This is a genomic window from Ramlibacter agri (assembly GCF_012927085.1).
GTDB classification, from domain to species: Bacteria; Pseudomonadota; Gammaproteobacteria; order Burkholderiales; family Burkholderiaceae_C; genus Ramlibacter; species Ramlibacter agri.
In genome coordinates this window covers 721,327-832,912 of sequence record NZ_JABBFX010000001.1, presented here as the reverse complement: position 1 = coordinate 832,912, position 111,586 = coordinate 721,327, and the positions used below count along the sequence as shown (strand labels likewise).

General features: G+C 68.6%; 111 protein-coding genes and 2 tRNA genes (1 of these 113 cut by a window edge). 35 read left to right on the top strand and 78 right to left on the bottom strand.

Going from position 1 to position 111,586, the window contains the following annotated elements; all coding sequences use genetic code 11:
- Positions 1-691, bottom strand: partial view of a glutathione S-transferase N-terminal domain-containing protein gene (locus HHL11_RS03980; protein ID WP_169417142.1) — the 5' portion only. It extends 17 nt beyond the left edge of the window; the window shows 691 of its 708 coding nt (coding positions 1-691); the start codon lies at positions 689-691; the stop codon falls past the left edge of the window.
- Between the two features lie 187 nt (positions 692-878).
- Between HHL11_RS03980 and HHL11_RS03975 the strand changes: the two genes are divergently transcribed.
- Complete coding sequence (locus tag HHL11_RS03975) at positions 879-1,214, top strand: hypothetical protein (protein WP_169417141.1); 336 nt, start codon at positions 879-881, stop codon at positions 1,212-1,214.
- Between the two features lie 54 nt (positions 1,215-1,268).
- Here the strand turns inward: HHL11_RS03975 and HHL11_RS03970 are convergent, their stop codons facing one another.
- Positions 1,269-2,651 (bottom strand): TAXI family TRAP transporter solute-binding subunit, encoded by a 1,383-nt coding sequence (locus HHL11_RS03970; protein ID WP_169417140.1) that lies wholly within the window; start codon positions 2,649-2,651, stop codon positions 1,269-1,271.
- Between the two features lie 92 nt (positions 2,652-2,743).
- On the opposite strand from HHL11_RS03970, the gene HHL11_RS03965 reads away from it, so the two are divergent.
- Positions 2,744-4,327: a phospholipase D family protein gene (locus tag HHL11_RS03965; protein ID WP_169417139.1), complete on the top strand. Its 1,584-nt coding sequence runs from the start codon at positions 2,744-2,746 to the stop codon at positions 4,325-4,327.
- A gap of 3 nt (positions 4,328-4,330) precedes the next feature.
- On the opposite strand, the gene HHL11_RS03960 is transcribed toward HHL11_RS03965, so the two are convergent.
- Genes HHL11_RS03960 through cyoA form a run of 7 tightly spaced genes read right to left on the bottom strand, consistent with a single transcriptional unit; the run spans position 4,331 to position 10,975 of the window.
- Positions 4,331-4,870, bottom strand: a complete 540-nt coding sequence (locus HHL11_RS03960; RefSeq protein WP_169417138.1) for a response regulator transcription factor — start codon at positions 4,868-4,870, stop codon at positions 4,331-4,333.
- Positions 4,857-6,194, bottom strand: coding sequence for an ATP-binding protein (locus HHL11_RS03955; RefSeq protein WP_169417137.1), 1,338 nt, complete (start codon positions 6,192-6,194; stop codon positions 4,857-4,859). Before HHL11_RS03955 ends, HHL11_RS03960 begins: the two co-directional genes overlap by 14 nt.
- Positions 6,172-6,936: an SURF1 family protein gene (locus HHL11_RS03950; protein ID WP_169417136.1), complete on the bottom strand. Its 765-nt coding sequence runs from the start codon at positions 6,934-6,936 to the stop codon at positions 6,172-6,174. The genes HHL11_RS03955 and HHL11_RS03950 overlap by 23 nt, the downstream gene beginning before the upstream one ends.
- Before the next feature lie 10 nt (positions 6,937-6,946).
- Complete coding sequence (cyoD, locus tag HHL11_RS03945) at positions 6,947-7,342, bottom strand: cytochrome o ubiquinol oxidase subunit IV (protein ID WP_169417135.1); 396 nt, start codon at positions 7,340-7,342, stop codon at positions 6,947-6,949.
- Complete coding sequence (gene cyoC, locus HHL11_RS03940; protein ID WP_169417134.1) at positions 7,339-7,965, bottom strand: cytochrome o ubiquinol oxidase subunit III; 627 nt, start codon at positions 7,963-7,965, stop codon at positions 7,339-7,341. Before cyoC ends, cyoD begins: the two co-directional genes overlap by 4 nt.
- A 14-nt stretch (positions 7,966-7,979) precedes the next feature.
- Positions 7,980-9,968 (bottom strand): cytochrome o ubiquinol oxidase subunit I, encoded by a 1,989-nt coding sequence (gene cyoB / locus HHL11_RS03935; protein ID WP_169417133.1) that lies wholly within the window; start codon positions 9,966-9,968, stop codon positions 7,980-7,982.
- Positions 9,965-10,975, bottom strand: coding sequence for a ubiquinol oxidase subunit II (cyoA, locus tag HHL11_RS03930; RefSeq protein ID WP_240979999.1), 1,011 nt, complete (start codon positions 10,973-10,975; stop codon positions 9,965-9,967). Before cyoA ends, cyoB begins: the two co-directional genes overlap by 4 nt.
- A 160-nt stretch (positions 10,976-11,135) precedes the next feature.
- Here cyoA and HHL11_RS03925 point away from each other — a divergent pair, with 160 nt between their 5' ends.
- Positions 11,136-12,479: an MFS transporter gene (locus tag HHL11_RS03925; protein WP_169417131.1), complete on the top strand. Its 1,344-nt coding sequence runs from the start codon at positions 11,136-11,138 to the stop codon at positions 12,477-12,479.
- On the opposite strand, the gene HHL11_RS03920 is transcribed toward HHL11_RS03925, so the two are convergent.
- Entirely contained in the window at positions 12,476-13,243 is a 768-nt protein-coding gene (locus tag HHL11_RS03920) for a DUF3047 domain-containing protein (protein WP_240979998.1), read from the bottom strand. The genes HHL11_RS03925 and HHL11_RS03920 overlap by 4 nt on opposite strands.
- A gap of 555 nt (positions 13,244-13,798) precedes the next feature.
- On the opposite strand from HHL11_RS03920, the gene corA reads away from it, so the two are divergent.
- Positions 13,799-14,770 (top strand): magnesium/cobalt transporter CorA, encoded by a 972-nt coding sequence (corA, locus tag HHL11_RS03910; RefSeq protein WP_169417130.1) that lies wholly within the window; start codon positions 13,799-13,801, stop codon positions 14,768-14,770.
- Positions 14,771-14,807: 37 nt separating this feature from the next.
- Here the strand turns inward: corA and HHL11_RS03905 are convergent.
- The 9 genes from HHL11_RS03905 to HHL11_RS03865 form a co-directional block, all read right to left on the bottom strand.
- Positions 14,808-14,884: transfer RNA gene (locus HHL11_RS03905), tRNA-Met, on the bottom strand.
- Positions 14,885-14,933: 49 nt separating this feature from the next.
- Entirely contained in the window at positions 14,934-16,022 is a 1,089-nt protein-coding gene (locus HHL11_RS03900) for a porin (RefSeq protein ID WP_169417129.1), read from the bottom strand.
- A 40-nt stretch (positions 16,023-16,062) separates the two neighbouring features.
- Positions 16,063-16,890 (bottom strand): amidohydrolase family protein, encoded by an 828-nt coding sequence (locus HHL11_RS03895; RefSeq protein ID WP_169417128.1) that lies wholly within the window; start codon positions 16,888-16,890, stop codon positions 16,063-16,065.
- Positions 16,890-18,038, bottom strand: coding sequence for an ABC transporter substrate-binding protein (locus HHL11_RS03890; RefSeq protein WP_169417127.1), 1,149 nt, complete (start codon positions 18,036-18,038; stop codon positions 16,890-16,892). Before HHL11_RS03890 ends, HHL11_RS03895 begins: the two co-directional genes overlap by 1 nt.
- A 23-nt stretch (positions 18,039-18,061) precedes the next feature.
- Positions 18,062-18,916: a shikimate dehydrogenase family protein gene (locus tag HHL11_RS03885; RefSeq protein ID WP_169417126.1), complete on the bottom strand. Its 855-nt coding sequence runs from the start codon at positions 18,914-18,916 to the stop codon at positions 18,062-18,064.
- Between the two features lie 25 nt (positions 18,917-18,941).
- Positions 18,942-19,682 (bottom strand): ABC transporter ATP-binding protein, encoded by a 741-nt coding sequence (locus tag HHL11_RS03880; RefSeq protein ID WP_169417125.1) that lies wholly within the window; start codon positions 19,680-19,682, stop codon positions 18,942-18,944.
- Positions 19,683-19,685: 3 nt separating this feature from the next.
- Positions 19,686-20,432, bottom strand: coding sequence for an ABC transporter ATP-binding protein (locus HHL11_RS03875; RefSeq protein WP_169417124.1), 747 nt, complete (start codon positions 20,430-20,432; stop codon positions 19,686-19,688).
- Positions 20,429-21,487 (bottom strand): branched-chain amino acid ABC transporter permease, encoded by a 1,059-nt coding sequence (locus HHL11_RS03870; RefSeq protein WP_169417123.1) that lies wholly within the window; start codon positions 21,485-21,487, stop codon positions 20,429-20,431. Before HHL11_RS03870 ends, HHL11_RS03875 begins: the two co-directional genes overlap by 4 nt.
- On the bottom strand, positions 21,484-22,359 hold the full coding sequence (locus HHL11_RS03865) for a branched-chain amino acid ABC transporter permease (RefSeq protein WP_169417122.1): 876 nt from the start codon (positions 22,357-22,359) through the stop codon (positions 21,484-21,486). The genes HHL11_RS03870 and HHL11_RS03865 overlap by 4 nt, the downstream gene beginning before the upstream one ends.
- 102 nt (positions 22,360-22,461) lie before the next feature.
- On the opposite strand from HHL11_RS03865, the gene HHL11_RS03860 reads away from it, so the two are divergent.
- The 3 genes from HHL11_RS03860 to HHL11_RS03850 are packed head-to-tail and all read left to right on the top strand — an operon-like array spanning position 22,462 to position 23,888.
- Positions 22,462-23,217, top strand: coding sequence for an IclR family transcriptional regulator domain-containing protein (locus HHL11_RS03860; RefSeq protein WP_342593170.1), 756 nt, complete (start codon positions 22,462-22,464; stop codon positions 23,215-23,217).
- 56 nt (positions 23,218-23,273) lie between these two features.
- Positions 23,274-23,441 carry a hypothetical protein gene (locus HHL11_RS03855; RefSeq protein WP_169417120.1) on the top strand — a complete coding sequence of 56 codons (168 nt, stop codon included), beginning with the start codon at positions 23,274-23,276 and terminating at the stop codon, positions 23,439-23,441.
- A gap of 54 nt (positions 23,442-23,495) precedes the next feature.
- Positions 23,496-23,888, top strand: a complete 393-nt coding sequence (locus tag HHL11_RS03850) for a cupin domain-containing protein (protein WP_169417119.1) — start codon at positions 23,496-23,498, stop codon at positions 23,886-23,888.
- Between the two features lie 33 nt (positions 23,889-23,921).
- Here HHL11_RS03850 and HHL11_RS03845 read toward each other — a convergent pair.
- The 22 genes from HHL11_RS03845 to xylB form a co-directional block, all read right to left on the bottom strand.
- Positions 23,922-23,998: transfer RNA gene (locus HHL11_RS03845), tRNA-Met, on the bottom strand.
- Between the two features lie 11 nt (positions 23,999-24,009).
- A complete protein-coding gene (gene rplQ, locus HHL11_RS03840; protein WP_169417118.1) occupies positions 24,010-24,405 on the bottom strand; it encodes a 50S ribosomal protein L17 in 396 nt (131 codons plus the stop codon).
- A 60-nt stretch (positions 24,406-24,465) separates the two neighbouring features.
- Positions 24,466-25,455, bottom strand: a complete 990-nt coding sequence (locus tag HHL11_RS03835) for a DNA-directed RNA polymerase subunit alpha (RefSeq protein ID WP_169417117.1) — start codon at positions 25,453-25,455, stop codon at positions 24,466-24,468.
- An 87-nt stretch (positions 25,456-25,542) separates the two neighbouring features.
- Complete coding sequence (rpsD, locus tag HHL11_RS03830) at positions 25,543-26,166, bottom strand: 30S ribosomal protein S4 (protein ID WP_169417116.1); 624 nt, start codon at positions 26,164-26,166, stop codon at positions 25,543-25,545.
- Between the two features lie 139 nt (positions 26,167-26,305).
- Positions 26,306-26,710: a 30S ribosomal protein S11 gene (gene rpsK / locus HHL11_RS03825; protein ID WP_169417115.1), complete on the bottom strand. Its 405-nt coding sequence runs from the start codon at positions 26,708-26,710 to the stop codon at positions 26,306-26,308.
- Between the two features lie 19 nt (positions 26,711-26,729).
- The gene (gene rpsM / locus HHL11_RS03820) at positions 26,730-27,095 is read right to left on the bottom strand and encodes a 30S ribosomal protein S13 (RefSeq protein WP_169417114.1); all 366 of its coding nucleotides are present in this window, start codon (positions 27,093-27,095) and stop codon (positions 26,730-26,732) included.
- A 23-nt stretch (positions 27,096-27,118) separates the two neighbouring features.
- Positions 27,119-27,232, bottom strand: coding sequence for a 50S ribosomal protein L36 (rpmJ, locus tag HHL11_RS03815; protein WP_011481465.1), 114 nt, complete (start codon positions 27,230-27,232; stop codon positions 27,119-27,121).
- A gap of 69 nt (positions 27,233-27,301) precedes the next feature.
- Positions 27,302-27,520: a translation initiation factor IF-1 gene (gene infA, locus HHL11_RS03810; protein ID WP_169417113.1), complete on the bottom strand. Its 219-nt coding sequence runs from the start codon at positions 27,518-27,520 to the stop codon at positions 27,302-27,304.
- Positions 27,521-27,522: 2 nt separating this feature from the next.
- Positions 27,523-28,839 (bottom strand): preprotein translocase subunit SecY, encoded by a 1,317-nt coding sequence (gene secY / locus HHL11_RS03805; protein ID WP_169417112.1) that lies wholly within the window; start codon positions 28,837-28,839, stop codon positions 27,523-27,525.
- Positions 28,840-28,858: 19 nt separating this feature from the next.
- Positions 28,859-29,290 (bottom strand): 50S ribosomal protein L15, encoded by a 432-nt coding sequence (rplO, locus tag HHL11_RS03800; protein WP_169417111.1) that lies wholly within the window; start codon positions 29,288-29,290, stop codon positions 28,859-28,861.
- Positions 29,290-29,478 (bottom strand): 50S ribosomal protein L30, encoded by a 189-nt coding sequence (gene rpmD, locus HHL11_RS03795; protein ID WP_169417110.1) that lies wholly within the window; start codon positions 29,476-29,478, stop codon positions 29,290-29,292. The genes rplO and rpmD overlap by 1 nt, the downstream gene beginning before the upstream one ends.
- Positions 29,479-29,489: 11 nt before the next feature.
- The gene (gene rpsE, locus HHL11_RS03790; RefSeq protein ID WP_169417109.1) at positions 29,490-30,011 is read right to left on the bottom strand and encodes a 30S ribosomal protein S5; all 522 of its coding nucleotides are present in this window, start codon (positions 30,009-30,011) and stop codon (positions 29,490-29,492) included.
- 18 nt (positions 30,012-30,029) lie between these two features.
- Complete coding sequence (rplR, locus tag HHL11_RS03785; RefSeq protein ID WP_169419901.1) at positions 30,030-30,395, bottom strand: 50S ribosomal protein L18; 366 nt, start codon at positions 30,393-30,395, stop codon at positions 30,030-30,032.
- An 11-nt stretch (positions 30,396-30,406) separates the two neighbouring features.
- Positions 30,407-30,940 (bottom strand): 50S ribosomal protein L6, encoded by a 534-nt coding sequence (gene rplF, locus HHL11_RS03780; RefSeq protein WP_169417108.1) that lies wholly within the window; start codon positions 30,938-30,940, stop codon positions 30,407-30,409.
- A gap of 15 nt (positions 30,941-30,955) precedes the next feature.
- Positions 30,956-31,351 (bottom strand): 30S ribosomal protein S8, encoded by a 396-nt coding sequence (gene rpsH, locus HHL11_RS03775; RefSeq protein WP_169417107.1) that lies wholly within the window; start codon positions 31,349-31,351, stop codon positions 30,956-30,958.
- Positions 31,352-31,372: 21 nt separating this feature from the next.
- Positions 31,373-31,678, bottom strand: coding sequence for a 30S ribosomal protein S14 (gene rpsN, locus HHL11_RS03770; protein WP_169417106.1), 306 nt, complete (start codon positions 31,676-31,678; stop codon positions 31,373-31,375).
- 7 nt (positions 31,679-31,685) lie between these two features.
- Positions 31,686-32,225, bottom strand: a complete 540-nt coding sequence (gene rplE, locus HHL11_RS03765) for a 50S ribosomal protein L5 (protein WP_169417105.1) — start codon at positions 32,223-32,225, stop codon at positions 31,686-31,688.
- A gap of 2 nt (positions 32,226-32,227) precedes the next feature.
- Positions 32,228-32,545, bottom strand: a complete 318-nt coding sequence (gene rplX, locus HHL11_RS03760) for a 50S ribosomal protein L24 (RefSeq protein WP_169417104.1) — start codon at positions 32,543-32,545, stop codon at positions 32,228-32,230.
- A 9-nt stretch (positions 32,546-32,554) separates the two neighbouring features.
- Complete coding sequence (gene rplN / locus HHL11_RS03755; protein WP_169417103.1) at positions 32,555-32,923, bottom strand: 50S ribosomal protein L14; 369 nt, start codon at positions 32,921-32,923, stop codon at positions 32,555-32,557.
- Positions 32,924-33,107: 184 nt separating this feature from the next.
- Positions 33,108-34,706 carry a glycerol-3-phosphate dehydrogenase/oxidase gene (locus HHL11_RS03750; protein ID WP_169417102.1) on the bottom strand — a complete coding sequence of 533 codons (1,599 nt, stop codon included), beginning with the start codon at positions 34,704-34,706 and terminating at the stop codon, positions 33,108-33,110.
- Positions 34,703-36,205: a glycerol kinase GlpK gene (glpK, locus tag HHL11_RS03745; RefSeq protein ID WP_169417101.1), complete on the bottom strand. Its 1,503-nt coding sequence runs from the start codon at positions 36,203-36,205 to the stop codon at positions 34,703-34,705. The genes HHL11_RS03750 and glpK overlap by 4 nt, the downstream gene beginning before the upstream one ends.
- Positions 36,206-36,211: 6 nt before the next feature.
- Positions 36,212-37,675 (bottom strand): xylulokinase, encoded by a 1,464-nt coding sequence (gene xylB / locus HHL11_RS03740; protein WP_169417100.1) that lies wholly within the window; start codon positions 37,673-37,675, stop codon positions 36,212-36,214.
- 33 nt (positions 37,676-37,708) lie between these two features.
- Between xylB and HHL11_RS03735 the strand changes: the two genes are divergently transcribed.
- The 3 genes from HHL11_RS03735 to HHL11_RS03725 are packed head-to-tail and all read left to right on the top strand — an operon-like array spanning position 37,709 to position 40,485.
- Positions 37,709-38,839, top strand: a complete 1,131-nt coding sequence (locus HHL11_RS03735) for an esterase-like activity of phytase family protein (protein ID WP_169417099.1) — start codon at positions 37,709-37,711, stop codon at positions 38,837-38,839.
- A gap of 5 nt (positions 38,840-38,844) precedes the next feature.
- Positions 38,845-39,669 (top strand): pyrroline-5-carboxylate reductase, encoded by an 825-nt coding sequence (gene proC, locus HHL11_RS03730; protein ID WP_169417098.1) that lies wholly within the window; start codon positions 38,845-38,847, stop codon positions 39,667-39,669.
- Positions 39,670-39,681: 12 nt separating this feature from the next.
- Positions 39,682-40,485 (top strand): FkbM family methyltransferase, encoded by an 804-nt coding sequence (locus HHL11_RS03725; protein WP_169417097.1) that lies wholly within the window; start codon positions 39,682-39,684, stop codon positions 40,483-40,485.
- A 10-nt stretch (positions 40,486-40,495) separates the two neighbouring features.
- Here HHL11_RS03725 and ubiA read toward each other — a convergent pair whose 3' ends face one another.
- From ubiA to recG, 5 genes are all read right to left on the bottom strand, one after another.
- Complete coding sequence (gene ubiA / locus HHL11_RS03720; RefSeq protein ID WP_169417096.1) at positions 40,496-41,356, bottom strand: 4-hydroxybenzoate octaprenyltransferase; 861 nt, start codon at positions 41,354-41,356, stop codon at positions 40,496-40,498.
- Positions 41,356-42,300, bottom strand: coding sequence for a Dyp-type peroxidase (locus HHL11_RS03715; protein WP_169417095.1), 945 nt, complete (start codon positions 42,298-42,300; stop codon positions 41,356-41,358). The genes ubiA and HHL11_RS03715 overlap by 1 nt, the downstream gene beginning before the upstream one ends.
- Positions 42,297-43,250, bottom strand: coding sequence for a LysR substrate-binding domain-containing protein (locus HHL11_RS03710; RefSeq protein WP_169417094.1), 954 nt, complete (start codon positions 43,248-43,250; stop codon positions 42,297-42,299). The genes HHL11_RS03715 and HHL11_RS03710 overlap by 4 nt, the downstream gene beginning before the upstream one ends.
- Before the next feature lie 149 nt (positions 43,251-43,399).
- Positions 43,400-44,005, bottom strand: a complete 606-nt coding sequence (locus HHL11_RS03705; protein WP_169417093.1) for a hypothetical protein — start codon at positions 44,003-44,005, stop codon at positions 43,400-43,402.
- A gap of 137 nt (positions 44,006-44,142) precedes the next feature.
- Positions 44,143-46,209, bottom strand: a complete 2,067-nt coding sequence (recG, locus tag HHL11_RS03700; RefSeq protein WP_240979997.1) for an ATP-dependent DNA helicase RecG — start codon at positions 46,207-46,209, stop codon at positions 44,143-44,145.
- A gap of 51 nt (positions 46,210-46,260) precedes the next feature.
- On the opposite strand from recG, the gene queA reads away from it, so the two are divergent.
- Both queA and hisC read left to right on the top strand, forming a co-directional pair.
- Complete coding sequence (gene queA, locus HHL11_RS34255; protein WP_240979996.1) at positions 46,261-47,286, top strand: tRNA preQ1(34) S-adenosylmethionine ribosyltransferase-isomerase QueA; 1,026 nt, start codon at positions 46,261-46,263, stop codon at positions 47,284-47,286.
- Between the two features lie 8 nt (positions 47,287-47,294).
- Complete coding sequence (hisC, locus tag HHL11_RS03695) at positions 47,295-48,365, top strand: histidinol-phosphate transaminase (RefSeq protein ID WP_169417092.1); 1,071 nt, start codon at positions 47,295-47,297, stop codon at positions 48,363-48,365.
- Here hisC and HHL11_RS03690 read toward each other — a convergent pair.
- Positions 48,362-49,165 (bottom strand): hypothetical protein, encoded by an 804-nt coding sequence (locus tag HHL11_RS03690; RefSeq protein WP_169417091.1) that lies wholly within the window; start codon positions 49,163-49,165, stop codon positions 48,362-48,364. The two genes, hisC and HHL11_RS03690, sit on opposite strands and share 4 nt — an antisense overlap.
- Positions 49,166-49,216: 51 nt before the next feature.
- Between HHL11_RS03690 and tgt the strand changes: the two genes are divergently transcribed.
- Positions 49,217-50,377, top strand: coding sequence for a tRNA guanosine(34) transglycosylase Tgt (gene tgt / locus HHL11_RS03685; RefSeq protein ID WP_169417090.1), 1,161 nt, complete (start codon positions 49,217-49,219; stop codon positions 50,375-50,377).
- On the opposite strand, the gene HHL11_RS03680 is transcribed toward tgt, so the two are convergent.
- The 6 genes from HHL11_RS03680 to HHL11_RS03655 form a co-directional block, all read right to left on the bottom strand.
- Positions 50,374-51,312, bottom strand: coding sequence for a toxic anion resistance protein (locus tag HHL11_RS03680; RefSeq protein ID WP_169417089.1), 939 nt, complete (start codon positions 51,310-51,312; stop codon positions 50,374-50,376). The genes tgt and HHL11_RS03680 overlap by 4 nt on opposite strands.
- A 112-nt stretch (positions 51,313-51,424) precedes the next feature.
- Positions 51,425-52,462, bottom strand: a complete 1,038-nt coding sequence (locus HHL11_RS03675; protein WP_169417088.1) for an alpha/beta fold hydrolase — start codon at positions 52,460-52,462, stop codon at positions 51,425-51,427.
- Positions 52,452-53,477 (bottom strand): hypothetical protein, encoded by a 1,026-nt coding sequence (locus tag HHL11_RS03670; RefSeq protein WP_169417087.1) that lies wholly within the window; start codon positions 53,475-53,477, stop codon positions 52,452-52,454. The genes HHL11_RS03675 and HHL11_RS03670 overlap by 11 nt, the downstream gene beginning before the upstream one ends.
- On the bottom strand, positions 53,477-55,690 hold the full coding sequence (locus tag HHL11_RS03665) for an FAD-binding protein (RefSeq protein ID WP_169417086.1): 2,214 nt from the start codon (positions 55,688-55,690) through the stop codon (positions 53,477-53,479). Before HHL11_RS03665 ends, HHL11_RS03670 begins: the two co-directional genes overlap by 1 nt.
- Complete coding sequence (locus HHL11_RS03660; RefSeq protein WP_169417085.1) at positions 55,691-56,047, bottom strand: DUF805 domain-containing protein; 357 nt, start codon at positions 56,045-56,047, stop codon at positions 55,691-55,693.
- A gap of 109 nt (positions 56,048-56,156) precedes the next feature.
- Positions 56,157-58,103: an MFS transporter gene (locus HHL11_RS03655; RefSeq protein WP_169417084.1), complete on the bottom strand. Its 1,947-nt coding sequence runs from the start codon at positions 58,101-58,103 to the stop codon at positions 56,157-56,159.
- 167 nt (positions 58,104-58,270) lie between these two features.
- Between HHL11_RS03655 and HHL11_RS03650 the strand changes: the two genes are divergently transcribed.
- Positions 58,271-59,002: a helix-turn-helix domain-containing protein gene (locus tag HHL11_RS03650; RefSeq protein WP_169417083.1), complete on the top strand. Its 732-nt coding sequence runs from the start codon at positions 58,271-58,273 to the stop codon at positions 59,000-59,002.
- Between the two features lie 6 nt (positions 59,003-59,008).
- Here the strand turns inward: HHL11_RS03650 and HHL11_RS03645 are convergent, their stop codons facing one another.
- From HHL11_RS03645 to HHL11_RS03595, 11 genes are all read right to left on the bottom strand, one after another.
- Positions 59,009-59,731 (bottom strand): SDR family oxidoreductase, encoded by a 723-nt coding sequence (locus tag HHL11_RS03645; protein WP_169417082.1) that lies wholly within the window; start codon positions 59,729-59,731, stop codon positions 59,009-59,011.
- Positions 59,732-59,760: 29 nt separating this feature from the next.
- Complete coding sequence (locus tag HHL11_RS03640) at positions 59,761-61,536, bottom strand: thiamine pyrophosphate-binding protein (protein ID WP_169417081.1); 1,776 nt, start codon at positions 61,534-61,536, stop codon at positions 59,761-59,763.
- A 10-nt stretch (positions 61,537-61,546) separates the two neighbouring features.
- A complete protein-coding gene (locus HHL11_RS03635) occupies positions 61,547-62,536 on the bottom strand; it encodes a Bug family tripartite tricarboxylate transporter substrate binding protein (protein WP_169417080.1) in 990 nt (329 codons plus the stop codon).
- A gap of 25 nt (positions 62,537-62,561) precedes the next feature.
- The gene (locus HHL11_RS03630) at positions 62,562-64,550 is read right to left on the bottom strand and encodes an oxidoreductase (RefSeq protein WP_169417079.1); all 1,989 of its coding nucleotides are present in this window, start codon (positions 64,548-64,550) and stop codon (positions 62,562-62,564) included.
- Positions 64,551-64,639: 89 nt separating this feature from the next.
- On the bottom strand, positions 64,640-66,583 hold the full coding sequence (locus HHL11_RS03625) for an oxidoreductase (RefSeq protein ID WP_169417078.1): 1,944 nt from the start codon (positions 66,581-66,583) through the stop codon (positions 64,640-64,642).
- On the bottom strand, positions 66,580-67,590 hold the full coding sequence (locus tag HHL11_RS03620; protein ID WP_169417077.1) for an ABC transporter ATP-binding protein: 1,011 nt from the start codon (positions 67,588-67,590) through the stop codon (positions 66,580-66,582). Before HHL11_RS03620 ends, HHL11_RS03625 begins: the two co-directional genes overlap by 4 nt.
- Complete coding sequence (locus HHL11_RS03615) at positions 67,587-68,573, bottom strand: ABC transporter ATP-binding protein (RefSeq protein ID WP_342593169.1); 987 nt, start codon at positions 68,571-68,573, stop codon at positions 67,587-67,589. The genes HHL11_RS03620 and HHL11_RS03615 overlap by 4 nt, the downstream gene beginning before the upstream one ends.
- A 16-nt stretch (positions 68,574-68,589) precedes the next feature.
- Positions 68,590-69,489: an ABC transporter permease gene (locus HHL11_RS03610; RefSeq protein WP_240979995.1), complete on the bottom strand. Its 900-nt coding sequence runs from the start codon at positions 69,487-69,489 to the stop codon at positions 68,590-68,592.
- A complete protein-coding gene (locus tag HHL11_RS03605; RefSeq protein ID WP_169417075.1) occupies positions 69,489-70,406 on the bottom strand; it encodes an ABC transporter permease in 918 nt (305 codons plus the stop codon). The genes HHL11_RS03610 and HHL11_RS03605 overlap by 1 nt, the downstream gene beginning before the upstream one ends.
- A 15-nt stretch (positions 70,407-70,421) precedes the next feature.
- Entirely contained in the window at positions 70,422-71,954 is a 1,533-nt protein-coding gene (locus tag HHL11_RS03600) for an ABC transporter substrate-binding protein (RefSeq protein WP_169417074.1), read from the bottom strand.
- A 25-nt stretch (positions 71,955-71,979) separates the two neighbouring features.
- Positions 71,980-73,962 carry an oxidoreductase gene (locus HHL11_RS03595; RefSeq protein WP_205964204.1) on the bottom strand — a complete coding sequence of 661 codons (1,983 nt, stop codon included), beginning with the start codon at positions 73,960-73,962 and terminating at the stop codon, positions 71,980-71,982.
- A gap of 226 nt (positions 73,963-74,188) precedes the next feature.
- Between HHL11_RS03595 and HHL11_RS03590 the strand changes: the two genes are divergently transcribed.
- From HHL11_RS03590 to HHL11_RS03580, 3 genes are read left to right on the top strand one after another with little or no spacing between them, the layout of a single operon-like run.
- Positions 74,189-74,581 (top strand): cupin domain-containing protein, encoded by a 393-nt coding sequence (locus HHL11_RS03590; RefSeq protein ID WP_169417072.1) that lies wholly within the window; start codon positions 74,189-74,191, stop codon positions 74,579-74,581.
- Positions 74,578-76,002, top strand: coding sequence for an aldehyde dehydrogenase family protein (locus HHL11_RS03585; protein WP_342593168.1), 1,425 nt, complete (start codon positions 74,578-74,580; stop codon positions 76,000-76,002). The genes HHL11_RS03590 and HHL11_RS03585 overlap by 4 nt, the downstream gene beginning before the upstream one ends.
- Positions 75,999-77,663: an FAD-dependent oxidoreductase gene (locus HHL11_RS03580; protein WP_169417071.1), complete on the top strand. Its 1,665-nt coding sequence runs from the start codon at positions 75,999-76,001 to the stop codon at positions 77,661-77,663. Before HHL11_RS03585 ends, HHL11_RS03580 begins: the two co-directional genes overlap by 4 nt.
- A 7-nt stretch (positions 77,664-77,670) precedes the next feature.
- Here HHL11_RS03580 and HHL11_RS03575 read toward each other — a convergent pair whose 3' ends face one another.
- The gene (locus HHL11_RS03575; protein ID WP_169417070.1) at positions 77,671-78,627 is read right to left on the bottom strand and encodes a LysR substrate-binding domain-containing protein; all 957 of its coding nucleotides are present in this window, start codon (positions 78,625-78,627) and stop codon (positions 77,671-77,673) included.
- Between the two features lie 158 nt (positions 78,628-78,785).
- On the opposite strand from HHL11_RS03575, the gene HHL11_RS03570 reads away from it, so the two are divergent.
- The 3 genes from HHL11_RS03570 to HHL11_RS03560 are packed head-to-tail and all read left to right on the top strand — an operon-like array spanning position 78,786 to position 81,724.
- Positions 78,786-79,973 (top strand): porin, encoded by a 1,188-nt coding sequence (locus HHL11_RS03570; protein WP_169417069.1) that lies wholly within the window; start codon positions 78,786-78,788, stop codon positions 79,971-79,973.
- A 27-nt stretch (positions 79,974-80,000) separates the two neighbouring features.
- A complete protein-coding gene (locus HHL11_RS03565) occupies positions 80,001-80,753 on the top strand; it encodes a hypothetical protein (RefSeq protein WP_169417068.1) in 753 nt (250 codons plus the stop codon).
- Positions 80,750-81,724, top strand: a complete 975-nt coding sequence (locus HHL11_RS03560) for an NAD(P)-dependent oxidoreductase (protein WP_169417067.1) — start codon at positions 80,750-80,752, stop codon at positions 81,722-81,724. The genes HHL11_RS03565 and HHL11_RS03560 overlap by 4 nt, the downstream gene beginning before the upstream one ends.
- Here the strand turns inward: HHL11_RS03560 and HHL11_RS03555 are convergent.
- The gene (locus HHL11_RS03555; RefSeq protein ID WP_169417066.1) at positions 81,721-82,641 is read right to left on the bottom strand and encodes a LysR family transcriptional regulator; all 921 of its coding nucleotides are present in this window, start codon (positions 82,639-82,641) and stop codon (positions 81,721-81,723) included. The two genes, HHL11_RS03560 and HHL11_RS03555, sit on opposite strands and share 4 nt — an antisense overlap.
- A gap of 115 nt (positions 82,642-82,756) precedes the next feature.
- On the opposite strand from HHL11_RS03555, the gene HHL11_RS03550 reads away from it, so the two are divergent.
- The 9 genes from HHL11_RS03550 (at position 82,757) to HHL11_RS03510 (ending at position 92,432) form a co-directional block, all read left to right on the top strand.
- Positions 82,757-84,136, top strand: a complete 1,380-nt coding sequence (locus HHL11_RS03550; protein WP_169417065.1) for a CapA family protein — start codon at positions 82,757-82,759, stop codon at positions 84,134-84,136.
- A 31-nt stretch (positions 84,137-84,167) separates the two neighbouring features.
- Positions 84,168-85,175, top strand: coding sequence for an ABC transporter ATP-binding protein (locus HHL11_RS03545; RefSeq protein ID WP_169417064.1), 1,008 nt, complete (start codon positions 84,168-84,170; stop codon positions 85,173-85,175).
- Positions 85,172-86,113: an ABC transporter ATP-binding protein gene (locus HHL11_RS03540; protein ID WP_169417063.1), complete on the top strand. Its 942-nt coding sequence runs from the start codon at positions 85,172-85,174 to the stop codon at positions 86,111-86,113. Before HHL11_RS03545 ends, HHL11_RS03540 begins: the two co-directional genes overlap by 4 nt.
- 3 nt (positions 86,114-86,116) lie before the next feature.
- Entirely contained in the window at positions 86,117-87,070 is a 954-nt protein-coding gene (locus HHL11_RS03535) for an ABC transporter permease subunit (protein ID WP_169417062.1), read from the top strand.
- Positions 87,067-87,999, top strand: coding sequence for an ABC transporter permease (locus tag HHL11_RS03530; protein WP_169417061.1), 933 nt, complete (start codon positions 87,067-87,069; stop codon positions 87,997-87,999). The genes HHL11_RS03535 and HHL11_RS03530 overlap by 4 nt, the downstream gene beginning before the upstream one ends.
- Before the next feature lie 23 nt (positions 88,000-88,022).
- Complete coding sequence (locus tag HHL11_RS03525) at positions 88,023-89,678, top strand: peptide ABC transporter substrate-binding protein (RefSeq protein ID WP_169417060.1); 1,656 nt, start codon at positions 88,023-88,025, stop codon at positions 89,676-89,678.
- Positions 89,679-89,694: 16 nt separating this feature from the next.
- A complete protein-coding gene (locus HHL11_RS03520; protein ID WP_169417059.1) occupies positions 89,695-90,687 on the top strand; it encodes a LysR substrate-binding domain-containing protein in 993 nt (330 codons plus the stop codon).
- Between the two features lie 36 nt (positions 90,688-90,723).
- Positions 90,724-91,722, top strand: coding sequence for a Bug family tripartite tricarboxylate transporter substrate binding protein (locus tag HHL11_RS03515; RefSeq protein WP_169417058.1), 999 nt, complete (start codon positions 90,724-90,726; stop codon positions 91,720-91,722).
- A gap of 86 nt (positions 91,723-91,808) precedes the next feature.
- Positions 91,809-92,432: a response regulator transcription factor gene (locus HHL11_RS03510; RefSeq protein WP_169417057.1), complete on the top strand. Its 624-nt coding sequence runs from the start codon at positions 91,809-91,811 to the stop codon at positions 92,430-92,432.
- On the opposite strand, the gene HHL11_RS03505 is transcribed toward HHL11_RS03510, so the two are convergent.
- The 8 genes from HHL11_RS03505 to HHL11_RS03470 all read right to left on the bottom strand — a co-directional run bounded on the left by HHL11_RS03505 (position 92,433) and on the right by HHL11_RS03470 (position 100,788).
- Complete coding sequence (locus HHL11_RS03505; RefSeq protein WP_169417056.1) at positions 92,433-94,790, bottom strand: hybrid sensor histidine kinase/response regulator; 2,358 nt, start codon at positions 94,788-94,790, stop codon at positions 92,433-92,435.
- A gap of 64 nt (positions 94,791-94,854) precedes the next feature.
- On the bottom strand, positions 94,855-96,507 hold the full coding sequence (locus tag HHL11_RS03500) for an autotransporter outer membrane beta-barrel domain-containing protein (protein ID WP_169417055.1): 1,653 nt from the start codon (positions 96,505-96,507) through the stop codon (positions 94,855-94,857).
- A 106-nt stretch (positions 96,508-96,613) separates the two neighbouring features.
- Positions 96,614-97,861: an FIST signal transduction protein gene (locus HHL11_RS03495; RefSeq protein ID WP_169417054.1), complete on the bottom strand. Its 1,248-nt coding sequence runs from the start codon at positions 97,859-97,861 to the stop codon at positions 96,614-96,616.
- A gap of 11 nt (positions 97,862-97,872) precedes the next feature.
- On the bottom strand, positions 97,873-98,502 hold the full coding sequence (locus tag HHL11_RS03490) for a PhaM family polyhydroxyalkanoate granule multifunctional regulatory protein (RefSeq protein WP_169417053.1): 630 nt from the start codon (positions 98,500-98,502) through the stop codon (positions 97,873-97,875).
- Positions 98,503-98,564: 62 nt separating this feature from the next.
- Complete coding sequence (locus HHL11_RS03485) at positions 98,565-99,020, bottom strand: copper chaperone PCu(A)C (protein ID WP_169417052.1); 456 nt, start codon at positions 99,018-99,020, stop codon at positions 98,565-98,567.
- A gap of 17 nt (positions 99,021-99,037) precedes the next feature.
- Positions 99,038-99,541 (bottom strand): YcnI family copper-binding membrane protein, encoded by a 504-nt coding sequence (locus HHL11_RS03480; RefSeq protein WP_169417051.1) that lies wholly within the window; start codon positions 99,539-99,541, stop codon positions 99,038-99,040.
- A gap of 70 nt (positions 99,542-99,611) precedes the next feature.
- On the bottom strand, positions 99,612-99,971 hold the full coding sequence (locus tag HHL11_RS03475; protein ID WP_169417050.1) for a hypothetical protein: 360 nt from the start codon (positions 99,969-99,971) through the stop codon (positions 99,612-99,614).
- A 22-nt stretch (positions 99,972-99,993) separates the two neighbouring features.
- Entirely contained in the window at positions 99,994-100,788 is a 795-nt protein-coding gene (locus HHL11_RS03470; RefSeq protein WP_169417049.1) for an enoyl-CoA hydratase/isomerase family protein, read from the bottom strand.
- Between the two features lie 119 nt (positions 100,789-100,907).
- Here HHL11_RS03470 and otsB point away from each other — a divergent pair, with 119 nt between their 5' ends.
- From otsB to otsA, 3 genes are read left to right on the top strand one after another with little or no spacing between them, the layout of a single operon-like run.
- Entirely contained in the window at positions 100,908-101,648 is a 741-nt protein-coding gene (otsB, locus tag HHL11_RS03465) for a trehalose-phosphatase (RefSeq protein WP_169417048.1), read from the top strand.
- Positions 101,645-103,444: a glycoside hydrolase family 15 protein gene (locus HHL11_RS03460; protein ID WP_169417047.1), complete on the top strand. Its 1,800-nt coding sequence runs from the start codon at positions 101,645-101,647 to the stop codon at positions 103,442-103,444. Before otsB ends, HHL11_RS03460 begins: the two co-directional genes overlap by 4 nt.
- Positions 103,441-104,844: an alpha,alpha-trehalose-phosphate synthase (UDP-forming) gene (otsA, locus tag HHL11_RS03455; RefSeq protein ID WP_169417046.1), complete on the top strand. Its 1,404-nt coding sequence runs from the start codon at positions 103,441-103,443 to the stop codon at positions 104,842-104,844. Before HHL11_RS03460 ends, otsA begins: the two co-directional genes overlap by 4 nt.
- A 30-nt stretch (positions 104,845-104,874) precedes the next feature.
- Here the strand turns inward: otsA and HHL11_RS03450 are convergent, their stop codons facing one another.
- The 4 genes from HHL11_RS03450 to HHL11_RS03435 form a co-directional block, all read right to left on the bottom strand.
- Positions 104,875-106,587, bottom strand: coding sequence for an OPT/YSL family transporter (locus HHL11_RS03450; RefSeq protein WP_240979994.1), 1,713 nt, complete (start codon positions 106,585-106,587; stop codon positions 104,875-104,877).
- A gap of 51 nt (positions 106,588-106,638) precedes the next feature.
- Positions 106,639-107,019: an STAS/SEC14 domain-containing protein gene (locus tag HHL11_RS03445; protein ID WP_169417045.1), complete on the bottom strand. Its 381-nt coding sequence runs from the start codon at positions 107,017-107,019 to the stop codon at positions 106,639-106,641.
- A 61-nt stretch (positions 107,020-107,080) separates the two neighbouring features.
- On the bottom strand, positions 107,081-108,049 hold the full coding sequence (locus tag HHL11_RS03440; protein WP_169417044.1) for a Bug family tripartite tricarboxylate transporter substrate binding protein: 969 nt from the start codon (positions 108,047-108,049) through the stop codon (positions 107,081-107,083).
- Between the two features lie 138 nt (positions 108,050-108,187).
- Positions 108,188-109,201 (bottom strand): fumarylacetoacetate hydrolase family protein, encoded by a 1,014-nt coding sequence (locus tag HHL11_RS03435; RefSeq protein ID WP_169417043.1) that lies wholly within the window; start codon positions 109,199-109,201, stop codon positions 108,188-108,190.
- A gap of 100 nt (positions 109,202-109,301) precedes the next feature.
- Here HHL11_RS03435 and HHL11_RS03430 point away from each other — a divergent pair, with 100 nt between their 5' ends.
- The 3 genes from HHL11_RS03430 (at position 109,302) to HHL11_RS03420 (ending at position 111,555) form a co-directional block, all read left to right on the top strand.
- A complete protein-coding gene (locus tag HHL11_RS03430; protein ID WP_169417042.1) occupies positions 109,302-110,078 on the top strand; it encodes an IclR family transcriptional regulator in 777 nt (258 codons plus the stop codon).
- A complete protein-coding gene (locus HHL11_RS03425) occupies positions 110,075-111,151 on the top strand; it encodes a DUF3108 domain-containing protein (RefSeq protein ID WP_169417041.1) in 1,077 nt (358 codons plus the stop codon). The genes HHL11_RS03430 and HHL11_RS03425 overlap by 4 nt, the downstream gene beginning before the upstream one ends.
- 131 nt (positions 111,152-111,282) lie before the next feature.
- Positions 111,283-111,555 carry a BTH_I0359 family protein gene (locus HHL11_RS03420; protein WP_169417040.1) on the top strand — a complete coding sequence of 91 codons (273 nt, stop codon included), beginning with the start codon at positions 111,283-111,285 and terminating at the stop codon, positions 111,553-111,555.
- The last annotated feature ends 31 nt before the right edge of the window (positions 111,556-111,586 follow it).

Below are 111,586 nucleotides of genomic sequence, written 5' to 3'. Positions count from 1 at the left end.
GAATGTTCAGCCCGCGCTCCACCGCCGGCCGTGCGAGGAAGGCCTCGAGCACGCGCTTCGTCTGGGGGAAGTCCTGCCAGCCCACGAGATCGGCCGCGCCGTAGAAGCCCACCAGGTTGCGCACCCAGGGAAAGATGGCGATGTCGGCGATCGAGTAGTCGTCGCCCATCATCCAGGCCTTGCCCGCGAGATGCAGTTCGAGCACCGCCAGCAGGCGCTTCGACTCGGCGACGTAGCGGTCGCGCGGCCGCTTGTCCTCGTAGTCCTTGCCGGCGAACTTGTGGAAGAAACCGAGCTGGCCGAACATGGGGCCGATGCCGCCCATCTGGAACATCACCCACTGCAGGCACTCGTAGCGGCCGGCATCGTCCTTCGGCATCAGCTGCCCGCTCTTGGCCGCGAGGTAAACGAGGATGGCGCCCGACTCGAACAGCGCCAGCGGCTTTCCGCCCGGGCCCTGCGGATCGATGATCGCCGGGATCTTGTTGTTCGGATTGAGCGCCAGGAATTCCGGCGACATCTGGTCGTTGGCATCGAAGCGCACCAGGTGCGGCTCGTAGGGCAAGCCCGTCTCCTCCAGCGCAATAGACACCTTCACGCCGTTGGGCGTGGGCAGCGAATAGAGCTGGATGCGGTCCGGGTGTTGCGCCGGCCACTTGCGGGAGACGGGGTGCTTGGCAAGATCATTCATACCTTTTTCTTCCTTTGATTCATCTGGGCCGTGCTGCTGCAAAGGGCGGGTAGGTTGACAGGGAATCCCATTGCCCCTCGCCCGGATTGAAGTTGGCAAGGCCGGGGCACACGATACCAACCCCGGAACTGAGCCTTGCGTGTCACGGGGCCGGGTCCCTTTCAACCATGTGCGTGGAGGTATTTACATGAAAACGGTCATCGTGACAGTGGGTCTGGCGCTGGGTGCTTTCCTGGCTTCGACCACCGCGATCGCGCAGAACGACACTGCCGGCGAAGCCCGCGCGGCGCCGAGCAAGCAGTCGACGAAGGAAGAAAAGAAGGCCGCGCGCGCCAAGCGCCAGGCTGGCGGCAAGGACCTGGCGAAGCAGGACGCCGGCCGCACCGATACGCCCAACTCCGCTGGCGTCGCCAAGGGCAACACCAAGGAAGACAAGGCAGCCGCTCGCGCCTCCCGCCAGGCCGAAGGCAAGGACGTGGCCAAGAAGGACCAGGGCCGCACCGACGATCCGACCAAGAAGTGATCCGCGGGGGCCCGCAGCCGGCGGGCCCTGCCATCCCGCGCTCGCCCGCTGTGTTCAGCGCGCGAGCGCTTTTTCGTCGGGCTCCGCCTGGCGCGTCTCCGGCCGCACCTTGCGCCGCACCCGGTTGATGTTGTTGCGCAGGTCGTAGAGTTCGTCCGCGTGCGATAGCGGCACGCTGATGTGCCCGACGCGCTCGTCCAGCGCATCCAGCTCGCGCAGCACGTCGGCGGCCCGTTCCGGGTGCGCCTCCAGCTCGCGCTCCAGGTCGCGCAGGTGGCCGTACCAGCGGAACACGCGCGAACGGATGCGGAACTCGTACAGCGGCGGCACGATGCGCGTGAGCGGCAGCAGCACGGCGATCAGGATGCCCAGCACCACCCACATGCGCTCCACCAGGTTCGCCATCCAGAACGGCAGCCACTGCTGCAGGAAAGGCTGGCCCACGCGGTAGATGCGTTCCGCTTCGCGCGCCACCGGGTACTCTCCGCGCTGGATGGTCGGGAAGGCGCCGGCGCGGTTGAACCAGCCGGCCGGGCCGTGGATGTCGCGGGCGGCCTGCGCGAACAGCTGCAGCAGGGCCGGATGCGTGCCCTCGCGCGCCAGCAGCTGCGCGGTGGTCGCCACCAGCCGCACGTCCTGCGGCGGGTCGTCGGCGGCCAGGTCCACCACGCCGCGGGGCAGCACCACCGGCGACAGGAAGGGAAAGCGGCGCGAGTAGGCCTCGCTCTGGCTGAAGTCCATCAGCTTGACGCCCGGCGTAGCCAGCAGCATCTGCACCATCACCGACTCGGGCGCCGACGCGAAGACCACCGCGTCGACCGTCCCGTCGAGCAGGGACACGGTGGCCGGTGTCTCCTCCAGCCGCGTCAGCTGCATCTTCGAGGTGTCGACCTTGTTGGCCTGGAACAGCTTGTTCATCAGCACCGGGCCACCGGTGCCGGTGTTGCCGACGTTGATCGCCAGGCCTTGCAGCTGCGTCAGCGAGCCGAGCTGGCGGGTGCTCGGCCTGCGCACCACCTCGTCGGGGTAGACGTCTTCCCGGTAGAACAGCCACAGCGGCTCCAGGAACATGCTGCCCAGCGTCACCAGGCCGTCCTCCTGTTCGCCCGGCTGGCGCTCGCTGACGCCGTCCTGCACGAAACCCAGGTCGGCCCGGCCTTCGCGCAGCAGCTGCAGGTTGTCGGACGAACCCTGGCTGGGCAGCAGCTCCACCTCGATACCGTAAGCCGCCAGCGCCCTTTGATAGCGCTGGCCGAATTCGTCGTAGGCGCTGCGCGCGGGCCCGGTGGCCAGCACGACGTGCTTGGGCGGATTGGGGTCCAGCCACCAGTAGGCGAGCACGAGAACGCCGATCGCGAGCAGGGCGATCGGCCCGGCGGACAGCAGCATCTCACGCAGGGAGACCAGGGTATGGCGCACCGCCTCGACCGGCTTCATGGTTCGGCCGCATCCTCCCTCGGGCGCCGAATGCCCTACCATGGGACGAAAGTCCCATACAGGCGCCTGCCGAAGGGCGGAACCATCGGACCATGCCCCACCCGACGCGTGTTTGGCGCCTGCTGGCGCTCGCCTTGACCCTGCTGTGCGCGGCCTGCGCCCAGTTGCCGGCCAACGTCGTCCGCACGCCGAGCTATGCGATCGCCGAGGCCGACACCGCTGGCACCCGCATCGGTCAGGTCGTGGCGCCGCTGGCCGCCAGCCACCCCCGGCAGACCGGCGCCTATGCGCTGAACAACGGGCTGGAGGCGTTCGCGGCGCGGCTGGAACTGGCCAACGCCGCCCAGCGCACCCTGGACCTGCAGTACTACATCTGGCACACCGACACCAGCGGCTTCCTGATGGCGCGCGCGCTCTGGGAGGCCGCCGAGCGCGGCGTGCATGTGCGCGTGCTGCTGGACGACGGCAACACCGCCGGCATGGACCCGGCCCTCATGGCCTTCAGCGCGCATCCCAACATCGAGGTGCGCCTGTTCAACCCGTTCGCCAACCGCAGCTGGCGCGCCGCCGACTTCGTCAGCGATTTCAACCGCGTGCAGCGCCGCATGCACAACAAGTCCTTCACCGCCGACAACCAGGTGACGGTGGTCGGCGGCCGCAACATCGGCGACGAATACCTGGGTGGCGTGAGCGCGGTGGCGTTCGCTGACCTGGACGTGATGGCGATCGGCTCGGTGGTGCAGGAGGTCTCGGCGGACTTCGACGAGTACTGGAACAGCGCGTCGGCCTATCCTGCCGCCAGCCTGCTGCGGCCCCTGAGCGACCTCGAGCTCGCACAGATCCGCAAGCTCTGGGACGAGTACTACGCGGCGCCCGAGTCGCGCCGCTACCTGGAGGCGGCGCGCAGCCTCAGCGTGGTGCCGCGGATGCGAAGCGGCGCGCTGCAGATGTCCTGGGGAACAGCCTACCTCCTGAGCGACGACCCGGCCAAGGTGCTGAACGCGCCGGAGCGGGACGACCTGCACCTGGGCCGGCAGCTGATGGCCGGCTTCAGCGACCCGAAAGGCGAGCTGCTGCTGGTTTCGCCGTATTTCGTGCCAGGACGCATGATGACCGACATGCTGGTCGCCTACGCCGCCCGCGGCGTCAAGGTGAGCGTGCTGACGAATTCGCTGGCCGCCACCGACGTGCCTCCGGTCTATGCCGGCTACCTGCGCTACCGCGACGACCTGGTGCGCGGCGGCGTGCACATCTACGAGCTGAAGCCCGCCGCCCGGCCGCCCGGCCTGGCCAAGGAGGACGAAGAACGCGTGCGCGGCCTGTTCGGCAGCCGCGGCGGCAGCTCCGGGGCCTCGCTGCATGCCAAGACCTTCGAAGTGGACCGCAAGCGCATCTTCGTCGGCTCGTACAACCTCGACCCGCGATCGGCCAGGCTCAACACGGAACTGGGCATCCTGCTGGACACGCCGCCGCTGGCCACCATGCTGGCGGAGGTGTTCGAGGAATTCGTGGTCCCGAACGCGTACGAGCTGGCCGTGGGCGAGAACGGCAAGATCGTGTGGATCGACCACACGGCGGCGGGCGACGTCCGCTACACCGACACGCCGGCCACCAGCGGCTGGAAGAACTTCTGGGTCGGCGTGCTGTCCGGGCTGCCGATCGAAGGCCTGCTCTGAGGCCTACTTCACCCGCTGCTTTTCGAGCTTGCGCGCCAGCGTGCGCCGGTGCATGCCCAGGCGCCGCGCCGTCTCCGAGATGTTGAAACCGGTCTCGGCCAGGGTCTCGTGGATGCGCTCCCACTCCAGCGTCTTGATCGAGGTCTGGCGCTCCGTCAGGCCGACTTCGGCATCGCCTGCGGCGCGCGCGAAGGCGGCCTCGATGTCATCGGTGTTCGCCGGCTTGGCCAGGTAGTGGCGCGCGCCGAGCTTGATCGCTTCCACCGCGGTCGCGATGCTGGCGTAGCCCGTGAGCACCACGATCACCAGTTCCGGGTCCACTTCGTGCAGCCACTGGACGCAGGCCAGCCCGGAGGCGTCGCCCGCGAGCTTCAGGTCCACCACGGCATAGCCCGGGTCCTGTTCGTCCAGCAGCGCCTTGACCTCTTCCAGGCTGGCGGCACGCAGCACCTTGTAGCCGCGCCGCTCGAAGGAGCGGGACAGCGTGCGCGCGAAGGCGTCGTCGTCCTCGACGATCAGCAGCAATCGCTCAGCGTTCTCCATCGTCCTCGCTTTCCTCCGGCATCAGCGTGGCGAGCGGCAGGGTGATCACCACCTCCGCCCCGCCCGCGGGAAGATTGTGCGCCTCGATGCGGCCGCCCAGCGTGCGGGCCACGTTGACGGCCAGGAACAGGCCCAGGCCGCGGCCGGGCTTGCCCTTGCTGGACTGGTAAGGCGTGCCGAAGCGTTCCAGCATGGATTCCGGGAAACCCGGCCCGCGGTCCTGCACGCGCACGGTCAGCGTCTCCTCGTCGCAGCCGACCAGGAAGCGGATCGTCGCGTCGGGCGCCGCTTCCAGCGCGTTATCGAGGACGTTGTCGATCATCTGGCGCAAGGCCGTGTCCGAGAAGATCGGCAGGTCGGGCACGTCGTCGCGGCTGTAGGCGAGCGTGGCCACGCCGCGCGTGCGTTGCCATTCGGCCACCAGGCCGTCGAGGAAAGCGTGCAACGTGGTCTGCGCCGGCGCCTCGGCGCGGGTCTCGCCGGCGGAAGTGAGGATGCCGCTGACGATGGCCTTGCAGCGCAGCACCTGACGCTGCATCTCCTCGATTTCCTCGCGCAGTTCGGGCTCGCCGGCGAAGGGCGCCATGCGGGCCCAGTCGCCCAGGATCACCGACAAGGTCGCGAGCGGCGTGCCCAGTTCGTGGGCCGCGCCGGAAGCGAGCAGGCCCATGCGCACGATGTGCTCCTCCTCCGCCGCGCGCTGCTTCAGCCGCGCCACGCTGGCATCACGCCGGCGCAGGTTGGCCATGATGCGGCCGATGAAGATCACCAGCAGCGCCGCGTTCAGCACGAAGCACATCAGCAGGCCACCCACGTAGTCCGCCGACAGCACCGGCGCGCCGGCGAGGGGCCGATGCCAGGCCGTAAGCGCGACGAAGCCCATGCTGGTGCCCAGCACGATCACCCAGATCGACATGGGCCGCAGCAACACCGAGGCCACCGCCACCTGCAGCAGGTACAGGAAGATGAAGGGGTTGGTGACGCCGCCGGCGAAATAGAGCTGGCCGGTGAGCACGCCCACGTCCACCAGCAACTGCACCAGCAGTTCGGCGTCGCCCACCGGGAAAGCAAGCCGCGCCCGCAGCGCGCTGGCGCAGTTGAACAGCGCCAGCACCGCCATCAAGGTGAGCATCTCGCCCAGCGGCAGCGGCACGTCCAGCGCGAAGTTCGCCAGCAGGATGGTGGCCAGCTGGCCGCCCACGGCCAGCCAGCGCAGTTCCACCAACTGCAGCAGGTTGCTCTGGCCAGCGAGGCGCTCGGCGGCCTGGCCGCCGCCGCCTTCCAGCGGCGCGTGGCCGGAGTCAGGCGCGTTCGTCAACGGCATGCGCGTAGGGCGCGCGGCGGCGGCGGCGCTCGTCCAGGATCAGGAAGACCATGGCCGCGATCATGCCTGCGGCCAGGGCGAACCAGGTCAGCGCGTAGGAGAGATGGTTGTTGGGGAAGTCCAGCACCGTCAGGCCGGGGCGAGGCCAGGCCTTCTGCGTCACCGGCGTCACCTGCAGGTCGACGAAGAAGGGCGCGACCGGGCCTTCGAGGTGGCGCGCGGCCGCGATGACGTCGACGTCGCGCGAGTACCAGCGGTCGTGCGCCGGCTGGTTCTTCTGCATGAAGCTGCCACCCGGCTCGCTGATGCGCAGCAGCGCCGGCGTAGGCGGCAACGTGCGGCCAGGCGGCACCTGCTCGCGCATGTCGGGCGGGACGAAGCCGCGGTTGACGATGACCCAGCCGGCGTCGGTGCGCAGGGGCGTCAGCACCCAGTAGCCGGTGCCCAGTTCGGTGAGGGCGCGCACCAGCACCTGGCCGCGGTCGTCGAACTGGCCTTGTACCAGCACGCGACGGTATTCGTCCTGGTCCTTGCTGATGGCCGCCCATTGCGCCGGGGCGGGGAGCGGGCCCGGCTCGGCTTTCAGCTGCCGGTCGACCCGCGCGATGAGGTCTTCCTTCCAGGCCAGGCGTTGCACCTGCCAGACCCCGAGGGCCGCGAAGGCGGCCCCCAGAAAGAGAAGAAGCGCGAGCGCCGAAACCAGCAGGGCTGGGGATCGGCGGCTGCGCGCTTCGGCGTCCATGCCCGGAACCTTAAGGCATGTTGCGCATCTGGTGGGCGTCCGGCATCGGCATCATGTTGGCGTTCATGTGGTACATGACCCAGATCGAGCCGGACAGCATGATGCCGACCACGATGATGGTGAACACGGTGGCCAGCATGGACCAGCCGCCTTCCACCTTGGCGTTCAGGTGCAGGAAATAGATCATGTGCACGACCATCTGCACGGCGGCGAAGGCCAGCAGCACCAGGCCGGCCAGGTGCGCGTTGGGGATGACCTTGCCCATCACCAGCCAGAAGGGGATGGCCGTCAGGATGACCGACAGCACGAAGCCGATGGCGTAGCCCTTGTAGGTGGCGTGGTAGCCGACGTCGTCGTGGCCGTGGTCGTCGTGACCAGCGTGGTGGTCGTGGTGTTGCTCGCTCACGGCAGCACTCCCATCAGGTAAACGAAGGTGAACACGCCGATCCAGACGACGTCCAGGAAGTGCCAGAACATCGACAGGCAGATCAGGCGGCGCTTGTTCTCGCGGGTCAGGCCCAGCCTGCGGACCTGCAGCATCAGCGTGACCAACCAGATGCAGCCGAAGGTGACGTGGAGGCCGTGGGTGCCCACCAGCGTGAAGAAGCTGGAAAGGAAGGCGCTGCGCTGCGGGCCGGCGCCTTCGTGGATCAGGTGCACGAACTCCTGGATTTCCAGCGTCAGGAAGCCCAGGCCGAACAGGCCCGTGACGGCCAGCCACACCAGCACCTGCTTCTTGTTGCCCTTCAGCATGCCGATCATGGCGAAGCCGTAGGTGATCGAGGAGAGCAGCAGGAAGGCCGTGTTGGTGGCGACGACGGGCAGCTCGAACAGGTCGGCGCCCGAGGGGCCGGCCGCATAGCTGCGGCCCAGAACTGCGTAGGTGGCGAACAGCACTGCGAACAGCAGGCAGTCGCTCATCAGGTACATCCAGAACCCGAACAGGGTGCCCTGCTCCGGGTGGTGGTCACCGTTGTCGTAGAAGACCGGGGCGGCGCCCGCGGTCGAAGTCAGCGTGGTCGAAGACATCTCTTGCTGCTCTCTCAGGCCGCGGCCAGGGCCCGGGTGCGGGCGTCCTCGCTGACGGTCACTTCGGCGGCGCCGATGTGGAAGTCGCGGTCGTAGTTGAAGGTGTGCACGATGGCGGAGATGATCATCGCGGCGAACGCGATGCCGGCCGGCAGCCACATGTGCCAGATCAGGCAGAAGCCCATGGCGGTGGCCAGCATCGCGATGACGAAGCCGGCGCCCGTGTTCCTGGGCATGTGGATGGACTTGAAGCCCTGGGTCGGACGCTGCGCACCGCGGCGCTTCATGTCTTCCCACGCGTCGGTGTCATGCACCACGGGCGTGAAGGCGAAGTTGTAGTCCGGCGGCGGCGAAGCGGTGGACCACTCCAGCGTGCGCGCGCCCCAGATGTCGCCGGTCGTGTCGGCCAGTTCCTTGCGGCGCAGGATGCTGACGCCGATCTGGACCAGGAAGGCAGCGATGCCGAGGGCGATCAGGCCAGCGCCGATGGCGGCGATCACGAACCAGATCTGCAGCGACGGGTCGTCGAAGTGGTTCATGCGGCGCGTGATGCCCATGAAGCCCAGCACGTACAGCGGCGTGAAGGCCACCCAGAAGCCCACGATCCAGAACCAGAAGGAGACCTTGCCCCAGAAGGCGTCCAGGCGGAAGCCGAAGGCCTTCGGGAACCAGTAGTTGATGCCGGCGAAGATGCCGAACACCACGCCGCCGATGATCACGTTGTGGAAGTGCGCGATCAGGAACAGGCTGTTGTGCAGCACGAAGTCGGCCGCCGGCACCGCCAGCATCACGCCGGTCATGCCGCCGATGACGAAGGTCAGCATGAAGCCCACGGTCCAAAGCATCGGGACGTCGAACTTGATGCGGCCGCGGTACATCGTGAACAGCCAGTTGAAGATCTTGGCGCCCGTCGGGATCGAGATGATCATCGTCGTGATGCCGAAGAACGAGTTCACGCTGGCGCCGGAGCCCATGGTGAAGAAGTGGTGCAGCCACACCAGGTAGGACAGCACGGCGATCACGCAGGTGGCATAGACCATCGACGTGTAGCCGAACAGGCGCTTGCCGCTGAAGGTGGAGACCACCTCCGAGAAGATGCCGAACGCGGGCAGGATCAGGATGTAGACCTCGGGGTGGCCCCAGATCCAGATCAGGTTCACGTACAGCATGGGGTTGCCGCCCAGGTCGCTCGTGAAGAAGTTGGTGCCCAGGTAGCGGTCGGCGGAGAGCAGGGCCAGCGTGGCGGCCAGGATCGGGAAGGTCGCCACGATCAGCACGTTGGTGCACAGGGCCGTCCAGGTGAAGACGGGCATGCGCATCATCTTCATGCCGGGCGCGCGCATCTTGATGATGGTCGCGATCAGGTTGATGCCCGATAGCGTTGTTCCGACGCCTGCCACCTGCAGTGACCACAAGTAGTAGTCCACCCCTGTGTCCGGACTCTGGAGCAGGCCCGACAGCGGCGGGTAGGCCAGCCAGCCGGTGCGCGCGAACTCGCCGAGGAACAGCGAAAGCATCACCAGCACGGCGCCGCCCACGGTCATCCAGAAGCTGAAGTTGTTCAGGAAGGGGAAGGCCACGTCGCGCGCGCCGATCTGCAGCGGCACCACATAGTTCATGAAGCCCGTCACCAGCGGCATCGCCACGAAGAAGATCATGATGACGCCGTGCGCCGTGAAGATCTGGTCGTAGTGGTGCGGCGGCAGGAAGCCGGGGTTGCCGTTGAAGGCCATGGCCTGCTGCGCGCGCATCATGAGGGCGTCGGCGAAGCCGCGCAGCAGCATGACGATGCCCAGCACCATGTACATGATGCCGATCTTCTTGTGGTCGATGCTGCACACCCAGTCGCGCCACAGGGGGCCCCAGAGGCGGAACTTGGTCAGCGCCGCCAGCACGACGAGGCCGCCCAGCAGCACGCCGGCGAAGGTCGCGAGCAGGATGGGCTCGTGGTAGGGAATGGCCTCCAAGCTCAGGCGGCCGAAGATCAGTTCACTCAATGTCATTTGGTTTCACCCGTCGGATTGGCGGGGGTGCAGAGGGCGGCGACCACGGTCTTCTTGCCGCCGCTCCAGGAGGAATGCTTCTCGCGGGTGCCTTCGACGGACCCTTTGCCGGCGCCGCCGGCGGCGTCGATGGACATCATCTGGCTGGTGCACATCTTCGAGCTGTCGACGCAGCGGTTCAGGGCGGCTTCGTACAGCCCCTTCTCCACGCTGGCGTAGCGGCGCACCGGCTCGTTCTCGCTGGGCTTGTCCAGCTGCAGGTAGGCCTGGCGGTCCAGCGTTTGGCCGGCCTGGCGGTTGGCTTCCACCCACTTGGCGAAGTCGGCGTCCGACTGGCCCAGGAACTTGAAGCGCATGCCGGAGAAGCCGGCGCCGCTGTAGTTGGCCGACAGGCCATCGTACACGCCAGCCTTGTTGATCACGGCGTGCAGCTGCGTTTCCATGCCCGGCATCGCGTACACCATGCCGGCGAGCGCCGGCACGTAGAAGGCGTTCATCACGGTGGAGGCGGTGATGCGGAACTGGATCGGGCGGTCCACCGGCGCGGCCAGCTCGTTGACCGTGGCGATGCCCTGCTCGGGGTAGACGAACAGCCATTTCCAGTCCATGGCCACGACGTCCACCACCAGCGGCTTCACGTTAGCCGGCAGTCCGCGCTGCGCGTCGATGCGGTCCAGGGGCCGGTAGGGATCCAGCTTATGGGTGGAAATCCAGGTGATGGCCCCCAGCGCGATGATGATCAGCAGCGGCACGCCCCAGATCACCAGTTCCAGGCGGGTGGAGTGGTCCCAGTCCGGCGTGTACGTCGCATCCTCGTTCGAGGCGCGGTAACGCCACGCGAAGACGACGATCAGGATCATCACCGGCACGATGATCAGGAGCATCAGCAGGACGGACTGGATGATCAGGTCGGCCTGCTGTTTCGCGATGTCCCCGTACGGGTTCATGACGATCGTGTTGCAGCCGGCCAGCATGGCGCCGGCAACGGCGAGGCCGGCCAGGCGCATGGCCCTGTAAGTATTTCTAGGGAATGGCATCAGGATGACAAGGCGCGAGGGAAAACGCGGATTGCGTTCCGACGCCGAATGTAAGTTCATGGAGGCGTGCGCGCCATTGGACATTTTGTCCATGGGGCCACTCTCCGAACCACTTGGTTAGTGCCTTTTCATGACATCTGCCGAACTCGCCACCCTCGCCCATCTCCCGACCCGATTCGGCGCCCACGGCGCGACCCCCGACAACTCCCCTGACGAAGCGCAGATCGCCCCGGGCGACATCGCCGTCGGGGTCGTCATCGGCCGGGCCTCGGAATATTTCGACTTTTTCGTCTACGGCATCGCCTCGGTGCTGGTGTTCCCGTCGGTCTTCTTCCCCTTCGTCGACCGGCTGCAGGGGACGCTCTATGCCTTCGCCCTGTTCGCCCTGGCCTTCGTCGTGCGCCCCCTGGGGACGCTGATCGGCATGTCGCTGCAGCGGCATTTCGGCCGCGGCGCGAAGCTGACGGCAGCCTTGCTGGTGCTCGGGACCAGCACGGTCACGATGGCATTGCTGCCTGGTTTTGCCACCGCCGGCGGCACGGCCATCCTGCTGCTCACCCTTTGCCGCGTGGCCCAGGGCCTCGGGCTGGGGGCTTCCTGGGACGGCCTGCCCTCGCTGCTGGCGCTGAACGCGCCGGAAAACAAGCGCGGCTGGTACGCCATGCTGGGCCAGCTGGGCGCCCCGCTGGGCTTCCTCATCTCCTGCGGGGTTTTTGCCTACCTGTGGGGCAACCTGTCGGAGACCGATTTCCTGGACTGGGGCTGGCGCTTCCCCTTCTTCGCGGCCTTCGCCATCAACGTGGTCGCGCTGTTTGCCCGGCTGCGCCTGGTGGTGACGCACGAATACGAGCGCCAGCTGGAAGAGGCTGAACTGGAACCCTGCGACGTGCGCGAACTGGTGTCCCAACAGGGCTCCAACGTCCTGGTCGGTGCCTTCGCCCCGCTGGCTTCCTATGCGCTGTTCCACCTGGTCACGGTCTTCCCGCTGTCCTGGGTGATGATCTACTCGCAGCAGGAGATCGGCCAGTTCATGTCGGTGGAGCTGCTGGGCGCGGTGCTGGCGGCGGTGGCGATGCCGCTATCCGGCTTGTTGGCGGACCGCATCGGCCGCCGCAGCACGCTGGGCGCCCTGGCGGTGGCCATCGGCCTGTTCAGCCTGGCCACGCCCTGGCTGCTGGGTGGCACGGACTTCCGGCAGGATCTTTTCATCCTGATCGGCTTTGTCCTGTTGGGCTTGTCCTACGGCCAGTCCGCGGGTTCCGTGAGCTCCAACTTCGAATCGCGCTTCCGCTACACCGGTGCGGCCCTGAGCTCGGACCTGGCCTGGCTGGTCGGCGCGGCCTTCGCCCCGCTGGTGGCCCTGGGCCTGTCGGCGCAGTTCGGCCTGGTCGCCGTCAGCATGTACCTGCTGTCCGGCGCGCTGGTCACGCTGGTGGCGCTGCGGACCAACAAGGTCCTGAGCATGCGCGACTAGGCGCCCAGCACCACGTCGCCGTACCAGGCCCGGATGTCCTGCTTCAGGTCGTCGCTGTCCGAGAGCACGCCCACGCTCTGGATGGCGCCGGGCTCTTCGCCGAAGGCGCGCCGGAAATCGGCCTGCACGTTGCGCTCGTAAGTCGTCCAGCGGCCCTGCCGGTCAGTGCCGCTTTCGACCACCAGGTAGCGGATGCGGCTGGTGCGGGCGTAGTGCACGACGGAGCCTATGGGCAGCTGCGCATCCCACACATACATGAGGGTCGCATAGGGCAGGCGCTGGCCGGTAACCAGTTCCACCAGCTCGAAGAAGGTGCGGTCGCGCGGCGAGAGTTCGGCCAGGTCGCCGTCGAAGGCCAGCACGACTCGGGCCGGGGAGTCGTCGGTCTCGCTTCTGCTCACGCAGGCGCCGGCGGGCACGTCGTCCGCCCGCCAGCCCCAGCGCAGCCAGGGCGTGGCATGGGCATCCGCCTGCACGGCGCAGCGCAGGCCCGAGCTCGCGCCGACGCCACTGGCGTGCAGCACCCGCTGCCCCTCGAAATCCACCATGCGGTAATCGGTGCGCGGCAGGTCGCGCCGCAGGACGTAGGGCTCCCAGCCTGGCGGCAGGCAGTCCACCTGCTGGCAGGTTGAAAACTGGGAGACCGCGGCTTCCGACTGCGCTTGCGGCGCGGAGGCGCAACCGGCCAGGCCCAGTGCCAGGAGGGCCGGCATGCCAAGCAGCCGGCGGCGCGCGGGATCGGGCAGGACAGGGTTCGCTTGCATGGGTCGGGCTGGAAATGTCAGCTCGACAGTGTCACCACCGATGGCGACGTTTGCATGACAGCCGGCTGCGTCAGCCCAGGCGCTTCGGCAAGGCGGTGGCTATCCCCGGCAGCATCAGCGAGCCGAGCATCGCCGTCGTCGCGATGGTGGAACCCGAGAAAGCGGAGAACACGGTGCCCGCCCGGGCAGGCGCCGCACCAGCCGTTCGATGCCTTCGATCACCTTCAGCGCGCGGCCCGTGTGGAACAGGATCTCCCCCATCAGCACGAACAGCGGAATCGGAGTGAGCGAGAACGCGGCTACCGAACGTTGCACAGGAAGACGTCAGCGACGATGACCACCATCCTCGCGAACATGATGGCGCAGCCCGCGAGCAGCCGGCCCCCAGGCCCGCGCGAACGTGTCGCTCACTTGCGCGTGAACAGCGGCCTGAAGCGCGCTGCGATCTCGGGGCTCCTTGTCTTGGGCGGAGGCGACCATAAGCCCGGCCGCGGGGGATGGTCAATCAAGGCAGACCCATGCATCCTTGCGGTCAAGGATCCAGAGGAGACTCCCATGCTGATCAACTGCGTCGCCTACCAGGAAGGCCGGCGGATGAACGACGTGCCGGTGGAGGCGATCGCCGGCTACATCGCGCGGCCGGGCTGCTTCGTCTGGGTCGCCCTGCGCGACGCGACCGAGCCGGAGCTGGCCTTGATGCAGCAGCAGTTCGGCCTGCACGACCTGGCCGTGGAAGACGCGCTGCACGGCCACCAGCGGCCGAAGATCGAGGAGTTCGGCGAGACGCTGTTCGTGGTGCTGCAGACGCTGGAGCTGACGCCCACCGACGAACTGGGCACCGGCGAGATCCACATGTTCGTCGGCCCGAACTTCATCCTGTCGGTGCGCAACCGCAGCCGCCAGCACCTGCTGGGGGTACGCGAACGCGCCGAGCGCGAGCCGCACCTGCTGCGCCAGGGCCCCGGCTTCGTCCTGTACGCGTTGATGGACGCGGTGGTGGACCGCTACTTCCCCATCGTCGATGCGCTGGAAAGCGAGCTGGACGCGATCGAGGAGCGCATCTTCGAACCGGGCAGCCCGGCCCGCGACAACATCAAGCGGCTGTACGACCTGAAGCAGCGCGTGACCACCGTGCGCCATGCCGTGCTGCCGCTGCTGGAGGCAGTGGGCAAGCTCACGCGCGGGCGCGTGCCGGCCGTCTGCGACAACTCGCGCGACTACTTCCGCGACGTGGTCGACCACCTGGTGCGCATCCAGGGCGTGCTGGAGGCGCTGCGCGACACCATCTCCACCGCGATCCAGGTCAACCTGTCGCTGACGACCATCGAGGAGGGCGAGATCACCAAGAAGCTGGCGGCCTGGGCCGGCGTGTTCGCCGTGGCCACCTTCATCGTCGGCATCTGGGGCATGAACTTCGAGCACATGCCGGAGCTCAAATGGGCCTGGGGCTACCCCGTGGCACTGGCGACCATCGCCGTGTCCTGCACCACCGTGTGGTGGAAGTTCAGGAAGGCCGGGTGGCTCTAGAAAAGACAAACGCCCGCGATTGCGGGCGTCTGGGATTTGGTTGCGCGGGCAAGATTTGAACTTGCGACCTTTGGGTTATGAGCCCAACGAGCTACCAGGCTGCTCCACCGCGCGTCAGAGAGGGAGAGTATAGCGCATTTCGAATGCGCCCTCTCTCAGAACGTCAGAACGAATGCTTCAGCCCGAGGTCGACGCCATTCGATGAACTGCCAGGCGCCGTCAACGCGCCGTTGAGTGCAGCGTCCGAAGGTCCGCGGTTGTCGATATGCGCATAGGTGGCGTAAAGCGCCGTTCGCTGCGACAGGTTGTAGACGTAGCCCAGCGCCAGCTTGCGCGCGGTGGGGTCGCCGAGGTCGTCGACCTTGTAGGTGGAATAGGAGAGCTTCAGCTGGCCGGCCCCGATCGGCGCCACCGCGCCGACGATGTAGCCGGTGCCCGTGCGCTCCGCCACCTGTTTCACCGTGTCGTGGAAGTAGCCGGCCGTGAGGCGCGCCACGCCGAAGTCCCAGTGCGCGCCGACGTTCCACACCTGCGTGTCGCCGAGCGTCGCGGTCTGCGCGTACTTGGTGAGGCCATAGCCCGCCGCGAGGCCCCAGGTCTTGTTGGCATATCCCAGCCGCGCCTGCCAGCCGTTGCCATCGCTGCCGGACTGGTTTTCGCCGGCGTAGTACTGCGCTTCGCCGAACACGCCAGGCAGCAGCGCCTGCGGCAGGAAGTAGCCGATCATGTTGGAGGCGCGCTGCGCGGTGACGCCGGCGATGGTGATCGCGTGCGGCAAGGTCGTGCCGACGCCGTTGGTGGAGAAGGGATCGGTCTGGTCCTTGTTGCGCCACGAGGCCACGATGTCGCGGCCGAGCCGCAGCTCGCCCCAGTCGCCCATCAGGCTGACGGTGGACCGGCGATTGAACGTGAGCCCGCCGCTCCCGCTGCCGGACACCGGCTGGTTGTTCGTGTTGCTGGTGGCGCCGGTGCCGTCGTCGGCATTGACACCCGCTTCCAGCCAGAAGCCGGCGCCCAGGTGCGCACCGAGGTCCTCGACGCCGCGAAAGCCGACGCGCGAGCTGCTGTTGGCTCCGCTCACCAGGCGCGTGCGGTCGGCGATGCTGCCACCGCCCCAGGCCGCCGCGACGTCGACGACGCCGAACAGCGTGACGTTGCTGCTGGTGACGATGCCGGCGCCGGTGCCGGCGATCTGCGCGTTCGCCGCGCCGGCGCAAGCCAGCAGGACCAGTCCGGCAATTCGTTTGCTCATCGCGGCTCCTCGGGGCCGCGCTATTGAAGCACTCCCGTCCTTAGCTGTCCACCAAGCCCAGCCAGCGCCGCGGCGTGTCCCACATCACCTGCCGGCGCACGTCCGCATCCGGCACCACGCGCTCGAATTGGCGCAGCAGCGGCCCGACGTCGAGCCGCGCGGGCGCGCGCAGGAAGGGCCAGTCGGAAGCCCACATGCAGGCCTCGGGCGTGAAGGCCTCCAGCAGCGCCTGCACGAAGGGCCGAGCGTCCTCGTAGGGCGGCGGCTGCTGCGAAAACTTCTGGTAGCCGGAGAGCTTCACCGCCGCACGCTTGCTGCGCCCGAGCTCCAGCAGCGCCTGGAAGCCTGGCTGGTCGATGCCGGCGCCCGCCCGGGGCCGGCCGCAGTGGTCGAACACCAGGCGCACGCCGCTATCCACCAGCAGCTGGCGCAAGCCAAGCAGTTGGTCGTGCTCCACCTGCATCGAGACGAACAGGTCGAGATCGGCCAGGTGGCGCAACAACGGCCCGGCCTGCAGGTAGTAGGCTACGCCCAGCACGGTCGCATTGAAGGCCACGCCGACGACGCCTGCCTGCTTCAGCGCCAGCAGCTCGTCGCGCGTGGCGTCGTTGCGCACCACGGCCACGCCGCGGAAGCGTCCGGCGCCGCGCGCCAGCGCATCCAGCATGCAGCGGTTGTCCAGGTTGTAGCCCGAGTTGGGCCCGACCAGCAGGGCCTGGCGGATGCCGTAGGCGTCCATCACCTGCAGGTACTGGTCCAGCGTGCCGACCTCCTGGTTTGCCGGCTGGTAGATCGCGTCCGGCGCATAGGGGAAGCGCGCCGGGTCCAGGATGTGGCAGTGGGCGTCGACCTTGGGCGCGTCGAACATCACTTGGCGGCGCCGAGCGCGGGCAGGACTTCCTTGATCTCCTGCTTGCCGTTCTTCGCTTCCACCAGGAAGCTTTCGCGATCGAGGTCGCCGTTCTTGTCGAAGCTCACGTCCATGATCACGCCCGGCTCCTTGGCCGCCGACACCTTCAGCGTGTGCATCGCTTCCGCCACGGCCTTGCGATCGAGCTTGCCGACCTTCTCGATCGCGGCCTTCAGCACGTAGACGCCGGTGTAGCCCTTGATGCCGTTGTGGTCCGGCGTGTAGCGGTACTCCTTCTCGAACTTGGCGCGGAAGGCGCGCATGGCCGGCAGGGGTGCGTCGACGGTGAGCCCCACGTGCGCCACCGCACCGTTGGCGGCGTCACCGGCGAGCTCGATCACCTTCTGGCCGACCAGCGTGGTCTCGCCGACGATGGGCTTGTTCACGCCCTGCTTGCGCAGTTCGCGCAGCGCCCGCGCCGACTCTTCCTCGTTCAGGTAAACGAAGACGGCGTCGGCATTGCTCTGCTTGGCCTTCAGCACCGCGGCGGAGAAGTCCACCTGGTTCTGCTCGGTGGACACGTCGCTGACGACCTTGACGCCCAGCGGCTGCAGCGCCTGCATCAGCGATTCGCGGCCGCCCTTGCCGTAGTCGTTGTTCACGTAGATCAGCGCCACGCTCTTCACCTTCATCGGCCCGGCCATGTAGCGCGCGATCTTGGGCATCGCGGTGTCCTGTGTGAAGCTGGTGCGGAAGATGTAGGGGTTGCCCTGCTTGGTGATGCCGGCCGCTTCGCCACCGGTGAAGTTGGGCACCCCGGCGCGCCTGGTCTCGGCCATGCTCACCATGATGGAGCCGGAGAACACCGGCCCGAACACGGCGAACACGTTGTCGTCGATGGCCTTCTGCGCCAGGCCCTTGGCCACGCCCGGGTTGCTCTGGGTGTCGGCCGTGGTCGTCTCGATCTTGTGGCCGAGGATGCCGCCGGCCGCATTGATCTCCTTCACGGCCAGCAGCATGCCGTCGCGGAAGTTGGTGCCGCTGGTGGCGCCGGCGCCGGAGAGTTCGACGATGTTGGCGATCTTGATGGTCTGCGCCCAGGCAGGCGCCTGCAACAGCAGGGCCGCGCCAGCGGCGGCCACGAGGTGGGTGAAACGAACGGCCATGGCTTGTCTCCTTCTTCAGTGGTTCATTGCTTGGGGTAAAGCAGCGCGCGCATGCCGGACAGGTCGCCCTGCAGCTTCTGCGCGAGTTCCGGGAAACCCATGAAGCGCAGGTACTCGGGCACCTGCTGCACCAGCATCTCGTAGCCGGCTTCGGCGCGGTGGCCGCGGGCGCGGCAGACCTTCAGCAGCGCCGTGGGTTCGCGGCTCATGATGATGTCGACGACGGCGGCCTGGGGATCCAGCCGTTGCGGGTCGAAAGGCAGGGCGTCGTCGGCCTTCAGGCCTTGCGAGGTGCAGTTGACGACCAGGTCATAGCCGGCGGGGTCGTTGCTGGCGGCGACCTGCGCGGCCTCGCCCACCAGTGGCTTCAGGCGCTGCACCAGCGACTGGGCGCGTTCCTGCGTGCGGTTGTAGACGGACAGCTGCGCCGGCTTGCGCTGCGCAATGGCCGCAGCCACTGCATGGCCGCCACCACCCGCGCCCACCACCAGCACGCGCTTGCCTTCGACCGGGATGCCGAAATAGTCCAGGCCCTTGACGAAGCCGATGCCGTCGAACAGCGCTGCTTCCAGCGTGCCATCGGGCAGGCGCCGCACCGCGTTGACGGCGTGGGCGATCTGCGCGACCGGGTCGCTGGGCTTCAGGTACTCGCACAGCGCAGGCTTGTGCGGCATCGTGGCCCAGAAGCCACCGACGTTTTCCGCCGCCATGCCGTGTTGCAGGAAGCCTTGCAGCGCCTTCGCCGGCAGCTTCAGCGGCACCAGCACGGCGTCGATGCCGTGCTCGCGGAACAGGTGGTTGTAGACCTCGGGCGCGCGCACCTGGGCGACCGGGTCGCCGAGGATGTAGAAGACCCGGGTGGTCCCGGTGATGTTCATGGGGTTTCCTTGTGTCATGTCTGGTTCAGGCGATCGCGGCCGGCACGTGGCCGCCGCCGAGGAAGAGGCGCTCGATGTCGGGGTCGGCCAGGAGTTCGTCCGCGGGCTTGTGCAGCACCAGGCGGCCGGCTTCGAGCGCGATGGCGTCGTCGGCCATTTTCAGCGCGCTCTTGACGTTCTGTTCCACCATCAGCACCGTCACGCCCTGTTCGTCGGCCAGCTTGCGCAGCAGGCGGAAGACGTCCTGCACCACCAGCGGCGACAGGCCGATGGAAGGCTCGTCGATCAGCAGCACGCGCGGGCGCAGCAGCAGTGCGCGGCCTACTTCCAGCTGCTTCTGCTCGCCGCCGGAAAGCGAGGACGCTGCGCTGTGCAGGCGCTCCTGCACGCGCGGGAACAGCGACAGCACTTCGGGGATCCGCTCACGCGTGATCCTGGTTCCCAGCGTGATGCCGCCCAGCTCCAGGTTCTCGTAGACCGAGAGCTGGCCGAACAGGTTGCGGCCTTGCGGCACGAAGGCCACGCCGTGTTTCACCAGCAGGTCGCGCGCGCTGGCGCCGGTGATGTCCTCGCCCTGCAGCAACACTCGGCCCTGCCGCACCTTCAGCAGGCCGAACAGCGTCTTCAGCACCGTGCTCTTGCCGGCGCCGTTGGGGCCGATCAGCAGCGTGATCTTGCCGCGCGTGGCGCGCAGCTTCAGCTTGTTCAGGATCATGAAATCGCCGTAACCGGCGACGACGTCCTGGAATTCGATGGCGGCGTCCATGATTCAGTTGCCCAGGTAGGCGTCCAGCACCTGCTTGTTCGCGCGAATCTCGGCCGGCGTGCCCAGCGCCATCACCTTGCCTTCGACCATCACCAGGATGCGGTGGCACAGGTCCATGACGAAGTCCATGTTGTGCTCGATGACGACGAAGCTCGCACGGCGGCTGCGATTGAGTTCCTTCAGCAAGGTGGAGATGCCCCCCACCAGCGAAGGGTTGACGCCGGCGCAGGGCTCGTCCAGCAGCACCAGGTCCGGCTCGCTCATGAAGGCCATCGCGATGTCCACCAGCTTCTGCTGGCCGTAACTGAGTTCGCCGGCCTTCTTGTGCGCGACGTGGGCGATGCGGAACTGCTGGATCAGCGCGTCGGCCCGCGCGCCCAGGCCGGAATCGCCCGGCGCGAACATGCGGCTGGCCATCGAGCCCTGGTGCTCCTGCGCGGCGACCAGCAGGTTGTCGCGCACCGTCATCTTGCCGAACACCTGCAGGGTCTGGAAGGTGCGGCCCACCCCGCGGCGATTGAGCTGCACCGGCGACAGGCCGGTGATGTCGCGGCCCTTCAGCTCGATGCGCCCGGTGTTGGGCGTGATCTGGCCCAGCACGCTGTTGAACAGCGTCGTCTTGCCGGAGCCATTGGGGCCGATCACGCCGAAGATCTCGCCGGGCAGCACTTCGAAGCTGACGCCGTCGACGGCGCGCAGGCCGCCGTAGGACTTGGAGATGTCGCTGACTTTCAGCAGCGGCGCGTTCATGCCTGCGCCTCCACCGGTTCCGCGAGCGCGGCGGCGCGTGCGGCCTTGGCCAGGCGGCGCGCTCGCAGGCGTTCCGGGATGCTGAGAAGGCCATCCGGCAGCCACAGCATCAAGGCCACCACCGCCACGCCGAACACGAACAGGTACCAGCCCTGCGCGAAGCGCAGCCATTCCGGCAGCAGCACGCCGACGGCGGCCCCGAGCAGCGGGCCGAAGAAGTAGCCGGCGCCGCCGACCACCACCATCAGGTACATCATGATCGAGGTGCTGACGCCGAAAGGTGCCGGCTCGATGAACTCCACCAGTGGCGCGAACAGGGCGCCCGCGACGCCCGCATACACGGCACCGATGGCGAAGGAGAGCAGCGTGTAGGCGCGCGTATCGATGCCCAGGCTTTCCGCGCGGATCGGGTTGTCGCGCAGGGCCGTGAAGGCCTTGCCCCAGGGCGAGGCCAGCAGACGCCACAGCCACCAGGCCAGCAGGATGGCCACGCCCAGCGTGAAGTAGTAGAAGGCCAGCGGCTTGTCCAGCACCAGCCCGAACAGCGAGGGCCGCGCGATGTTGTTGATGCCGAAGGTGCCGCCGGTGAGCCACTCCTCGTTCCGCAGCACCAGCCATACCGCGGTGTTGAAGCCCAGTGTGGCAAAGGCGAGGTACAGGGCCTGCACGCGCAGCGCCGGGAAGCCGATCGCCAGGCCGATCGCGAAACACAGCGCCATCGCCGCCGGCAGCCCCAGCCAGAAGCTGACGCCCGCCTTCATCAGGATGGCGACCGTATAGGCCCCGATGCCGAAGAAGGCTGCGTGCCCCAGCGACTTCTGGCCGGCGTAGCCGACGGTGAGGTTCAGGCCCATGGTGGCGATCACGAACACCAGCCAGTAGGTGAAGAGATAGATGCCGTAGTTCTTGAGGAAAGGCGGCACCGCCAGCAGGACGAGTGTCAGGACAGCCAGGATGACGGGCTTGCTCGCGTGCCACTGCGGAACCGGCTTTGCCGGGCCGCTGGTGGCGCCCCCTTGAGGGGGAGGCGCCGAAGGCGCTTCGGGGGGGGTCATACTTTTCGCTCCACGCGCTTGCCCAGCAGCCCTTGGGGCTTGAACAGGATCACCCCCATGAACAGCACCAGCGCCACGGCGTCCTTGTAGGCAGGCGAGATGTAGGCGGCCGCCAGGTTCTCGCCGACGCCGACGATCACGCCGCCCAGCAGCGCGCCGCGGCTGTTGTTGAAGCCGCCGATGATGGCGGCGAAGAAGGCCTTGGTGCCCAGCGACTCGCCCATGTCGAACTTCGCCAGGTAGGTCGGCGTGACCAGCAGCGCCGCCGCGCACGCCAGCACCGCGTTGATGGCGAAGGTGTAGAACACCATGCGCGGCACGTCGATGCCCAGCACGGTGGCGCTTTCGGTGTTCTGCGCCACGGCCTGCATCGCGCGGCCGGTGACCGTGCGCGCCAGGAAGGCCTGCGTGCCCAGCACCAGCGCCACTGCGATCGCCAGCGTGCCGACATCGGCCAGGCTCACCGTGACGCCGCCCAGGGTGAACAGCTTGTCGGCGAACAGGCTGGGAAAGGGGAAAGCCTGGGCGCTGATGCCGGCCCGAACGCCATTGCGCAGCGCGATCGCCAGCCCGATGGTTGCGACCACGATCGGCATCAGGCCGAACTTCAGCAACGGGTCGGCGATGCCGCGCTTGAAGCCCCAACCGAGCACGCCGATCGCGAGCACGCAGGTGGCGAGGAAGGCCAGTGGCAAGGGCAGGCCCAGGTTGCCGAAGGCCAGCATGGCGAAGGCCGGCAGCATCACGAACTCGCCCTGCGCGAAGTTGACGGTGCCGGAGGCCTGCCAGAGCAGCGTGAAGCCCAGGGCGGCCAGGGCATAGATGCTGCCGGTGGCCATGCCGGAGAAGACGAGCTGGAGAAGGTCAGTCATGGGGTGGGGGCCCATGCTAGTTATCCCTCGTGGCGCTTTCAACGGAAGTGTTCAAGAATCGCACCCATTGCGCGATCTATGAACGAAACAAGGGTAAGTCCGGTGCAGGAGAGGGATCTGGTGGAAGGCCTGGCCAAGGGCCTGCGGGTCATCGAGGCCTTCGACGACGAGCATCCGACACTCAATGCCACCGATTGCGCGGAGCGCTGCGCCATCACGCGCACGGCCGCACGCCGGCACTTGCTGACGCTGGTGCACCTGGGCTACGCGGCCACCGATGGCAAGCGCTTCTGGCTGGAGCCGCGCGTGCTGCGCCTGGGCAACAGCTTCCTGGAGGCGGCGCGCTTCCCGCGCCTGGTGCAACCCTTCCTGCAGCAGCTGGCCGAGAGCACGCACGAGACGGTGAACCTGAGCGTGTTGGACGGGCACGACGTCACCTATCTCGCGCGCAGCGACAGCCCGCGCGTGCTGTCGGTGGGCTACCAGCGCGGCGCGCGCTCGCCGGCCCATGCGGTGGCGCCGGGGCCACTGCTGGCCGGCCTGCTCTTGCCGGACGCCGAACTCGAGGCCTGGGCCCTGGCGCACGAGTTCACCCCGTTCACGCGCGACACGATGACCGATCCCATGCGCTTCGCGCAGCATGCGCGCGGCGCCCGGGCGCAAGGCTGGTGCATCCTGGAGCAGCAGTTCAATCCCGGCTACAGCGGCGTGGCGGCGGCACTGGTCGACCGGCGCGGGCGCTGCCACGGCGCCATCGGCATGGCCGTGGCTTCGGCCAGCTGGAGCCGCGGCGAGATCGAGGCGCGGCTGCTGCCGCCGCTGCGCGCCACGGTGGCCAAGGTCCGGGCCATGCTGTAAGGAATCTTGTAGGTCGATTTTCTACAATATGGTCTGCTAACGTACCTTTGATCGACATGGCCTGCAAGTGCATCCTGCCCCGGATCTATGAAGTTGGCGTGCCAAGGAAGTGGTGGATGCGGCTGGTGCCCGGCTCCTCGCTCTGCTTCTGCACGCACTGCCAGCAGACCACCTTCTACTTCCTGGACGGCCTGCGCCGGCGCCGTCCCGCCCGCAGCCACTGAGGGAGGCAACGGCTGCGGGAGTAAGCTGCGGCGTGACCCCACGAGGAGGCCGCCATGCATCACCCGCAGGTCCAGCCCATCCGCCCCGAGCGCGAGGTGCTGACGCAACAGCGCCTGCCCTATTTCATCGGCGTCTCGGGACAGACCGTCGGCGCGACGGGCCTGTCGATGCACCTCGTGGTGATCCCGCCCGGCGCCCGCTCCGAGCCGCATTCGCACGTCGGCTACGAGACGGCGATCTATGTGCTCGAAGGCGTGGTCGCGACGCGCTGGGGCCCGCGCCTGGAGAACGAAACCGTCAGCCGCGCGGGCGAGTTCCTCTTCATCCCGCCCGGCGTGCCGCACGAGGCGATCAACCTCAGTGCGACCGAGCCCGCGCGCGCCGTGGTGGCGCGCAATCATCCGGCGCAGGAAGACACTGTGCAGCCTTACGTGCCGCCCCAATAAAAAAACCCGCTGGGTTCACCAGCGGGTTTGAATTGGTTGCGCGGGCAAGATTTGAACTTGCGACCTTTGGGTTATGAGCCCAACGAGCTACCAGGCTGCTCCACCGCGCGTCAGTTCTTGCTTACTCGCCGGCTTGTTCGGCGGCACCTTCGGTGGGCTCGGGACGATCCACCAGTTCGACCAGCGCCATCGGCGCGTTGTCGCCGACGCGGAAGCCCATCTTCAGGATGCGGGTGTAGCCGCCCGGACGGGTCTTGTAGCGCGGGCCCAGCTCGGCGAAGAGCTTGGTCACGTTGTCGCGGTTGCGCAGGCGGTCGAAGGCCAGGCGCTTGTTCGACAGGCTGTCTTCCTTGCCCAGGGTGATCATCGGCTCGATCACGCGGCGCAGTTCCTTCGCCTTCGGCACGGTGGTCTTGATGGCCTCGTGCTCGATCAGCGAATTCATCATGTTGCGCAGCATGGCGAGGCGGTGCTCGCTCGTGCGGTTCAGTTTGCGGAGGCCGTGGCCGTGACGCATGGTGTGTTCCTTTCCTTATCTAAAAGGCAGCCGTATCAGGTACTGCCAGTCCACCATTGATTAACGCTTGTCGAGACCTGCGGGGGGCCAGGACTCGAGCTTCATGCCCAGCGTGAGACCGCGGGAAGCCAGGACTTCCTTGATCTCGTTGAGCGACTTGCGACCCAGGTTGGGGGTCTTCAGCAGCTCGTTTTCGGTGCGCTGGATCAGGTCACCGATGTAGTAGATGTTCTCGGCCTTCAGGCAGTTCGCGGAGCGAACCGTGAGTTCGAGCTCATCGACCGGGCGCAGCAGGATCGGGTCGAACTGCTGCGACGAACGCTGCACCGGCTGGTCGAAGGCGGCCAGTTCGGAGCCTTCCAGCTGCGCGAACACGGCGAGCTGTTCCACCAGGATCTTGGCGGAGGCGCGCACGGCGTCTTCGGCGGTGATCGCGCCGTTGGTCTCGATCTCCATCACCAGCTTGTCCAGGTCGGTACGCTGTTCCACACGGGCGCTTTCGACCGTGTAGCTCACGCGCTTGACCGGGGAGAACGATGCGTCCAGCACGATGCGGCCGATCGACTTGGTCGGCTCGTCGCCGTAGCGGCGGACGTTGCCGGGCACGTAGCCACGGCCCTTCTCCACCTTGATCTGCATGTCGATCTTGCCGCCCTGGGACAGGGTGGCGATCACGTGGTCGGGATTGATGATCTCGACGTCATGCGGGGTCTGGATGTCGGCGGCCGTGACGACGCCCTCGCCGTCCTTGCGCAAGCTCAGCGTGACTTCGTCGCGGTTGTGGAGCTTGAAGACCACGCCCTTCAGGTTCAGCAGGATGCCCACCACGTCTTCCTGCACGCCGTCGATCGACGAATACTCGTGCAGGACTCCGGCGATGGTCACCTCCGTCGCCGCATACCCGACCATCGACGAGAGCAGGACCCGGCGCAGCGCGTTGCCGAGCGTGTGGCCGTAGCCGCGCTCGAAAGGCTCCAGGGTCACCTTGGCGCGGTTCGTGCCAAGCTGTTCCACGTTGATGGATTTGGGTTTCAGCAGGTTGGTTTGCATGCAGGACTTTCCTCTCAATACCCCCGGCTCGTTACACCGGTAAGGCTGGGGCCCGTGCGAGATGCCTCTCGCCGGGTACTAAAAAAATTAACGCGAGTACAGTTCGACGATCAACGATTCGTTGATGTCGGCGCCGAATTCGTCGCGATCCGGGACCTTCTTGAAGGTGCCTTCGGCCTTGTCGACGCTGACTTCGATCCAGGCCGGGATGCCGACCTGGGTCGCCAGTTGCAGGGCCTCGACGACGCGGTTCTGCTTCTTGGACTTCTCGCGCACGGCGACGACGTCACCGGCCTTCACCTGGAAGGACGGGATGTTGACCGCCTGGCCGTTCACCGTGATGGCCTTGTGGCTCACCAGCTGGCGCGCTTCGGCACGCGTGGAGCCGAAGCCCATGCGGTACACCACGTTGTCCAGGCGGCATTCCAGCAGGAACAGCAGGTTGGCGCCGGTGTTGCCCTTGCGGCGGTCGGCTTCCGCGAAGTAGCGGCGGAACTGCTTTTCCAGCACGCCGTACATGCGCTTGACCTTCTGCTTCTCGCGCAGCTGCAGGCCGAAGTCGCTGGTGCGCTGGCCGGAGGTGCGGCCGTGCTGGCCAGGCTTGCTGTCGAACTTGGCCTTGTCGCTGATGGAGCGGCGGGCGCTCTTCAGGAACAGGTCGGTGCCTTCACGGCGGGAGAGTTTGGCCTTGGGGCCGAGGTAACGTGCCACTTTTACTTTCCTTCAAATGACTACTGCGCCCGGATGGCGCAGGAGCCGGCGGTACGTGCACCGCCGGCGGTGGGCTTTCTAGAAACCAGGTGCCGGACCAAGGAGCGCGAAGCGCGCTTGCTCGGGCACCTCCGACTACTTAGATACGGCGACGCTTTTGCGGGCGGCAGCCGTTGTGCGGGACCGGCGTCACGTCGCTGATCGACGTGATGCGGATGCCCAGCGCACCCAGCGCACGCACCGACGACTCGCGGCCCGGGCCGGGGCCGCGGATCTCGACGTCGAGGTTCTTGATCCCCTGCTCCATGGCGGCGCGGCCGGCCACTTCCGACGCGACCTGCGCGGCGAAGGGGGTGGACTTGCGCGAACCCTTGAAGCCCTGGCCGCCCGAGGAGGCCCAGGACAGGGCGTTGCCCTGGCGGTCGGTGATCGTGATGATCGTGTTGTTGAAGGAGGCGTGCACGTGGGCGACGCCGTCGCTCACGTTCTTGCGGACCTTCTTGCGCACACGCTGCGCGGCGTTGGAGGCGGGAGCCTTGGCCATGTCTTAACTCTCTTCCGAATTATTTCTTCAGGCTCTGGGCGGCCTTGCGCGGACCCTTGCGGGTACGGGCGTTGGTCCGGGTGCGCTGGCCGCGCATGGGCAGGCCACGGCGATGACGGAAGCCGCGGTAGCAGCCGATGTCCATCAGGCGCTTGATGTTCATCGTGGTTTCGCGGCGCAGGTCACCTTCGATGGTGAACTCGGCGATCTGGTCGCGGATCTTTTCCAGGTCGGCGTCGGTCAGGTCCTTGACCTTCTTGGAAAACGGGATGCCCGTCGCTTCGCAGATCTGGCGGGCGCGCGTGCGACCGATACCGAAGATGGCGGTCAGGCCGATTTCGGTGTGCTGGTGCGGCGGAATGTTGATGCCGGCGATACGTGCCATGTCTTCGTTCCTTTAAATCTCTATCAACCCTGGCGCTGCTTGTGGCGCGGGTCGGTGCAGATCACGCGGACCACACCCTTGCGACGGATGATCTTGCAGTTGCGGCAGATCTTCTTGACGGAAGCCGAAACTCTCATGTCTTTTCTCCTAAATCCCTAGTCAGAGGTGCCCGAGCACCGCTTCGCTTGTGATCCGGCACCTAGTCATTACTTGGCGCGAAACACGATCCGTGCCCGCGACAAGTCGTAGGGCGTCAATTCCACGGTGACCTTGTCACCCGGCAGGATGCGGATGTAGTGCATCCGCATCTTTCCCGAAATATGTCCGAGCACCAGGTGCCCGTTTTCCAGCTTCACCCGGAAGGTTGCATTGGGAAGGTTTTCCACCACTTCCCCCTGCATCTGGATGACATCGTCTTTCGACACGATCAGCCACCGAGTGATGTCTTGAAGTTCGCCTTCTTGAGCAGCGACTCGTACTGCTGGCTCATCAGATAGTTTTGCACCTGGGCCATGAAGTCCATGGTCACCACCACGATGATCAGCAGCGAGGTCCCGCCGAAGTAGAACGGCACGTTGTACTTCAGGATCAGGAACTCCGGCAGCAGGCACACGAAGGTGATGTACAGCGCACCGGCCAGCGTGAGACGGGCCAGGATCTTGTCGATGTACTTCGCGGTCTGCTCGCCCGGGCGGATGCCAGGGACGAAGGCGCCGCTCTTCTTCAGGTTGTCCGCGGTTTCCCGGCTGTTGAACACCAGGGCCGTGTAGAAGAAGCAGAAGAAGATGATCGCAGCCGCATAGAGCATGACATAGATCGGCTGGCCGGGGCTCAGCGTCGAAGCAATGTCCTTCAGCCAGCGCAGGCTATCGCCGGTCGCGAACCAGCCGACCACCGTTGCCGGCAGCAGGATGATCGACGACGCGAAGATCGGCGGGATCACCCCGGACATGTTCAGCTTCAGCGGCAGGTGCGAAGACTGGCCGCCGTACACCTTGTTGCCCACCTGGCGCCGCGCGTAGTTCACGAGGATCTTGCGCTGGCCGCGCTCCACGAAAACCACGAAGTACGTCACCAGGGCCACCAGCACGATCACGAACAGCATCACCAGGATGCTCATCGCACCGGTGTTCACCAGTTCCAGCAGCCCGCCGACGGCGCGCGGGAGGCCCGCGGCGATACCGGCGAAGATCAGGATGGAGATGCCGTTGCCGAGACCGCGCTCGGTGATCTGTTCGCCCAGCCACATCAGGAACATGGTGCCGGCCGTCAGGCTCACCACCGCGGTCATGCGGAAGCCGAAGCCCGGGCTCATCACCAGCCCTTGCGAGCCTTCCAGCGCCATGGCGATGCCGAGCGACTGGAACAGGGCCAGGCCCAACGTGCCGTAGCGCGTGTATTGCGTGGTCTTGCGGCGGCCCGCCTCCCCTTCCTTCTTCAGCTGCTCCATCGACGGCACGACGTACGTCAGGAGCTGCATGATGATGGACGCGGAGATGTAGGGCATGATGCCCAGCGCGAACACCGTGAAGCGCGACAGCGCCCCACCCGAGAACATGTTGAACAGGCTCAGGATGCCGCCCTGCTGGCCCTTGAACAGCTGCGCGAGCTGGTCCGGGTTGATGCCGGGCACGGGAATGTGCGCGCCGATGCGGTAGACCACCAGGGCGAGCAGCAGGAAAACCAGTCGGCGACGCAGGTCGCCGAACTTGCCGGTCTTCGCGATCTGGGCTGCGGTTGCCAAGTGCGGGTGCCTCTTCGGTTTAGTTCAGCGAACCGCCGGCCGCCTCGATGGCAGCCTTGGCACCGGCGGTGGCGCCGATACCGGTCAGCTTGACGGCGCGCTTCAGCTCGCCGGACTTGATGACCTTCACGTTCTTCACGATCTGGGCCACCAGCTTGGCTTGCTTGAGCGCCAGCAGGTCGACTTCGGCGGCGCCGAGGGCTTCCAGCTGCGACAGCGTCACTTCGCCGTTGAACTGCAGGTTCAGCGACTTGAAGCCACGCTTCGGCAGGCGGCGCTGCAGCGGCATCTGGCCGCCTTCGAAACCGACCTTGTGGTAGCCGCCCGCGCGGGACTTCTGGCCCTTGTGGCCACGGCCGGCGGTCTTGCCCAGGCCGGAACCGATGCCACGGCCGACGCGGCGACGCGCCTTCTTGGAGCCCTCTGCGGGCTTGATGGTGTTCAGTTCCATTACAGCACCTTCACCAGGTAGTCGATCTTGTTGATCATCCCGCGGACGGCCGGGGTATCTTCCAGCTCGCTCACGGAATTGAGCCGGCGCAGGCCCAGGCCGCGCACGGTGTCGCGGTGCGACTGCTTGGTGCCGATGGGGCTACGCACCAGCTGCACCTTGACGGTCTTCTTTTGTTCGGAAGCCATTGCTTTGCCTCTTATGCGGTGAAGATGTCTTCGACCGACTTGCCGCGCTTGGCCGCCACTTCACCGGGGGTGGTGGCGTTCTTCAGCGCGTCGAAGGTGGCGCGGACCATGTTGTAGGGGTTGGTCGAACCGTGGCTCTTGGCCACGATGTCGGTGATGCCCATCACTTCGAACACGGCGCGCATCGGGCCGCCGGCGATGATGCCGGTACCCTTGGGAGCCGGAGCCATCATCACGCGGGCGGCGCCGTGGTGGCCGTACACGCTGTGGTGGATGGTGCCGTTCTTCAGCGTCACCTTGGTCATGTTGCGACGGGCTTCTTCCATCGCCTTCTGCACGGCCAGCGGCACTTCCTTCGACTTGCCCTTGCCCATGCCGACCTTGCCGTCACCGTCGCCGACCACGGTCAGCGCGGCGAAACCGAGAATCCGGCCGCCCTTCACCACCTTGGTCACGCGGTTCACCGCGATCATCTTCTCGCGCAGGCCGTCTTCCGGACCGTCGCCCTGCCTATTTGCTTGGATCTTTGCCATTTCGAGCTTCCGTGTCCGTTAGAACTGCAGGCCGGCTTCGCGGGCCGCTTCGGCCAGCGCCTTGACGCGGCCATGGTAGGCAAAGCCGGCGCGGTCGAAAGCGACCTTCTCGACGCCGGCAGCCTTCGCCTTTTCGGCGATGAGCTTGCCGATCTGCTGCGCAGCTTCGACGGTGGAGCCCTTGCCGGAGCCACCGAGCGACTTGCGCACTTCGGCTTCGGCGGTCGAGGCGGAGGCCAGGACCTTGGAGCCGTCGTCGGAGATCAGCTGCGCGTAGATGTGCAGGTTGGTGCGGTTCACCGTCAGGCGCGCCACGCCCTGCGTGGCGATGCGGATGCGGGTCTGGCGCGCACGGCGCAGACGCTGTTCCTTCTTGGTCAACATCGTCATGCTCCTTACTTCTTCTTGGTCTCTTTGATCACGACCTTTTCGTCCGAATAACGGATGCCCTTGCCCTTGTAGGGCTCGGGCGGACGAACGGCACGGATCTCGGCGGCAATCTGGCCGACGCGTTGGCGGTCGGCGCCCTTCACCACGATTTCGGTGGGGGTCGCGGTGGCGACCGTGATGCCCTGGGGCATCTCGATGTTCACCGGGTGCGAGAACCCGATCTGCAGGTTCAGCTTGTTGCCCTGGGCAGCGGCGCGGAAGCCCACGCCGACCAGGTTCAGCTTCTTCTCGAAGCCCTTGGTGACGCCGGTCACCATGTTGTTCACCAGCTGACGCATGGTGCCGGACATGGCATTGGCTTCACGCGATTCGTCGACCGGGGCGAACGTCAGCTTGCCGCTTTCGTTGCTCACCTTGACCAGGCGGTTCTGGGCGAGCTGCAGCGTGCCGCCCGCGCCCTTGACGCTGATCTGGTCTTCCTTGATGGCCACGTCGACGCCCTGGGGGACGGCGACCGGCATTTTTCCGACTCGGGACATTTCTCTATCCTTCCCTTAGGCGACGTAGCACAGGACTTCGCCACCGACACCGGTAGCGCGCGCCTTGCGGTCCGTCATCACGCCCTTGGGCGTGGTCACGATGGCGACGCCGAGGCCGTTCATGACCTGGGGGATCGCGTCGCGGCCCTTGTAAACGCGCAGGCCAGGACGGCTCACGCGCTCGATGCGTTCGATCACGGGACGGCCGGCGTAGTACTTCAGGGCAATCTCGAGCTCGCTCTTGCTGCCTTCGGTCTTCACCTGGAAACCGTCGATGTAACCCTCGTCCTTCAGCACCTGGGCGATGGCCACCTTCACCTTGGAAGAGGGCACCGACACCGTCGCCTTGGAGACCATCTGCGCGTTACGGATACGCGTCAGCAGGTCGGAGATGGGATCACTCATGCTCATATCTGTCTCTCCTGCCCTGGCTTACCAGCTGGCCTTGGTGATGCCGGGGATGTCGCCACTGAAGGCCATCTCGCGGATCTTGTGGCGCGTGATGCCGAACTGGCGGAAGGTGCCACGGGCACGGCCGGTCAGTTCGCAGCGGTTGCGCTGGCGGGTGGGGTTCGCGTTGCGCGGCAGCTTCTGCAGGGCCAGGCGGGCCTGCATGCGCTCGTCGTCGCTCTTCTTGGCATCGTTGATGATGGCCTTCAGTTCCTCGTACTTCTTCGCGTACTGGGCAACCAGCTTTTCACGCTTCAGTTCACGCTGGATCAGAGCAGTCTTTGCCATTGCTACCTCAGTTCTTGAACGGGAAACGGAAGCCGGCGAGGAGAGCCTTGGCTTCTTCGTCGGTCTTGGCCGTCGTGGTGATCGAGATGTTCAGGCCGCGCAGGGCGTCGACCTTGTCGTACTCGATTTCCGGGAAGATGATCTGTTCCTTGACGCCGATGTTGTAGTTGCCGCGGCCATCGAAGGCACGGCCGCTGACACCACGGAAGTCACGCACGCGCGGCAGGGCCACGGTGACGAAGCGGTCCAGGAATTCGTACATGCGGGCGCCGCGCAGGGTCACCATCGTGCCGATGGCCTGGCCTTCGCGGATCTTGAAGCCGGCGATGGCCTTCTTGGCCTTGGTCACCACGGGCTTCTGGCCGGAGATCTTGGTCAGGTCGCCGACGGCGTTTTCCATGACCTTCTTGTCGGCCACGGCCTCGCTCACGCCCATGTTCAGCGTGATCTTGGTGATGCGCGGCACCTGCATCGGCGACTTGTAGCCGAACTTCGCAGTCAGCTCGGGCGCGATCTTGGTGCGGTAGTGTTCTTGGAGACGGGACATGCTCAGGCCACCTTGATTTCTTCGCCGGAGGACTTGAAGACGCGGGTGCGCTTGTCGCCTTCGACCTTGATGCCCACGCGGTCAGCCTTGCCGGTGGCGGGGTTGTAGATCGCCACGTTGGACTGGTGAAGAGGCATGGACTTCTCCACGATGCCGCCAGTCGTGCCCTTCAGGGGGTTCGGCTTGGTGTGCTTCTTCACCAGGTTGATGCCTTCGACGATCACGTGGTCGTCGTCCTTGCGGAGGCTGACCGTGCCGCGCTTGCCCTTGTCTTTGCCGGCCAGCACGATGACCTGGTCGCCCTTGCGAATCTTGTTCATGGCGGTTCCTTAGAGGACTTCCGGGGCCAGGGACACGATCTTCATGAACTTCTCCGTACGCAGTTCACGCGTGACGGGCCCGAAGATGCGGGTGCCGATGGGCTCCAGCTTGTTGTTGAGGAGCACGGCGGCATTGCCGTCGAACTTGATGAGGGAGCCATCGCCACGGCGGATGCCCTTGGCAGTGCGGACCACCACGGCGCTGTAGATCTCGCCCTTCTTGACGCGACCGCGCGGCGCGGCTTCCTTGATGCTCACCTTGATGATGTCGCCAACACTGGCGTAGCGACGCTTCGAGCCCCCGAGCACCTTGATGCACAGGACGGACTTCGCGCCGGTGTTGTCGGCGACTTCGAGCCGAGATTCAGTCTGGATCATTTCAATATTCCCAACTTGACCCGAACAACCTGGGCGGACGATCCGCGCAAGCATCGGGGCAGTCTTGGGCCCGCCGTCACTTGAGGGACCGCAGGGCCCCAAAGTTCCGAATGGGCAGAAACCCGCCTCGAAAAAGGCGAGCCCGCGATTATGACCGATTCCAGCCGTTTGTCAAACGGCCGGTTCAATCGGGCAGGCTGGCGTAGGTTGCCGCCAACGCCCGGAAGGCCTGGACCTGGGGATCGGCCCCGGTTTCCTGCCTGAGCAGATCCCCGACTTCCTCGGCCAGGGAGCCCGCCAGCCGGGCGTCCAGGAACAGCAGGCGGATCCGCCGCGCCAGCACGTCCTCCGCCGTCCGCGCATATTCATGGCGGGCGGCGAAACGCACCATGGCGGCGGTCAGCCCGCCGCCGAGATGCCGGTCATGCCCAGGGATGGACTCAACCTCGGCCGCTTCGGTTCCATAGAGATGCAGTCCTGGAGCGGCGGCGATGGACGTCGGCGCGCTGCCCAGGCCAGGCGCGCCAACCAGCGGCAAGTCAGCCGTCACTCCGGCGGCCAGCCGCGGCAGCAGGCCGGCGTCGAAGCATTTCTCCAGCACGTCTTCGGCCATCGCGCGGTAGGTGGTCCATTTGCCGCCGGTCACGGTGACCAGGCCGCTGTGGCTCACCAGCACCGTGTGCTCGCGGGAAATCGACTTGGTCGCCTCGCCGTTCTCGCCGGCTGGCTTGACAAGCGGCCGCAGGCCGACCCAGCAACTGAGCACGTCCTCGCGCCGTGGCCCGCGGGCCAGGTAGCGGGCCGATTCGCCCAGGATGAATTCCAGTTCGTCCTGGAACGGCCGCGGCTCGCGCGGCAGGTCGGAGCGCGGGGTATCGGTGGTGCCCAGGATGACCTTGCCCATCCAGGGCACGCCGAACAGCACCCGGCCGTCCGCCGTCTTCGGCACCATCAGCGCGTGCTGACCCGGCAGGAAGGCCCGGTCCACCACCACATGCACGCCCTGGCTGGGCGCGACGATCGGGCGGACGTTGCGGCCGATGGCTTCGCCGTCCTGCTCGCGCAGGCGGTCGACCCAGACGCCGGCGGCGTTCACCACGCACTTGGCGCGGACCGTGAACTCGCGGCCGCTCTCGGCGTCGCGGCAGGCGAGGCCGGCGACCTTGCCGCCTTCGTGCAGCAGCGCCGTGACCGGGCAGTAATTGACCATCAAGGCACCCTTGCGGGCGCCCGTGCGGGCCAGCGCCAGCGCCAGCCGGGCATCGTCGAACTGGCCGTCCCAGTACTTGACGCCGCCCTTCAGGCCGTCGCCCCGCACGCCGGGCAGCAGGCGCAGCGCCTCGGAACGGCTCAGGAATTCGGTGGAGCCCAGGCCGGCGCTGCCCGCCAGGGCGTCGTACGCCTTCAGGCCCAGGCCGTAGAAGGGCGTCTCCCAGAGGCGGTAGGACGGCATCACGAAGGCCAGCGGCTGCGCCAGGTGCGGCGCGTTCTTCAGCAGCGTGGTGCGCTCGTGCAGTGCTTCGCGCACCAGGCTGATGTTGCCCTGCGCCAGGTAGCGCACGCCGCCGTGGACCAGCTTGGTCGCGCGGGAGGACGTGCCCTTGGCGAAGTCATAGGCCTCCAGCAGGACCACCGACAGGCCACGCGCCGCGGCGTCCAGCGCGACGCCGAGGCCGGTGGCGCCGCCGCCCACCACGGCCAGGTCCCAGGTGCCGCCCTGCGCCAGCCGCGCCAGCAATTCTTCGCGCCGCCCGGAAGCGGCGTCTGCTCGAACGGCTGTCATCCGGCCCGGGCCCAGCCTTTCGCGCGCTCGACCGCCTCGCGCCAGCGCGCGAGCTTGGCCACGCGTTGCGCTTCCGCCAGGTGCGGCTCGAAGCGGCGTTCGGCCTGCCATTGCGCCGCGATCTCGTCGCCGTCGGCCCAGAAGCCGGTGGCCAGGCCGGCCAGGTAGGCGGCGCCCAGCGCCGTGGTCTCGGTCACTTGCGGGCGCACGACGGGCACGCCCAGGAAATCTGCCTGCATCTGCATCAGCAGATTGTTACGCGAGGCGCCGCCGTCCACCCGCAGTTCGGTCAAGGCGATGCGCGCATCGCGCGTCATCGCGCCGAACACGTCAGCCGATTGCAAAGCTATGGACTCCAGCGCGGCGCGGGCGATGCAGGCCCGGCCGGTGCCGCGCGTCATGCCCACCAGCGTGCCGCGGGCGTAGCCGTCCCAGTCCGGTGTGCCCAGGCCGGTGAAGGCCGGCACCAGGTAGACGTCGTCGGTGTCGTCGACCTGGGCGGCCAGCGATTCGATTTCGGGCGCGGACTGGATGATCTGCAGGCCGTCGCGCAGCCACTGCACGGTGGCGCCCGCCATGAAGACGGAGCCTTCGAGGCAATAGGAAGTGCGGTGCGCGCCGGGCGGGCCTTGCCAGCCCACCGTCGTCAGCAGGCGGTTGCGGCTCGCCACCGGCTGGGCGCCGGTGTTCATCAGCATGAAGCAGCCGGTGCCGTAGGTGTTCTTGGCCATGCCGGGCGCGAAGCAGGCCTGGCCGAAGGTGGCGGCCTGCTGGTCGCCGGCCATGCCGGCGATGGGCAGCGCCGCGCCCAGCAGCGACGGCTCGCTTTCGGCCATCACGCCGCTCGAGGCCACCACCTGCGGCAGCACCGCGCGCGGGATCCGCAGCAGCTTCAGCAGTTCGTCGTCCCAGTCCTGCTTATGCAGGTCGAACAGCATGGTGCGCGAAGCGTTGCTGGCGTCGGTGACGTGCACGCGGCCGCCGGTGAGGTTCCACACCAGCCAGCTGTCGATGGTGCCGAAGGCCAGCTCGCCCGCCTCGGCTCGCTCGCGCGCGCCGGGCACGTGGTCCAGGAGCCATTCGAGCTTGGTGCCGGAGAAGTAGGCGTCGATGACGAGGCCGGTCTTCTTCTGGATGCGCGCGGCGTGGCCCTGCTGCCGCAGCTGGTCGCAGCGCGGCGCCGTGCGGCGGTCCTGCCAGACGATGGCGTTGGCCACCGGCTGGCCGCTGGCGCGGTCCCACAGCACCGTGGTCTCGCGCTGGTTGGTGATGCCGATGGCGGCGAAGTCGGCGGCGTTGCCGCCGGCGCGCTCGATCGCTTCCAGCGCCACGGCGTGCTGGCTCGCCCAGATCTCGCGCGGGTCGTGCTCGACCCGGCCGGGTTGGGGGAAGATCTGGCGGAACTCGCGCTGCGCCACGGCCACCATCCGGCCGCTGCGGTCGAACACGATGGCACGCGAACTGGTGGTGCCCTGGTCGAGGGCGAGGACATATTTCATGGCCCGCTAATGTATTGCAGGCGGCCGGAAGGCGTCCTTCAGGGCGGGATAGAGAGTGCGAAAGCGTGCATGGCGCGGGCCGAGCCGCGCCTGCACCGCCGGATCCGGCTCGAAACGCCCGCGCACCGCCGAGGGCCGGCAGACCTCGCCCGCGTCGCCGCCGGCCGCCAGCCAGGCCAGCCGAGCCGCGCCCAACGCGCCGCCGGCTTCCGCGCCTTCGCAGGTCTGCAGCTTCACGTCCAGCGCCGACGCCAGCAGCCGCGCCCACAGCGCGCTGCGCGCGCCACCGCCCACCAGCGAGAGCGCCTCCACGCCCGGCGCGCCCATCGCCTGCCAGCCATCGCGCAGGCCGAAGGCCACGCCCTCGATCACGGCATAGGTGACGCTGGCGGCGTCGTGCGATCCGGTCAGGCCGAACAGGACGCCGCGCGCATCGGCGTCGTTGTGCGGCGTGCGCTCGCCATCGAGGTAAGGCAGGAACAACGGCGCGCTGGCCAGCGCCGCTTCGTCCAGCGCGGCGACGCGCTCCAGCAATTCCGCCTCCGTGCTTCCGAGCAAGCGGCAGGCCCAGCGCAAGGCGCTGCCGGCCGACAGCATCACGCCCATCTGGTGCCACAGTCCCGGCAGCGCGTGGCAATAGGTGTGCACCGCGCTGTCCGGCCGCGGCTCATAGCGCTCCTGCGCCAGGAAGATGACGCCGGAAGTACCGAGCGAAAGGAAGCCCTGGCCGGCCCGCACGGCGCCGACACCGACCGCGCTGGCTGCGTTGTCGCCGCCGCCTCCCGCTACCGGGATGCCGGCGCGCAGTCCCCAGGCTTGCGCCACTTCGGCGCGCAGGGTGCCCGCACGCGCGCTGCCTTCCACGAGCGCCGGCATATGTTGCAGGCCGAGGCCACTGGCGGCCAGCAACTCCGTCGACCAGCGGCGCGCGCCCACGTCCAGCCACAGCGTGCCGGAAGCGTCGGAGAGATCGCTGATGCGCTCTCCGGTCAGGCGCAGCCGCAGCCAGTCCTTGGGCAGCAGCACGGTGGCAACGCGATCGAACACCGCGGGCTCGTTCCTGCGCAGCCACCACAGCTTGGGCGCGGTGAAACCGGGCATCGCCATGTTGCCGGCGATCGCGCGCAGGCGCGGCAGCGCCGCTTCCATCTCCGCGCATTCGGCCTGGCTGCGGCCGTCGTTCCAGAGGATGGCGCGGCGCAGGACGGCATCCGCCGCATCGAGCAGCACGGCGCCGTGCATCTGGCCGGCGAGGCCGATGGCCTGCACCGCGCCCAGCGGCTGCGTCGCGGCGAGTTTGCGCACGGCACGGTCGGTGGCGCTCCACCAGTCGGCCGGGTCCTGCTCGCTCCAGCCAGGGCGCGGGCGACTGATCGCCAGCGGCTCCGACGCGGTCGCGACGATCCGGTGCTGCCCGTCCAGCAGCAGCACCTTGGCTTCGGAGGTTCCCAGGTCGATGCCGAGAAACATGCTCCCATTCTTGCACCGCTAGACTGCGCGCTGATGCCGATTTCTGCCTTCTTCCTCTCACGACGCCGCCTGCTCTTCACCGCGGGCGCCGCCGCCCTCGCCTCCTGCGCCCAGCCGCTGCCGCGCCCCGTGGCTGGCGAATCCCGCCTGCGCCTGCTCGGCGAAGCGACCTTGCCGCACAAGATGCAGTTCGAAGGCACCACGGTCGGCGGTTTGTCCGGCATCGACTTCGACCCGGACACCAACACCTGGGTCGCGATCTCCGACGATCGCTCGGAACTGCAGGCGGCGCGCTTCTACACGCTGGGCGTGGACATCAGCGAACGCGGCATCGCGGTGCAGGTGCAGGGCGTGAGCACCTTGCGGGGCGCCGACGGCCAGCCCTATCCGCGCCGCCGCAGCGGCGGCGAAACGGTGGACCCGGAAGCGATCCGCCTGCTGCCCGGCGCCCGCGGCGTGCTGTGGACCAGCGAAGGCGACTACCGCGTCGGTGCGAATCCCTCCATCACCGAAGCCGGCCTGGACGGCCGCTTCAAGCGCAGCTTCGACACGCCGCCCTTGCTGCACTTCGGCAAGCCCGGCACCGGCCCGCGCGACAACCTCACCTTCGAGGGCCTGGCGCTCACGCCCGATGGCCGCACCGCCTGGGTCGCGATGGAGAACGCACTGCAGCAGGATGGCGCCGAACCCAGCCTGCACTCCGGCGGCGGCGCCTGCCGCTTCACCGCCTTCGACGTGGCGAGCGGCCGCGCGATCCGCCAGGTCGCCTACCAGCCCGATGCGATCCCGCGCGCGCCCAAGCTGCCCGGCGGCGCCGACAACGGCGTCAGCGAGATCCTGATGCTGGACGAGAACCGCATGCTGGCGCTGGAGCGCTCGTTCGCCTTCGGCACCGGCATGTCGCTGCGCATCTACGAAATTGACGTGCGCCAGGGCAGTGACGTGCTGCAGCAGGAGCGCCTCCATGCAGGACAATTCACCGCGGCGCCCAAGCAGCCGGTGGCCGACTTCGCGCAGCTGGGGCTCGCGCGCCTGGACAACACCGAGGGCATGTGCTGGGGCCCGCGCCTGGCCAACGGCCGCCGCACGCTGGTGACGGTGAGCGATGACAACTTCAACGCCTCGCAGGTGACGCAGTTCGCCGCCTTCGAATACCTGGACTGACAGACATGGCAAACACGAACACGGATCGCATCGCCTTCATCGGCGGCGGCAACATGGCCAGCGCCATCATCGGCGGGCTGCTGAAGCAGGGACTGCCCGCGGCACAGGTCGCGGTGGTGGAGCCCTTCGCGGAACAGCGGCAGAAGCTGCGGGCGCAGTTCGGCGTGGCCGCCGAGGAGAAGCCCGGCGCCACGCTCGCTTCGTGCAGCCTGGTGGTGTGGGCCGTGAAGCCGCAGACCTTCAAGGACGCGGCGGCGCAGGCGAAAGCGCACGTGCAGCAGGCGCTGCACCTGTCGGTCGCGGCGGGCATCCGCTCCGACAGCATCGCCAAGTGGCTGGGAACCGAGCGCATCGTGCGTTCCATGCCCAACACGCCGGCGCTGGTGGGCAAGGGCATGACCGCCCTCTTCGCGCGCAGCGCCGCCACGGCCGCGGACAAGGCGCGGGTGGAGCAGGTGATCGCCACCACCGGCGAATCGCTGTGGGTGCAGAGCGAGGCGCAGCTCGACGCGGTGACCGCGCTTTCCGGCTCCGGTCCCGCGTACGTCTTCTATTTCCTGGAAGCCATGACGCAAGCCGGCACCGAGCTGGGCCTGGCGCCGGAGCAGGCGCGGCGGCTGGCGGTCGGCACGTTTGCCGGCGCCTCCGAGCTGGCGCGGGCTTCGCAGGACCCGCTGGAAACGTTGCGCGAACGCGTCACGTCCAAGGGCGGCACCACTTATGCGGCGCTCACGTCGATGGAAAGCGACGGCGTGAAGGCGGAATTCGTCAAGGCGATGCATGCCGCCTGCAAGCGCGCCGAGGAACTGGGGAACGAGTTCGGCAGCTGATAGCATGAAGGCATGACTGCCCCGCTGCGCCCCGTCGCCTACGTCCTCGCCAATACCAACCACGGCAGCATGATCGTCAACCGCAACGATCATGCAACGAGCGCCGGAGGCGTCTACGGCGTGGGCGCGCAGCTGTTCGCCGCCAGCGCGTTCGACCCCGAGGAAGTGGCGCTGGTGCGCGACCTCCTGAGCCTGCGGCGCCAGCATTTCGGGCCCGGCGTGATGGCCATCGACGGCGGCGCCAACATCGGCGTGCACACGCTCGAATGGGCGCGGCACATGCACGGCTGGGGCCGCGTGCTCGCCTTCGAGGCGCAGGAATACGTGTTCTACGCGCTGGCCGGCAACCTCGCCATCAACAACTGCTTCAACGCTTCGGCGCGCTGGTCGGCCCTGGGCGAGTGCGAGGGCTTCATCGACGTGCCCAAGCCGGACTACCTGCGCCCCGGCAGCTACGGCAGCCTGGAAGTGCGCCAGCGCAGCAACACCGAGTTCATCGGCCAGCAGGTCTCGTACGACGCGAAAGACTGCGTGAGCACGCCGATGGTGGACATCGATTCGCTGGAGCTGGAACGGCTCGACTTCGTGAAGATCGACGTCGAGGGCATGGAGCTGGAGGTGCTGCGCGGCGCCCGCGAGACGCTGCAGCGCTGCAAGCCGATCGTGATGGCGGAGATCATCAAGTCCGACCTGCGCGCGCTGACCGCTTACCTGCAGGAAGTCGGCTACGAGGTAATCACCGAGGGCCTCGGCCTGAACCTGCTCGCCTTCCACCGCACCGACCCGACGCGCCAGAACCTGCAGCGCGTCGCGTGAGGACGGCGCCTCAGCGCACCGCGTAACCCAGCACCGTCCCCGCAAACAAGGCCGCCCCGAACCAGTGGTTCAGGCGGAAGGCCTTGAAGCAGCCTTCGCGCGTGCGCTCGCGGATCAGCGTGTAGTGCCACACCGCCTGGCCGCCGGCGACCAGCAGCGTGGGGATGATGACGCCCATCGGGATCCGGCCCAGCAGCACCAGCAGCCACACGGCCATGGCCGCGACGTAGCACATCATGATCACCGGCACGTCGAGGCTGCCGAGGGTGATCGCAGAGGTCTTGATGCCGATGCGCAGGTCGTCGTCGCGGTCCACCATCGCGTACTCGGTGTCGTAGGCCAGGACCCAGCACAGGTTGCCCAGCAACAGGATCCACGCTGTCCAGGGTACCGTGGCCTGCACCGCCGCGAAAGCCATCGGGATGCCGAAGCTGAAGGCCACGCCCAGCACCGCCTGCGGCATCGACACATAGCGCTTGGCATAGGGATACGCCAGCGCGACGGCCAGCGCCGCGAACGACCAGTAGACGGCGACGCTGTTCGTCGTCAGCACCAGCAGGAAAGCCAGCAGCGCCAGCACGGCGCCGAGCACGAGCGCCTCGCGCACCGACACCGCGCCGGTGGTCACCGGCCGCTGCGCCGTGCGCTTGACGTGCTTGTCGAACTCGCGGTCGGCCACGTCGTTCACGCAGCAGCCGGCGCTTCGCATCAGGATGGTCCCCAGCACGAACACCGCCACCAGGTGCCAGCCCGGGAGGCCGCCGGCCGCGATCCACAGCGCATAGAGCGAAGGCCACAGCAGCAGCAGCCAGCCCGCCGGGCGGTTCCAGCGGATCAGGTCGAGGTACAGCGCGATCTTGCCGCGCGCCATCACGCGGTGCCGAGGCCCAGGCGGCGCAGGTCGAGGTGGCCGTCGCGCATCGGCGGGCACCAGAAGTAGGAGCCGTTCACCGGCTTCGAGATCTTGAAGAGCGCATCGGTGATGCCGTCATCCTGGCCGGCCATGCGCTTCATCTGCGCCTCGAAGGCATAGAAGCTCTTGCCGAAGGCGACGAACATCAGGCCCGCCTGCATGCTCATCATCCAGGGCATGGAGCGGCGCAGCACGAAGGCCTCGGGGTCGAAGCTTTCCTGCGCCGTGCGCTTGACGTGCGCGGTCTCCGGCGCGTCCTCCAGCTCCTCGTTGTCGGACAGCCGCCGGCCGAAGTGGAAGTCGCGCTGCTGGTCTTCCAGCGCCTCGAAGGCGTCGAGGTCGTGCAGCCACTGCTGCACGGCCACGTAGCTGGAGCCGTCCAGGCCGTCCCCCAATCCGTGGGCGAAAGCGGCTTCCTCGGCCTTCTCGCCCTCGGGGTTCTCGGTGCCGTCCTCGAAGCCGGTGAGGTCGCGGCCGTGGCCGCCTTCGCTCCAGGCATGGCGGAAGGCATCGGTCACGTGCCGCACGACGAAGGCCGGCGCCAGCGCCTTCTGCACCTTGCGCGTGATGTGCAGCAGGTCGCCCAGGTCGGAGCCGCGCAGCCAGCACCACAGCGTGCCGGGCGTGGACGGCACCTTGACGCCGTGGCCGGACAGGTCGGGGAATTCGTGCAGGTTGGGGACCTGCGCACCCAGCGCGTTCACCAGCGACGGGCCGATGCCGACCACGACGTCGCTGCCGTTCACGAGCGGGGCCAGGCGCGCCAGCGCCTCCTTGACGGCGGCCGGGCCGCCACTGGCGTCGGCCAGCGCGAAGGTGACGTAGCGGGCCACGGGCGGCACGGGCTCGAGGATGCCCGGCTGGTACAGCGTGGCCGGTGCGGGGGCGGAATCGGTTCTCATGACAGTCTCTTCACGCCGGGCAGTTCGCAGGCGTAGATGGAGTTGCGCAAGGCGGCGATCGCCTCGTAGCGGGTGAAGCTGCGCCGCCAGGCCAGCACCACGCGCCGGCTCGGCGGCTCGCCCTCGAAGGGGATGTACTTGACGAAGGCCTGGTCGTCGCTGCGCCGCTTGGGCTTGGCGGCGAAGGCGTCCTTGGGCACCGACAGGCGCGGCACCAGGGTCACGCCCATGCCGGCGGCGACCATGTGCTTGATGGTTTCCAGCGAGGAGCCCTCGAAGCTCTTGCGGATGCCCTCCGCATCGCTGGAGAAGCGCGCGAACTCCGGGCACACCTCCAGCACGTGGTCGCGAAAGCAGTGGCCGGTGCCGAGCAGCAGCATGGTCTCCGTCTTCAGCTCCTCGGCGTTGATCGTCTTGTGCACGGCCAAATGGTGCGTGGTCGGCACGGCGGCGAGGAAGGGCTCGTCGTACAGCGGCGCGATGGCCAGCCCGGTGTCGGGGAAGGGCTCGGCCATGATGGCGCAGTCGATCTCGCCGGTGCGCAGCATCTCCAGCAGCCGCACGGTAAAGTTCTCCTGCAGCATCAGCGGCATCTGCGGCGTGCGGGCGATGGCCTGGCGCACCAGGTCCGGCAGCAGGTAGGGGCCGATGGTGTAGATGACGCCCAGCTTCAGCGGGCCGGCCAGCGGGTCCTTGCCGCGCTTGGCGATCTCCTTGATGGCGGCCGCCTGCTCCAGCACGCTCTGCGCCTGGCGCACGATCTCCTCGCCCAGCGGCGTGACGGCGACCTCGTTGGCGCTGCGCTCGAACAGCTTGACCTCGAGCTCGTCTTCCAGCTTCTTGATAGCCACCGACAGCGTCGGCTGCGAAACGAAGCAGGCCTCGGCCGCGCGGCCGAAGTGCTTCTCGCGCGCGACCGCGACGATGTATTTGAGTTCGGTCAGGGTCATGGTCCTGGCCGATTGTCGTCTAAACCACTCCTGAGAACGTGGCATGCCGCCGGCCTGGCGGGCCGGCGGGGTCGGACTTGGGCAGCGCCACTTCCAGGGCTCGGGGCTCTCGGAAGCGACGTCGATGTTGGTGCTGTGCGGCGTCTCGCCTACTTGACCGCTTGTGGCAATTGCTGGCCGGCAGCTGCACTTCGGGTGGGCCCACGGCCTTCGCGCAGCTTTGCGGACAATGCTGGGTCTTTCACCTCGATGCGGTTGAGCTCACCTTCGCCGGCCGCGATGATCCCTGCCACAACGGCACCGCCTACTACATTCCCAACAATGTTAGCCCCGGCTCCGATACCCGGCTGAAGCGCTGGCAGCGCGGTAGTCGCTACGGTCCGCTGAGTCATGTACGCATCCAGGTCGGCCGTCGTCTGGGGATTGCCTTCAAAAGCCCAGACCAACTGCGACGGCCGTGAAGGATCATTTGGGAGGTAGATGCCTCCCACCAGCAAATGCGGAAGATTGTTCCGCAACGTCGTGATCTCCACGATGGAGCGGCCCGGCCCGTAAAAGTAGACCCCTTGGTCGTCTTTGCGCTCGGCCACGTAGATCCCCGGAAGCGCAATGTATTCCCAGCGAACGCCGCTGATGCTGTGCGTCACATACGACACCTTCTCGGTGAGCACGATCTGCTCCTCGCGATCAGCGCGAGCCAGCTTTTCGCGTGTAGCGCAGCCACCAATCGCCGATAGCGCGGCGCCCATGATCACGCACATCGCTGCACGGCGCCCAAAGAGTGGCTTCACCCTCCTCGAATTCATCACTTTCTTTCTCCGTGTACTTCAGTTGTCAAACGGGCCAGCCGCGGAAACACCGCTTCTGCCCTTCTTCCGTTGTTCGCGGCCGTTCAGGCCTTGAGGTAATCCGATTTTCCACCGAGCCAACGGGACACATGCAGCCGGGCCAGTCCGGCGTGGCGATCCAGCATCAGCGGTGCGGCTTCCTTCGCCCATTCCAGCAGGTGTGCGTCCAGCACCAGGTCCGCGAAACGCAGCAGCGGGGCGCCCGACTGCCGCGCGCCCAGGAACTCGCCGGGGCCGCGGATTTCCAGGTCGCGGCGGGCGATTTCGAAGCCGTCGCCGGTTTCGGCCATGGCCTTCAGGCGCGCCCGGCCTGTCTCGCTGACCCTGCCGCTGTCGCCGGCTGAATAGAGAAGTACGCACGCCGAAGCGGCGGCTCCGCGGCCCACGCGGCCGCGCAGCTGGTGCAACTGCGACAGGCCGAAGCGCTCGGCATGCTCGATCACCATCAGCGAGGCATTGGGCACGTCCACGCCCACTTCGATGACGGTGGTCGACACCAGCACGCCCATGTGGCCGTCGTTGAACAGCGACATCACGGCCTTCTTCTCGGGTGTCGGCATGCGCGAATGCAGCAGGCCCACCAGCACGCCCGGCAACGCTTCGCTCAGCTGCTCGTGGGTGGCGGTGGCATTGGTGAGGTCCAGGGTCTCGCTTTCCTCGATCAGCGGGCAGACCCAGTAGACCTGGCGGCCCTCGGCGACCAGGGCGCGGATGCGGTCGATCACGTCATCGCGGCGACTGTCCGAGATCAGCTTGGTGACGACGGGCGTGCGGCCGGGCGGCAGTTCGTCGATGGTGGAGACGTCCAGGTCGGCGTAGTAGCTCATCGCGAGCGTGCGGGGGATGGGCGTGGCAGACATCATCAGCAGATGCGGTTCGCCGCCTTCCCCGGACATCTTGCCCCTTAGTGCCAGCCGCTGTTCCACGCCGAAGCGGTGCTGTTCGTCGATGATCGCCAGCGCCAGTTTCTGGAACTGCACCTGCTCCTGGATCACCGCGTGGGTGCCGACCACCAGCGCCGCTTCGCCGGAAGCGATCAGCTCCAGCATCTCTGCGCGTTCCTTCTTCTTCTGGCTGCCGGTGAGCCAGGCCACGCGCTGGCCGCGCGGCGCCAGCAGCGGCTCCAGCCAGCCGATCAGCTTGCGGAAGTGCTGCTCCGCCAGGATTTCGGTGGGCGCCATCAAGGCGCATTGCCAGCCGGCATCGATGGCGATGGCGGCGGCCAGTGCCGCCACGACGGTCTTGCCCGAACCCACGTCGCCTTGCAGCAGCCGGTGCATCGGGACGGCCAGCGCCAGGCTGCCGGCGATCTCCTCGCCGACGCGCCGCTGCGCCGCCGTCAGCTGGAAGGGCAGGGCCGCCAGCAGCTGCTCGTGCAGCCCGCCGGCACGCGCGGGCAAGGCGGGCGCGCGCAGCAGCTCGTGCTCGCGCCGGCTTTCCAGCTGCGACAGCTGCTGCGCCAGCAGTTCCTCCGCCTTCAGCCGCTGCCAGGCCGGGTGGCTGTGGTCTTCCAGCGCCGCCAGCGACACATCGGGCGTGGGATGGTGCAGGAACTGCAAGGCCTGCTTCAAGGTCCAGCGCGTGGCCTGGCCCGGCACGGGCGGCAGGTCTGGCGACAGCGTTTCCGACAGGTCGGCCCGCGCCAGCCCCGAAGCGACCGCCTTGCGCAGGTAAGGCTGGGGCAGGCTCGCCACGCTGGAATAGACCGGCGTCAGCGCCTGCGGCAGCTCGCCGCCCGCCTGCTTGTACGTCGGGTGGACCATGGACCAGCCCAGGAAGCCGCCCTTGATCTCGCCGCGGATGCGCAGCCGCGCGCCCTCGGCCAGCGCCTTCTGCTGCGAAGGGTAGAAGCTGAAGAAGCGCAGCGTGCAGGTGTCGCTGCCGTCGTCGACCTTCACCACCAGCTGGCGGCGCGGGCGGTATTGCACCTGGCTGTCGACGACCGTGGCTTCGACCTGCACCGTGTCGCCTTCGCGGGCATCGCGCAACTGGATGATGCGCGTCTCGTCCTCGTAGCGCAGCGGGAGATGCAGCGCGAGGTCGATGTCGCGCGTGAGCCCGAGCTTGATCAGGGCTTTCTGCGGTTCCGACAACGCCTTCGTCTCTGCCATGGGACAATTCTGCCTTCTCTCATCGGTATGGGTCCGTCCGGCCCTCGACGCATGCGCCAATTCACCCTGGGCGATTTCGATTTCGCCCTGCCTCCCGAACTCATTGCCCAACACCCCGCCACCGAGCGCAGCGGCTCGCGCCTGCTCGATGGCACCGGCCCCGCCGCCGTGGACCGGGTCTTCCGCGAATTCCCGACGCAATTGCAAGCCGGCGACCTGCTGGTGTTCAACGACACCCAGGTGATCAAGGCCCGCCTGTTCGGCGAGAAGCCCACCGGCGGCAAGCTGGAACTGCTGGTCGAACGCGTGCTGCCCGGCCACGAGGTGGTCGCCCACATGAAGGTCAGCAAGAAGCCCCCCGTGGGCACTGTGCTGCGCATGGACGGCGGCTTCACGGCGACCTTGCTCGGTCGCTGGCCACAGGAAGACGGCCCGCTGTTCCGCCTGGGCTTCAGCGAAGAGCCGCACGCGCTGATGCAGCGCCACGGCCACGTGCCGCTGCCGCCCTACATCACGCACACGGACACGGCGGAAGACGCCGAGCGTTACCAGACCGTGTTCGCCCGCAACCCGGGCGCCGTCGCCGCGCCGACCGCTGCCCTGCACTTCGACCAGCAGGTGCTGGCCGAACTGGAAGCGCGCGGCGTGCAGCGCGCCAGCGTCACCCTGCACGTGGGCGCCGGCACTTTCCAGCCGGTGAAGGTCGAGAACATCGCGGACCACCACATGCACAGCGAGTGGTACGAAGTGCCGGCAGCGACGCAGCAGGCGATCGCCGAACTGCGCCAGCGCGGCGGCCGGCTGGTGGCGGTGGGCACGACGACCGTCCGCACCCTGGAGTCCTGGGCGCAGAGCGGCCAGGCGAGCGGCGACACCGAGATCTTCATCACGCCCGGCTTCCGCTTCCGCCAGGTCGACATGCTGCTCACCAACTTCCACCTGCCGAAGTCGACGCTGCTGATGCTGGTGAGCGCCTTCGCCGGCTATGAACACATGATGGCGCTGTACCGCCACGCAGTGGACAACGGCTACCGCTTCTTCAGCTATGGCGACGCCATGCTGCTCGCGCGGCGATGAGGACGACGATGGACAGCAACAAGTTCTGGAGCGATGGCGTAGACGCGATCCAGCCCTACGTGCCGGGCGAACAGCCGGCGATCGCCGGCCTGGTCAAGCTCAATACCAACGAGAACCCGTTTCCGCCTTCGCCGGCGGCGCTGGCGGCCATTCGCGCAGCGACCAACGAGGACCTGCGGCTCTACCCGGACCCGGACAGCACCCGGCTGCGCCAGGCCTTCGCCCAGGCGCATGGCATTGCGCCCGAGTTCGTGTTCGCGGGCAACAGCTCGGACGAAGTGCTGGCCCATGCCTTCCTCGGCCTGCTGAAGCACGAACGGCCCATCCTGTTCCCGGACATCACCTACAGCTTCTACCCGGTCTACTGCCGGCTGTATGGCATCGCCTTCGAGACCGTGCCGCTGGATGCGGAGTTCGGCCTGCGCGTCGCGGACTATGCGCGGCCCAATGGCGGCGTGGTGCTGCCGAACCCCAATGCGCCGACCGGCCGCGCGCTGGCTCGCGCGGAGATCCGGCAATTGCTGGAAGCCAATCGCGATTCCGTCGTGCTGGTCGACGAGGCCTATGTCGACTTCGGCGCCGAATCGGCGATCCCGCTGGTGGCGGAATTCCCCAACCTGCTGGTGACGCACACGCTGTCCAAGTCGCGCAGCCTGGCCGGCCTGCGCGTGGGCTTCGCCGTGGGCCAGCCCGCGCTGCTGCAGGCGCTGGAGCGCGTCAAGGGCAGCTTCAACTCCTACCCGCTGGACCGGCTCGCGATCGCCGGCGGCACGGCCGCCCTGCAAGACCAGGCGCACTTCGAACACACGCGCCAGCAAGTGATCGCCACCCGCGAATGGCTCGCCGCGCAGCTGGAGCGGCTGGATTTCGACGTGATCCCGTCGCAAGCCAACTTCGTGTTCGCCGCCCACGCCTCACGCGCGGGTGCGGAGCTGCTGCGCCAGCTGCGCGAGCGCCGCATCCTCGTGCGGCACTTCGCCACGCCGCGCACCGAGCACTTCCTGCGCATCACCATCGGCACGCGGGCGCAGTGCGAGCAACTCGTCACCGCGCTCGAAGAGCTCCTCGCGCAGCCTTAGGCCACCTGCGCATGCATGCCGGACAGCCGCATCGAGAACAGCTTCTGCTCCAGCCTTTGCAGGCCGGCGGCCCAGGAGCGCGCGCCGGTTTCCTTCGGTTCGACGGCGGCGCTGGCCGTGTAGAGGCGGCTGGTGCGCGGCACCGGCAGCTGCCCGCACAGGCGCTCCAGGCGGTCATGGACCTGCGTGCCCGAGCCGGCCAGGATGGCCAGGAAGCGCCCGCGGCCCCAGGGCAGCAACACCTCGTCTTCGGCCAGCGCCTGCTGCAGCGCGGCGGCCATGCCCTTCTGCACGGCCAGCAGTTCGTCGACGCCGGCTTCGCGGTCCAGCGCCTGCCACTGGTCCACTTCCAGCAGCACCATCCAGCCGCGGTCCGCCACCGCGCCCTGGTCCGAATGCTGGCGAGCCACGGCAAAGGCGCCGGCGTCCAGCAGCGGCGTGCGCGAACGTTCCAGGTGCGCCAGCGAGCGCACCAGCACCTGCACCATGCGGCCGACCTCGTCGCCGCTGCCCCCACTGGCGACATTGGGAAGGGCGAGCCGGCCTTCGGTCATGAAGCCGCGCAGGCCGTCGGCGGCTTCGCGCAGCGGGCGGAACATCTTCCAGAGCACCGCGATCACGAACACCGTGGCCAGCAGCGTGAACACGAGCGCCGCCCAGAACACGCCCCAGGGCGACAGCCACTGGGGAAAGGCGACGATCAGCGCGATCAGCCCCAGCAAGGGAATATGGGTCGCGACGAAGGCGATCAGGCAGCTTTTGACCGCGACCGAGCGGTACCAGGGCAGTTTTTGGTCCATCCCCGATCGTAAACATTCAGATACAAATCGGCCAGCGCCGAAAATCACGCAATGCTCCGTTTTGAAGTCCTCGCCACCGAAGGCCACGCGCGCCGCGGCACGCTGACCCTGAACCACGGCGTCGTGCAGACGCCGATCTTCATGCCCGTGGGCACCTACGGCACCGTGAAGGGCGTCACGCCGCGCTCGCTGGAGGAGATGAACGCCCAGATCATCCTGGGCAACACCTTCCACCTGTGGATGCGCCCGGGCCTGGACGTGCTGAAGCAGTTCGGCGGCTTGCACCGCTTCGAACAATGGAACAAACCGATCCTCACGGATTCGGGCGGCTTCCAGGTGTGGAGCCTGGGCGAGATGCGCAAGATCAGCGAAGAGGGCGTCAAGTTCGCCTCGCCGGTCAACGGCGACAAGCTGTTCCTGACGCCCGAGACCTCGATGCAGATCCAGACGGTGCTCAACTCGGACATCGTCATGCAGTTCGACGAGTGCACGCCTTACGACACCAAGGGCCACGTCACGACCGAAGCCGAGGCCCGCGTCTCGATGGAGCTGTCGCGCCGCTGGGCCGTGCGCTGCCAGGAAGAATTCGCGCGCCTCGCGAACCCGAACGCGCTGTTCGGCATCGTGCAGGGCGGCATGTTCGAGCACCTGCGCCAGGAGTCGCTGGAAGCGCTGGTGGAGATGGACTTCCCCGGCTACGCGGTCGGCGGCGTCAGTGTCGGCGAGCCCAAGGAAGACATGCTGCGCATCATGGCGCACACGCCGCATCGCCTGCCGGCAAACAAGCCGCGCTACCTGATGGGCGTGGGCACGCCGGAAGACCTGGTGGCCGGCGTGGCGCAGGGCGTGGACATGTTCGACTGCGTGATGCCCACCCGCAATGCGCGCAACGGCCATCTCTTCACGCGCTTCGGCGACCTGAAGCTGCGCAACGCGCGCCACCGCAGCGACGAGCGCCCGCTGGACGAAAGCTGCAGCTGCTACGCCTGCAAGGGCTACACGCGGCCGGACGGCACCGTGAGCGGCGGCTTCTCGCGCGCCTACCTGCACCACCTGGAGCGCTGCGGCGAGATGCTGGCGCCGATGCTCGCCACCATCCACAACCTGCACTACTACCTGAACCTGATGCAGGAAGTGCGCGACGCGCTGGAGCAGCAGCGCTTCGCGGCCTTCGCGGCGCAGTTCAAGCAGGACCGCGCGCGGGGCGTCTAGTGCAGCACGCGGCCGCTGGACAACTCCCCCAGCATCGCCGCGTTCTGCGCCATCGCGCTTGCCGCCTCCGCGCGGAAAGCTTCCATCGCATCCAGCGCCTGCAAGGCCTGCTGCACCTGGGCGCCTTCGCCATCCTGCAGCAGCGCGGCGATCTGCGCACAGGCCGCCAGCACTTCCTGCCCGGTCTTCTTCAGCACCTCGATGGCGAAGTAGCAGTTGGTGCACAGCACCTGCTGCGCCAGCATCTCCTGGCGGTCGCGCCGCACGGGCTGCAGCACGTCGGCATCGAGCATGCCGGCGCGCTGCGCATCGGAAGTGCGCAGCACTTCGACCTTGATGCGCAGGCGCTCGTCCAGCACCTGGGCGAAGTGGATGGCGCCGGCCAGCTGCTGCATCGCGTCCCACAACGAGGCGCGGGTGAGCTCCAGACCCGCCAGCTCCGTGCGCACCGATTCACAGGCATGGTCCAGCGTGGCGAGCGCATCGCGCAGGCGCTGCGGCGCGTCCGCGCCGGCTTGCGTCTCCACCAGGGGCCGCGCCGCCCAGGGCAGCCGATCCCACCAGTGCCGCGCCGCGGCCGGCCCGCCCATGCAGCGGGCCTTCAGCTCCGCACGCAGGCCCTGCAGGGCGCGGAAGACGGGCAAGGCCTCCAGGTCGCCGAACTTGCGCTGCAGGCGGCCGGCTTCTACCAGGCCGACGTCCGCCCGCACCCGGCCGGGGAGCAGCGCGCCGTCCAGGCAGCCCGCCAGGCCGCCTTCCGGCTCGTGCGCGAGCAGCGCGGCCAGCACGCGGCCCGCCTCGCCTTCCAGCTCGGCCTGGCGCTCCGGTGCCAGCGGGACCGCCTGGCGCACGGCACGGGCGCCGATGGCTTGCAGCACTTCGGGCGCGCGCAGGCGCAGGGGGCCGGGGCTGGCGGACTGGGCTTCGATCTGCATGGCAAGGCTCCTGGGGTGGGACGGCGCGGAGTGTGGGGCGCGCCGTCCCGAAAGAAGCCTGGATTGCGACGAAGCAGCGGGATCAAGCCCACTCAGTATCGGATTGCGGTACTCAAGGCTGGTTGGCCAAGACCTGCAGCAGCGCGGCATTGAAGCGCGGCACGTCCTCGATCTGCGGGATGTGGCCGACGCCGGGCAGCACGGTCAGCCGCGCGCGCGGCAGCAGCGACTTCAGCTGGCGCGCCTGTGCCAGCGGCGTGATGCTGTCCTGCTCGCCCCACAGCAGCGACACCGGCAAGGCCAGCCGGCGCCAGCCCGGCGCGCGGCTGCTGGCCGCCTGCTCGCAGCCGGTGCCGAACTGGTAGGCCCAGTCGCCCAGCCCGGCGCTGAAGCCGCGGGTCGCGAAGGGCTGCTGGTAGATCCCCGTGCGCTCGGGGGTCACCACCTCCTGGCGCGCGACGAACTGCCGCAGCCAGTGCGCGCTGAAAGCCGGCTCGGTGCCCACGGCGCCCACCAGCAAGGTGCGCAGCCCGCGCCAGCCGGCCACGGCCGCCACCGCGCCGCCGCTCTCGCAGGGCGCGGCATCCGCGGGCTGCAGGCCGATCGCCGCATCGACCAGCACCACGTGGACGAAGCGGCCGGGCTCCAGCATCGCGGCTTCGGCCGCGGGGCCGCCGCCGAAGGAGTGGCCCACCAGGGTGACGGGTTGCGGGCCCAGTTGCGCGGCGACCGCCAGGATGCGCCGCGCCTGCGCCTGGCGGCTGTAGTCGCCGCTCGCCGGCGGCAGGCTGTAGCCGAAGGGCGGCAGGTCGATGGCGACGACGCGGTAGCCGGCGTTTTTCAGGCTGTCGACGTTGCTCACCCAGGTGCCGGTCCAGGCGCCGGTGCCGTGCACCAGCAGCAGCGGCGGGGCGTCCGGCGGGCCCCATTCATGCACGTGGATCTCGGTGTCGTGCGCGGCCAGCCAGCGGCCGCCGGGCGGCGCGGCCTGCTTGCGCTCCTGCGTCTCCGTCCACGCGAGTCGCGCGCCCGTGTACAGCAGCCAGCCCGCGACAACGCTGGCCAGCAGCGCCAGCACGCCGAGCGTCACGGACGCCGCCAGCAGCACGGGCCCGCGGCCCTGGCGCCGGCGCGTCGCCCTAGTAGTCAAACAGGTGCTCCACCTGCACGCCCGCGCGCTGCCACTCGCGCAGCGCCTCGCCCAGCTGCTGCACCTGCACGGTGGCCACCACGCGTTTGCGTCCCGGCTGGGTCAGGATGGGCTGCTCCAGGATGCGCTTGGCAATGCCCGTGTGCGGCTCCCAGGCCTGGTCGCCCAGCAGGCTCACCAGCATGATGGAGCGGTTGCCCGCCACCTCGCGGAACTCCAGGCCCTGCGCCGCCAGCCCCTGTGCATACGCCGTGAAGGCGTCGTAGCGCGGGATGGTGGCGAGCACGGCGCCATCGGGCAGCGCCTGCAGCACCTTCACCTCGGGCAGCCTGGCATCGGCCTTCGGCGCGGGCTGCACGACGACCGACGTCACCAGCAACGGCGTGTCGTAGATCGACTTGGTGCCCGCCTTGATCATCTGCGCGTACAAGGCCTTGATGCCGTACTCGGTGGTCAGCGCGAAACGCCGCTCCCACTTGCGCGCGAGGTCCGGCCCCGTGGCCGGCACCTGCGTCCACAAGGTTTTCAGCTGCTTGCCGAAGTCGTACTCGTACCAGGGCAGCACGCGGATGAAGTCGACGTAGTCCTGCGCCACGCCAGCGGCAAAGCGGTCTTCCGGCGTGGGCTGGCCGGCGGTGGCGGCAGCGAGCCGGCCGATGAGGCTTTCATACGCGGAGCGCAGCGCGTATTCCACCGTGGTGCTGGTGCCGATCACCATGATCATCAGGTGGTAGCCCGGGTTCAGCTCGTCGCCGCGCGCGCGGCTTTCGCGGAACACGGCGCCGTAGCTTTCCCAGAACTGCCCGATGTGGCCCCAGAAGGGGAAGGCATCCGGCTGCGCGCGCCGCACGAACTGCGCGTACTCCGCCGGGCTGAACACCAGGAACCACTCCGGGTAGGTCAGGAAGGTCTGCTCCACGCCGCGCCGGTGCTCCGGCGGCGCGACCGGCGCCTCCTGCGCCGCGGCCGTCATGCAGAAGCAGGCCGCGGCCAGCAGCGCGCGCCAGCGGGCCATCACGCGGCCTCCTTGCGGAAGGCAAGCAGCACGTTGTCGGAGGGATCGTGCGCCTGCAGCAGGCGCGGCCCGGTGTGGCGCAGGCCGCGTTCGCCCAGGTAGGCGATCCACTCGTCCAGCGGCCGGAAGTGCCGCAGTTCCGCCGCATTGGTGCTCCAGGGCACGCCCAGTCCCGCATTGAACACGGTGTGCGCCAGGCTGACGAAGGCGTCCATCGCCTTGCCCTTGACGTCGTGGTCGCGCAGGATGAACAGGCCACCTGGCGCCAGCACGCGCACGATGGAGCGGACGAAGGCATCCAGCTTGTCCAGCGGGCAGTGGTGCAGGCCGATGTAGCAGGTGACCACCTGGAAGCCCCCCGCGGGCAGCGTGTCCGGCAGCGGTGAGTAGTCAGCCATCGGCACGAACTCGCCGATCTTGCGCAGGCCGCCGCGTTCGACGATGTCCACCGGCGACCAGCCCGGCGCGACGTCGTTCACCAGCACCACCGGGCCCTTCACCCGCAGGTGCTTGCGCAGTTCGCTGATGTAGCGGCCGGTGCTGCCGATCTCGAGATAGCCGTCGACGTCGCGCTGGCTCTCCAGCAGCTCCAGGGTCTGGCGCGCCATCTCCTGCTTCTGCTTGAACAGGGACGGCAGTGCGTAGGTGAGGTCGGCGTGGAAGGGCTTGATGGCCGGCAGGTCGCGCTGCAGCTGGCGGTAGATGGCCTCGTCGGAATCCAGCCGCTCGCAGCTGTCCTTGATCAGCGTGTGGAAGCGGTCCTCGGGATAGAGGCGGTAGATGTTCTGCAGGAACTTGTAGAACGCGTCGTGCGACGACAGCTCGCCGTACACGGTGCGGAACTCGGAGGCGGACGGCGCGGCAGGCGTCATGGCGGGCTCGGCGTAGTACTTGTCCCAGAGGACGTTGCGGAAGCGGAAGCGCGGATCGAGCCGGCGCTTCAGCGCGAACAGCTCGCGGGCCCGCGGATAGGCCGCGTGGAACTGCTCCGGCGTCGCGTGCGGCTGGTAGGGCAGGTAGTAGCAGCCGCCGACGGACAGCACCGCGTCGATCAGCTCGCGCGTCCAGATGGCGACGCGGTTCTTCGCGTTGTCGCGGGTGCGCTGCTTGTAATAGAGCACGAAGGCGAAGGTCTCGCCGCGTGCCCACGCCATCAGCGAACCGGGGTCGCCCTGCGCGTGGCGCACCGAGACGTTCAGCGCGTTCACGCGATGGCGCCGCAGCACCTCCGCCATGCGCGGCACGAACTCGGTGAACTTCTCCACCGGCACGAAGTACTCCTGCAGCACGTAGGTGGTGCGCTTGCGCGAGGCCGGCTCCAGCTCCGCGGCGTCGTAGCTCGCCTCGAAGTTGCGCCAGTGCACTTTGCGCGAGGCGTACAGGAGGGGGTCGATGAGGTGCTCGCGGCGCCACTTGCCCAGCGGCGTCTCGGTGACGGCCCAGACGAAGTAGCGCTCCAGCGCATAGCCGGCGCCGCCGCGATGCAGCCGGCGCGGTTCGGTGACGGCTTCGTCGGTGCGCACCCAGGTGACCGAGCGGGCGCGGTCGTAGTGCGGCGGGTAGAGGTCGGCGTTGTGGAACACCGCGTCGGGCGAGTTGCGCACCTTGGCGCGAAAGTGCTCGTAGTAATCCGCGGACGAAAGCTTGGTGGCGACGCGCTTGACCTTGACGTTGTCGGCCAGCGCCAGTTCCACCTCCACGATCACGCCAAGCCCGCCGTAGCCGCCGATCACCGCATGGAACAGTTCCGGGTTGCCTTCCGGCGTGGCCTGCGCCACGGTGCCGTCGGCGAGCACCAGCTTGAACCAGCGCACGCTCAGGATCACGGGCCCCAGGCCCATGTAGCGGCCATGCACGTTCACGCTCAGCGACCCGCCCACCGTGAAGTTGGCGTAGGTCTGCATGATCTTCACGGACAGGTCGTGCGGGTCGACGAAGCGCTGGATGTCGCACCAGCGGATGCCGGCCTGCACGCGGATGGTCTTGTCGACTGGCGAGAAGCCGAGCACGCGGTTCATCTGCCGCATGTCCAGGTGCAGGCTGCCCGGGCTGGCGGTCTGGCCGCCCATGCTGAAGTGGCCGCCGCCGACCGAGACCGCGCCGTCGTAGCGCCGGATGGCTTCCACCACCTCGTCGACGCTGCGCGGGCGATGGATGGCGAAGACCGGGACCGGGTTCAGCCCGGTGACGTCGTTGACGATCTGGCCCTGCATTCAGCCCACCACCAGGAAGTCGCCGGTCTCCCGCAGCGGGTCGGGGCCCCAGCGGTTGTCGCTGGGCGCGCCGCGGCGCAGGAACTGCCACGCCAGCCAGGCCGCGCCGAACACCGGCACCAGGCCCACGAACAGCCAGCGCGCGCCGTAATCGCGGTCATGCAGGCGCTGCGCGGAGGCCGCCAGCAGCAGCCACAGCGCCAGCGGATTCAGCAGCCACACGCGCGCTTGTCCCAGCACGGGCGTCAACGCGGTATCGAGCAGCGCGAAGGCAACGAGCACCAGCAGCAGCCGCAGCCAGAAGGCGCCGCGCGCGAGGCGGCCGCGGAAACGGAACAGGAAAGCGAGACGCTTCAAGTTGGATCTCCCCAAACGATCAGAGCAATCTACGGACGAGTACGGCCGTGCGCAACGGCCGCATGGACGGGCGAGCGCCCGCCTGTGGGCGCCAGCCAACAGCGCGGGATCAGCCCTGCGCCAGCAAGGCCCCGACCCGCTGCTGCAGCAGTTCGGGCTGCGCCTGGTTCGCGGGCACCGGCGCGCCCACGTTCAGGCCCACGCGGTTGAACGCGCCGCGGCGGAAAGGCTTCGCCATCGCGCCCTTGGCCTCGATGCGGCTGAAGAAGGAACCCCACAGGTTCGTCAGCGCCATCGGCACCACCGGCGGCTCCAGGCCGTCGGCCCGCGCGCGTTCCAGCACCTTCATCACGCCGCCCTTGAAAGGCTGCAGCTGGCCGTCGCGGGTGAGGCCGCCCTCGGGGAAGATCAGCAGGATGTCGCCGTCGCGCAGCACCTGCGCCGAGCGCTCGAAGGCGGCGTCGTAGACGGCCGGGTCCTCCTTCTGCGGCGCGATCGGGATGGCCTTGGCCAGCTTGAACACCCAGCCCAGCACCGGCACCTGGAAGATGCGGTGGTCCATCACGAAGTAGATCGGCCGCGGGCTGGCCGCCATCAGCAGCACCGCATCGACGAAGCTCACGTGGTTGCACACGAGAACCGCCGGGCCTTGCGAGGGGATCTGCTCGTCGCCGCGCACGCGGAAGCGGTAGACCAGGTGCGACAGCACCCAGGCGAAGAAGCGCAGCAGGTATTCCGGCACCAGCAGGAAGATATAGCCGGCCACGATGGCGTTGGCGATGCCGGTGTACAGGAACACCTGCGGGATGGTGGCGCCGCCGGCCAGCAGCGCGCCGGCCAGCAGCGCGCTGACGATCATGAACAGCGCGTTGAGGATGTTGTTGGCGGCGATGATGCGCGCCCGGTGGCTGGGCTCGGCGCGCAGCTGGATCAGCGCGTACATCGGCACCGAATAGAGGCCCGCGAACAGCGAGAGCAAGGCCAGGTCCGCCATCACGCGCCAGTGCGCGCCGGTGGAGATGAAGACGGCCACCCCCATGTCCGCGCTCTGCGGCGGCAGTCCGCGCGAGGCGAAGTACAGGTCCACGGCGAACACCGTCATGCCGATCGCGCCCAGCGGCACCAGGCCGATCTCCACGTGCCGCCGCGACAGGATCTCGCACAGCAGCGAACCGACGCCGATGCCCACCGAGAACACCACCAGCAGCAGCGAAGCCACGTGTTCGTCACCGTGCAGCACCTCCTTGGCGAAGGCCGGGAACTGGGTGAGGAACACCGACCCGAAGAACCACATCCAGCTGATGCCCAGCAGCGAGCGGAACACGACCACGTTGCCGTGCGCCAGCTTCAGGTTGCGCCAGGTCTCGCTGACCGGGTTCCAGTTGATCTTCAGGCCCGGGTCGGTCGCCGGCGAAGGCGGCACCCATTGCGCGGCAAGCCGCCCCAGCAGCGCCAGTGCGATGCAGCAGAAGCCGACCCAGTGCGCGCCCACGTGCGGGACCGCGACGATCAGGCCGCCCGCCACGTCGCCCAGCAGGATGGCGACGAAGGTCCCCATCTCCACCATGCCGTTGCCGCCGGTGAGCTCGCGCTCGTTCAGGTGCTGCGGCAGGTAGGCGTACTTGACCGGCCCGAACAGGGTCGAGTGCAGGCCCATGAGGAACACGCAGGCCAGCAGCACCGGCACGTTGCTGCCGAAGAAGCCGTAGGCCGCCAGCAGCATGATGGCGATCTCCAGCCACTTCACCAGCCGGATGACGAGGTCCTTCGGGTACTTGTCCGCCAGCTGCCCGCTGGTGGCGGAGAACAGCAGGAAGGGCAGGATGAACAGCGCGCCGATCACCAGCCCGGCGACGGCGGGCTGCATCCACGCCACCTGAAGCTGGTAGGTGACCAGCACCGTGAACGCGAACTTGAACAGGTTGTCGTTCGCGGCCCCGGCGAACTGCGTCCAGAAAAATGGCGCGAAGCGGCGCTGGCGCAGCAGCGCGAACTGGTTCGGATGGGACTCGCCCGTGGCGGGCGGTACCGCTTCTTCGGCGACGGCGGTGCTCATGACTTCTCCTCCTCGGCTTGCATTCTGCCTGCCATCCTCATGGCGACTCCTTCATTGGAAGTTGTGTGAGAGAGGGCCGCAGTCTCGGAAGCGGGCGGCGGGTCGTCCCGGAATTCCGGCTACATTGTCGTTCCATTGCCCTCGCGGTATCGCATTCCTGTACTTGCATGAGCACCACCGCCGATCTGGTCCTGGCCCTGAAGAAGGAGCTGAAGTCCGCGCAGATGACGTATGCCGACCTGGCTGAAGGCCTCGGCATGGCCGAATCCAGCGTCAAGCGCATGCTCGCCAAGGGCGACATGGCGCTGTCCCGCATCGACGCGATCTGCCGCGTGCTGAAGCTCGATTTCGGCGAGCTGGCGCGGCGCGTCGCCGATGCGCAGCCGCTGGTGAAGGAGCTGACGCAGGAGCAGGAGAAGGCGGTGGTGGCGGACAAGAAGCTGCTGCTGTGCGCCATCTGCGTCCTGAGCGGCTGGACCCTGGAGCAGATCACCGGGGAATACAGGCTGAGCGAGGCGGAGTGCATCAAGTACTTCGCGCAACTTGATCGCATCGGCATCATCGAACTGCGGCCCCTGAACCGCTACCGCCTGAAGCTCGCCAAGACCTTCCGGTGGCGGCCGCACGGGCCGGTGATGCACTATTTCCGCGAGCACGCGGTGCTGGACTACTTCAACGGCGGCTTCGACCACCACGCCGAAGGCCTGCTGCTGGTGCACGGCTCGGTCAGCCGCGCCATCGCGCCGTCCTTCCTCGATCGCCTGCAGCGCGTGGCGCAGGACTTCGCGCAGCAGCACCAGGCCGACCAGCGCCTGCCGGAGAAGGAGCGCAGCGGCTACACGCTGGTGCTGGCGATGCGCAGCTGGGAGCTGACGGCGTTCACGCAGCTGCGGCGCTGAAGCCGCTCAGACCAGGCCGCCGTTCGGCTGCACCGTCTGCCCGGTGATCCAGGAGGACTTGTCGGACGCGAGAAAGGCGACGACTTCCCCGATCTCCTCGGGCCGGCCCACGCGATTGAGCGGGCTCATTGCGGCCGAGCGCTGCAGCGCCTCCTCGTTCTTGCCGGAGCGGAACAGGTCGGTATCGACCGGGCCCGGTGCGACGGCATTGACGCGCACCTTGCGGCCGGCCAGTTCCTTGGCCAGCGAGCGCAGCAGCGACTCCACCGCCGCCTTCGAGGCGGTGTAAGGGCCGCCGCCAGGCACCGCGTGGCGGATCATCGAGGTGGTCAGCCCAATGATGGTGCCGCCGTCCTGCACCTGGCGCGCGGCCTCGGCCAGCACGTTGAAGGCGCCGACGATGTTCACCTCCACCAGCTCGCGGAAGCGGGCGGCGGGGAAGCTCGCCAGGGGCCCCGGGGGCACGTTGATGCCGGCGCTGGCCACCACACAGTGCGGCGCGGCGCCGAAGTCATGCGCGACGTCAGCGAAGACCCGCTGCACGGCTTCGGCATCGCCGACGTCCAGGCGGTAGCCGCGCACGCGCGCGCCGGCCTGCTCGTGCGGCTCCGGGGCTTCGCGGTTCACGTAGGTATAGGCGACGTCGAAGCCCGCGGCGGCAAGCGCCTGCACGCTGGCGGCACCGATGCCGCGGGAGCCGCCGACGACGAGGGCGATCTTTCGGGTCATGGAATCTCTCTGGAAGGAAGAAGTGGAAATCAGGCGATCCAAGGCTTGCCGAACGCCGGCTCCTTGTAGGGGATGGGCGGCAGCTGCCAGGTGCCGGTGGAAGGCGGGCGCACCTCGGCGTCCACGTGCACGTCGATCACGCAGGGGCGGCGATTCTTCAGCGCCTGCTGCACGGCGGCGGCCAGCTCCTGCGGGCGCTTGACGGTCATGCCGTCGGCGCCGGCCGCGCGCGCCCAGGCCGCGAAGTCCGGGTTGTAGCGCTCGCCGCTCTGGCCCTTGTAGAAGGCCGTGCCGATCTCGCGGCCGTCGAACAAGCCGTACTGCAGGTCGCGGATGGCGCCCCAGGCAAAGTTGTTCCAGACGATCCAGACCACCGGCAGGTTGTATTCGACAGCGGTGCAGAGAACGTAGGGTGCCATCGTGAAACCGCCGTCACCGACAACTGCCACGCAAGGCCGGTCGGGCGCGGCCAGCTGCGCGCCCATGACGCCGCAGACGCCGAAGCCCATGCTGGAATAGCCCCAGCTGTTCAACATGCTCTGGGGCCGCTTCGACTGCCAGAACTGCATGAACCAGTTGTGGTGCACGCCGGAATCCAGCGAGAGGATCACGTCGTCCGGCAGGATCTTCTGCAGGGTGCCCACGACGAACTCGGGCCGCAGCGGGCTGGTGGAGTCTTCGAAGTGCGGCCGCACGAAGGCCTCCCACTCGCGCTGCCAGCACTGCACCTGCTCGCGCCACGGCGCAAAACGCGCGTCGCTCAGTTCACGCTTCGCCAGCTCGTTCAGCAATTGCCGCGTGAACACCTGGACGTCGGCGATGACGCCCAGGTCCGGCGCATAGTTGCGACCCAGCTCCTGCGGGTCGATGTCCACGTGCACCAGCTTCGTCTTCGGGAAGTTCCACGAATAGCCGGTGTGCCAGCTTGAAGCGCTGCGGTCGTCGAAGCGCGTGCCCAGCGTCAGCACCAGGTCGGCGCGCCGCCCCGCCTCGTTGGCGGGATAGGCGCCGTTGCGGCCGATGAAGCCCAGCGCCAGCGGGTGGTCGCCGCGGATGCAGCCCATGCCGTTGGGCGAAGTGATCACCGGGATGCCGAAGCGCTCGGCCAGCTCGGTGATCTCCGCGCCGGCTTCCGACAAGGTGGCGCCGTGGCCGATGAACAGCACCGGCTGGTGAGCGGCGGCCAGCAGCTCGACGACGGCCTGCACGTCCTGCTCGCTCGCGCCGGGCCGGTGCGCGCGGTGCAGGTTCGAGCGCGCGGGCAGTTCGACCTCGTCTTCCTCCTGGTACACGTTGTACGGGATGTCCAGGTTCACCGGTCCCGGCCGGCCGGTGACCATCGTGTCCATGGCCTGGCGCAGCGCCAGCGGCAGCATGTCGACGCGGCTGGGCTGGAAGGCGCGCTTAACGACCGGCCGCATCACCTGCGCGAAGTCCGCCTGGTTGTGCTTGTACAGCTCCTGGAAGGGCGCGCGGTTGTGCTGCGAGGTCGGCACGTTGGAGGTGATGGCCATGAAGGCCGACGAGTCCGACAGCGCGGTGGCCAGCGACATCACCATGTTGGCCGAGCCCGGGCCCGTGGAAGTCAGCGTCGCCACCGGCTTGTGCTTGACGCGGAAATAGGCGTCGGCCATGTGGCCGGCGCACTGCTCATGGCGCGGCGACACCAGCTGGATCTTGTCGCGCCGGTCGTACAGCGCGTCGAGTATGCCCACGTTGCCGTGCCCGCAGATGCCGAAGATGTACGGCACCTCTTCCTGCACCAGGTAGTCGGCGATCAGTTCGCCGCCCTTCATCCTGCTCATTCCTTCTTCCTCATTTCGCGCTGTCGAAATCCGTCGGGATCTTCATGTCCACGATCAGCTTGGCAAAACCCTTCTTCGTCCCTTCCAGGTAGCGCTTCAGGTCCTCGCTGTCGCGGTAGTTGGTTTCCAGCTGCAGTTGGTGCACCAGCTTGACGTATTCGGGGTCCTGGGCGGCCTTGGAGAAGGCGTCGGCCAGCCTCTTGACGATGGCCGGCGGCATGCCCTTGGGCGCCACGATGTCGCTGCCGGAATCGGCGGCGAAGTCGTAGCCCAGTTCCTTCAGGGTGGGCACCTCGGGGAAGCCGCTCATGCGCTTCTCGCTCAGCACGGCCAGCAGGCGCAGGTTGCCGTTCTTGACGTCGTTGGCCCACTGCGGCGCGGCCACGTTGGCGGTGACGTGGCCGCCCAGCACCGCCGCCAGGCCTTGCATGGCCGCGGGATACGGCACGTGCGTCCACTCGATGCCGGCCTGCTTCTCGATGAACTGGAAAGCCACGTGCATCGTCGTGCCCGGCCCGGTGGTCGTGTAGCTCACCTTGCCGGGGTTGGCCTTGGCGTAGGCGATCAGCTCGGGCAGCGTCTTCCAGGGCGAGTCCGCCTTCACGACGACGCCGGTCGCACCCGAGGCGTACTGCATGACCGGCGTGAAGTCTTCCAGCGAATAACTGAGCTTGCGCAGCAGCGGCAGGCGCGCGAGCGCCGTGTCCAGCACCGCGGCCAGCTGATAGCCGTCCGGCTTTTCCTTGGCCAGGCTCACCAGCGCCACGGCGCCGGCGGCGCCAGGCTTGTTCATCACCACCACGGGCTGGCCCAGCATCTTCTCCACCTTGGTGGCGAGCATGCGGGCCATCAGGTCCATGTTGTCGCCGGGGCCGTAGCCCACGTTCAGGGTGATGGCCTGCCTGGGATAGTCCTGCGCCCAGGCCAGGCCAGGGGCGGCCAGGGCGGAAAGGCTGCCCCAGCCGGCGGCCTGCAGCAGGGTGCGACGCGTCTTGTTCATGGCTTTGTCTCCTGTTCTCGTTCGCTCAGACCGTGCGGCCCACCTCGTAGGCATCCCACACCGCCTTCATGATGTTGTGCGGCCCCTGGCTGTCGCCGATGCCGTACACCAGGCCCGGGTAGCTTCCGAGCAGGCTTTCGTACAGCTGGTCCTCGGCCCGCATGCCCACGGCCAGCACCACCGAATCGCAGGCGATGCGGCGCGGCTCGCCCTCGCGCGCCGCCACCAGCACAGCGCCATCCACTACTTCGCGCAAGGCGGTGCTGGTGAGCACTTCCACGTTGTGCAGCGCCAGCGAGTCGATCAGCATGTTGCGGTTGGAACGCGCCACCGGAATCGCGATCAGTTTCGCCTGCATCTCCACCAGCGTGACGTTGCGGCCCTGCTGCGCGAGCCACAGGGCCACCTCGCAGCCGTTCTCGCCGCCGCCGACCACCGCGACGGACTGGCCCGCACTGCGCAGGCCCAGCAGGACCTCGGTGCTGGTCATCACCTGCGCGCCGCGGATGCCGGGCACGGACGGGATGACGTCGCGCGAGCCGGTGGCGACGACCACCACCTCGGGTTGCTCGCTCTCGACGACATCCGGCGTCACCTCGGCCTGCAGCTTCACCTGCACGCCCAGTTCGTCCAGCTGCCGCTGGTACCAGGTGTTGAGCCGCTCCAGGTCCTTCTTCTCCTCGGGCACGGCGGCTTCCAGCAGGTGGCCGCCCAGGCGCGAGCTGCGCTCGTACAGGACCACCTCGTGGCCGCGGCTGGCCGTGACGCGCGCGGCCTCCATGCCGGCAACGCCGCCGCCGGCCACCAGGATGCGCCGGCGCGTTTCCGCCGGCTTCAGCGTGTGCGTGCTTTCGCGGCCCGCCGCCGGGTTGACGGTGCAGGAGTTGATCTCGCGCCCGTGGATCGCCTCGCTGCAGGCCTGGTGGCAGCCGATGCAGGGACGGATGTCCTCGACCTTGCCTTCGCGCACCTTGTTGGGCCACTGCGGGTCGGCCAGCAGGCCCCGCGCCAGCGAGACGACGTCGGCTTCGCCATTGGCCAGCACCTGCTCGGCGAGCTCGGGCACGTCCAGGCGGCCGACCGCGACCACCGGGATCTTCACGGCTTCCTTGGTCAGGGCCGCCAGGTGCATCAGGCAGCCGTGCTTCTGGTACATGGGCGGATGCGCCCAGTAGTGGCCGGTGAGCGAGCCCGCGTCCACGGCCAGCGCGTCGTAGCCCTCGCCTTCCAGGATGCGCGCCATCTCCAGGCCCTCGGGGATGTCGCGCCCGATCTCGACGAATTGCTCGCCCGGCAGGCCCGCTACGTCCAGCGACTTCATGTAGTGCTTGAGGCCGTAGCGGTACTGCACCGGGAAATGCTCGCCCATGCGCTTCTTGATCTCGCGCAGGATCTCGATCGGGAACTGCATGCGGCCGCGCAGGTCGCCGCCGTACTTGTCGTCCCGCTTGTTCCACAGCGCCGTCGTGAACTGGTCAATGAGGAAGCCGGCATGGCCGTGCACCTCCACGCCGTCGACGCCGGCGCTGGCGAGGATCTCGGCGGCGTCGCCGAAATTGCGCACCAGTTGCTCCACTTCCTGCGTCGTCAGCGCGCGGCAATTCAGCTTGCGGTCGCCGAAGCTGGGGATGGCCGAGGGCGCCACCGGCGCGCCGCGCGTGCTGCCCGCGCGCACCTGGTAGCCGAAGCCGGCCGACACCTGCACGAAGATCTTCGCGCCCAGCGCATGCACGGCTTCCGTCAGGTCGGCGAAGGGACGGATGAACTCCTTGCGGATCGGGCCGCGGCGCCGCGTCGTGTACTCGATGCTCTCCTCCACCTTCAACATGCCGGTGATCAGCAGGCCGGCGCCGCCGCGGGCGCGCTCGGTGAAGTAGTCGATGTAGCGCTGGGTGGGCAGGCCGGTCTCGTCGCTGAGCGCCGGGAAGCCCATGGGCGCCATGGCGATGCGGTTCTTCAGGCGCAGCTTGCCGATCTGGAGCGGCTGGAAGAGATGGGGAAAACGTGTTTGCATATTCGTTCTGCGGGACGGATGCTAGGCACTCCGGCCGGGAGTGAAAACTACAGAATTGCTGCAGCGGCTATAAGCTGGCGCGAGGGGTGTCACAGCAGCCGCGCGACGCGGTAGCCCTCCTGCATCGCTTCCATCACCTTGCGGGGGCCCAGGCAGTCGCCGATGGGGAACAGTTCGTCCACCGTGCCTTCCAGCCGCTGCAGCAGCCCGGTCGTGGGCCGGAAGCCGACCGCCAGCACCACCGTATCCGCAGGCAGTGTGCGGCGCTCGCCCTGCGCGTCGCTGAAGACCACGCCGGCCTCGGCGATCTCGGACACTTTCGAGCGCGTGAGGATCTCGATCTCCGCCTCGGCCAGCAGCCGCATCATGTGCATGCGGTTGATGTAGTACATGTCGCCGCCGGCAGCCGCCTGCAGTTCGACGATGCTCACCTTCTTCCCCAGCTGCGCGAGGTACAGCGCCGTCTCGCAGCCCACCACGCCGCCGCCGATGATGACCACGGTGGCGCCGGCTTGCGCCTGGCCGGTCAGCAAGTCGTTGGCGGTGACCACGTTGGCGCGGTCCGCGCCGGCAATGCCCGGAATCACCGGCGTACTGCCGGTGGCGACCACCACGGCATCGGGGCCCAGCGCCTTCACCCGCTCGGGCGTGGCCTCCTGTTCCAGCGCCACTTCCACGCCATGCTTCTTCAGCTGGTGGCGCAGGTAGTCGTTGAGGCGCCGGTAGATCTCCTTGAATTCCGGCCCGGAGCCCGGGCGCATGTTGCCGCCCAGTTCGCCTTCCTTTTCCCACAGCTGCACGCGGTGGCCGCGCAACGCCGCCACGCGCGCCGCCTCCATGCCGCCGGGCCCGCCGCCTATCACCAGCACCGACTTGCGTTCGGCCGCCGGCGCCAACGCGAACTCGCGCTCGTTGCCGGTGGCGGGATTGACGGCGCAGGTGATGGCCTTGCCTTCGTGGATGTAGCGGTGGCAGCCTTCGAAGCAGTCGACGCAGGGGATGATGTCCTCGGTGCGGCCGCCCTTCACCTTGTTCACCCAGTCCGGGTCCGCCAGCAGGCCGCGGCCCATGGCGATGAAATCAGCCTTGCCTTCGCGCAATGCCTGTTCGGCCAGGCGCGGGTTGCCCATCTTGCCCACCGTCACCACCGGGATCTTCACCGCCTGCTTCACCAGCGCCGCCAGCTCCAGGTTGATCGCCTCGGGCTGGAACTCGGAAGGCAGCGTCCAGTAGAAGGTCTCGCGGCAACCGGCGTCGATGGTCAGCGCGTCCACGCCGGCGGCCTCCAGCTTGCGGGCGATCTCCACGCCCTCTTCCGGCTCGCGGCCACCGGGGTGGTAGTGGGTCAGTGCGTACTTGACGGCGACCGGGAACTCGCGGCCCAGACCCTTCTTGAGGCGACCGACGATCTGCACCAGGAAGCGCAGGCGATTGTCCAGGTCGCCGCCGTAGTCGTCCTTGCGCTGGTTCCACAGCGGCGTCATGAACTGGTCGACCAGGTAGCCGTTGTGGCAGTTCAGTTCCACGATGTCCACCTGCGCCAGCTTCAGCACTTCGGCCGCGGCTTCGAAGGCGTCGAGGATGCGCTCGATCTCGCCCAAGGTGAGTTCGTGCGTCAAGGTTTTCGGGTCCAGCAGGCAGGGCAGCGGCGAAGGCCCGATGGGCCGGACCTTGGCGAGGTCCGCCTTGCCCAGCGCGCGGCCCAGGCCCGCCGTCAGCTGCACGGCCAGCTTGGCGCCGTAGTCGTGCACGCCCGCCGCCAGCTCGTGCACCCAGCGCGTGTAGTTCTTGTGGTCCACCATCAGGGTGGACTGGATGGGGCTCGTGGGCACGCGCTCGAACTCGCGCGTCACGCGCGTCGAGCCGGTGGTGATCAGGCCAACGCCGCCCTTGGCGCGCGCCACGTAGTAATCGATGCCGCGCTGCGACAGGCTGCCATCCAGCTGCACCAGCGCGCCCGGCCCCATGGCCGACATCACCACGCGGTTCTTCAGCCGCACCTTCCCGATGTATCCGGGTTCCAGCAGTTTCATGGTGTTCCTGTGTCTTCGAGAGAGGGGGCGGCCAGATGGCAGGCGACGGCATGCTGCGCATCGACCTGCACCAGCGGCGGATCGACTTCGCGGCAGACCGGCTGCGCCAGCTCGCAGCGCGGGCAGAAGCGGCAGCCGCGCGGCAGGTCCAGCGCCGAGCCGATCTCGCCGCGCATGGCGGGCGCGGGCTTGACGCGGCCTGGCTCGGCCACCGGCATGGCGGCGAACAGCGCCCGCGTGTAGGGGTGCAGCGGCCGCGCGTAGATTTCGTCCGTGCTGCCGGTTTCGATGATCCGCCCCAGGTACATCACCGCCATGCGCGTGCTGACGTGCCCCAGCGTCGCAAGGTCGTGCGAAATCAGGAAGTAGCTCAAGCCCAGGCGGTCCTGGAAATCCGCCAGCAGGTTCAGCACCTGCGCGCGAATGGACACGTCCAGCGCCGACACCGGTTCGTCCAGCACCACCAGCGCCGGCTCCAGCACCATGGCGCGGGCGATCGCCACGCGCTGCTTCTGGCCGCCGCTCAATTCGTGCGGATAGTTGGCGAAGACGCGTTGCGGCAGGCCCACCAGCTTCAGCATCTCCTGCACCTTCTCGCGCATCTCCTGCTTCGTCAGCTTGTTGCCACCGGCGGCGCGCTGGATCTCCAGCGGCTCCGCAACGATGGCGCCGATGCGCATGCGTGGGTCCAGCGAGCCGGAGGCGTCCTGGAACACGGCCTGCACGCGCGAGCGATACCAGGCGAGGTCCGCGCCCGCCAGGCCGGCCACCTCACGGCCCTCGAAGCGGATGCTGCCGGCGCTGGGCTGCTCCAGCCGCAGGATCATGCGCGCGAGCGTCGACTTGCCGCTGCCCGATTCGCCGGCCAGCGCGAAGCTGGTGCCGCGTTCGATTTCCGCGCTGGCACCGTCCACCGCCTTCACCACGCCGCGGCTGCGCGCAATCCAGCCCGCACGCGGGCCAGGGTAGTGCTTGCGCACCTCGTCCAGTTGCAGCACGGGGTTCATGCCAGGGCCTCCTGTCTGGCAAGGTGCCAGCAAGCAGCGCGGCGGCCCGCACCCAGGTCCACCATCGGCGGCACGCCGGTCTTGCAAAGTTCGGTGGCGCGATGGCAGCGAGGCAGGAAGGCGCAGCCGGGCGGCAGGTCCATCAGGTTGGGCGGCTCGCCGGGAATCTGGAACAGGCGCTTGCGGCGCACGCCCGCCTTGGGCAGGGCCTGCAGGAGCGCTTCGGTGTACGGATGCGCCGGCCTTCCCAGCACGTCCTGCACCTTGCCGATCTCCACGATGCGGCCCGCGTACATGACGGCAACGCGGTCGCAGGTCTCGGCCACGATGCCCAGGTCATGCGTCACCATCAGCAGCGCCATGCCTGCGTTGGCCTGCAAGTCTTTCAGCAGGCGCAGGAACTGGTCCTGCACCGTCACGTCCAGCGCGGTGGTGGGTTCGTCCGCGATCAGCAGGCTGGGCCGGCCGGCCAGCGCCATCGCCGCCACCGTGCGCTGGCGCATGCCGCCGCTGAACTGGAAGGGATAGCTCGCCATGCGCTGCGCCGGCGAAGGGATGTTGACCTGGGCCAGCACTTCCACCACGTCGCGCCGGATCTCCGTCGCCGAGCGCCGGCCGCCATGCAGGCGGAAGGACTCGCCGACCTGGTTGCCGATGGTGAACACCGGGTTCAGCGACATCAGCGGGTCCTGCAGGATCATGCCGATGCGGCCGCCGCGCACTTCGCGCATCTGCGCTTCCTTCAGCTGCAGCAGGTCACGGCCCTCGAACAGCACGCGGCCGCCGACCGTGCGCGCCGCCTGCGGCGCCAGCCGCACGATCGAGTTGCAGGTCATGCTCTTGCCGGAGCCGGACTCGCCGACCAGGCCGAGCGCCTCGCCCCGGTCCAGCGTGAAGCTGACGCCGTCCACGGCCTTCACCACGCCGGTACGGGTGAAGCACCAGGTCTGCAGGCCTTCGACGGACAACAAGGGTTCTTGCACCACGAATCTCCTGCGCCTACATCTGCCGCAGCTTGGGGTCCAGCGCGTCGCGCAGCCAGTCCCCGAGCAGGTTGGTGCCCAGCACGGTGACGACCAGCGCGATGCCCGGGAAGGTGGGCAGCCACCAAGCCGTCGCCAGGTACAGCCGCGACTCGGCGATCATCTTTCCCCAGGCCACGGCCGGCGGCTGCACGCCAAGGCCCAGGAAGCTGAGCGACGCTTCCAGCATCACGGCCGCGCCGAGCTGCAGGGAAGCGACCACCAGCGCCGAATCGATCACGTTGGGCAGGATGTGCTTCCACAGCAGCCGCGGCGTCGAGCAACCCAGCACGCGCGCCATGACCACGTAATCGCGCTGGCGCACGCCCAAGGTCTCGCCGCGCACGACGCGGGCATAGTTGGTCCAGAACACGATGGCGATCACCGCCGTCACCGCTACCAGGCCGGAGCCGAGCGCGGCGGACACCAGCAGCGCCAGCAGGATCGCGGGCATGGACATCTGGATGTCGACCAGGCGCATCAGCACCGCGTCGACGCGGCCGCCGAACAGGCCCGAGCACAGGCCGATGGCGACACCTGCCACGCCGGCCAGGCCCACGCCCACCAGCGATGCCAGCAGCGAAGCGCGGGCGCCGACGACCACGCGGCTGAACACGTCGCGGCCCAGGTAGTCGGTGCCGAACAGGTGCGTCCAGCCTTCGCCGGCCAGCCAGGACGGCGGGCGCAGCGCCATGGCCGGCGCGATGGCCGCGGGATCGTGCGGCACCAGCCAGGGCCCGAACAGGCCGCACAGTACGACGGGCAGCAGCATCGCCAGCGCCAGCAGCGGCATCTGCTGCAGCCGGCGCCACAGGTCCGCGCCCGGCCGGCGCCTTGGCGACGCCGCGCCCAGGGTGGGGTTCATGGAGGCAGCCATCAGTCGTAGCGGATCTGCGGGTCGAGCACGCCGTAGACGAGGTCGACCGCGATGTTCAGGAGGATGTAGATGGCCGACACCACGCAGATGCCGGCCTGCACCACGGCGAAGTCGCGCGCATAGATGGCATCCACGATCAGCTTGCCGATGCCGGGCCAGGCGAAGATGGTCTCCACCACCACGGTGTTGCCCACCATGTTGGCCAGCTGGATGCCGGCCAACGTGACGAGTGGGATGGCCGCGTTCTTCAGGCCATGCTTCCACACCACGCGCGCTTCGGAGTTGCCCTTGACGCGCGCCATCTTGATGTAGTCGGCGCCCAGCACGTTGAGCATCGCCGACCGCGAGAGCCGGCTCATGGCCGCCGCCGGGTTCAGCGCCATCGTCACCGCCGGCAGCACCATCGCCGCGAAGCCGCCGCGCCCGCTGGTGGGGAAGAGGCCCAGGCCGACGGCGAAGGCCAGGATCAGCATCAACCCGAGCCAGAACACCGGCACGGCCAGGCCGAAAGTGACGCCGACCTTCACCACCTGGTCGAACGCCGAACCGCGCAGGCGGGCCGAGGTCACGCCGCCCAGCAGGCCCAGCACCATGGCGATGGAGAAAGCCAACGCGCTCAGCTGCAAGGTCGCCGGCAGGCGATTCAGCACCAGCTCCATCGCGGGCTGGCGCCAGCGCGTGGACTTGCCGAAGTCGCCCTGTGCCGCGCCCTTCAGGAAGATCGCGTACTGCACCGGCAGCGGCCGGTCCAGTCCCAGTTCGGCCTGCAGCGCCACGCGGTCGGCGTCGCTGGCGTCTTCCGGCAGCAACAGGTCGGTCGGGTCGCCGGTCAGGCGCACCGCGACGAAGATGATGAGGCTCACGCCCAGCAGGCAGACCAGGCCCACCAGCAGGCGCTTCAAGGCGTATCGGGCCATGCTGCGCTCCCGCGCTCAGGCGAAGGACATGTCCTTGACCAGCGTCAGGTCCAGGTTGTATTTCAGCGTCGGCTTGAAGACGACGTTGCTCTTCATCGCGTAGACCGTCACGTTGTTGTAGATCGGGAAGCTGGGCACGTCCTCCTGGATCAGCCGCACTTCCTTCCGGATCAACTCCGCGCGCTTGGCGTCGTCCACCGTCGCTTTCGCATCGGCGTTCAATTGGTCCAGGTCCGCGTTGGCGTAGGTGCTGATGGGGCCGTCCTTGCCGAAGAACAGCGAGACGTTGTAGGTCGGGTCGGGGCTGCCGGCACGCCCGTGCGTGAACAGCGCGACGTATTCCGCCGTGGGCTTTCGCGATGCGTTGTAGCGCGAGCGATAGGCGAGCCACTCCTCGCCCACCAGGCGCGTGCGGATGCCCACCGCCTCGAAGTAGGCGGCGATGGCTTCCGCCAGCTGCGCGTTCATCTGCACCCGCCCCGTGGTGGCGTAGTACAGCTTCAGGTCGAAGCCGTTGGAGTAGCCCGCTTCGGCCAGCAGCGCGCGCGACTTCGCGGGGTCGTAAGGGTAGTGCTTCAGCGCCGGGTCGTAGCCCAGTTCGTGCGGGGCCAGGAAAACCCAGTGGTTCGGGATGCCTCCGAGCACGTTCTTGATGATGGCATCGGTGTTCACGGCGTACGCCATGGCCAGCCGCACGCGGCGGTCGTGCCAGGGCGTCTTGGGGTTCTGCGTGGCAAACACCACCGACATCGTCGGGTGGTCCACCGGCAGCTTCACCAGCTTGAAGTCCTTGCGGCTTTCCAGGTCCTTGACCGCGGAATAGGGACAGGCGTTGATCAGGTCCACCTCGCCGGCCTTCAGCTTGGCCACGCGCGTCGTGTCTTCGGGGATGAAGAAGAAGCGCGCCTCGGCGATCTTCGGCTTGTCGCCCCAGTAGCCGGCGAAGCGCTCCAGGTCCAGCGATTCGCCGGAGGCGTAGCGCACCAGCTTGTACGGGCCGGTGCCCACCGGCTGCTTCGCGAACGCGTCTTCACCGACGCGATCGAAGTAGGCCTTGGACACCATCATCACGCCGCCGCGGTTGGGGATGAAGGTGACGTCCGGTGCCTTGAAGAACACCTTGACGCCGTAGTCGCCCACCGCCTCGATGCGCTCCACCGAAGCCAGGCGCGTCTTCGACGTGGAGCTCTTGACGCGGCCACGCTCGAAGCTGAAGAGGACGTCCTTGGCCGTGAACGGGTCGCCACTGTGGAACTTGACGTCCTTGCGCAGCGTGAATTCGATGAGCTTGCCGTCGGGCGCAACCTTCCACGCGCTCGCCAGCCCCGGCTTCAGCTCGCCGGCCGGCGTGCGCTGCACCAGGAATTCGCCGTAGTTCTCGGCGATCTGGTAGTCCACGCCAGTCCAGCTCGCGCTCTGGTCCAGCGTGCTGGGGTCTTCACCGATGGCGATGCCGATCTTGTCCGGCGCGGCCGAGGCCGCCTGCGGCAGCGCGAGCGCGCCCGCGAGCGCGGCGCCCTGCACCACGAAGTCCCGTCTCGTGCCCATGTTTGTCTCCTTCGTTTTTCTTTTGTCAGATGGTGCGCGCGACTTCGTAGGCGTCCCACACTGCCTTCATCACGTTCTTGGCTTCCTGGCAGTCGCCGATATCGTGCAGCGGGCCGGGGAACTGCTGCGCCAGCGCGCCGAACAGCCGGTTGTCGGCCTTCATGCCGACGGCCAGCACCACGCTGTCGCAAGCCAGGCGGCGCGTCTCGCCATCCTTGCCAACGACCACGACGGCGTCGTCCAGCACTTCGCGCAGTGCGGTGTTGAGCAGGATCGGCACGCCAGCCTGCACCAGCAGGTCCAGCAGCATGTTGCGGTTGGCGTTGGCCACCGGGATCGCGATGGGCTTGGCCTGCATCTCCACGATGCTCACCTTCTTGCCCTGGCGCGCCAGCCACAGCGCGGTCTCGCAACCGTTCTCGCCGGCGCCCACCACCACCACCTGTTCGCCCATGGCCTTCTTGCCAAGCAGCACCTCGGTGGCCCTGCCCACGTGCGGCTTGTCCACGCCGGGCAGGCGCGGGATGACATCCTGCGAGCCGGTCGCGACCAGCACCACGTCGGGCTGGTCTCGCGCCACCACGTCGGGGGTCACCGCGGTGTTCAGGCGCACGTCCACGCCCAGCTGCTCCAGCTGGCGGCGGTACCAGGTGTTCAGGCGCTCGATGTCCTTCTTGTCGCCCGGCACGCCGGCTTCGATCAGGTGCCCGCCCAGCGCCTCGCCCTTTTCATAGAGAACGACCTTGTGCCCGCGGCTGGCGCTGGCGCGCGCCGCTTCCATGCCGCCGATGCCGCCGCCCGCGACGAGGATGGTGCGCGGCTTCTCCGCCGGCTGCAGCGTGTGCGTGCGCTCGCGGCCACAGGCTGGATTCACCGTGCAGGAATTGATGTAGCGCCCGTTCATGGGCTCGGAACAGGCCTGGTGGCAGCCGATGCAGGGCCGGATGTCTTCGACCTTGCCTTCGCGCACCTTGTTGGGCCAGTAGGGGTCGGCCAGCAAGCCCTTGGCGAGCGACACGATGTCCGCCTTGCCGCTGGCCACCGCGTCGTTGGCCATCTCGGGAATGTCCAGCCGGCCCACCGCGATCACCGGGATCTTCACGAGCTCCTTCACCCCGGCCGCCAGGTCCAGCATGCAGCCGTGCGCCTGGTAGATGGGCGGGTGCGCCCAGTAGTGGCCGGTGGCCGTGCCGGCGTCGACCGCCAGCGAATCGAAGCCCTCGGCCTCCAGCAGCTCCGCCATCTGGAGGCCTTCGTCGATGTCGCGGCCCAGCTCCACGAAGTCCTCGCCGGGCAGGCCCGACTGGCGGATCTCCTTCATGTAGTGCTTGAGGCCGTAGCGATACTGCACCGGGTAGCCGTCGCCCAGGCGGCGCTTCACTTCGTGCAGCAGCTCGAAGGCGAAGGTGAGCCGCCCCTTGAGGTCGCCACCGTAGCGGTCGGTGCGCTTGTTCCAGAGCGAGGAGGAGAACTGGTCGATCAGGAAGCCGGCATGCCCATGCACTTCCACGCCGTCGACGCCGGCGCCCGCCAGCAGTTCGGCGGCGTCGCCGTAGGCCTTGACCAGGCGCTGGATCTCCTCCACCGACAGCTCGCGGCAGGTGACGCGCGGGTCCGCGAAGTTGGGAATCGCCGAAGGCGCCACCGGCGTGCCGCGGATGTTGTGCGGCCGGCCCTGGTAGCCCAGGCCGGCGGACAGCTGCGCGAAGATGCGCGTGCCCAGGGAATGGATGCCCTCGGTGAGGTCGGCGAACGGCCGGATGAACTCCTTGCGCACCGGCCCGCGCTTGGACATCGTGTACTCGATCGTGTCCTCCACCTTCAGCATGCCCGTGATCAGCAGGCCGGCGCCGCCCTTGGCGCGCTCGGTGAAGTAGTCGACGTAGCGCTGCGTGGGCACGCCCTCGGCGTCGCTCATCGCGGGGAAGCCCATGGGCGCCATGGCGATGCGGTTCTTCAGGCGCAGCTTGCCGATCTGGATAGGCTGGAACAGGTGGGGAAACTTCATTTGCATGTCAGCGCGTCCGCTTTGGCCCGGGTGGGCCGCAATGCGACGGCATGCTACGCAGCAAGAGCTGGCGGGAGAACTACCGTTTTGATGCAGCGGCTATAACCTGGCGCGATGGCCCCGCCGCTATAAGCCAGCGCTATAGCTACTCTCGCAAAACGGTAGTTCACCGCGGCCGATCGCGTTCGTAGACTCCGCAGCCTCTGACATCTGGGAGGCAAACGTCATGAGCCCAAGCGAGGGCAAGCCGCAGGAAGCTTTCGTCAGCCACACCGTGCAGGTGCCGTGGCAGGAATTCCCCGGCCACTTCGGTGGCGCGCTGTCCAAGGCGCTGGTGCGGCCGGAGACCTGCGGTTCGCGCCGCATCGACTTCCGCATCTCCTGCTACCAGCCGATGGCCTACGTGCAGGAGCACGTGCACAAGGTGCAGGAGCAGGTCTACCACGTGCTGGAAGGCGAGGGCCTGTTGACCCTGGACGGGCGCAAGGTCGTCATGCGCAGGAACGACTACGTGTTCGTGCCGCCCGGCGTGCACCACGGCTTCACCAACGAAGGCACCACGCCGCTGGTGTTCCTGGTGGTCACGACGCCGGTGGAAGACGAGGAGGTGCCACTGTGAGCTTTGCAACCGACGCGCGCCTGTTGATCGCCGGCGCGTGGACCGATGGCGCCGAGCGCCGCCCCGTGCTGGACAAGTTCAAGCTCGCGCCATGCGGCGTGCTGCACGTGCCGTCGCGCTCGCAGGTGCACGAGGCGGTCGTCGCCGCCCACGCGGCCTTCGAGGCTTCGGTGCTGACACCACACGATCGCGGCCGCATCCTGGAACGCACCGCGCAACTGCTGGCGCTGCGGCGCGACGAACTGGTGCGCAGCCTGCAGGCCGAAGCCGGCTTCACCGCCGCCGATGCCGGCGGCGAGCTGGCGCGCTGCCTGGAGACCTTCCGCCTGTCCGCGGAAGAAGCACGGCGCTTCGGTGGCGACATGGTGCCGCTGGAAGGCGCGCCGCAGCAGGCCGGCCGCCTGGGATTTACCTTGCGCGTGCCGCTGGGCGTGGTGTGCGCCATCACGCCTTTCAATGCGCCGCTGAACACCGTGGCCCACAAGGTGGCACCGGCGCTGGCCGCCGGCAACGCCGTGGTGCTGAAGCCGTCCGCGCACACGCCGACGGCGGCGAACATCATGGCCGCCACCCTCATCGAAGCCGGCCTGCCGCCGGGGCTGATCACCGTGCTGCACGGCGACGCCGAGGTCGCGCAAGCGCTGCTGGACGAACCGCTGGTGCGCTTCTACGCCTTCACCGGAAGCACCGAAGCAGGCCGCGACATCCAGCGCCGCGCCGGCCTGCGCCGCACGCAGATGGAGCTGGGAAGCATCGCCTTCACCATCCTCTGCGACGACGCCGACCTGGGGCGCGCGCTGCCGCGCGTGATGAACGCGTCCTACCGCAAGGCTGGCCAGGTGTGCACTTCGATCCAGGTGCTGCTGGTTCACCAGTCGCTGCGCGCGCGCGTCGAGGACAAGCTGGCCGCGCTGGTGCGCGAGCTGCCTTTCGGCGACCCGTCGCTGACGGACACCGTCGTCGGCCCGGTGATCAGCGAGGCCGCGGCGCGCCGCATCGAAAGCTGGATCGCCGAGGCAGTGGCAGGCGGCGCGCGGCTGCTGGCCGGTGGCGAACGCCGCGGCGCGGTGATTCCGCCCACCCTGCTGGCCGACGTGCCCGCGGATGCGCGCGTGTCGTGCCAGGAAGTCTTCGGGCCGGTGGTGTCCATCGTGCCCTTCGCCACGCTGGACGAAGCCATCCACCGCGTCAACGCGACACCCTACGGCCTGGCCACCGGCGTCTTCACGAACCGCCTGGACGACGCCTTTCGCGCGGCGCGCCAGTTGCAGGTAGGCGGCGTGCACGTCAACGAGACCTCCAGCTCGCGCGTGGACCTGATGCCCTACGGCGGCAGCAAGGACAGCGGCTTCGGCCGCGAAGGCCCGCACCACGCGATCCGCGAAATGAGCGAAGAGCGCATGGTGACGATCTCGGCATGAACCGGGTGGACGTGGTGGTGGTCGGCAGCGGCGCCGCCGGCCTGAGCGCGGCGGCGGTGGCGGCGTCGCGCGGCCGCCGCGTGCTGCTGCTGGAGCAGTCGACCCTCGTCGGCGGCACCACCGCGATCTCGGGCGGCATGGTGTGGATCCCGGCGAACCACAAGATGCAGGCCGCGGGCCTGGCCGACACCCTGGACGCGGCGCGCAACTACCTGGGTTGCGTGGTGCCGCCGGGCGGCCCGGCCGACATGCTCGAGACCTTCCTCGCGCGCGGCGACGAGGCCGTCCGCTATCTCGAGTCGCACACGGCGCTGCGGCTGCAGCCGGTCGTGCGCTATCCGGACTACTACCCGGAGCTGCCCGGCGCCACCGCCGGCGGACGGGTCCTGGAGCCGGTCACGTTCGACGCCAGCGTGCTCGGCGACGCATTCCCGCTGCTGCGGCCACCCTTGCCCGAGTTCACACTGTTCGGCGGCATGATGATCGCGCGCGCCGACATCCCGCACTTGCGCCGCGCGGCGCGCTCGCCGCGCTCCGCCTGGCACGTGGCGCGCCTGCTGGCGCGCCATGCACGCGAGCGGCTGCACGCGGCGCGCGGCACCACGCTGGTCCTGGGCAATGCGCTGGCGGCGCGACTGTTCAAGTCCGTGCTGGACCTTGGCGTGCAGGTGCGCACCGAGACCGTGGTGCGCCACATCGTCCTGCACGAAGGGACCGTCGAAGGCGTGGAGGTCTCCAGCCCGCGCGGGCCGGAGTTCATCGCCGCATCCAGCGTGGTGCTGGCCACGGGCGGCATCTCGCATGCGCCTGAACTACGGGCGCGCTTCGTGCCCGAACTGGCCGGCACCCTGAGTGCCACGATGGGTTCGCCGCTTGTTCCCTCCGGCGCCGCGCTCGCGCTGCAGGCAGGCGGGCACCTGAGCGAATCGCCCACGCAGCAGGCCTTGTGGGTTCCCGCATCGACCTTTCAGCGCGCGGACGGCACGCGCGGCGTGTACCCGCACACCGTGGCCGACCGCGCCAAGCCGGGACTGATCGCGGTGGACCGCCAGGGCCGGCGCTTCACCAACGAGGCGGCTTCGTACCACGAGTTCGTGCGGGCCCAGCTGCGCGCCGGAGCCGAGGCGGTGCCGGCCTGGCTGGTGTGCGATCGCGATTTCCTCTGGCGCTATGGACTCGGCCGCGTGAAGCCGTTCGCGTTGTCGGTGGCGCGGGACGTTGCTTCTGGCTACCTGCGGCGCGCCGCCAACCTGCCTGGGCTGGCGCAGCAGCTGGGCATCGATGCCGCGCGCTTCGTGCGCACCGTCGAAGCCTTCAACGAGGGCGCGAAGCTGGGCATCGACCGGCAATTCGGCCGCGGCGGCGACATCTACCAGCGGCACCTGGGAGACGGCGACCACCAGCCCAACCCCTGCGTCGCGCCCTTGCGGCGTCCGCCGTTCTACGCGGTGGCGGTGCAGCCGGCGGACCTGGGCATGGCCGCGGGCCTGGTGACCGATGCGCAAGCACGGGTGCTGCGCGATGACGGCATACCCATCCCCGGCCTGCTTGCCTGCGGCAACGACATGCAGTCGGTCATGAACGGCGCCTATCCGGGTCCCGGCATCACGCTGGGCCCGGCGCTGGTGTTCGGCTACCTCGCGGGCCTGCAGGCTGCGTGAGGCGGCCTCAGGCGGCAGCGCTTTCCGCCGGCAGGGTCACGCCTTGCCATTCACCGGATTCGACGAGCCGTTTCACGACCAGGCGCATCTCGTCGCGCACCGCGGCGGCCACGCGCGACAGCTTGCCGTCCGGCAACGCGTAGAGAAAGTTCGGCCGTACCACGCGGACATCGGCGATGCGCAAGGTTCGCCAGCGCTGCGGCTCGTTGCCGGCGGCGCGGATGGCCGCGTACGGCTGGATGGTGGCGGCATTGCGGCGCTCCACCCAGTTCATCAGCAGCGGCAGCGAATCCACTTCCGCGATCGGGTCCAGCGGCAGGCCGGCCCGCTTGAACTCGAGCTCGATGCGGCGCTGGCGCAGGGCATGCCGCAGGCTCGGCAGCACCAGCGGCAGCTGCGAGACCTGGCGCAACGTGAGCGCCTCCTGGTCCTGCGGCACCAGCGCGCTGTTCCGGGGCACGATCACGAAGAGTTCCTCCTCCGCCAGCGGTTCCACCTGCAGATCGGAAGCCGCGTCGGGCCAGAACAGGATGGCCATGTCCAGCTGCCCCATGCGCACCATGTATTCCAGCTGGCCGCTCGCGCCCTCGATGATGTTCAGCATGACGGCGGGGTACGCCGCGGCCAGGTGCTCCATGAAGGGCACCCCAAGCTGGCAGGCCGTCGTCGGGCCGACGCCCAGCGTCACGCGCCCGCTCAGGGCCGCGGGCTCCTGGCGCGCGATGGCGACCGTTTCCTCCAGCTGCCGCAGCAGGAACTTGGCGTGCTGGTAAAGCGCCGAGCCGTTCTCGGTGGGCGCCACGCCGCGCGACGATCGCACCAGCAGGGACTTGCCGACCTCGTGCTCGAGGCGCGCCATGTGCTGGCTCAATGCCGGCTGCGCGATGAACAGCTGGCGCGATGCCTTGGCGAGACTGCCGCTCTCGACGATCTGCACGAAATACCGCAGCTGGCGCATCTCCATGGCGCGGATTCTAGGCGAGCGCCGCCGGCCACAGGCCGCGCGCCATGGCGGCAGTCCCGCTCGCGGCGGGCGGCGTTATACCCCCTCCAGCAATTCTGTATTTTCCCCGCGCCCCATCCCTCCGTAGCATGCGCCGCGCAATGACGGAGACGATGTACATGAAGAAAACACTGATCGCGTTCGCGGCAACCGCCGCTGCTGGGGCGGCCTGCGCCGGCAACGGCGTGCCTGCCGTGGGCCTCAACATGTTCGGCGTGCTGGACGCGACCCTCGCGTATGGCAGCGCCAGCGGAGGCTCGCATCGCGTGCAGCTCACCAACTCGGGCTTCAACAGCTCGCGCCTGGGCTTCCGCGGCAGCGAGGACCTGGGCGGCGGCCTGTCGGCCTCGTTCTGGCTGGAAATGGGCGTGAACCCGGACGACGGCACGGGCGTGGCAAGCAGCACCAACAACCAGCAGGCGGCCGGCGGCGCCAGCGCGGGCAGCCTCACCTTCAACCGCGCATCCTGGGTCAGCCTGAACGGCGACTGGGGCTCCTTGCGCCTGGGCCGCGACTACACGCCCACCTTCACCCTGATGGCGGGCTACGATCCCTTCACCGTGAACGGCGCCGGCACGACCCTGGCCTTCACCGGCTTCAGCATCCGACGCGCCACCGCGCAAGGCCCTTACCCCGCTTCGACCTCCACGTCGCCCGGCGTTGCCTTCCCGGGCGGCCCGGTGGCGACGCGCGCGCGCGCCTCCAACAGCATCGGCTACATGACCGGCGACAACCTCGGCGGCTTCTATGGCTGGGCGCAGTACTACCTGGGCGAGAACGCACAGGACGGCGCAGCGACCGAGGACGACGGTTCGGGCTACAACGCGCGCTTCGGCTACGCCGCCGGCCCCGTCGACGTCTCAGCCGCGTACGGCAAGACGAAGTACGCTCTGCTCGGCGACTTCCGCACCTGGGACGTGGGTGGAACCTGGAAGCTGGGCAACTTGCAACTGAATGCGGAATACGTGTCGGACCGCGCCGGCGGCACGACGCTGACGGGCGGCATCGGCCCCGCGCCGCTGGATGGCAAGGGCTGGATGGTGGGCGGCTCGTACGTCGCCGGCCCCGGCCTCGTGCGCTTCTCCTATTCCGGCTACAAGGTGGACCTGGGCAGCGGCCCGGTTTCACGCAAGGCCGCCATCGGCTACGTGTATTACCTGTCCAAGCGCACGGCGGTGTACACGACCTACGCGCACCTGTGGAACCGCAACGGCGCGACCAGTACGCTGAACGGTTCCCTGGTGGGCGCGGGGCTGGCAAGCTCCGCCTCGAACGGGCTGGACTTCGGCCTCAAGCACAGTTTCTGAACCCGCAGACTGCAAGGAGTCATCGCAATGCCAACCGTATCCTCGGCCGAAAAGGCGCTTCTTGGCCGCTACAGCCCGCGCGGCAACGCGAACTTCCGCACGCAGTTCATGGGCGAGGACCGCCACAAGGTGGCGCGCACCGGGGAGGCGAGCGGGCCCGCGCCCATCGCCTACCTGGTGGAGCAGGCGCCGCACACCGAGCTGCGCGCGCACTTCCACGTGGCCGACCAGTTCCAGATCTTCGTGACCGGCTCCGGCCGCATCGGCGCGCACAAGGCCGGTGTCGGCTTCGGGCATTTCGTCGGGCCGTACAGCGGATACGGGCCCATCGTGGGCGGAGACGAGGGCGTCGGCTACCTGACCTTGCGCAATGCCTGGGATGGCGGCGCGCAGTTCCTGCCAGAAGAGGTGCAGCAGATGCGCGCCAAGGCCGGCAAGCGGCGCGAGCTGATGTTCAACGCGCCACCCGCGCAGGCGCTGCCCGCCGGCGAATCGACCTTCGCCAGCCTGCTGCAGGAGCAGGCCGATGGCCTGGCCGCCTGGACCTGCAGCCTGGGTCCCGATGCCACGGTGACGGGGCCGGACCCGGCCGTGGGCGGCGGCCAGTTCTGGATCGTGATGGACGGCAAGCTGGCCGACGGCGAGCAGGGCCTGCTGCAGCGCCTGTCGCTTGCCTTCGTGGCGCCGGACGAACCGGCCTACACGCCGAAGGCCGGCCCGCAAGGCCTGCAGCTGCTGGTGCTGCAGTTCCCGCGCTTCGTTGCGGCGGCTGCAGCGTGAAGCTCGCCATCCTCGACGACTATCTCGGCGTCGCCCTGGGCCTCGCCGATTGGAGCGCCGTCGCGCGGCGCTGCGAGATCGTGGTGTTCGACCGTCCGCTCGCCTCGGAGGACGAGGCGGTCGCCGCGCTGGCCGACGTGGACATCGTGTGCACGCTGCGCGAACGCATGCCATTCCCGCGCTCGCTCATCGCGCGGCTGCCGAAGCTGAAGTACATCGCCGTCACCGGCATGCGCTACGACACCGTGGACACGGCGGCCGCCGCCGAACGTGGCATCCCCGTGTCCAACTCGGAGGTCAGCCGCGGCGGCGGTGGCGTGTCGGAGCTGGCCTGGGGCCTGGTGCTCGCGGCGGCCCGCCACATCGCGCACGAGGACGCGGTCATGCGCCGCGGCGGCTGGCAGACGCGCGTGGGCTTCACCTTGCGTGGCAAGACGCTGGGGATCCTGGGGCTCGGACGCATCGGCTCGCGCATGGCTGCGTACGCGCAGGCCTTCGAGATGAAGGTGCTGGCCTGGAGCCCGCACCTGACGCCGGAGCGCGCAAGCGCCAGCGGGGCCGGCTGTGCCGGCCTGGACGAACTGCTGCGCGGCAGCGACGTGGTCACCGTCCACCTCCCGCTGGCGGAGGGCACCCGCGGCCTCATCGGCGCGCGCGAGCTCGCGCTGATGAAGCCCGAAGCGCTGCTGGTGAACACCTCGCGCGCGGCCATCGTCGACCAGCAGGCCCTGCTCGACGCCCTGCGCGAGCGCCGCATCGGCGGCGCTGGGCTGGACGTGTACGAGGCCGAGCCGCTGCCGGCCGACCATCCGCTGCGCGGCCTGGACAACACCGTGCTCACGCCGCACATCGGCTACTTCACCCGCGACATGCTGCGCGTGTACTACGAGGACGCGGTCGAGGCGATCCTCGCCTTCCTCGATGGCGCGCCGGTACGCGTCGTCAACGCGGAAGCGTTGGCCCGCCGCTAGCTCGCCTGCCGCCGTTGCGCCGCGGCAGTCAGCAGCTTGCGTCCGATATCGGCCGTGAGCCGCACCAGCCGCGCATTGGCCTGCGACAGAGTCGCGCGCGTCGACACGGCCATGCAGATCTCGATCTTCAGCCCCGGCGCGGCCAGCGGCAGCGGCACCACCTTGTCCTTCTGCGCGGCCAGGCTGCGCGACAACTTCGACAGCACCGCGAAGCCCTCGTCGCGCGCCACCAGGTCGATGATCGTCTCGATGTTGTCGATCTCCATCGCGATGTTGGGCACCTTGCGTGCCCGCCGCAGCGCATCCTCCAGCGCGACGCGGATGGCGTTGGGGCGGCTCGGTTCGATCAAGGCGTAGTCCACCAGGCTGGCGACCGGGATGGGGCCTTTGCCCGCCAGCGCCCGCGCGGCCCGCGCGGATGCCATCAGGTACAGGTCCTCGGAGGTGAGCTCCGTGGTTTCCACCAGGGGCGAAGCGCTGGGCCTGAACATGATGGCCACGTCGATCGCCCCGGTCTGCAGGTTTTCCAGCAGGAAGGCGGAGCGGCCCTGGAACACCGCGAAGTTGGCGCTGGGATCGGCATGGCGCAACTGCGCCACCAGGTCCGTGCCGATGGTGGCCGCCACGGTGAAGGGCAGGCCGATGGCAAAGCGGCCGGCCCCGGCCGCGCGCACGTCGGCTTCGGCCTTGGCCACCTCCTCCAGGATGCGATGCGCATGCGGGATCAGCCGCTGGCCCGCTTCGGTCGGCGTCACGCCGCGGCCATTGCGCACCAGCAGGCGCGTGCCCAGCTCGCTTTCCAGGTTGCTGATCTGCTTGCTCAGCGAAGGCTGCGCCATCTTCAGCGTGCTGGCCGCGCGGCTGAAGCTGCCGAGGCGCGCCACGGTGGAGAAGTACTTCAGCTGCTTGATGTCCATCGAGGGTTTACCCGGAATTCGTATTCCAAAAAACTATAACTGATACAGGGCTGCCGGGGGCGCGACCGGAGCGTTGCGCACCAACAATCCCGCCCATCGACACACGGAGATATCGATGGCTTCTCAAGGTTTGAACTGGAACGTCGCCCTGGTGGGCGAATGCATGGTTTCGCGGCCCTTCGCGGTGCACGACGACGCCGAATCGATGCGTGTCATCAACATGCTGCGCGGGGCCGACCTGACCTACGCGCACTTGGAGATGAACTTCGCCCACCAGAGCGAACTGGAATATCCGGGCCGCGGCGACTGGCTGGGCAGCTTCATGATGGCCGACCCGCAGATCGCGCGCGACCTGCGCTGGGCCGGCGTGGACATCATGTCGCACGCGCAGAACCACAGCATGGACTTCGGGCCGGCCGGCATGCTCGCCACGCTGAAGCACTGCCGCGAAGCCGGCATCGCCATCGCGGGCACGGGCGCCGACCTGGAAGCCGCGCGCGAGCCGCAGTACCTGGAAACGAAGCAGGGCCGCGTCGCCATCGTCTCCACCAGCTCCGGCAACAAGCCCAACGAGTGGGCCAGCCTGGGCAAGGGCGGCTACGCCGGCCGCCCCGGCATCAACCCGCTGCGCGCGGGCTTCAAGTACATGCTGACGCAGGAAGCGGCGGAGCAGATGAGGGCGATCGCGCTCTCGCTCGACGTGCTGCGCGAAGCCGACGGCTCCACCATGGGCACCGGCCTGAAGGCGGGCGAGTTCAGCTTCCAGATGCCCGGCGACCAGTCGACCCGCGGCTCCAACGTGTTCATCCCGGGCGACAAGTTCGAGATCCAGAGCTTCTGCCACAAGGGCGACCTCGAAGGCAACCTGCGCTCCATCGACGAGGCCCGCAAGATGGCCGACTTCGTCGTCGTGGCCCACCACTTCAACATCGCCGACGGCAAGCGCCGCGAGAAGGTGCCGATGTTCGCGCGCGAGTTCGCGCATGCGGCCATCGATGCCGGCGCCGACGTCTACATCGCGCACGGCTGGCACTGGACGCTGGGCATCGAGGTCTACAAGGGCAAGCCCATCATCTACGGCACGGGCAACTTCTTCGCCCAGTCGGAGTTCATCCAGCGCGTGCCCTACGACAGCTACGAGAGCTGGGGCCACGACATGAACCGCCTGCCCACGCTGAACCCGGCGGACCACCCGCTGCACCCGGGCCTGGACAAGCACAACGAGAACTGGTGGACCTCCGCGCTGATGGCGCTGGAGATGAAGGGCGGCAAGTTCGTGCGCATGAACCTGCACCCGGTGGAGATGGGCCGCACGGCGCGCGAAGGCACCATCACCCGCCGCACCGGCCAGGGCGAACACAAGCTGACCGAGGGCCGCCCGCTGATCTCCAGCGGCGAGACGGCGCAGCGCACGCTGGACCGCATCGCCCGCCTGTCGAAGAACTTCGGCACCGAGGTGAGCGTGGAAGACGGCATCGGCGTCATCCGCTTCTGAAGTCCGGCCACCACCTGCCGTGAGGATCCTCATGTCCCAGGACGCCCCGCCGCCGGCCGCGCGGCCCGCGGAAGCCACGCCGGCCCTGGAGGTGAAGAACCTCACGGTCAGCTTCGAGCGGGACGGCCGGCGCGCGGAAGTGGTGTCCGACGTCTCGTACACCATAGCGCGCGGCCGCACGCTCGGCGTGGTCGGCGAAAGCGGCTGCGGCAAGACCATCACCTCGCTCGCGGTCATGGGCCTGGCGCCGCCCGGCCTGCGGGTGCAGGGCGCGATCCGGCTCGCCGGGCAGGACCTGGCCGGCGCCTCGGAGAAGGCCTGGCAGGACGCCCGCGGCGACCGCGTCGCCATGGTCTTCCAGGAGCCCATGAGCGCGCTGAACCCGGTGATGAAGATCGGGCGGCAGATCGCCGAAGTCCTGGTGCGCCATCGCGGCGCGCGCTGGCGCGAGGCGAACGAGGAGGCGGTGGAACTGCTGGCCTCGGTCGGCATCCCGTCACCGCGCCTGCGCGCGCAGGACTATCCGCATCGCCTGTCGGGCGGCATGCGGCAGCGCGCGATGATCGCCATCGCGCTCGCCTGCAAGCCCGCGGTGCTGGTGGCCGACGAGCCCACCACGGCGCTGGACGTCACCATCCAGGCACAGATCCTGGACCTGATGATCGAGCTGCAGGAACGCACCGGCACCGCCATCCAGTTCATCAGCCACAACCTGGCCGTCGTCTCGCAGGTCGCGCACGACATCATCGTCATGTACGCGGGCCGGGTGGTGGAGCAGGCCGATGCGCAGCAGCTGTTCGCGCAGCCGCTGCATCCCTACACGCGCGGGCTCATCGCCACGCTGCCGGACCCGCAACGGCCGGTGAAGCGCCTGCCCGTGATTCCGGGCCGCGTCGCGGCCGTCAGCGCCGGCCACACCGGCTGCCGCTTCGCCGCGCGCTGCGCGCTGGCGGACGAGCGCTGCCACGCGCAGGAGCCGCAGCTCGAGCAGCGCGGCGAACGCCACTGGGTCGCTTGCCACAAGGTGGAGAACGCATGAACGCGCTGCTCGACATCGACGCGATGAGCGTGCATTTCAAGGTAGGCGGCGGGCTGCTGAAGCGCGGCCAGGTGCTGCGCGCGGTGGAGAACGTCACCCTCCGCATCGAGGAGAACGAGACCGTCGCCCTGGTCGGCGAAAGCGGCAGCGGCAAGACCACGCTGGGCCGGGTCGTCGCCGGACTCGCGGATCCCTCGGCCGGCGCGGTGCGCTACCGCGGCGGCGCGGTGCGGCCTGCGGGCAAGGTGCAGATGATCTTCCAGGATCCCTTCTCCGCGCTCGACCCGCGCATGCTGGTGGCCGACATCGTCGCCGAGCCGCTGCGCCTGCTGGGCGTGGACGCGCAGGAACGCCGCGAGCGCGCCCGCGCCCTGATCGAGCAGGTGCGCCTGCCCGCGGATGCGGGCGACCGCTACCCGCACGAATTCTCCGGCGGCCAGCGCCAGCGCATCGCCATCGCCCGCGCGCTGGTGGCCGATCCCGAGCTGGTGGTGGCCGACGAGCCGCTGTCGGCGCTGGACGTCTCCATCCAGAGCCAGGTGCTGAACCTGATCGCGGAGCTGCGCGAGACGCGCAAGCTCGCCATGCTGTTCATCAGCCATGACCTGGGCGTGGTGCACCACCTCGCCGACCGCGTCGCGGTGCTGTACCTGGGCCGGCTCGTCGAGGTGGCGAAGCGCGACGACCTGTTCGCGCGTCCCAGCCATCCCTACACGCGGGCGCTGCTCGATGCCGCGCCGCGCATCGGGCCGCGCCGCGTGCCCGGCGCGGGACTGTCGCTGCGCGGCGAAATCCCGAGCCCGATCAACCCGCCTTCGGGCTGCGTGTTCCACACGCGCTGCCCCAAGGCCACGGACCTGTGCCGCACCACCGCCCCCGCCCTGGAACCGGCGCCGGGCCGGCCGGTGCAATGGGCCGCCTGCCACCACAAGGAGTAACCCGTGGCCAGCTTCACCTTGCGCCGCATCGCCCAGGCCGTCCTGGTGGCGGCGATCATGTCCTTCTTCCTCTACGTGATGCTTTCGCTGCTGCCCGGCGACCCGGTCGACGTGATGCTGGAAGGCAACCCCGCCGTCACGCCGGAACTCGTCGCCCAGATGCGCAAGCTGTACGGCGCCGACCAGCCGGTGCTGCAGCAGTACGGGCACTGGCTCGCGCGCCTGGCCACGGGCGACCTCGGCTACTCCAACAGCCAGTTCAAGCCGGTGCTGGCCGTGCTGGGGCCGGCGCTGGCGCAGACCAGCAAGCTGATGGTGCTGACCTTCACGATCAGCGTGGCGCTGGCCATCGTGCTGGGGTGCGTGGCGGCGCTGAAGCCGGGGGGCTGGCTGGACAACGTCATCAGCTTTTTCGCCTTCGCCTGCATCTCCTCGCCCGCGTTCTGGCTGGCCCTGATCTTCCTGATGGTGTTCTCGGTCAAGCTGCACTGGTTCCCGGCGACGGCGACCGCGCTGGACCCGAACATCGGCCTGCTGGAGCAGCTGCGCTACTACGTGCTGCCGGTGCTCACGCTGACGTTGTTCAACACGGGGCAGTACGTGCGCTACGTCCGGGCCTCCATGATCGAGACCCTCAACGCGGACTTCATCCGCACGGCCCGTGCCAAGGGCCTGGGCTGGTTCACCGTCGTCACCCGGCATGCCTTGCGCAATGCCCTGGTGCCGGTGGTCACGCTCATGGCCCTGGGCTTCGGCACGCTCATGTCCGGCGCCCTGGTCATCGAGGCGATGTTCGGCGTGCAGGGCATGGGCAAGGCCATCTATGACGCCGTGATGATGAAGGACTTCAACGTGGCCATGGTGGGGATGCTGTTCGCCACCATCGTGACCCTGCTTGCCAGCCTGGCCGCCGACCTCGCCTACGGCTGGCTCGACCCGAGGATCTCCCTGCAATGAGCACCGCCTCCCTCCCCCTGGAATCCAGCCCGCGCCCGCTCTCGATCTGGGCGCTGCGCTGGCGCGCGCTGCGCCGCCACAAGCCGGCGATGGCATCGCTCGTCCTGCTGCTGCTGCTGGCCGCGTTCTGCTTCAGCGCACCGCTGGTCGGCGCCTTGCTGCACGTGGACCCGAACGCCACCGACCTGTTCGAGCGCTACGGCCCGCCGACCGCGACCCACCTCCTCGGCACCGACGAAGTGGGACGCGACGTGCTCCTGCGCCTGATGGTCGGCGGCCAGGTCTCGCTGGCCGTGGGCGTGCTGGCGACGGTGTTCGGCGGCCTCCTGGGGATCGCCGTGGGGGTGCTGGCCGGCTACCTGGGCGGGCGCATCGACGCCTTCCTGATGCGCGCCACCGACTGCATGATCTCGCTGCCGCTGATTCCGCTGCTGGTGGTGCTGGCGGCGATCGACCTCGGCAAGCTGGGCATCCCGCCGGACGTCGCCCAGGGCCCGGACGTGTCCTTCTGGCGCATCGTCATCATCATCGCGCTGGTCGACTGGACCACCATCGCCCGCGTCGTGCGCGCCGGCACGCTGGCCGTCGGCCGGCAGGACTACGTGCTGGCCGCGCGCGTCAGCGGCGCAGGCACGCCCTACAACGTGGGCGTGCACGTGCTGCCCAACGTGGCGACGCCCATCATCGTCGCCGGCACGCTGACCGTGGGCCGCGTGATCCTGCTGGAATCCACCCTCAGCTTCCTGGGCGTAGGCGTCATGCCGCCCACGCCGACCTGGGGAAACATGCTGAACAACGCGCAGGAGCTGGCGTCGTCCGCGCCGATGCTGGCCGTGTGGCCCGGCCTGCTGATCTTCCTGACCGTGATCGCGTTCAACTTCCTGGGCGACGGCCTGCGCGTCGCCTTCGATCCGCGCGCGACGAAATAGACAGAGAAAAAGGAGACAAGCCCATGAAATTTCTTCCCGCCCTCGTGGCGAGCCTGGCGCTGGCCGCATCGGTCGCCCACGCCGACGCCAACAAGCAGCAGCTGGTGATCGGCCAGCTGCAGTACCTGTCCAACTCGCACCCGCTGGTGCAGGTGAACAACACGAAGCTGTTCCTCATGGGTTTCGTGCAGCGCCCCATCACGGCCTTCGACGCCACGGGCCGCAGCGTCTGCATCCTGTGCGCCACCAAGCCGAGCCTGGAGAACGGCCTCGCCAAGGTCGTCAGCCTGCCGGGCGGCCAGAAGGGCATGCTGGTCACGCTCAAGTTGCGGCCCGACGCCAAATGGGGCGATGGCACGCCCGTAAGCGCCAGCGACGTCGCCTTCACCTGGAAGATGGCCAGCGAAGGCACCGTGGCCTTTTCCAACTACAACTCGTGGAAGCGCGCCACCCAGGTGGACGTGGTCGACCCGAAGACGGTGGTGCTGCACCTGCCCAAGGTGATGGTGGGCTACGACACCTGGGACCAGGTGCTGCCCTCGCACCTGGAAGGCCCCGTCTACGACAAGTACAAGTCGACCGAGGACTACTCGCGCCAGAGCCTGTACAACCGCGAGCCCACCAACCCGGGCTTGTGGAATGGCGCCTACGTCGTCAGCAGCGCGCAACTGGGCACCGAGGTGACGCTGGTGGCGAACAAGTACTGGCCGCAGCCGCCGCGCATCCCGAAGGTGATCCTCAGCTACCGCGGCAGCGCCACGGCGCTGGTGCAGAACCTGCTGTCCGGCGACCTCGACGCGCTGCCGGTCAGCCCGGGCGGCATCAGCTTCGCGCAGATGCTCACCCTGCGCAAGGACCACGCGGACCGGTTCAACTTCCCGCTGGACGCCGGCTACAACCTGGAGCGCATCGCCTTCCAGCTGAAGAACCCGGTGCTGGCCGACGTGCGCGTGCGCCGGGCCATCGCCATGGCCATCGACCGCGAGGCCATCGCCACGCGCCTGTTCGAGAAGGTAGTGCCGGTCGCGCGCAGCCTCGTGGTGCCCGCCAACGCCAACTACTCCGATGCCGTGGCGCGCTACCCCTACGACCTGGCCCAGGCACGCGCGCTGATGGCGCAGGCCGGCTGGAAGCCCGGCGCCGACGGCGTATGCACGAATGCCGCGGGCCAGAAGGCGTCCTTCGAGATCCTCACCACCGCCGGCAACCAGACGCGCCTGCAGATCGCGCAGGTGCTGCAGAACCAGCTCAAGTCGATCTGCATCGCGGCCACCGTGCGGCAGGCGCCCATCGCCATCTTCAACGGCGACGAGATGCGCAAGCGGCGCTTCAATGGCCTGAGCCTGTCGTCGATCCAGTTCCCGCCCTCGGCTTCGCCGGGCCTCATGCTTGGCAGCAATGCCGTGCCGACGGAACAGAACGGCTGGACCGGGAACAACTTCTCGGCCTACGCCAACCCCGCCATGGACGCGGCGATCGCCGAAGCCGATGCGGCGCTGGACCCGGCGCGCGAGAAGGCCGCCTGGGCCAAGATCCAGCGCATCGCGATGGACGACCTGCCGATCCTGCCGCTGTACTTCTACCCGGCGTCCTGGGTGGTGCCGAAGGATGCGAAGGGCTTCGACGTGGCCCGCTTCGACCAGCCCACCAACTGGGCCGAACAGTGGACGCGCCAGTGAACGCGGGAGACCTGCGATGAACATGCGGCAGCTGCGCTACTTCGTCCAGATCGTCGACAGCGGCAGCCTCGCCAAGGCTTCGCGCCAGCTGTTCATCGCACAGCCGGCGCTCAGCCAGCACGTCGCGAAGCTGGAGGAAGAAGTGGGAACGCCGCTGCTGCAGCGGTCTTCGCGCGGCGTGGTGCCCACGGAAAACGGCGCTGCCGTCTACCAGCACGCGAAGTTCCTGCTGCGCCAGTTGCAGGAAACCGTCGCGGTGGCGCAGCAGGTGCCCAGCGGGCTGGGCGGGCGCGTGACGCTCGGCCTGCCGCCCAACACCGTGCGGCGGCTTGGCCAGGCCTTGCTGGAACGGATGGAAGAGAAATTCCCGGCGATCCGGCTCAACATCGTGGAGGCAGCCAACCGGCAGCTGGGTTACATGACGCAGGTCGGGCAACTGGACCTGGCGGTTCTCTTCAGCCCTCACGCGGCGTCCGACCTGCAAGTGCAGCCGCTGTTCGACGAGGAGTTGTTCGTGATCCTGCCCGCCGACAGCGCGCTGGTGCCGGCGGACCGCCACTCGCTCACGCTGCGCGAGATCGCCCGCTTGCCGCTGGTGCTGCAGAGCCTGCACCATCCGGCGCACCGGCGCCGCATCGAGCTGGAGTTCGACCGGGCCGGCTTGCCGCTGAAGCCGCTGGCCGAGATCGATTCGCTGCACCTCCTGATGGGCGCGGTCGAACGGCGCGGCGCCGCCACCATCCAGCCTCATGCAGCGGTGCACGCCTTCGGCGATCCGGCCGGTCGCTGGCGCTGGCTGCGGATCGCGGACGTGCGGGTCGTGCGCCGCAACTACCTGTACGCCTTGTCCGCCGACAAGCTGCCCACCGCCGGAGACGCCGTGCGCGCGGAGTTGCAAGCCCTCGTGCGCCGCAGCGTGGAGACGGCATCGTGGGAAGGCATTGCCCTGCCGGCAGAGGCCGACTGCGAGGACACCGAAGATGGACGCGAGCTCGCGCTCAGCGAATGAGCCGTTCGCGCAAAATGCAATGAAAGGAAAAGAGAAATGAGCGCACGCAACCATGCCGGCCGGAAGGCCTTGCTCGCATGCGGCCTGTTGATGACCCTGCTGCTGCCCCCGCAAGCCCTGGCGGACCCCTATCCCGCGCGCGCGGTGACGGTCACGGTGGGTTACGGCGCCGGCGACAACATGGACCTGCTCGTGCGGATGCTGGCCGAACGCGCCGCGAAGAAGCTGGGGCAGCCCATCGTCGTCGCCAACAAGCCAGGGGCTGCGGGTGCCGTGGAGCTCACCACGCTCGCCCACGAAAAGCCGGACGGCTACCAGATCGGCGCCGTGCTCGACACCGCGCTGGCGCGGCTGCCGGTCCAGCACAAGCTGGCCTACAAGCTGCAGGACTTCGAACCGGTGCTGCAGTTCTCCTCGGGCAGCGCGGGCATCGTGGTGCAGGCCAGCGCCCCCTGGAAGACGCTGCCGGACCTGATCCGGTATGCCAAGGCCCATCCCGGCGCAGTGACCTATGCCACGACAGGACCGGGCAGCACCATGGACGTCGCCTTCCAGTTCATGAAGGACAAGGCGGGCGTCGACTGGATCCACGTTCCCTATTCCACCGCCAGGCAGGGCCTCACGGCCGTCCTGGGCGGCCACGTGACTGCAGCCGTCGGGACGACGCAATGGGTCAACGAAGTGCGGACCGGCAAGCTGCGGCTGCTCGCCGTGCTGGGCGAGCACCGGATGAAGGCGTTTCCCGAGGCGCCCACCATTCGCGAACTGGGCTACGACTTCGCCGCCGACAACGCGAGCGTGCTGGTGGCGCCCAGGGGCACGCCGCGGGACATCCTGGCGCGGCTGAACGACGCCTTCCGCCAGGCGATGGAAGACCCCGAATACCTCCGGCTGGCCACTTCCATCCAGGCGGAAAAGGTGTACCGCAGCGGCGACGAGCTCAAGCCCTACCTGGCGCAGGTGCAGTCCGACTTCGCGAAGACGATCGCCGACCTGAGGATCCCCACCGACTTCACGTCCGCGAAGTCGGATTGATTGCGGGTTTTCCCGGGCACGGCGGCGGAGCCGAACCCCACGACCGGCCTCGGTATGATGCCCCGAGTTGTTGGGGACACGAAGCGATGAAGGTATTGCTCGTTGACGACCACGCCCTCTTCCGCGAGGGCCTGGCGCTGCTCATGGCGCAACACTGGCAGGACGTCGAAGTGCTGCAGGCCGAACGCCTGGCGCAGGCGATCGCAATGGTCAGGCAGCACGTCGACCTCGACGTCGTCCTGCTGGACCTGGCGCTGCCGGACAGCCAGGGGCTGGACGCGCTCCCGCGCATGCACGAAGCGGCGCCCGACGCGCGCATCGTGGTGCTGTCGGCGGACGACTCGGTCGCCACCGTGCGTGGCGCAATCGACCAGGGCGCAGCCGGCTTCATCCCCAAGACCGCACAGGGCAGCACGCTGCGCGCCGCGCTCGACGTCGTCCTGGGAGGCGGCGTCTACCTGCCCGGCGGCCCCCCACTGCATCCATCAGCGACGCCGGAGCGCACGCTGGACCTGACGCCACGCCAGCTGGAAGTGCTGCACCTCCTGATCCGCGGCGCGACCAACAAGCACATCTGCCGCGAACTCGCGATGGCGGAGTCCACCGTCAAGACCCACCTGGCCGTGATCTTCCGGCGGCTGGAGGTGAGCAATCGCACGCAGGCCGTGTTTGCGGCCGCGCGGCTGGGGCTGCGGCAGGCGCGGGCCTGATCAGGCCGCCGGCGCCGCGGCAGCGGCCGCGATCGCCGACAGCAGCTGCTCGGTGCGAAAGGGCTTGTGCAGCACCGGCAAGCCGCTGGCGGCCAGCGTGGAGATCACCTGCGGCGAGGTGTCGCCGGTGACGACCAGTGCGGGCACCGCGCCCAGCCGCCGGCGCACCATCTGCACCACCTGCGCCGCACCGCCACCGGCCAGCCGGTTGTCGCTGACCACCAGGTCGGCGCCAGCCAGGTGCCCCGCATCCAGCGCCTGCTGCAGGCCGGCGAGGCCGTCGAACTCCGTGACTTCCGCGCCCCAGTGCGTGATGCGCAGCCGCATGGCTTCGCGCACCGCCGGATCGTCTTCGACCACGATCACGTGCCAGCCGGCGAGAGGCTCGCGGCGGGTCGCGGCCGACGGCGCCTCGGCCTGCGGCACGCGCGCGCCCGGCAGGTCCAGCGAGAAGCAGCTGCCGCGGCCCGGCCGCGATTGCAGGCGCAGGCCGCATTCGAGCGCCTGCGCGCAGCGCTTGACGATCGCCAGCCCCAGGCCGAGGCCGCGGGCGCGTTCGCGCGCCGGGTTGTCCAACTGCACGAATTCCTCGAACACCGCCGCTTGCTGGTCGGCCGGGATGCCGTAGCCGGTGTCCCACACCTGCAGCAGCACGCGGTTGTGGGCGCGCCGGCGCGCTGTCACGAGCACGCCGCCGCGCTTGCTGTGGCGCAGGCCGTTGCTCACCAGGTTGCGCAGCATCTGTTCCAGCAGCACGGGATCGGTGTGCACGGCCAGTTTCGTCGGCCGCCAGCGCAGTTGCAGGCCCTGGTCCTGCGCCAGCGCACGCTCGTGCGCGGAGACGGCGTCGAACAAGGGCTGCAGCGCGACGTGCTCCAGCCGCGGCTTCATCGTGCCGGACTCCAGGCGCGACAGGTCCAGCAAGCCCTTGAGCAGCGCTTCGAGGGAAGCCACCGCATCGTCGATGCGATCGACCATCGCGCCGGGCGACTGCGCCGTGCCGCGCTCGCGCAGCAGGCCCACCAGCAAGCCGATGGCCGCGACCGGCTGGCGCAGGTCGTGGCTGGCGGCGGCGAGGAAGCGCGACTTGGCGGCGATGGCCGTCTGCAATTCCTGCGTGCGTTCGTCGACGCGGTGTTCCAGGTCGACGTTCAGCAATTCCACTTCGCGCAGCGCCGTCATCAGCCGCGACACCAGGCTCCAGACGATGCACACCAGCATCAGTACGCCGGTGTAGTGCGAGACGTAGTAGCAGTCGTAAGGCAGCTTGCTGCTCAGGAGCATGGCGTCGCGCAGCGACAGCACGACATAGGTGATGGTCGATGCGGCCATCAGCGCCGATTCGACGCTGCGCTCGCGCCAGCCCTTGCGCAGCAGCAGCGCGATCAGCAGCAGGAACAGCGCCGTGGCCGGCACGGTCATGATCGCCATCGCCTGCCCGATGTTGGACATCGAGCCGCTCGCGACCACCAGCGTGTTGAGCACGGCATAGGTCCACACCGCGCGTTCCACCCAGCGCCAGCGCAGGCCGCTGAAGCGCAGCACGAACAGGCCGAAGAGGGTGTTGAACCAGGTGTGGCCCAGGAACACCAGCACCGCCCATTGGTCCAGCGTCAGCGGCAGCGTGTCGAGGAAGATGTTGCTGTTGCGCGCCGCCCAGACCAGGATGGCCAGGCCGAAGAACAGGTACATCGCATCGCGCCGCTGCGTGGCCCACCACATCAGCAGCATCAGCAGGCCGGCGACGGCGGACACCGCGCTGGCCACCATCGCGCCATCGTGCTGCCAGAACTGGCGCGAGCGCGCGATGGGCGCCAGCTGCTCGCTGCTCGCGAGCTGCACATGCGACAGGCCGGCGCGGTAGCGCGCGGGGCCCGAGACCTGCAGCTGCAGTTCGTTGCCCGATTCGCGCAGCAGCGCCACCGGCAGGTCCAGCAGCAAGGGCGCGTTCCAGCTGCGCGCGGCGCCGCTGGCAGGTTGCGCGTCCCACAGCAGCGAGCCATTGAGCAGCACGCGGCCGTTGGTGGCCAGCCGCGGGATCAGCACCGCGGGCGCATCGATGCCGCGCGGGTCTAGGGGCACGCGATACCAGACGCTTGCCGCGCCCTCCGGCCGCGTGAGCTTCCAGTTGTCCGGGAGCGTGACCGGCTGCCAGGCCGCGCCGGCGCCCGGCAAAGGCGTATCGGCCGAGGGCGCGACCAGCGCCAGCGCCCGCGTCAGCCGCTGGCCGGGCCAGCGCTGCGTGTCGTGCGTGAGCCACTGGGCCCAGGCCAGCGACAGGGCCAGCATGGCCACGCAGGCCAGGGGCAGCAGGGCGGCCCGCAGGAAGGCACTGAAACGCGGAGAAGCGGCGTGCATACGGTCGAGCATAAGGGACGAGGGCGGCGCGCCGGCCGCCCCCTGGGCTTCCCCGGCCTGCCGCTCAGGGCTGGTTGAGGGAGACGTTCACGAAGTGCTTGGTCGGCACCGAGCTCACCGAGATCACCAGCCCGCCCAGCGGCAGTTGCACCACGCCGTTGCACGAGAAGGCGCCGCCGGTGGACGACGTGCAGCCATTGGTCGCGCGGTAGCGCATGCCGGAGAACGGCGTGTTGAAAGCCAGCGTGTCGGAGTGGCTGTCCGAGGTGAACTTCCGCGTCGCCGTCTTCGCCGCGGCATCGACCGCCGTCACCGTGTTGGTGTCGGCCGTGACCGCGCCTACGGTGCTGCCGTTGACGCTGACCTGCCAGAAGCTCGTGCTCGAGCCCACCGTGGGCAGCGCCAGGTCCGCCTGCTGCGCGAGCACGACGACGCCGCCATCCTCCGGGCTCACCACCAGCATGAAGTTGCGGCCCGCGGCGTTGCGGAAGGCGAAGATGCGGCCTTGCGACACGCCCTGCTCCATGTAGTCGAAGCCGCCGTTGGCATTGGCGACCAGCTTGCCCTTGTCCTGCGTGTCCTGGGTGCACTGGCCGTAGCCCAGCGGGCAGTTCACCGAGACGCCGTTCTGGCCGTCGGCGGCGAACACGGTGGTGCCGAACTCGCCGGCCTGGTCGTCGAAGGTCGGGCCGTACTGGAGGCGGTCGTAGGTGCCGGCGAGCGCGGCCAGGTCGAGCGCCTGGTCGGGGACGGCGAGGGCCGCGACGGCGCTGGCGCCGCTGCCTTGCAACATCATCGCGACACCACCACGCGAGAACAGCAGGCGCGTGCCGGCGGCGTCGTTGAGCGCGTAGTCGCAGCTCGCGTTGCGCGTCAGCGTGTAGCTGCTGCCGCCCAGCGTGGCGCTCATCGCTTTCGCATCGACCTGCAGGGAACCGCTCTGGCCGTCGACCAGGTGCACGTAGCGCAGGCCGCCGGTCTTGAGGGCGGCGCAATCGCTGCTGGCCGGAGCCAGCACCGTGCCGACGGTCGCCGCGCTGGTCTGCGTGCCGGTGGCGCTGGTGCTGGACACCGCCGTCACCAGTTCGGCCAGGCTGCTGCCGGCTGCGGTGATCGTCACCTGCAACTGGTCCAGCACGCCGTCATAGCCCGTGTGGCTGCCGGCCGTGAGCGCGCCCGCCAGGATGTCGGCCACATTCGTCGTATCGACGCCTGCCGCCTGCAGCGTCTGCAGCAGCGCGGCCTGCGCGGCGGCCACGTCGGCGGCGCTGATCGTGACGGTGGCACTGAAGCCCGCGACATAGGCCTTGGGGTCGCCGCCCGTCAGGCGCGCGAGCAGCAGCTCGGTCAGCGGGGTGATGTTGACCGTGGTCGCGGCGTCACCCGTGCCGGCGGCAACCGAATGCAGCTCGGTCGCGCCGTCGGTGCTCTTCGCGGTCAGCACGCAGGGCAGCTTGCCGCCCGTGATGCTGGCCGTGTACTTGCCGTTGGCATCCGCGGTGGCGGTGGCGCTGCCGCTCGCGCACTTCAGCGTGATGGCGGCGTTGGCCAGCGGCGCGCCCGTGGCGGCCGTGCCGGACACGCTCAGCGCGGCGGCCGGCGTGGTCGGCGTCACAGGGGTGGACAAGGTCGAATCGCTGCTGCCGCCGCCGCAGGCGGCCAGGAGCACGGGCAGGGAGATCGCGGCGGCGCGCCGCGCAAATCGGTGGAACAGCAAGATGGCTCACTCCGTTTGTTGAGACGGGAGCCATCGTGGAGCGCCACCCTCCGGCGGGCCATCGGCCAATCAGCCTCGGCCATCCGGTCGATGGCGCGCCGCGCCCTTAACGGAATACGGTCAGCACGCCCGTGTAGCCATACAGGTGGTTGCGGGCGATCTCGCCGCCGGCAAAGAAGCCCACCAGCGGCACGTCGCCCAGCGCACGCCGCACGATCTGCATTTCCGCGCTGGGGCCGCCGAAGTGCGGGCCGCCGCGGCCGGCGCAGCTGACGTAGATGGCGCCGGCGATGCGGCGCTCGGGGCTGGGCGCGGCGCCGGCGTCGTTGGCAGCCAGCGCGCTCGCCACGGCCAGCGGCAGGTCTTCCGGTTCCAGCTCCTCGCGGATCTCGGCGCAGATGCGCACCAGGTCGGCCCGCGCGGCTTCCGCGTTGCGGCGGCAGAAGGCAAGCTGCATGCCCTCCTCCACCTTGCTCGCGATCGCCACGCCGCGCCGCTGCGGGTCGATGCCGACGATGTGCCGCACCACCACGTCGGCGCCGAAGTGGCCGGTGCGGCTGACGACATCCTGCGAGGCCTCGGTCAGGCCCACCAGCGTCTGGCGCAGCGCGGCCAGCGCGGCTTGCGGCTGCTCCAGCGAGATGCCCAGTTCCTCCAGCATCAGGTCCAGCGCCGGTTCGCCGTCCAGCTCCTGCACCAGGTTGCCTTCGCAGGCGGTGATGCCGCGCGCGGCGCCCACGGGCTGGCAACCTTGCGTGACGCGCGAGACGAGCTCCACGCCTTCACCGAAGGCGACGCCGGACAGCCCGCCGGTGAACACGCCACCGGCCTTGCCGTGGCCGCCCAGGTTGCCGTTGCCGCCGACGGCGAACTGCACCACGTCGCTGCGGCTCGAAGCCAGTCCGCCGAACAGGTAGCCGGTGGCCGTGCGGTCCGCCATCTCCGCGATCAGTTCGGCGACGTCGGGCGTGGCCGCATCGGCATGCACCAGCGCGGTATGCGGGCGGAAGGCGGCGGGCAGCGGCGCGACACCGGAGAACACGCGGTACTGGTCCGGCGGCAAGGCGCACAGCATGATGCCCAGCGCCGGCTCGTCGAAGTACTCCACGTTGGAAGAAGCGATGCCCACGCCCACCGTGCCGGACCAGTCGGTGACTTCCGGCAGCTCCGCGCTCACGTGGTCCAGGATCTCCTGCGCCGAGGACGCGTAGTGGTCCGTGATGTACAGCAGCCCCAGCGTGGGTGAGGAGGCGTAGTCGGGCAGCGCCATCTGCGCGCGCAACTGCGCCAGCACCAGGCCGGCGGCCATCTGCCACTGCGGGTGCGTGGCGTGGCCGAAGGGAAAGAGCTTCAAGGCCGGCTCCGTCATGCGCTCGCGGACTTGCGCGCGGGGGGGCGGCGCGCCGGAGCCTTCTTCGCCGCAGCCTTCGCGGCCGGTGCGGCCTTCGCTTCCTTGCGCGTGCTTTCGGTGGCGGCGGCCACGTCCTTCATCGCATTGGCCGCGATCTCCTGGAACTGCTGCGTGAGCGCGCCCCACCACTGCAGCGGATCGACCGGCGCGGCGCCGGCGCTGCCGTTGCCTTTGGCGGCTTTCACCTTGGGCTCGGGCTCGGGCCTGGCTCGCGCGGGCTTCGCGGCCTCCGGCGGCGGCGTCTGCTTCAGCGGCTCGAGCGGCTTCAGCTTCAGCGCTTCAGCCAGTTCACCCATGCTGAAGTTCATGCCCTTCAAGGTGGCCAGCGTCATCTTCTGCACTTCCAGCGCCTGGATGGTGGCGGCGAGCGCCTTGCTGTTCTGGTCCAGCCAGAAGTGCACGGCGCGCAGCTCGGAGATGCGTTTCTCCAGTTCCTCGACGTTCAGCGTCGGCGCGACCCAGCTGGAGAGGTTGGGCATCTGCGGCACCGCTTGCGAGGCGCCCTTGGCCAGGTTCTGCAGGAAGTCGAAGCCCGGCACGAACTTGCCGAAACCGAAGGCGCCGCTGCTGGGGTCGTCCGCCATGGCGCATCTCCTCGTGGATGGTGATGGGGGCAGCTTACCCCAGCCCGGCGGGGCCGGGAAGTTCAGTGCTTGTGCATCATCGGCGCGGCCATCGCCACCGGCAGCGACACCGTGGTGGTGCGCTCGGCGCCCTTGGCATCGCGGAAGCGCAGCGTCAGCGGCACGCGCAGGTCGGGCTTGAACTGCGCCTTCAGGTCCATCAGCATGAAGTGGTAGCCGCCGGGCTTGAGCTCCACGGCCTGGCCCGGCGCGAGCGGCAGGCCGTTGACCGGGTGCATGCGCATCACGTCGCCCTCGAGCTTCATCTCGTGCAGTTCGACGATGCCCGCGGCCGGCGAGCTGGCGCCCACCAGGGTGAGCGGCTCGCGCGCAGTGAGGCGCATGTAGGCGGCGCTGGAACTCTGGCCCTGCATCACGGCACGGGCCCAGCCATCGTCGATGGCAACGGGCGCCGGGGCCTGCGCCTGGGCAGTGATCGCCACGGCGGCAAAGGCGAAGCTGGCAAGCAGTCGGTTCATGGATTTCTTCCTCGCGTTCAGTGCATGTGGCCGTGTTCGTCGCCGGCGCCGGGCAGCACTTCCAGTGCGGCCGCGGGGCTCTTCAGCTCGTGCAGGGATTGGCCCGGGCGCGGCACTTCGACCCAATCGGCGCGGCCGGTCTCGCAGACCTGGCGCACCGGCCAGTAGAGCGTGCCGGCCTGCGAAGGCAGGCGCGCGACCAGCACGAACTCGTCGTAGAAGGCGCTGGCCAGCATGTCGTCGCGCGTCTTCGCGGTCCAGGTGACGCGCGAGACTTCGCCGCCGGCGGAGTCCACCGCGAGCGCCCAGCCCGCCTTGGGCATGGGATGCACTCCCTTCACGCCGGCGGGGACATCGACCACCAGCTGGCGCGTGGCGAACTCGCCGCAGCCGTGGCCGACCTTGAAGCTGGCCTTGTAGCCGCTGTCGGCGGGCGCCGCGGGGTATTCGAGGGTGACGTGGGCACTGGCAGCGGCGCCGAGGAGCGCCAGCAGGCTGGCGAGGGGAGCGAAACGATTCATGAGAGGCATCCAGGCAGGGACGGCAGCACGCCGTCCGGAAGGGAACACGCCGGCTCGCGCCGGCCCAGGTTCAGGCTTGGATGCTGGCGGGGGGCCCGCGTGCCGGCGGCGGGGCCAGCGCGGCGGGCGCTACCGTCGCGACTTCCTGCACCAGCAAGGGCATGGGGCCGGCCGGCGGCAGGCTGGGCAGCGCGATCACCGGCGGCGGCGCGATGGCCGGGCTGCACAGCGGGCAGTCGATGGAAGCGAGCTTGACGCCCGCAGCGTCGTCGCCGCTGCCGGGCAGCAGCTTCATCACGCCGCCGGTGCAGATGGCCTCGAGCGAAGCCTGCGGATGCAGCACCGGCGCCGCCACCCCGATACCGACGTGCAGCGCGAACCACGCCAGCACGAGGCGGGCGAGCAAGGGCAGCAGGCGGCGGGGGAGCATGGGCTCGATTATGCGTTTGGTTCTAGAACTTCGGCACGCGCCGTTCGCGCAGCGACGCGATGCCTTCCTTCACGTCCGGGCCGCCGAAGCCCATGAACTCCAGCGCCAGCGAAGTGTCGAAGTTCGGCCCGGCCTGCCGCAGCCAGTTGTTCAGCGAATACTTGGTCCACTTGATCGCGCTCTGGCTGCCCTGCGCCAGCCGGTCGGCGATCTCGTAGGCCTTGGGCAGCAACTGCTCGCCATCGACGGCGAGCGACACCAGGCCGATGCGCTCGGCCTCTTCGCCCGTGACCGGTTCGCACAGCAGCAGGTAGTACTTGGCCTTGGCCATGCCGCACAGCAGCGGCCACACGATGGCCGCGTGGTCGCCCGCCGCCACGCCCAGGCGGGTGTGGCCGTCGACGATGCGCGCGTCGCGCGCGGCCACCGAGATGTCGGCCAGCAGACCGGCCACGAGGCCCGCGCCCACGGCCGGGCCGTGCAGCGCGCTGACGATGGGCTTGTCGCAGTTGACCACGTTGTAGACGAGGTCGCGCGCTTCCTTCCACACGCGGCTGCGCGTCTCGAAGTCGTTGGCCATGTCCTGCACCAGGCCCAGGTCGCCGCCACCGGAAAAGCCCTGGCCCTCGCCGCGCAGCACGGCGCAGCGCACGCTGTCGTCGGCGTTGAGGTCGCGCCAGATCTCCGCCAGCTCGCGGTGCCCTTCGTGCCCGGCCGTCGGCAGCTTGCCGTTGGCGGCCTTCATCTGGATGTCGAGCACGCTGTCGTTCGGGCCGCGGCGGCTGATCCGGAGCGTCTGGTAGCGGTTGTAGTCCATGAGCAAGTGTAGGGGCACGTAACGCGCTTTTTACCCGTCGCCGTGTAGGCGCCTTCCTACGCCGGCCGGCGGTCGGGACGTCTGGCGACCGCGGCGGGCCTTTGCTAGGGTGACATCGCATGACGCTCGCGGAGATCCTCCATCCCACCTGCGCCCTGTTCCTCGATTTCGACGGAACCGTGGTCGACCTCGCACCCCAGCCGCATGCCGTGCATGTCCCGGAGCCGCTCATCGTGTCCCTGCGTGAGCTGCACGAGTACCTGCGCGGCGCCGTGGCCGTGATCTCCGGGCGGCCCATCGCCCAGATCGACGACTTCCTGTCGCCGCTGCGGCTGGCTGTCGCCGGCGTGCACGGGGCCGAGCGCCGCACCGCGATCGGCGAAGTGATCCTGCAGGCCACGCATCCGCTGGACAACGTCGAGGCCGCGGCGCATCGGCTCGCATCGCAGCACCCCGGCCTGCTGGTCGAACACAAACGCGGTTCGGTGGCGCTGCACTATCGCCAGGTGCCGGAGCTCGAGGAAGAGTGCCTGCACGCCATGCAGGAGGCCGTCGCCGATTCGCCCGGCCTCACCTTGCTGCGCGGCAAGATGGTCGTCGAGGCCAAGCCCGGCGGCGCCAGCAAGGGCCGCGCGATCGAGGACTTCCTGCAGGAGCCGCCCTTCGCGGGCCGCACGCCGGTGTTCATCGGCGACGACCGGACCGACGAAGTCGGCTTCTCCACCGTTCAGCGGCTGGGCGGCATGGGCATCAAGGTGGGCGAAGGCGCCACCGTCGCCTGGCACCGCCTCGCCGACCCCGCGGCCCTGCGCCGCGAAATGGAGGCGGCCGTCGCCGCCCGCATGACGAGAACATCATGAACGCAAGAACAATCGCCCCGCCTTCGCTGCAAGTGGGCATGATCGGCAATTGCGCCTTCAGCGCGCTGGTCGATCGCCAGGCCCGCATCGTTTGGTGCTGCCTGCCGCGCTTCGACGGCGACCCGGTGTTCAACGCGCTGCTCGATCCCAGCGAGAACGGCGCCGACTGGGGCTTCGAGCTGGAGGACTTCGAGCGCAGCGAGCAGGAGTACGAGCCCAACACCGCGGTGCTGCGCACGCGCCTGTACGACCGCCGCGGCCAGGGCATCGAGGTCACCGATTTCGCGCCGCGCTTCTGGAGCCGCGGCCGCATGTTCCGGCCCTTGACCCTGGTGCGGCGCGTGAAGGTGCTGCAGGGCTCGCCACGCATGCGCGTGTGGCTGCAGCCGCGCTTCGACTGGGGCAAGTTCCCGGCGCAGGTGACGCAGGGCAGCACGCATATCCGCTATGTCGGCCCGGGCGCCACGCTGCGCGTCAACACCGACGCGCCGATCTCTTACATCCTGTCGCGCACCTTCTTCGTGGTCGACCGGCCCATGAACTTCATCATGGGCCCGGACGAGACCCTGGCCAGCGGCATCGAGGACACGGCGCGCCTGTTCGAGCAGGAGACGGTGAGCTACTGGCGCTCGTGGTCGCGCGCGCTGGCGCTGCCGCTGGAATGGCAGGACGCGGTGATCCGCGCGGCCATCACGCTGAAGCTCTCGCTGTTCGAGGACACCGGCGCCATCGTCGCCGCCATGACCACCAGCATCCCCGAGGCGCCGGGCAGCGGGCGCAACTGGGACTACCGCTATTGCTGGTTGCGCGACGCCTTCTTCGTGGTGCGCGCATTGAATTCGATCTCCGAAGTGGCGACGATGGAGGAGTACCTGCGCTGGCTGATGAACATCGTCATCCGCTCCGGCGGCGGCCACGTGCAGCCGCTGTATGGGATCGGGCAGGAGGAGAGGCTGCCGGAGGCCATCCTGGAGCACCTGCCCGGCTACCGCGGCATGGGCCCGGTGCGCGTGGGCAACCAGGCGCAGGAGCACTTCCAGCACGACGTGTACGGCAACATCATCCTGGCGGCAGCCCAGGCCTTCCACGACCACCGCCTGCTGCGGCGCGCCGGCCGCGCGGAGTTCGTGCACCTGGAAGCGGTGGGTGAACAGGCCTTCAAGATCTACGACTCGCCCGATGCGGGCATGTGGGAGCTGCGCACCCGTTCGCGTATCCACACCTCGTCGGCGCTGATGTCCTGGGTGGCCTGCGACCGGCTCGCGAAGGTCGCCGCCTCGCTCGGCCTGCCGGAGCGCATCCGCTACTGGCGCGAACGCGCCGACACCATCCGCAACCGCATCCTCAAGGAATCGTGGAGCGAGGAGCGCCAGGCCTTTGCCGAAAGCTTCGGCGGCCGCGACCTCGATGCCAGCGCGCTGCTGATGGCCGAAGTGAACATGATCGACCCGAACGACAGCCGCTTCATCGCCACCGTCGATGCGCTGGAGCGCTCGCTGTGCGACGGCCCGTTCATGCGCCGCTACGAGGCGGCGGACGACTTCGGCAAGCCCGAGACCTCCTTCAACGTCTGCACCTTCTGGCGCATCGACGCGCTCGCGCGCATCGGCCGCAAGGCGCAGGCGCGCGAGATCTTCGAAGTGATGCTGAAGCATCGCAACCACCTGGGCATGCTGTCGGAGGACATCCACCCGATCACCGGCGAGATGTGGGGCAACTTCCCGCAGACGTACTCGATGGTCGGCACCATCAACGCCGCCGTGCGCCTGTCGGCATCCTGGGACTCCGTGATTTGAGCCGCCTCGTCGTCGTTTCCAATCGCATCGCGGACCCGCGCAAGACGGCGGCCGGCGGCCTGGCCGTGGCGCTGGCGGAAGTGTTGAACGGCACCGGCGGCCTCTGGTTCGGCTGGAGCGGCAAGATCGTCGACGCCACCGAGGGCGACGACGTGCACTTCATGCAGGCCGGGCCCGTGAAGCTCGCGACCGTGGACCTCTCGCAGGTCGACCACGATGATTTCTACCTCGGCTACTCCAACGGCGTGTTGTGGCCGGTGTTCCACTACCGGCTGGACCTGGCGGATTTCGATGCCGGCTACATCGCCGGCTACCGGCGCGTGAACCAGCTGTTCGCGCGCAAGCTGATGCCGCTGCTGCAGCCGGACGACGTCATCTGGGTCCACGACTACCACCTGATCCCGCTCGCCGCGGAACTGCGCGCGCTGGGTTGCCAGCAGCGCATCGGCTTCTTCCTGCACATCCCGCTGCCGCCGCCGCTGATCGTGGCGGCCATCCCGGGCCACGACTGGTTGATCCGGGCGCTGTTCGCGTACGACCTGGTCGGCTTCCAGAGCCAGGCCGACCTGGCGCACTTCGCGGGCTATGTCGAGAGCGAAGCGCACGCGCAGCCGCTGGGCGACGGCCGCTGGCGCGCCTTCGGCCGCACGGTGCATGCGGGCGCCTTCCCGATCGGCATCGACGTCGAGGAGTTCACGCAACTGACGCAGGCGCCGGAGGCGATGGAGATGTACGAGCGCATGAAGCGCGAATACTCGCGCCGCCGGCTGCTGGTCGGCGTGGACCGGCTCGACTACTCCAAGGGCCTGCCGCAGCGCATGCGCGCCTTCCGCGAGTTCCTGCAGAAGAACCCGGACCTGCGCTCCAGCGCCACGCTGATCCAGATCGCGTCGCCCAGCCGCGAGGACGTGGAGGCCTACAGCGACCTGCTGCACGAACTGGAGAGCCTGTGCGGCTCCATCAATGGCAACTTCGGCGAGCTGGACTGGATGCCGGTGCGCTACATCCACCGCACGGTGGCACGCGCGCGCCTGCCGGGCCTGTTCCGCGCGAGCCAGGTCGCACTGGTCACGCCCTTGCGTGACGGCATGAACCTGGTCGCCAAGGAGTACCTCACCGCGCAGGACGAGGAAGACCCGGGCGTGCTGGTGCTGTCCCGTTTTGCCGGCGCGGCGGAGCAGCTGCGCGAGGCGCTGCTGGTGAACCCCTACGACACCGAGGGCACGGCCGCGGCGATCCTGCTCGCGCTGCAGATGCCGCTGGAGGAACGGCGGCTGCGCCACCAGGCGATGATGAAGACGATCCGCCAGTACGACGTGCACTGGTGGTGCGACAGTTTCCTCAATGCGCTGCAGGAAGCGCAGGCGGAGGAGAAGGGGACTTCCTGGCTGCGGTTATGAAAGCTGGGGTGCGCTGGCGTGCAACCCCGCCTACAAGACCGCCAGCAGGCCTGCCACTCCAAGCGCAAGGGCTGCCAATGCGTCGCCCGCAATCAAGCCACCGCCAAACAAGGAATTCGCGCTCATATCCTCCGGCAGGTCCTCGCTCTTGCGCGTGCGCAGCGCCAGCAGGTCCGCTGTGACGCCGCCCGCCGCCAGCCACGCGGAGGGCGCGAGGTTGAAGAAGCCGCCGAAGGACAGCGCATACGGCGAAGGCAGCAGCACCGCATCGAGCAGGAAGTGCCGCGGCTTGATCCACTTGCGCAGCAGCTCGATCGCCAGGCCCACCGCGATGCCGGCATAGATGGCCGTGCGCTGCCAGGGCTTGTCGTCGGTCAGGCTGCGCAGCACGCCCACGAACTTGTACGTCATGGCCGATCCCCATTCGGCCGGCTGCTGGTCGGCGGTCATCACCGTCTGGTCCTGCAGCAGCACGGGATAGGCCGCCATGAAGAGGCGCGCGAAGGCCACGGCCAGGATCGCGCCGACCAGGATGCCCAGCACCTGGTAGCGGAACTGCAGCACGCGCGGCGTCCCCAGGCGCCAGCCGGTGGAGCGGTCCTGCTGCATGTCGCAGGCCACGCTGGTCGAGACCAGCAGCACCGCGCCGGCCATCAGGCCCACGCCCGGATCGCGCAGGCCCAGTCCCGCCATCACGACCACCGCCACCACGAAGGCCGAGGAGATCGGGTTGGAGTCGCTGATGCCCACCGAGATGCCGTTGACCAATGCGAACAGGAACACCAGCACGATCGCCAGCACCAGGAACAGCACCGGCTGCCCGAGCAGCCCGTGGCCCGCGGCGACGATGCCGGCGCCCCAGAAGGCGATCCACGCCAGCAGCCGCCCCACGTGCACCTGCTGCCAGGCGGCCTGTTCCCCCGCGGCCGCGCGCCGGGCGCCGGGCAAGGCACGCATGAAGATCAGCGCAAGATCGACGATCGCCGCGCCCATGATGGTGCCGAGCGCCACCAGGAACATCGCCTTGCGCGGCGGGTCGCTGGGAACCAGCCAGCCGAGCGCGACGAACCAGGGCTTGAGCGCGACCGACAACAGCCCGCCGATCAATGCGGGGACGCCGATGCGCGCGCCGATCACCATGCCGGCGCCGAAGGTGGACGCGGAAGCCTCGATCGCGCCCAGCGCCGCGATGCGCGGGATCGCCAGCCCGGCGACCAGGCCCGTCGCGACGCCGCCGCCCAGCGCGCGCACCGAGCGCCGCAACAGCGCCGGGTCGGTCAGCGCGCGCAGGATGTTGGCCACGGCGAGCCCCGAGGGGTAGACCAGCCGCAGGTTGTCCACCAGCACCGGCGTGTAGAGCATGCCCACGCCGACCCCGAACATGCCCACGCAGGTGAGGTACAGCACCAGCTGCCACGCCGGCGGCTGCGGCAGGCCCAGCCAGGCCATGGCCTGCACCAGCACCGCCATGCCGCTCATGCTGGCGACCGAAGCCGCGGCCGTCTGGATGTAGTTGGCGCCGTGCTTGCCGCTCGCGCCGTAGCCCACGGTGACGACGGAGCCGAGCAGGCCGGCGAGCACCTGGCCGCCGACGAAGAAGCCCAGCGAGAAGTTCATGTAGGCCGCGGTCACGCCAGCCAATGGACCCAGCACCAGCATGCCCACGACGGCAAGCAGCAGGTGGTAGCGCCGGCTGCCCTGGGGCGGCAGCCAGGCCCATAGTCGGGGCGCGGGCACGCTCATCGCCGCGAGTATGCGGGCGGGAAGCGGCCAGCGGTATGCGGAGCTGCGTGCCTAGTCGCGGGGCGGCAACAGCACCCACTCCATCGCGTCCTCGTACGACAGGAAGGCGCGGATGCGGGTGAAGCCGTGGCTGGCGGCCAGCAGCGCGAAGAAGCGGGCGTGGTCGAAGCGCTCGCGCGGGCACAGCACCGCCGTCTTGCGCATGAAGGTCTCGCCGTAAGGCTGCAGCGATCCGGCCAGCTCGTGGAGTTCGGCCGGCGTGAGGCTGCCGCTCAGGTTGCGGATGTCCACCAGCAGGTGGAAGTCGCCCAGCCCGTCGGCGGCGCGGGCGATCTCCGCCAGCGCGCGCTGCGCCATGTCCAGGTCCACCTGCCCGTCGGGACGGGCCCGGAGGAAGTCCGAATGGTGGATGACCCGCAGGTTGGTGGGCATGGTCCATTGTTCGCGCGCCCGTCGGGCGGCCGCAATGGACCAAGGGCCTACCCCCGCAGCCTCAATCGAGCTTGACGCCCGCGGCCTTGATGATCGGGCCCCAGCGCTTGGCCTCTTCGCGCGCCATGGCCTTGAAAGCGGCCGGCGTGCCGGGCAGCACTTCCATGCCGAAATCGGCGGCGCGCTTCTGCACCGCGGGGCTGGCCAGCGCCTTGTTCAGCTCGCTGTTGAAGCGGGTGACGATGTTCTCCGGCAGGCCCGCCGGGCCCAGCACGCCCTGGAAGGCGTAGACCTCGGCGCCGGGCACGCCCGCTTCGGCCAGGGTCGGCACATTGGGCAGCGTTGGCGCGCGCTTGGCCGAGCCGATGGCCAGCACGCGCACCTTGCCGGACTGCATCACGGGCAGGCCGCCGGCCAGGTCCAGGAACATGCAGGGCACCTGGCCGCCCATCACGTCCTGCAGCGCCGGCGCCATGCCGCGGTAGGGGATGTGGGTGATGAAGGTGCCGGTCCGGTTCTTGAACAGCTCCATCGCCAGGTGGTGCGGCGAGCCGTTGCCGGGCGAGGCGTAGTTGACCTGGCCCGGATGGGCCTTCACGTAGGCCACGAACTCCCGCAGGTTCTGCGCCGGGAAGTCCGGCTTCACCACCAGCGCCAGCGGGAAGCGGCCGATCGCGCCGAGGTAAGCGAAGTCCTTCTCGGGGTTGAAAGGCAGCTTGGTGAACAGGTGCTCGTTGAAGGCAAGGATGGCGTTGTCCGCGGACAGCACCGTGTAGCCATCGGGCTTGGCATGCGCGGTCTGCTCACCGCCGATGTTGGTGGCCGCGCCGGGGCGGTTGTCCACCAGGATCTGCTGGCCCAGGGCCGGCCGCATCGCTTCGGCCAGCGTGCGCGCGATCACGTCGGTGCCGCCGCCCGGCGGATAGGGCACGATCCAGCGGATCGGCTGCTCGGGTTGCCAGGACTGCGCCAGCACGGCGGGCGCGGTGAAGGCGGCAGCGGAGGCCGCGAGGAAGCTTCTGCGTTGCATTTGTCGTATTCGGTTGAAGTTGGAACTGCCGGACGCAAAAGGCGCAAAAGCTACGCGAAAGTCGCAAAAGAAATCCGGATGTTCTTTTGCGGTTTTTGCGAAACCTTTGCGTCCTTTGCGTCCTTTGCGTCCTTGTATTCAGGCTGCAGCGTTTACCACTTTCTGGTCGATCGCGCCGAAGATGCTCTGGCCGTCCTTGCCCTTCATCTCGATGCGGATCGTGTCGCCGAAGCGCATGAAGCCGGTGGCCGGCTTGCCGTCCTGGATGGTTTCGATGGCGCGCTTTTCGGCGATGCAGCTGTAGCCCTTGGGCCAGTCGGTCTGGCCCTTGTCGTCGGTCACGCCCTTGTTGCTGACGGTGCCAGAGCCGATGATGCTGCCGGCGCGCACGTTGCGCGTCTTGCAGACGTGGGCGATCAGCTGGCCGAAGTGGAAGGTCATGTCGGGGCCCGCGTCGCACATGCCCACCTTGCGGCCGTTCCAGGCGCTTTGCAGCACCAGGTTCAGGCGGCCGCCGGCCCAGGCGTCACCCAGTTCGTCCGGCGTCACCGCCACCGGGCTGAAGGCCGTGGCCGGCTTGCTCTGGAAGAAGCCGAAGCCCTTGGCCAGCTCGTTGGGGATCAGGTTGCGCAGGCTCCAGTCGTTGGCGATCATCACCAGGCGCACGCCGTCCAATGCCTGCTCCGGCGTGGCGCCCATGGGCACGTCGCCGGTGACCACGGCCACTTCGGCCTCGAAGTCGATGCCCCAGTCCTCGCTGCCGAACCTGGCCTCTTCCAGCGGACCCAGGAAGTCGTCGCTGCCGCCCTGGTACATCAGCGGGTCTTCGTAGAAGGTCTTGGGCACTTCGGCATTGCGCGCCGCGCGCACCAGCTCCACGTGGTTGATGTAGGCCGAGCCGTCGGCCCACTGGTAGGCGCGCGGCAGCGGCGCCATGCACATGGCCGGATCGAAGGGGAAGGCGTGGCGCGCCTTGCCCTGGTTCAGCGCTTCGTAGAGGTCCTGCAGCTGGGGCGACAGGAAGTTCCAGTCGTCCAGGACCTGCTGCATCCTGCCCGCGATGCCGGTCGCATAATGGGCCAGACCGAGGTCGCGCGACACGACCACCAGTTGCCCGTCGCGCGAGCCGTCCTTGTACGTTGCCAGTTTCATCGTCGTTTGCCCTCGGTATGCGGATGCGCTAGAGTCCTTCGACCATTACGCATTGTGAAATGAATTTACCTATTCGTAATTCTAGCGGAGCCCTCGCCGCATGAAGGAGCGCGCGGGCATCCAGTCGGTGGAGGTGGGATTCGGCTTGCTGCAGGCCCTGGGCGAGGCGCCGGGGCCGCTGATGCTGCGCGACCTGGCGCGGGCGGCCAACATGAGCGCCGCCAAGGCGCACCGCTACCTCGTCAGCTTCCAGCGCCTGCAGCTGGTGGTGCAGGACGCCGCCAGCACCCGCTACGACCTCGGGCCGGCGGCGCTGAAGCTGGGCCTGGCCTCGCTGTCGCGGCTGGACGCCGTCAAGCTGGCGCGCGAGCGCGTCGCCCGGCTGATGGAGGAAATCGGTCACACATTGGCCCTCGCGGTGTGGGGGAACCATGGTCCCACCATCGTGCACTGGGAGGAATCGCCCCAAGCTGTCACCGTGAACCTGCGACTCGGTGATGTCATGCCCCTGCTCAGCTCCGCCACCGGCCTTTGCTTCGCCGCCTATGCGCCCAAGGACGCGATCGCCGGCATGCTGAAGGAAGAACTGGCGCGGCTGCAGAAGCAAGGCCGCCCGGACCTGCCCACCACGATGGCCGAGGTGCGCGCCTTGCTGGACGACGTGCGCAAGCACGGCGGCTCGCGCGTCGTCGACACGCTGCTGGCCGGCATCGTCGGCTTCTGCGTGCCGGTGTTCGATTCCGACGGCCACATGGCGCTGGGCATCGTCGCCATGGGCCCCACCGGCAGCTTCGACCCCGATTGGGGCGGCGCCGTGGAAAAACCGCTGCGGGCCGCCGCCGCGCAACTTTCCAGCGACCTGGGCCATCGCGGATGAAGCGCGCACCGGCCGGCACCCTGAGGCGGCTGCTGCCACTGGCGGCGGGTGTGCTCGCGGTGCACCTGGCCTTGCTGCGGATGCCGGCGCTGGAACTGGCCGCGAAGCCACCGCAAAGCGGCACCAGCTTCGCCACCCGCGCGATTGCGGCGCCCGTGCCCGCCCCTGCATTCGAGCCGGCACCCACCCTCCTTCCGGTGGCCCTGGAAGTTCCGGCCGCTCCGGCCCCGCGGCCGCGCCGTGTCGCACCGCCGCGGCCAGTTGTACGCGCGGAGCCCCTGCCGCTCGTGGCGCAAGCCCTGCCCGAGCCCGCTGCCCCGGCGCCTGAAGTCGCGCCCAGCAGCGCACCGCTCGGCGCAGGCAGCGCGGTCCTCGCCGCCTCGGCGCCGCCTTCGCAGGCCTCGGCCCCGCCCGCCACCGTGCCGAAGGGGGTCAAGCTGCCGCCGACCGCGCGCTTCCACTACGAAGTCACGGCCACCTACAAGGGCCTGCCGCTGCGCGGCGAAGGCGAGATCGCCTGGCAGCAGGACGGCAACAGCTACGAACTGCAGATGGACGCGCGCAGCCCGTTGCTGGTGGGAAGCCGGCGCCAGCGCAGCATGGGCCGCATCACCGCGCACGGCCTGGTGCCGGAACACTTCTACGACCGCGCGCGCAGCGAGCAGGCCGCCCATTTCGACCCGGACAAGGGCCGGATCACCTTCAGCAACAACCAGCCGGACGCCGACTGGGCGGCCGGCATGCAGGACCGATTGAGCGTGGTGCTGCAGCTGGCCGGCATCATGGGCGGCCAGCCGGCGCGCTTCCCGGCGGGCTCGCAGATCGTCGTGCCCACCGCCAGCACGCGCGAGGCGGAAACCTGGGTGTTCACGGTGGAGGCCGAAGAGGACCTGGAGCTCCCCGGTGGCACGGTGCACGCCGTGAAACTGGAGCGCCTGCCGCGCCGCCAGTACGACGTGAAAGTCGAACTGTGGCTCGCGCCCCGCATGGATTACGCGCCGGTGCGCCTCCGTCTGACGAATCCCAATGGGGATACCGTCGATCAGCGCTGGTCCTCAACCGACAAAGGCTGAGCGTCCCCCGGCCTATCTTGTAGCCATGGACAACCCGTCCAGCCGCCTGCGGAGCGGCGCCGGTGAAGCGGGCGTGAAGCCACTTGAATCGGGGCCTGCCGCAGCCAGCTAGAGGCTACAAGGAATCAATCATGCAAATGCTCTATGACTCCGACACTTTCGTCGTCGTGCACCTTCAGGCCAACGCGCCTGAAGAGGGCGAGGCGCTCCCCAACACGGTGCGGCACGGCTTCGAAATCGTCGACAAGCGCTCCAACAAGGAGGTCTACCTCGACGGCACGTGGGCGGACGCCTTCCAGCGCCAGATCAACGCATGGCAGCTGAACACGCCGACCCAGGAAGAGGTGGAGGCGACGCTGGACGGGTACGCCGAGCTGGCCCAGAACCCCTTGGTGATTCACTGACGGCCATGGAATTGCACCAGAAGCCCGGCCG

Coding starts and splice junctions, on each gene's coding strand:
- HHL11_RS03955 (WP_169417137.1), bottom strand. CDS start 6,194: ATGCCGTTGACGAACGCGCCTGACTCCGGCCACGCGCCGCTGGAAGGC.
- HHL11_RS03425 (WP_169417041.1), top strand. CDS start 110,075: ATGAAGCGCGCACCGGCCGGCACCCTGAGGCGGCTGCTGCCACTGGCG.
- HHL11_RS03510 (WP_169417057.1), top strand. CDS start 91,809: ATGAAGGTATTGCTCGTTGACGACCACGCCCTCTTCCGCGAGGGCCTG.
- HHL11_RS03555 (WP_169417066.1), bottom strand. CDS start 82,641: ATGGACATCAAGCAGCTGAAGTACTTCTCCACCGTGGCGCGCCTCGGC.
- HHL11_RS03520 (WP_169417059.1), top strand. CDS start 89,695: ATGAACATGCGGCAGCTGCGCTACTTCGTCCAGATCGTCGACAGCGGC.
- HHL11_RS03595 (WP_205964204.1), bottom strand. CDS start 73,962: ATGAAGTTTCCCCACCTGTTCCAGCCTATCCAGATCGGCAAGCTGCGC.
- HHL11_RS03900 (WP_169417129.1), bottom strand. CDS start 16,022: ATGAGCAAACGAATTGCCGGACTGGTCCTGCTGGCTTGCGCCGGCGCG.
- HHL11_RS03835 (WP_169417117.1), bottom strand. CDS start 25,455: ATGCAAACCAACCTGCTGAAACCCAAATCCATCAACGTGGAACAGCTT.
- HHL11_RS03735 (WP_169417099.1), top strand. CDS start 37,709: ATGCCGATTTCTGCCTTCTTCCTCTCACGACGCCGCCTGCTCTTCACC.
- HHL11_RS03625 (WP_169417078.1), bottom strand. CDS start 66,583: ATGAAACTGCTGGAACCCGGATACATCGGGAAGGTGCGGCTGAAGAAC.
- HHL11_RS03445 (WP_169417045.1), bottom strand. CDS start 107,019: ATGCCCACCAACCTGCGGGTCATCCACCATTCGGACTTCCTCCGGGCC.
- HHL11_RS03610 (WP_240979995.1), bottom strand. CDS start 69,489: ATGGCTGCCTCCATGAACCCCACCCTGGGCGCGGCGTCGCCAAGGCGC.
- HHL11_RS03480 (WP_169417051.1), bottom strand. CDS start 99,541: ATGAATCGTTTCGCTCCCCTCGCCAGCCTGCTGGCGCTCCTCGGCGCC.
- rpsE (WP_169417109.1), bottom strand. CDS start 30,011: ATGGCAAAGATCCAAGCAAATAGGCAGGGCGACGGTCCGGAAGACGGC.
- corA (WP_169417130.1), top strand. CDS start 13,799: ATGCTGATCAACTGCGTCGCCTACCAGGAAGGCCGGCGGATGAACGAC.
- rplR (WP_169419901.1), bottom strand. CDS start 30,395: ATGTTGACCAAGAAGGAACAGCGTCTGCGCCGTGCGCGCCAGACCCGC.
- HHL11_RS03950 (WP_169417136.1), bottom strand. CDS start 6,936: ATGGACGCCGAAGCGCGCAGCCGCCGATCCCCAGCCCTGCTGGTTTCG.
- HHL11_RS03865 (WP_169417122.1), bottom strand. CDS start 22,359: ATGACTGACCTTCTCCAGCTCGTCTTCTCCGGCATGGCCACCGGCAGC.
- HHL11_RS03630 (WP_169417079.1), bottom strand. CDS start 64,550: ATGCAAACACGTTTTCCCCATCTCTTCCAGCCGCTCCAGATCGGCAAG.
- HHL11_RS03570 (WP_169417069.1), top strand. CDS start 78,786: ATGAAGAAAACACTGATCGCGTTCGCGGCAACCGCCGCTGCTGGGGCG.
- HHL11_RS03420 (WP_169417040.1), top strand. CDS start 111,283: ATGCAAATGCTCTATGACTCCGACACTTTCGTCGTCGTGCACCTTCAG.
- HHL11_RS03485 (WP_169417052.1), bottom strand. CDS start 99,020: ATGAACCGACTGCTTGCCAGCTTCGCCTTTGCCGCCGTGGCGATCACT.
- HHL11_RS03895 (WP_169417128.1), bottom strand. CDS start 16,890: ATGTTCGACGCGCCCAAGGTCGACGCCCACTGCCACATCCTGGACCCG.
- rpmJ (WP_011481465.1), bottom strand. CDS start 27,232: ATGAGAGTTTCGGCTTCCGTCAAGAAGATCTGCCGCAACTGCAAGATC.
- HHL11_RS03440 (WP_169417044.1), bottom strand. CDS start 108,049: ATGCAACGCAGAAGCTTCCTCGCGGCCTCCGCTGCCGCCTTCACCGCG.
- rpsK (WP_169417115.1), bottom strand. CDS start 26,710: ATGGCCAAGGCTCCCGCCTCCAACGCCGCGCAGCGTGTGCGCAAGAAG.
- HHL11_RS03575 (WP_169417070.1), bottom strand. CDS start 78,627: ATGGAGATGCGCCAGCTGCGGTATTTCGTGCAGATCGTCGAGAGCGGC.
- rpmD (WP_169417110.1), bottom strand. CDS start 29,478: ATGGCTTCCGAACAAAAGAAGACCGTCAAGGTGCAGCTGGTGCGTAGC.
- HHL11_RS03450 (WP_240979994.1), bottom strand. CDS start 106,587: ATGAGCGTGCCCGCGCCCCGACTATGGGCCTGGCTGCCGCCCCAGGGC.
- HHL11_RS03565 (WP_169417068.1), top strand. CDS start 80,001: ATGCCAACCGTATCCTCGGCCGAAAAGGCGCTTCTTGGCCGCTACAGC.
- HHL11_RS03600 (WP_169417074.1), bottom strand. CDS start 71,954: ATGGGCACGAGACGGGACTTCGTGGTGCAGGGCGCCGCGCTCGCGGGC.
- HHL11_RS03680 (WP_169417089.1), bottom strand. CDS start 51,312: ATGCAGATCGAAGCCCAGTCCGCCAGCCCCGGCCCCCTGCGCCTGCGC.
- HHL11_RS03590 (WP_169417072.1), top strand. CDS start 74,189: ATGAGCCCAAGCGAGGGCAAGCCGCAGGAAGCTTTCGTCAGCCACACC.
- HHL11_RS03550 (WP_169417065.1), top strand. CDS start 82,757: ATGGCTTCTCAAGGTTTGAACTGGAACGTCGCCCTGGTGGGCGAATGC.
- HHL11_RS03975 (WP_169417141.1), top strand. CDS start 879: ATGAAAACGGTCATCGTGACAGTGGGTCTGGCGCTGGGTGCTTTCCTG.
- HHL11_RS03525 (WP_169417060.1), top strand. CDS start 88,023: ATGAAATTTCTTCCCGCCCTCGTGGCGAGCCTGGCGCTGGCCGCATCG.
- HHL11_RS03470 (WP_169417049.1), bottom strand. CDS start 100,788: ATGGACTACAACCGCTACCAGACGCTCCGGATCAGCCGCCGCGGCCCG.
- HHL11_RS03750 (WP_169417102.1), bottom strand. CDS start 34,706: ATGACAGCCGTTCGAGCAGACGCCGCTTCCGGGCGGCGCGAAGAATTG.
- HHL11_RS03650 (WP_169417083.1), top strand. CDS start 58,271: ATGAGCACCACCGCCGATCTGGTCCTGGCCCTGAAGAAGGAGCTGAAG.
- HHL11_RS03580 (WP_169417071.1), top strand. CDS start 75,999: ATGAACCGGGTGGACGTGGTGGTGGTCGGCAGCGGCGCCGCCGGCCTG.
- HHL11_RS03665 (WP_169417086.1), bottom strand. CDS start 55,690: ATGCAGGGCCAGATCGTCAACGACGTCACCGGGCTGAACCCGGTCCCG.
- ubiA (WP_169417096.1), bottom strand. CDS start 41,356: ATGGCGCGCGGCAAGATCGCGCTGTACCTCGACCTGATCCGCTGGAAC.
- HHL11_RS03530 (WP_169417061.1), top strand. CDS start 87,067: ATGAGCACCGCCTCCCTCCCCCTGGAATCCAGCCCGCGCCCGCTCTCG.
- HHL11_RS03850 (WP_169417119.1), top strand. CDS start 23,496: ATGCATCACCCGCAGGTCCAGCCCATCCGCCCCGAGCGCGAGGTGCTG.
- HHL11_RS03710 (WP_169417094.1), bottom strand. CDS start 43,250: ATGACCCTGACCGAACTCAAATACATCGTCGCGGTCGCGCGCGAGAAG.
- rplQ (WP_169417118.1), bottom strand. CDS start 24,405: ATGCGTCACGGCCACGGCCTCCGCAAACTGAACCGCACGAGCGAGCAC.
- HHL11_RS03925 (WP_169417131.1), top strand. CDS start 11,136: ATGACATCTGCCGAACTCGCCACCCTCGCCCATCTCCCGACCCGATTC.
- HHL11_RS03670 (WP_169417087.1), bottom strand. CDS start 53,477: ATGGCCCGCTGGCGCGCGCTGCTGGCCGCGGCCTGCTTCTGCATGACG.
- cyoB (WP_169417133.1), bottom strand. CDS start 9,968: ATGACATTGAGTGAACTGATCTTCGGCCGCCTGAGCTTGGAGGCCATT.
- HHL11_RS03870 (WP_169417123.1), bottom strand. CDS start 21,487: ATGACCCCCCCCGAAGCGCCTTCGGCGCCTCCCCCTCAAGGGGGCGCC.
- HHL11_RS03545 (WP_169417064.1), top strand. CDS start 84,168: ATGTCCCAGGACGCCCCGCCGCCGGCCGCGCGGCCCGCGGAAGCCACG.
- proC (WP_169417098.1), top strand. CDS start 38,845: ATGGCAAACACGAACACGGATCGCATCGCCTTCATCGGCGGCGGCAAC.
- HHL11_RS03880 (WP_169417125.1), bottom strand. CDS start 19,682: ATGGACGCCGCCATCGAATTCCAGGACGTCGTCGCCGGTTACGGCGAT.
- rpsN (WP_169417106.1), bottom strand. CDS start 31,678: ATGGCAAAGACTGCTCTGATCCAGCGTGAACTGAAGCGTGAAAAGCTG.
- cyoC (WP_169417134.1), bottom strand. CDS start 7,965: ATGTCTTCGACCACGCTGACTTCGACCGCGGGCGCCGCCCCGGTCTTC.
- rplO (WP_169417111.1), bottom strand. CDS start 29,290: ATGGAACTGAACACCATCAAGCCCGCAGAGGGCTCCAAGAAGGCGCGT.
- rplE (WP_169417105.1), bottom strand. CDS start 32,225: ATGTCCCGTCTCCAAGAACACTACCGCACCAAGATCGCGCCCGAGCTG.
- queA (WP_240979996.1), top strand. CDS start 46,261: ATGCGCCAATTCACCCTGGGCGATTTCGATTTCGCCCTGCCTCCCGAA.
- HHL11_RS03855 (WP_169417120.1), top strand. CDS start 23,274: ATGGCCTGCAAGTGCATCCTGCCCCGGATCTATGAAGTTGGCGTGCCA.
- HHL11_RS03605 (WP_169417075.1), bottom strand. CDS start 70,406: ATGGCCCGATACGCCTTGAAGCGCCTGCTGGTGGGCCTGGTCTGCCTG.
- HHL11_RS03970 (WP_169417140.1), bottom strand. CDS start 2,651: ATGAAGCCGGTCGAGGCGGTGCGCCATACCCTGGTCTCCCTGCGTGAG.
- HHL11_RS03505 (WP_169417056.1), bottom strand. CDS start 94,790: ATGCACGCCGCTTCTCCGCGTTTCAGTGCCTTCCTGCGGGCCGCCCTG.
- HHL11_RS03875 (WP_169417124.1), bottom strand. CDS start 20,432: ATGAACGCGCCGCTGCTGAAAGTCAGCGACATCTCCAAGTCCTACGGC.
- HHL11_RS03715 (WP_169417095.1), bottom strand. CDS start 42,300: ATGAGAACCGATTCCGCCCCCGCACCGGCCACGCTGTACCAGCCGGGC.
- otsB (WP_169417048.1), top strand. CDS start 100,908: ATGACGCTCGCGGAGATCCTCCATCCCACCTGCGCCCTGTTCCTCGAT.
- HHL11_RS03885 (WP_169417126.1), bottom strand. CDS start 18,916: ATGAACATCACCGGGACCACCCGGGTCTTCTACATCCTCGGCGACCCG.
- HHL11_RS03960 (WP_169417138.1), bottom strand. CDS start 4,870: ATGGAGAACGCTGAGCGATTGCTGCTGATCGTCGAGGACGACGACGCC.
- HHL11_RS03690 (WP_169417091.1), bottom strand. CDS start 49,165: ATGGACCAAAAACTGCCCTGGTACCGCTCGGTCGCGGTCAAAAGCTGC.
- hisC (WP_169417092.1), top strand. CDS start 47,295: ATGGACAGCAACAAGTTCTGGAGCGATGGCGTAGACGCGATCCAGCCC.
- rpsM (WP_169417114.1), bottom strand. CDS start 27,095: ATGGCACGTATCGCCGGCATCAACATTCCGCCGCACCAGCACACCGAA.
- HHL11_RS03515 (WP_169417058.1), top strand. CDS start 90,724: ATGAGCGCACGCAACCATGCCGGCCGGAAGGCCTTGCTCGCATGCGGC.
- rplX (WP_169417104.1), bottom strand. CDS start 32,545: ATGAACAAGATTCGCAAGGGCGACCAGGTCATCGTGCTGGCCGGCAAA.
- rpsH (WP_169417107.1), bottom strand. CDS start 31,351: ATGAGCATGAGTGATCCCATCTCCGACCTGCTGACGCGTATCCGTAAC.
- HHL11_RS03435 (WP_169417043.1), bottom strand. CDS start 109,201: ATGAAACTGGCAACGTACAAGGACGGCTCGCGCGACGGGCAACTGGTG.
- HHL11_RS03645 (WP_169417082.1), bottom strand. CDS start 59,731: ATGACCCGAAAGATCGCCCTCGTCGTCGGCGGCTCCCGCGGCATCGGT.
- HHL11_RS03475 (WP_169417050.1), bottom strand. CDS start 99,971: ATGCTCCCCCGCCGCCTGCTGCCCTTGCTCGCCCGCCTCGTGCTGGCG.
- rplN (WP_169417103.1), bottom strand. CDS start 32,923: ATGATCCAGACTGAATCTCGGCTCGAAGTCGCCGACAACACCGGCGCG.
- HHL11_RS03540 (WP_169417063.1), top strand. CDS start 85,172: ATGAACGCGCTGCTCGACATCGACGCGATGAGCGTGCATTTCAAGGTA.
- xylB (WP_169417100.1), bottom strand. CDS start 37,675: ATGTTTCTCGGCATCGACCTGGGAACCTCCGAAGCCAAGGTGCTGCTG.
- tgt (WP_169417090.1), top strand. CDS start 49,217: ATGCTCCGTTTTGAAGTCCTCGCCACCGAAGGCCACGCGCGCCGCGGC.
- HHL11_RS03890 (WP_169417127.1), bottom strand. CDS start 18,038: ATGGCCGTTCGTTTCACCCACCTCGTGGCCGCCGCTGGCGCGGCCCTG.
- cyoA (WP_240979999.1), bottom strand. CDS start 10,975: ATGCGCCTGGCCGGCCTCGCCGTTGCCGGCGCCATGCTGGCCGGCTGC.
- recG (WP_240979997.1), bottom strand. CDS start 46,209: ATGGCAGAGACGAAGGCGTTGTCGGAACCGCAGAAAGCCCTGATCAAG.
- HHL11_RS03655 (WP_169417084.1), bottom strand. CDS start 58,103: ATGAGCACCGCCGTCGCCGAAGAAGCGGTACCGCCCGCCACGGGCGAG.
- HHL11_RS03965 (WP_169417139.1), top strand. CDS start 2,744: ATGCCCCACCCGACGCGTGTTTGGCGCCTGCTGGCGCTCGCCTTGACC.
- HHL11_RS03620 (WP_169417077.1), bottom strand. CDS start 67,590: ATGAACCCCGTGCTGCAACTGGACGAGGTGCGCAAGCACTACCCTGGC.
- HHL11_RS03920 (WP_240979998.1), bottom strand. CDS start 13,243: ATGCAAGCGAACCCTGTCCTGCCCGATCCCGCGCGCCGCCGGCTGCTT.
- HHL11_RS03725 (WP_169417097.1), top strand. CDS start 39,682: ATGACTGCCCCGCTGCGCCCCGTCGCCTACGTCCTCGCCAATACCAAC.
- HHL11_RS03635 (WP_169417080.1), bottom strand. CDS start 62,536: ATGAACAAGACGCGTCGCACCCTGCTGCAGGCCGCCGGCTGGGGCAGC.
- HHL11_RS03460 (WP_169417047.1), top strand. CDS start 101,645: ATGAACGCAAGAACAATCGCCCCGCCTTCGCTGCAAGTGGGCATGATC.
- HHL11_RS03640 (WP_169417081.1), bottom strand. CDS start 61,536: ATGAGCAGGATGAAGGGCGGCGAACTGATCGCCGACTACCTGGTGCAG.
- HHL11_RS03430 (WP_169417042.1), top strand. CDS start 109,302: ATGAAGGAGCGCGCGGGCATCCAGTCGGTGGAGGTGGGATTCGGCTTG.
- rplF (WP_169417108.1), bottom strand. CDS start 30,940: ATGTCCCGAGTCGGAAAAATGCCGGTCGCCGTCCCCCAGGGCGTCGAC.
- glpK (WP_169417101.1), bottom strand. CDS start 36,205: ATGAAATATGTCCTCGCCCTCGACCAGGGCACCACCAGTTCGCGTGCC.
- HHL11_RS03490 (WP_169417053.1), bottom strand. CDS start 98,502: ATGGCGGACGACCCCAGCAGCGGCGCCTTCGGTTTCGGCAAGTTCGTG.